The organism is Streptomyces sp. NPDC085900, assembly GCF_044540925.1.
Taxonomy (GTDB): Bacteria; Actinomycetota; Actinomycetes; order Streptomycetales; family Streptomycetaceae; genus Streptomyces; species Streptomyces gilvifuscus.
Genome location: NZ_JBITSP010000001.1, coordinates 114,149 through 224,127, shown reverse-complemented (window position 1 = coordinate 224,127; position 109,979 = coordinate 114,149). Strand labels below are relative to the sequence as shown.

Here is a 109,979-nt window from a genome sequence, read left to right as displayed (position 1 = left end):
GCGTTCCGGGCCGCCCACCTCGTCCTCCGGCATAGGGTGCCGACGATGACCGAGACTCCTCCCCTGGCCACCGAGCCGTTCCGCACGGCCCGCCTGGACGCGGTCCCGCTGAGCGTCGGCCACGCCGACGAGATGGCCGCCGTACTGTCCGACCCGGCGCTGCACACCTTCATCGGCGGCAGCCCGCACTCCACCGAAGCCCTCCGCGCCCGCTACGAGCGTCTGGTCGCCGGCTCCCGCGACCCGGCCGTCTCCTGGTGCAACTGGGTGCTGCGGCGACGGGAGGACTCCCGGCTGGTGGGGACGGTCCAGGCCACCGTCGCGGGGCCGGACGCGGAGATCGCCTGGGTGGTCGGCACGCCCTGGCAGGGCCGCGGCTACGCCTCCGAGGCGGCGCGCGGACTCGTGGCGCTGCTCGGCCGGCACGCCTCAGTGTCCACGGTGTCGGCGCACATCCACCCCGACCACGCGGCCTCCGCCGCCGTCGCCCGGGCGGCCGGCCTGACCCCGACGAACGAGGAGCACGAGGGCGAACGCCGCTGGCGCCTGGCACTGCCGCGCTGAGCGGCCATCGTCACGACGACGCCCGTGCCTCCAGCTCCGTGGCCAGCACCACCTGGCGGCGCTCAAGGCCGCGGGACGCGGCCGGGCGGCGGTCGGCGATCTCCTCCAGGAGGAGGTCGATCATGCGGCGGCCCATCTCCTCGATGGGCTGGCGGACGCTGGTGAGCGGCGGGTCCATGTGGCGGGCGATGGCCGAGTCGTCGTAGCCGACGAGGGCCACGTCGTCGGGGATGCGGCGGCCCTCCTCGCGCAGGACCTGGCGGGCGCCGGCCGCCATGACGTCCGAGCCGGCGAAGACCGCGTCCAGGTCGGGGCAGCGGGACAGCAGACGGGTCATCGCGCGACGGCCGCCCTCCTCGGTGAAGTCGCCCGGCTCGATCAGGGCCTCGTCGACCTTGTGGCCCGCGTCGCGCAGGGCGTCCCGGTAGCCGTCGACGCGCCGCTGGGCGCCGTAGACGTCGAGGCGGCCGGTGATGTGGGCGATCTTGTGACGGCCCCGGGCGAGCAGGTGCTCCGCGGCCGAGCGGCCGCCTCCGTAGTTGTCGGAGTCCACCGAGGTCAGGGTCTCGGCGGCCGAGCGGGGACCGCTGATGACCGCCGGGATCTCCAGCTGGGCGAGCAGGTCGGGGAGCGGGTCGTCCGCGTGGACCGAGACCAGCAGGACGCCGTCCACCCGGTGCGCGGCCAGGTACTGGGCGAGCCTCCTGCGCTCCCGGTCGCTGCCCGCGAAGATCAGCAGCAACTGCATCTCCGTGTCGGAGATCTCCGCGCCCACGCCCTTGAGCATGTCCGAGAAGTAGGGCTCGGCGAAGAAGCGCGTCTCCGGCTCGGGGACCACCAGGGCGATCGCGTCGGTGCGGTTGGCGGCCAGGGCACGCGCGGCCGTGTTGGGGACGTAGCCGAGCTCGGCGACGGCCGCCTCGACCGCCGCGCGGGTCGCCTCGCTCACGCGGGGGGAACCGTTGATGACCCGGGAGACCGTGCCGCGGCCCACGCCGGCTCGCGCGGCGACCTCTTCGAGGGTGGGCCGGCCTCCGCTGCGACCCCGCGCTCCGTGGCCTGTTGCCATTGGCTCCGCCCTCCCATGGACCTACGTTGGCTGGAATCTAACAGCCCCGCGAGCAGCGGTGACTGCCACAGGGTGCCGTCGTTCCCGGGCCGGGGACCGTCTGGAGGGAGCAGGTCACGGACCCCGCTATTCCACTTAACGGCCAGATAACTGAACGCATAACTCCGCGTCTGCTCCCTTGACACCCCCGCCCGAACCGACGAACCTTCAACACATCACCTGTGGGAGCGCTCCCACAGTACCTGACACATACACATCCCGCACGTTCCCCGCCCGAGCCGCAGCGAGCACGAACGGGCCCAACAATGCCGTTGGCCGGGGGGTCGGCACGTCAGGCAACAGGAGGACGCAAATGGGCACGAGTACCCGACGGTCCCGCAGGCTCATGGCCGTCGCGGCCGTGGCCGCGCTGGCCACGGGGCTGCTGGCCGGCTGCTCCAAGGACTCGGACAGCGGTTCGTCGAACGACGGTGGTGGCAGCGGCAAGGGTAAGACCACGCTGACCATCGGTACCTTCGGTGTGTTCGGCTACAAGCAGGCCGGCCTCTACGACGAGTACATGAAGCTGCACCCGAACATCAGCATCAAGGAGAACGTCACCACTCGTACCGACGTGTACTGGCCGAAGGTGCTCACTCGCCTGCAGGCCGGCTCCGGCACGGACGACGTGCAGGCCATCGAGGTCGGCAACATCACCGAGGCCGTGCAGACGCAGGGCAGCAAGTTCGTCGACCTCGGCAAGGACGTCGACAAGTCCCAGTGGCTGGACTGGAAGAACGCCCAGGCCACCACGAAGGACGGCAAGCTGATCGGGCTCGGCACGGACGTCGGTCCCATGGCGATCTGTTACCGCAAGGACCTGTTCAAGAAGGCCGGCCTGGAAACGGACCGCACCAAGCTCGCCGCGCAGTGGAAGGGCGACTGGGCGAAGTACGTCGACCTGGGCAAGGAGTACATGAAGAAGGCGCCCAAGGGCACCAAGTTCGTGGACTCGGCCTCCTCGATCTACAACGCGGCCCTCGGTGGCGCGAGCGAGCGCTACTACGACAAGAGCGGCAACGTCATCTGGGACAAGTCCGACGGCGTGAAGAAGGCCTGGGACGTCGCGATGTCGGTGGCGACCAGCAACATGTCGGCCAAGCTGAAGCAGTTCGACAAGCCGTGGGACCAGGGCTACGCCAACGCGTCCTTCGCCACGGTGGCCTGCCCGGCCTGGATGATCGGCTACATCGAGCAGAAGTCCGGCGACGCCGGCAAGGGCAACTGGGACGTGGCCGCGGCCCCGACCGCGTCCAACTGGGGCGGCTCCTTCCTCGGCGTGCCGACGGCGGGCAAGCACCAGAAGGAGGCCATAGCCCTGGCCAAGTGGCTGACCGCGCCCGAGCAGCAGGCGAAGGTGTTCGCCAAGCAGGCCAGCTTCCCGTCGACCCCGTCGGCGTACGCGAACCTGAAGCCGGCCGCCGACACCACGGCGTACTTCTCCAACGCACCGATCACGCAGATCTTCGGTGACTCGGCGAAGACCATCCCGGTCCAGGTCTTCGGCATCAAGGACCAGCCGATCAACACCGCGCTCACGGACGTCGGCATCCTGCAGGTCGAGCAGAAGGGCAAGAGCCCCTCGCAGGGCTGGGACGCGGCCAAGAACGAGATCAAGGACGTGCTCGGCCAGTGACCAGCTCCAAGGCTCTCGCGCACCCCGCGACGAGCGCCGACGCCGCGCCCGGCACTTCGCCGGGCGCGGCCCGGGGCGCTCACGGTCGCGGTACACCGCCCCAGGGGCCCTCGTCCTGGCGCAGCCGGCTGTACCGCTGGGACATGAAGGCGTCCCCGTACGCGTTCATCGCTCCCTTCTTCATCATCTTCGGGGCCTTCTCGCTGGTCCCGCTGCTGTACACGGCCTGGTACTCGCTGCACAACGTGCAGCTCTCCTCGCTGGACACCCAGACCTGGGCCGGCCTGGACAACTACAAGAACCTGCTCAGCTCGGACTTCTTCTGGAACGCCCTGAAGAACACCTTCACGATCGGCCTGATCTCGACGGTGCCGCAGCTGATGGCCGCGATCGGGCTCGCCCACCTGCTGAACTACCGGCTGCGCGGCTCCACCGTCTGGCGGGTCGTGATGCTGACCCCGTACGCCACCTCGGTGGCGGCGGCGACGCTCGTCTTCACGCTGCTGTACTCGTGGGACGGCGGCATGATCAACTGGATCCTGCACTTCGTCGGGATCGATCCGATCAACTGGCGTGAGTCCGACTGGGGTTCGCAGTTCGCGGTGTCGTCGATCGTCATCTGGCGGTGGACCGGCTACAACGCGCTGATCTACCTCGCGGCGATGCAGGCGATCCCCACCGACCTCTACGAGTCGGCGGCGATCGACGGGGCCAACCGCTGGGAGCAGTTCCGTCATGTGACGATCCCGCAGCTCAGGCCCACCATCCTGTTCACCGTGGTCGTCTCCACCATCGGCGCGACCCAGCTCTTCGGCGAACCCCTGCTGTTCGGCGGGGTCAGCGGCTCCAAGGGCGGGTCGGAGCACCAGTACCAGACGCTCGGTCTGTACATGTACGACCAGGGCTGGATCATCGGCAACCTCGGCAAGGCTTCGGCGATCGCCTGGACGATGTTCCTGATCCTGATGATCATCGCGGTGATCAACCTGCTGTTCACCCGACGCCTGAGGAAGTCCCAATGACCACCAGTGAACTGACGCTGCCTCAGGCGAGGCCGAAGAAGACCCGCCGGGTGATGGGCGCGGGCAAGCAGCTGCACGCGGGGCCGGTGACCTACCTGGTCCTGGGTGTCTTCGCGCTGGTGTCGCTGGCGCCTCTCGTGTGGACGGCGATCGCGGCCTCGCGCACCGACCGGCGGCTGGCCCAGACGCCCCCGCCGCTGTGGTTCGGCGGGAACCTGTTCAAGAACATGCAGGCCGCCTGGGACCAGGCCGGGCTCGGCACGGCCATGCTCAACAGCGTGATCGTCGCGGGCACCATCACCGTCAGCACGGTGGTGTTCTCCACGCTCGCCGGGTTCGCCTTCGCCAAGCTGCGGTTCAGGTTCTCCGGGGTCCTGTTGCTGCTGACCATCGGCACGATGATGATCCCGCCGCAGCTGGCCGTCGTACCGCTGTACCTGTGGATGTCGAACCTGGGCTGGTCCAACCAGCTGCAGACGGTCATCCTGCCGACGCTCGTGACGGCCTTCGGCACGTTCTTCATGCGCCAGTACCTGGTGCAGGCGCTGCCGAGCGAGCTGATCGAGGCGGCCCGGGTCGACGGGGCGAGCAGCCTGAGAGTCGTCTGGCACGTGGTCTTCCCCGCGGCACGGCCCGCGATGGCCGTCCTCGGCCTGCTGACCTTCGTGTTCGCCTGGAACGACTTCCTGTGGCCGATCATCGCCCTGACCCAGCAGAACCCGACCGTGCAGGTCGCCCTGAACTCGCTCGGCACCGGGTACGTCCCCGACCAGGCCGTGATCATGGCCGGCGCGCTGCTGGGCACGCTGCCGCTGCTGATCGCGTTCCTGCTGTTCGGCAAGCAGATCGTCGGCGGCATCATGGCCGGCGCGATCAAGGGCTGACGCCCTGACACCCCTCTTACGAATTCTCCGGTCCGTACGACCTCTCATGGGAGCGCTTCCATGCCTCAAGCCGCAACGCCGGCCACCCCGGTGACCTTTCCCCCCGCCTTCCTCTGGGGCGCGGCGACCTCCGCGTACCAGATCGAGGGGGCGGTGCGGGAGGACGGCCGTACGCCCTCGATCTGGGACACCTTCAGCCATACGCCCGGCAAGACCGCCGGCGGCGAGCACGGTGACATCGCTGTCGACCACTACCACCGCTACCGCGACGACGTGGCCATGATGGCGGAGCTGGGCCTGACGGCGTACCGGTTCTCGATCTCCTGGTCGCGGGTGCAGCCGACGGGCCGGGGACCCGCCGTCCAGGTCGGCCTGGACTTCTACCGCCGCCTGGTCGACGAGCTGCTGGCCCACGGCATCAAGCCGGCCGTCACCCTCTACCACTGGGACCTGCCCCAGGAACTGGAGGACGCGGGCGGCTGGCCGGAGCGGGACACGGCCTACCGGTTCGCCGAGTACGCGCAGATCGTCGGCGAGGCGCTGGGCGACCGGGTGGAGCAGTGGATCACGCTCAACGAGCCGTGGTGCAGCGCGTTCCTCGGTTACGCCTCCGGGGTGCACGCGCCGGGCCGCACGGACCCCGAGGCGTCGCTGCGGGCCGCGCATCACCTCAACCTGGCCCATGGGCTGGGCACTTCGGCGCTGCGCGCGGCCATGCCGGCCCGCAACTCCGTCGCGCTCAGCCTCAACTCCTCCGTGGTGAGGCCGCTTTCGCCGCAGGACCCGGCGGACCTGGCCGCGGTGCGGAAGATCGACGATCTGGCCAACGGGATCTTCCACGGCCCGATCCTGCACGGCGCCTACCCCGAGTCGCTGCTGTCGGCGACCGAGTCGATCACCGACTGGTCGTACGTACTCGACGGCGACCTGCGCGCGATCCACCAGCCGCTGGACGCCCTGGGCCTCAACTACTACACGCCGTGCCTGGTATCGGCGGCGGGCGCCGGGGCGACCGGTCCGCGCACCGACGGCCACGGCGCCAGCGAGCACTCCCCGTGGCCGGGCGCCGACGACGTCGCCTTCCACCAGACACCGGGCGAGCGCACGGAGATGGGCTGGACGATCGACCCGACCGGCCTGCACGAGCTGATCATGCGCTACACGCGGGAGGCCCCCGGTCTGCCGCTGTACATCACCGAGAACGGCGCCGCCTGCGACGACAAGCCCGAACCCGACGGCAGCGTCCACGACCCCGAGCGCATCTCCTACCTGCACGGGCACCTCTCGGCGGTCCGCCGCGCCATCACCGACGGCGCGGACGTCCGCGGCTACTACCTGTGGTCGCTGATGGACAACTTCGAGTGGGCGTACGGCTACGAGAAGCGCTTCGGCGCGGTCTACGTCGACTACGCCACCCTCGCCCGGACGCCGAAGTCGAGCGCCCACTGGTACGGGCAGGCGGCGCGGTCCGGAACGCTGCCGCCGGTGATCTCGGACTGACCGAAAGACCGAACGCCCGGCCGGTCGGCCGGGCGGTGGGAGAGCGGGGGGCGGGAGCGCGGCGTCCGAGGGGGGCGCCGCGCCCCGGTTCCGTTCACGACCTCGGTGACCCTCCCGAGGGAGGGCGCGGGTCAGTTGAAGGCGCCGAAGGCCTTCGAGAAGGCGAACGCGCTCTGTGCGATCGAGCTGCACGTGGCGTCGGCGGTGGGCTTGGTGCCGCCGGCGCACTGCTTGTCGCGGGTCGCGGACCACATCGACAGGCCGCCCAGGCCCTTGGACTTGGCGAAGTCCACCAGCTGGGTGGCGTCGTCGACCTTGAAGATCTCGGTGGAGACGTCGTTGACGCCGATCATCGGGGTCACCGCGACCGCCTTCCACGCCGCGCTGTCGGAGAGCCCCAGGACGCTCTTGACCTGTGCCTGGGTGGCGGTCGCGGCCTGCTCGGCGTAGGTGCCCATGTCGCCGCTGTACGAGGCGCCGTAGTCCATGGCCATGATGTTGACGGTGGCGGTCTTCACGCCGTTGGACTTGGCGTTGGACAGCAGGTTCACTCCGTCCTGGGTGAGGCCCTCGGGCATCACCGGCAGGGTGAACGACACGTCCAGGCCGGGGTGCTGGGCCTGGAGCTTGGCTATCGCCTGGGCGCGACGGGTGTTCGCCGCCGTGTTCGGCAGCGCGCCGCCCTCGACGTCGAAGTCGACCTTGGTCAGCTTGTACGCGTCCACGACCTTCCCGTACGCCGCGGCCAGCGCGTCCGCCGAGGAGCAGGTCGTGGCCAGCTCCGAGCCGGAGGCGCCGCCGAAGGAGACCCGGACGTCGCCGCCCTTGGCGCGCAGCGAGCCGATCTGGGCGGCGACGCCGTCGCTGCCGAGGTCCGTCACCCCGCCCCACTTGGGGGTGCAGCCGCCGCCGTCGGTGACGAACGCGAGGTTGTAGGTCTTCACGCCGGTGGCGTCGGCGCTCGCGAGGAGGTCGAAGGCCGGGTAGAGGGAGGTGTCGACGTAGGGCGCGAAACCGGCGCTCGTCGTGGTGCCGGTGCCGGTACCGGTGCTCTGGGACGGGGACGCGGTGGGGGTGGGGGTCGCCGTCGGGGTGGGCGTCGCCGTGGGGGTCGGGGACTCGGTGGGGCGGCCGCTCGGCTCGGGCGTCGGGCCGTCGTCCGCGGAGCACTTGGCGCCGTCGATGACACAACCCTGCGGGTCCGCGGTGCCGTTGACGACGAAGCCGACGGTGACGGACTTGCCGGGCGCGAGGCCGCCGGTGTCCCACTTCGCCGGGGTCACGGTGACGTGCTGCCCGCTCACGGCCGACTCGGCGTTCCACAGGGAACTGAGCTTGGCGCCCGACGGAAGGTCGAACTCCAGCTTCCAGCTCTTCTCCGTCGCGCCGCTGTTGTTCGTCACGACGTACTGGGCGGTGTACCCATTCGACCAGTCGCTGGTCTTCGTGTACGCGGCGCCGACGCCGGCCGCGTGCGCGGTCCCGGTGAGCAGTACGGCGCCGCCGCCCGCGACCGCCGCGGCCACCAGACCGCCGATCGCCTTGTTCCTGCCGCTGACCTTGCGCCGGTGCGTGCTCATGCGCGTGCCTGCCTTCGCTCTTCACGGGGGTGGGGTGCGGCAGCACGCTAGCGAGCCGGAATCGGGCAAAGCGCCTGATCCGGGCGGGGGTTGAGGATCTTAGGGTGCGCTTAAGGAAGGGATGGGGGGCGGTTAAAGGTCGAGACCAATATGGCCGCCGGTCCCGGCCCGGCCACGGGTCCCGGTCCGACCTCCGGTCCCGGCCGCGGGCCCGGTTCCGTCCGCCGGTCCCAGTCCGGCCGCCGGCCGCGTTCCGGTCACCGCTCCCGTTCCGGCCGCCGGTCTTGTTCCCGTTCCGTTGCGGATCATCTGGCGACGGCCCGTCTGCGTCGGCGCACCGACCGGTGTCCGCGTCCGCCCGGTGTCCGCGCCCGACCGTCCAGCTGGATCCAGATCCGCACCTCGGTCCCGCCGAGCACGGACGATCCGATCCGCACGTCACCGCCGGTCGATTCCGCGAGCCGCCGCACGATGTCCAGTCCGAGGCCGGTGGAGCCGTCGCTGCCCGATCCGCGCCCGCGTGCCATGGCCGCCTCGGGGTCGAGGATGCCCGGGCCCGCGTCGGAGACGAGCACGATCACCGCGTCCTCGCCGTTGTGCAGGTCGACCGCGAAGGCCGTGCCCTCGGCGGTGTGCCGGAAGACGTTGCCGAGCAGGGCGTCCAGCGCGGCCGCGAGGTCCGCCCGGGCCACGGGTATCCGCACCGGCCGGTCGGCGCCGGCCACCCGCCACTTGCGGCCCTCGTCCTCGGCCAGCGCCGACCAGAACGCCATCCGCTCGCGCACCACCTCGGCCGCGTCGCACCCGGCGCCCGGCCCGGCCGCGGCGGTCTGCGGCTTGGCCTCCCGGGCGGTGCGGATGATCGTGTCGACCTCGCGCTCCAGCTGGGCGACGGCGGCCCTGGTCTGGTCCGCGGCGGGCCCTTCGCCGAGCGAGGCCGCGTTGAGCCGCAGCACGGTCAGCGGGGTGCGCAGCCGGTGCGACAGATCCGCGGCCAACTCACGCTCATTGGCGAGGAGTTGTACGACCTGGTCGGCCATGGAGTTGAACGCGACCGCAGCCAGCCGCAGTTCGGTGGGCCCCTCCTCCGGCACCCGCGCCCCCAGCTTGCCCTCCCCCAGCTCGTGCGCGCCCTCGACCAGCCGCTGGGCGGGCTGCACCATCCGCACCCCCAGCCGGTCGGCGACCGCGACGGAACCGACGATCAGCGCGACGCCGACTCCGGCGAGCACCGCCCAGGCCGTGCCGACGCCGTTGCTGACCTCGGACTCGGGCACGAACACCTCGACGACCGCGATGGCGCCGGAGCTGACCGCCACCGGCGAGAGCAGGGTGAAGCCGCCGGGGACCTCGGTGGTGGAGGCGCGGCCCAGCTTCCGCACGGTGGCGATGTCCTTGCCGGCGGCGCGTCTGCGCCCGATGTCGACGGCGGCCCTGCCGTCGGCCGACGGTATGTGCACGGCCACGCCGGCGTCGGAGCCCGCGGAGGCGACGACCTTCTCCAGCTGGTCGCGCTCGGTGGTGATGGACAGCGCCGGGGCGACGGCGGCCGCCTGCCGCTCGGCGTTGGAGAACGCCCGGTCCCGGGCCATCTCCTTGATGACGAGCCCGAGCGGCACGGCGAAGGCGACCACGACCATCGCGGTCACCGCCAGACAGACCTTGACCAGCGCCCATCTCATCGGGGCACCTCCCCGCCCGGCGGCTCCAGCTTCACGCCGACGCCCCGCAGCGTGTGCAGATAGCGCGGTCGCGCCGCCGTCTCGCCCAGCTTCCGCCGCAGCCAGGAGAGATGGACGTCGATGGTCTGGTCGTCGCCGTAGGACTGCTGCCACACCTCGGCGAGGAGTTCCTTGCGGGCCACGACGACTCCGGGGCGGCCGGCCAGGAAGGCGAGCAGGTCGAACTCGCGGCGGGTGAGGTCGAGCCGGACGCCGTCCAGCTCGGCCTGGCGGCGCAGCGGGTCGACGGTCAGGCCGCCGACGCGCAGGACGCTGGACGGCGGTGCGTCGCCGGCGGCGGTGCGGGAGCGCCGTAGCACCGCCGCCATCCTCGCCGAGAGGTGCTCCACCGAGAACGGCTTGGTCAGGTAGTCGTCCGCGCCCGCGTTCAGCAGCCGGACGATCTCCGTCTCGTCGTCCCGCGCGGTGGCGATGATCACGGGCACGTCCGTGATCCCGCGCAGCATCTTCAGCGCCTCTGAGCCGTCGAGATCGGGCAGACCGAGGTCCAGTACGACCACGTCGAAACGGAAATGGGCGACCTCGCGCAGCGCCTCCAGCGCCGTGCCGACACTGCGCACGGTGTGCGCGGCATCGGTCAGGTGCCGGATCAGCGCCGAACGTACGAACTGGTCGTCCTCGACCACGAGCACACTTGCCATGCGCGGCACCGTACGCCATGCGGGCGGGCCGCACCGGAGCCTGTGGATAACTCCGAGCATGTGCGGCACGTGGGACACGTGAGGCAGTATGACGGCGATGCGCAGAGGACTCGTACACGTACTGGCTTGGTCGCTCGCCACGGGCGCGGCGGTCACGCTGTCGTGGTGGGGCGTCCACACGGTGATGGCGGGCACGGCCTACGACCCGCCGCGCGCCCTGCCCATCACGGCGGCCGACGCCACCACGCAGGAGGCGAAGCCGCTGGCGTCGTCGACGAGTCGCCCCTCCCCGACGCCGTCGCGCAGCCCGTCGGCGAAGCCGTCCCCGCGCTCGGTGCCGACGCCCTCGAAGACCCCGTCCCCCACCGCGTCCCGTACCGCCTCCGGGCAGGTCAAGAGCTATGACACCGACGGCGGGCGGGTGGTCTTCGACCTCGGCGCGAGTTCGGCGACGCTCGTGATGGCGGCCCCGGCCACCGGCTGGTCGATGCAGACGTGGAAGACGGACACCTGGATCCGGGTGGAGTTCACCTCGGGCCCGGACAAGGTGTCGGTGATCTGCGCCTGGCACGACGGACCGCCGCACGTGGACGTGGGCAACTACTAGGCGCTAGCGGAAGACCGAGGGCGGCGGCGCGGGTGAGGCGGTCGCCTCGGCGTCCGTGACGGGGAGCGCGCCGCCGGTGAAGTCCAGCAGGGCGCGCCCGTGTTCGACGCGGGCCGGATGCGGGTCGGAGGCGGCGCGGCGGGTGAGTTCGGCGATCGGCAGCGGGGCGTCGGAGGCGACGAGGACGGCGTTGCCGAAGCGCTTGCCGCGCAGCACGGCCGGGTCGGCGATCAGGGCGAGTTCGGGGAAGCGGGCGGCGGCCGTGGCGATCTGGCCGCGCAGATGCGCGAGCGGGGGGCCGTCGGCGAGGTTGGCGGCGTAGGTCCCGCCCGGCCTCAGCGCCCGGCGTACGTCGTCCAGGAACTCCGTGGAGGTCAGGTGGGCGGGCGTGCGGGCGCCGCTGAACACGTCCGCGATGACGAGGTCGGCCCAGCCGTCCAGGACCTTGGCGAGACCTTCGCGGGCATCCGTGGAACGCACCCTGACGCGGGCGTTCTGGTCCAGCGGCAGCCGTTTGCGCACGAGTTGGACGAGGGCCGCGTCGCGCTCGACGACCTGCTGGGTGGAGCGGGGGCGACTGGCGGCGACGTACCGGGCGAGGGTCAGAGCGCCCCCGCCCAGGTGCACGGCGTGCACGGGCTTTCCGGCCGGTGCGGCGAGGTCGATGACGTGGCCGAGCCGGCGCTGGTACTCGAAGGAGAGGTGGGAGGGGTCGTCGAGATCGACGTGCGACTGCGGCGCCCCGTCGATCAGCAGCGTCCAGGCGCGCGCCCGGTCCCGGTCGGGTATGAGCTCGGCGAGTCCCCCGTCGACGGCCTCGACGACGGCTTCGGCGGCGGCACCGCCGCGCCGCGGACTCCTGGACTTTCCCATTGCGCCATTATCGGCACCCCGGGGCCGCCCCGCCCGCCCGGACCGGGCTCACCGGCAGTTGTCGGCGGCCTCGATCAGCCGGGCCGCCTCGCCGAGCGCCGCCCGCAGCACCGCCGGATCGGTCGCGAGGTCGACCTCGCCGGGCGGCAGCAGCCAGTCGGACCCCTCGACGAGCGGCTCGGGGTTCAGGCTCATCCCCCGTCCGTCGGTCTCCGTGCAGGTACTGCCCGGCACGTCCCAGGCGGCGGCGGTGCCGGGCGGGACCAGGAAGCCGAGGGTGTCGCAGCCGTCGTCGTGCAGGACGGGACCGACGGCGTCGCCGGCCCCCCGGCGCAGGATGTCGACGGCCTCCAGCCCCTGCCGGGCCGGCACGGTGACGAGGTCGCACGGGCCGTCGGGGAGGGGCGGACCGCCGTCCGGCGTCGGGGCGTACCCCGCCGTCGTCGATGGCGTCGTCTGCATCCCGGCCTCCACCACGGAACCCCTCCTTGAACGAAGCGGGTCGGGAGTCGGGTGGCTCCCGGTCCACCGTGTTCAACGCAGCGGCGCGTCAACGGCTACGGCGGAAGTGCGCCACAAAGGATGGCAGTTCATGGCAGATCGAGGATGAGATATCCGGTTTGTAGCCAAACCCTGCGTGGCGGGTCCGGCACAGCGGGTACGTTCTTGCCCGCCGGAAACGGGTTTCACAGTTCAACCCGCCCCAAACCCGGCATGGTTCGACGGTTCGCACGAGAGGACCCGGCCATGGCGTCGTCAAAGGTGACTTCGTCCCAGCCCATGCCCGCCCGCCCGACACGGCCCAACCTCGCCTTCCGCCGGCTGCGCGGCCGGCGCTCACCGGCCGAGTTCGCCGCGGCGGTGCGGCGGGCCGCCCGGGAGATCGGGGAGCGGGTCAGCTGCGACGCGCGCTACGTGGGCCGGGTGGAGGCGGGCGAGATCCGCTGCCCCAACTACGCGTACGAGCGGGTGTTCCTGCACATGTTCCCCGGCCGCACGCTCACCGACCTGGGCTTCGCGCCCCGGTCGTCCGTACGCGGACGCCGGGCGCACGCGGACGAGGACGCGGCCCTCGCTCCCCCGGCGAGCCGGGCGGGTGCGACCGGTGAGACTCCCGGGGCGCAGGAGCCGTATGACACACCGAACCACGAGACGTACGACGACTTCGAGGAGAGCGACGTGCTGCGTCGCGCATTCATGACCGGCGGCGCCACCGTGGCCGCGGCCTCGCTGGGACCCATCGGCCCGGCCTTCGACGCCGCGGCGGCCGGACGGCCCGTCCGCCGCGCCGGGACGAGCCACGCGCACGCGCTGGAGGAGGCGGTCCGCAGAATCCGGCTGCTGGACGACCGGCACGGCGCGGACGGCCTCTACCGGCGTGCGTCGCTTCCACTGCGCGCCGCCTACGCGCTGCTGGACGCCGGCGCGACCCGGCAGGCGACCGCCGACCGGCTGCACTCCGGCGCCGGTGAACTCGCCATCTCGGTGGGCTGGCTGGCGCACGACTCGGGGCGCTTCGACGACGCCCGCTCGCACTACGCGGAAGCCCTCGCGACCGCCCGGATGACCGGCGACGACGGCCTGGAGGCGCACGCCTTCTGCAACACCGCCTTCCTCGCGCGCGACGCGGGCCGGCCGCGCGAGGCGGTACGTGCGGCGCAGGCCGCGCAACGCGTCGGCCGCAGTGTGGGATCCGCCCGCCTGATGTCGCTGCTCGCGCTGCGCGAGGCGGGCGGCTGGGCGGGGCTCGCCGACCGCACCGGCTGCGAACAGGCGCTCGCCCGCGCGCAGGTCCTCTTCGAGCGGGGCCCCTCGGACGCCGACCCCGAGTGGATGAGCTTCTACGGGGAGGCCGAACTGGAGGGCCTGGAGGCGCAGTGCTGGTCCACGCTCGGCGACTGGCCGCGCGCCGCCCGCCACGCGCGTCGTGCCGCGCAACTGCAGGACCCGCACTTCACCCGCAACATCGCCCTGTACACGGCGGAACTGGCGGACGACCTCGCGCGGGGCGGCCGGCCGGACGAGGCGGCGGACGCGGGGATGCGGGTGCTGGACCTGCTGGACCAGGTGCAGTCCTCACGGGTCCAGACGATGCTGGCGGGGACGGCGCGGGTCCTGCTGCCGCACCGGCGGGCCGCCGGCGTCTCGGGGTTCCTCGAACGCCACGCGTCGGTGCCGCGCACGGCGTGAGCACACCGGTGCGCCGGGGGCCGGGCCGACAGGGCCTAGGCCAGGTGCCCCGAGTCGTTCCAGCTCTCGATCGCCGGCTCTCCGTACGCCCATCCCAGCACCGACAGCGACGTCGGGTTCAGCCTGATGCGCGCCGCGAAATCGACCGGCAGCCCCAGCCAGCGCGCCCCGATCGACCGCAGGATGTGCCCGTGCGCGAACACCAGCACGTCCCGGTCGGCCGAGCGCGCCCAGGCCACGACCTCGTCGGCCCGGGCGGTCACCTCGGACAGCGACTCCCCCTGCGGCACCCCGTCCCGCCAGATCAGCCAGCCGGGCCGCACCGCCTGGATCTCGTCCGGCGTCATGCCCTCGTACGCGCCGTAGTCCCACTCCATCAGCGCGTCCCAGACGGCCGCCCGCTCGCCGAACCCGGCGAGGTCGCACGTCTCACGCGCGCGTGCCAGCGGGCTGGTGCGCACCTCCACCCCGGGCAGGCCCTCGAACGGCGCCCGGTGCAGTCGCTCGCCGAGCAGCTTCGCGCCGCGTCGGCCCTCCTCCAGGAGTGGCACGTCGGTCCTGCCGGTGTGCTTTCCGGACAGCGACCACTCGGTCTGTCCGTGCCGGGCCAGCAGGATGCGCGGTGCCATGAGGAGGAAACCCTTCCGGAAAAGAAATCGCAGGCGGAACCGTTCCATCATCCCGCACCCTGTGCGGGGGCAACCCGGCGGTCGATCTCTGCGTCTTTGAGGGCCGGGGGCGCCCCACGGGGTGGCGCGCGTACACCGTAAAGTGGCACGACCCGATCACCAGGTGCCGCGCGAGGATGAAGGGGGAGGCGATCGGATGCCGAAGACCGAGACGACACCGGGCATCGAGGAAGCAGCCCCGCGCACTCGCCTGCGCTGGTGGACCGAGCTTCCCCTGATCGTCCTGGTGTACGCCTGCTACTCGGCCGGCCGGCTGGTCGTGCGCGGGGACACGGCCGGGGCGGTCGACCACGGCCTGGCGATCCTGCGCGTCGAGAAGTTCCTGCACCTCAACGCCGAGCACCCGCTCAACCGGCTGTTCACGCGCGAGGCTTGGCTCGGCGTCCCGGCCGACTTCTGGTACGCCTCGCTGCACTACGTGGTCACGCCGGCGGTCCTGATATGGCTGTTCCGCGCGCGGGCAGCGCACTACCGGGCGGCCCGCACCTGGCTGATGACGTCCACCTTCATGGGCCTGATCGGCTTCACCCTGCTGCCGACCTGCCCGCCCCGCCTGCTGTCGGCCGGCCACGGCTTCGTGGACACGATGGCCCAGTACAGCTCGTACGGCTGGTGGGGAGGCGCGGCCAGCGCCCCGAAGGGTCTCGGGGGAATGACGAACCAGTACGCGGCCATGCCGAGCCTGCATGTGGGCTGGGCCCTGTGGTGCGGGGTCATGCTCTGGCGGTACGGCAGGACGCGTACGACGAAGGTCGCCGCCGTGGCCTATCCGCTGCTGACCACGATCGTGGTCATGGGCACCGCGAACCACTACTTCCTGGACGCGGTGGCGGGCGCGGCCGTGATGGGCCTCGGACTGTTCCTGACGCCGTACGTCATGGCCGGCGCGGACCGGGTGTGGGCGCTGTTCTCCTTCGGCTCGAAGCGCTCCGGTGCCTCAGGTTCCTCGATTGTCAGTGGCGGATGCCAGACTTCCGCGGGTGAGCGATTTCCACGGCAGCACGAGTCCCTCGCCGGGTCCGGACCGAGAGGCGAGCCGGGTGCCTCCCCCACGGACGCAGGGGAAGGCGCTGCGGCAGCGGCTCGCTGAGCTGCGCGGCCCCGACGTCCCGGCCAAGGCGCTGGACGCACGTGCCCTGGCCGCCCTCGCCGCCAACCCGGGCTGCAGCCGCCGCGCCATCCTGGACGGCGCCGGGGTGAACAAGGGGGCGCTGGCGAGCGCGCTGGGCTCGCCGTCGGCCTTCGGACAGTCGCAGTTCGCCCTCACCCGGGGCAACGCCTTCGAGGCGAAGGTCAAGGCGGACGGCGGCGCGGAGTTGCTGCGGCTGGTGCACGAGAAGCTGGACCGGGGCGCCGAGCCGCCCGCCGGCGCACAGGTGCCCGACCTGTCCGCGGCGGGTCCCGAGGGACGGGCGGCGCGCACCGCGCTCGCCCTGCGCGAGGCGACCGCGGCGGCCGGCACCTGGACGCTGCTCGACCACCCGATGCTCGCCCTGGACGTGGCCGGCTCCCCCGCCTTCCTGGAGCCGGACGCCGTGGTGGTCCACCCCGACGGCAGCTGGACGGTCGTGGAGATCAAGTCCTTCCCGATGCTGGACGGTTCGGCGGACCCGTCGAAGGTCGGCGCCGCGGCCCGGCAGGCGGCGGTGTACGTGCTGGCGCTGGAGGAGGTCGCCGCACGGCTCGACCCCGCTCCGGTCGTACGGCACCGGGTTCTCCTCGTCTGCCCCAAGGACTTCTCCAACCTCCCCACCGCCTCAGCCGTCGACGTCCGCAAGCAGCGTGCCGTCACCGGCCGCCAGCTGGCCCGCCTCACCCGCGTCCAGGACATCGCCGACGCGCTTCCGGAGGGCACCTGCTTCTCCCCCGAACTGCCCGCCGCCGAGCTGACGTCGGCCGTCGAGTCGGTCCCGGCCACATACGCCCCCGAGTGCCTGTCCGCCTGCGAACTGGCCTTCCACTGCCGCACCCGCTCCCGCGAGGCCGGCGCGGTGACCGCCCTGGGCCGCTCGGTCCGCGCCGAGCTGGGCGGCCTGACCACGGTCGAGGACGTCCTGGCGGCGGCCCGCGGCGAGACCGGCGACCCCGAGGACCCCGCGGTGGCGGCGCTGCGCAGAGCCGCCCGGCTGCGGGCCGAGGCCCTGGAGCGGGAGGCCGCCCCGTGTCGCTGATCTCCACCCTCGCCCGTCTGGAGGCCGTCAGCACCGGCCGCGCCCAGGCCGCCGCCACCGTGCGGCACCGGCATCTCGCCGAACGGCCCCTGGTGCTGGTGCCGCTCACCACCGCCGGTGAGGCCGGCGCCCCGCTCGGCGCGCTGGTCGGCACCGACCGGGACGCGCCGCGCCTGCTCGTCGTACCGCAGCCGCGCGACCGCGACCTGAGGTTCGCGTTCCTGGCCGAGCTGGCCGATGTCGTCCTGCCGTACATCGACGGGTACGCCGGGCAGGTGGAGGCCGCCGAGCGCAACGAGACCGACCCGGAGACCGGCAAGCGGGTCAAGGTCGAGGTCGAACTGTGCGCCGACGCCCCACAGTTGATCGTCCCCAGCCGCCCCGGCATCGAATTCCTGCGGCTCCTGGGCCGCTCCATGCGCTTCCGGCGTACGGCCGAGCAGGACCCGGAGACGCCGTATCCCGCGCCGCCGCGCGTGCCGCTGCTCGGCCGCTGGCTGACCCACTTCGGGGAGCGGGCGCGGGTGCCCGGCTCCTCCCTGCTGCTCGCCATGACCGACGTGCTGTCCCGGCACTGGGCGACCGGCCAGTCCACCCTGGAGGACCAGCACCTGGGCGCCCTGCTGGCCTGGATCGACCCGCCGGACGGCACGACGGGCGCGCAAGCGGCGCTCCACGCCGAGCTCGCCCGGGACGCCAAGGGCCAGCTGCTGTGCCCGCCCGCGGGGCCGGCCACCGACCCGGCGTTCGACAACAAGCTGCTCGCCCCGGCCATCGAGCGCTACGACCGCGCGCGTACCGCGCTCGCCGCCGCCGAGGACGGCCTGGAGGCGGACGACCGGCTCGGTGAGCTGACGGCCGCCGAGCGCGGCATCCGCGACCTGGTGCTCAGCCGCACCCTGCCCACCTGGGAGAAGGTCTGGCAGGGCCTCGACCTGCTGCGGGCGCTGCCCGTCGGCGCGCACGTCGAGGAGCGGTGGACGCGCGACCGCTGGTCGTTCACCGCGCACCGCGACCGGATCGCCGCGGGCGAGCCTCCGCAGCCGCGCCGCGACGACGCGGTCACGGCCGCGAACAAGCTGGCCTCGCGCGAGCGCGAGCAGGCCCGGCTGGAGGCCCAGGAAGCCCTCGACGACCCGCTGGTGATGGCCGGGCGGCGGCTGTCCGGGGAGGCCTTCGTGGGCGAGGTCACCGAGGTCGTGATGGCGTACAGCGAGAGCAAGCGGCCGAGCCCCCGCCCGCTGGTGACGGTCCGCACGGACGACCGGCCGCATCTGGGCGAGCGCGCCAAGGTGTACCGCTCGCTGGGCGGCAAGCCGCAGACGGCGGAGTTCGTGGGGCTGGAGGACTCCCCCGGCGGGGGCGCCCTGGTCGTGCTGCGGATCCTCGACAGGATGGGCCGCGGCAAGGAGCCGGAGGCCGGGTCCGTGCCGGAGAAGGGCGACCGGCTCTGCCTCACCCTGTTCGAGCACGAGCAGCGCGGCGGCCCGAAGCTGCCCGACCCGGAGCAGACGCCGTGGACGCACGGCGGGCCGCCCGGTGAGGCCGCCACCGAGGCGGCCGACCCGTTGACCGCGGAGGACGTCCTGTGACCACCGTCTTCGACCCCGGTGCCGCGGCGGCCGAGGCCACCGACGCGATCCTGCGCGACACCCTGCACGGCACCGCCCGGGGCGTGGTGGTCGACTCGCCGCCCGGCGCCGGGAAGTCCACCCTGGTGGTGCGCGCGGCGCTCGAACTGGCCGACGCGGGGCGCCCGTTGATGATCGTCGCCCAGACGAACGCACAGGTCGACGACCTGGTCGTACGTCTCGCGGAGAAGAGTCCCGAGCTGCCCGTGGGACGGCTGCACAGCAGTGACGCCGACGCTTACGACAAGGCGCTCGACGATCTGCCGAACGTCCGCAAGTCGGCGAAGGCGGGGGATCTGACCGGCCTTCCGGTGGTCATCTCCACGGCCGCCAAGTGGGCGCACGTGAAGAGCGACGAGCCGTGGGAGCACGCCATCGTCGACGAGGCGTACCAGATGCGCTCCGACTCGCTGCTGGCCGTGGCCGGGCTGTTCGAGCGGGCGCTGTTCGTCGGCGACCCGGGGCAGCTGGACCCGTTCTCCATCGTGGGCGGCGAGCAGTGGGCGGGACTGTCGTACGACCCCTCGGCCTCGGCGGTCACCACCCTGCTCGCGCACAACCCGGAGCTGCCGCAGCACCGTCTGCCGGTCTCCTGGCGGCTGCCCGCGTCGGCCGCGCCGCTGGTCTCCGACGCCTTCTACCCGTACACGCCGTTCCGCAGCGGCACCGGCCACCAGGACCGGGCCCTGGCCTTCGCCGTCCCCTCGGACGGTTCCGGCCCCGACCGGGTGATCGACGAGGCGGCGGTGTCCGGCTGGGGTCTGCTGGAACTCCCGGCCCGGCACACCCCGCGCACCGATCCGGAGGCGGTGCGGGCGGTGGCGACCGTCGTACGACGCCTGCTGGACCGGGGCGGCGCGGCCACGTCGGAACGCTCGCCGGAGCCGACGCCCCTGACGGCCGACCGCGTCGCCGTCGGCACGGCCCACCGCGACCAGGCGGCGGCGGTGCGGGCGGCGCTGGCGGAACTCGGCGTCACGGACGTCACCGTCGACACGGCGAACCGTCTCCAGGGCCGCGAGTACGACGTCACGGTCGTCCTGCACCCCCTGTCCGGCCGCCCCGACGCCACCGCGTTCCACCTGGAGACGGGCCGCCTGTGCGTGCTGGCCTCCCGCCACCGGCACGCGTGCATCGTGGTCTGCCGGGCAGGAGTGAGCGAGCTGCTGGACGCCTACCCGTCCACGGAACCCGTCCAGCTCGGAACGCTGGTGAAGTTCCCTGACGGCTGGGAGGCGAACCACGCGGTGCTGGCCCGGCTGCAGGAACACCGGGTGAGCTGGTCGCCGTGATGGCCTCGCCGACGCCGGGCGCCCACCCCGCCCGCCGCACGGAGTCCGGCACGCCGCCGCAGGCGGCCGACAGTCGCAGCCCCGGACGGCTGGGAGGCGAACCACGCGGTGCTGGCCCGGCTGCAGGAACACCGGGTGAGCTGGTCGCCGTGACCACCTCGCCGACGCCGGGCGCACACCCCGCCCGCCGGACGGAGTCCGGCACGCCGCCGCAGGCGGCCGACAGTCGCAGCCCCGGACGGCTGGGAGGCGAACCACACGGTGCTGGCCCGGCTGCAGGAACACCGGGTGAGCTGGTCGCCGTGACCACCTCGCCGACGCCGGGCGCACACCCGGCCTGCCGGACGGAGTCCGGCACGCCGCCGCAGGCGGCCGACAGTCGCAGCCCCGGACGGCTGGGAGGCGAACCACGCGGTGCTGGCCCCGCTGCAGGAACACCGGGTGAGCTGGTCGCCGTGATGGCCTCGCCGACACAGGGCCGGTCGGGTGGGGAACATCGGGCGGGCCGGGCGGCTTGATATCGCCGGAGGCGCAGGCGGCGGCCCTCTTGCATACCCGCGGGACAATGGACGGTGGCCCAGGCACGGTCGGAGGCCGGCCGTGACGGACGAGCGTGACCTACGAGGAGGAGAAGACATGGCGGAGCAGACGCCGCGTCGGAACGAACCGCGGCTGCGCCCCGCGCCCCTGCTCTTCGAGCCCGCGGAGGCGGCCGCGGATCCGGAGCACTTCTTCGACCTGGAGTCGATCGACGACCCGAAGGCGCTGCTGAGCCGCGCGACCGAGCTGACGCAGGCGTTCCGCGCGGCGGCGGACCGGGCGGTGGAGTTCCAGGCGATGGCGGCCGCGCAGCTCGCGGATCCGCGGCGGTTCGACCGGCTGACGACGGCGGACATCGCGGAGCGGGCCGAGTGGACCGAGGACTACGCCAAGAAGATGGTCGAGTTCGGGCGGGACCTGATGCGTGGCGCCGAGGGGCGCGGGTCGGCGGATCCGGTCTGATCTGAACACGGCGCACTTCGGTTTGGCATATGCCAGGCGGGCAAGATACCCCGGCCCACCTCCCCGTGTCCCGAATTTCGGCAACCCTCGGGATCGGGACGTTCACAGCCGGTAGATGTAGTTGCCATGAACAGCAACCTCACCACCCCGGACGGTGCAGCGTGGCTCGCCTCGGCAGGAACGTATCCGCGTAGCACGCTCGCCCTCTGGAAGGAGCGCCCCGAGGCGCCGGTCGTACTGCCCTGCGGTTCCGTCTTTGACGTCGTCAGCGCGCCCGCGGTCTTCGGGCGCCGCATGGTGGACCGGCTGTGGGACGAGGGGCCCGGATCGGGGCCGGTGGCCACCTTCCGCGGCCGGATGCTGCTGTTCGCCGCGCCCGGTACGGCCCAGCGGCTGCCGTCGCTGCTGGAGTGGGAGGAGTCCAGCCGTACGGGCGCGATCCCGCCCCTGCTCTGCCACGGCAACGGCGACGCAGTGACCGTCCCGGCCCTGCTCGCCGCCAACCCCGCGACCTCGGGCGATTCCCGCTGGCTGGTCGCGCCGGACACCCGCCGCCCCTGGTTGCCGGGCCCGGAGATCGTGCTGTGGGCGGCCGTACGTGCGGCCCGCGCCGCCGTGCGGATATCGATTTCGTCGTCCGCCGATCAGGATGCTAAGGTCTACGACGTCAGCAGGCGCCGCTAGCTCAGTTGGTTAGAGCAGCTGACTCTTAATCAGCGGGTCCGGGGTTCGAGTCCCTGGCGGCGCACGTTGTCGATGGCGAGGCATGTTCGCGGAAAACGCGAACCGGCCTCGCCATCGTCGTTCCTGCGCGGCTGCGCCGCGCGCCGTGGGGGCTTCGCCACCCACACCCCCTCTTCCGTCGGCTCGGGTGCCGTCGGCCGAGATCTCACCCCGTCGTGATCTTCACCGTCCAAGCCCCCGAAGCCGTGCGGTCCTCCGCCTCCACCCTCACTCCCGTGCCCGGAACGGTGAAGCTCTCGCCGAGGGCGACCGGGGCGTCGGCGAGGGGTGGGTAGACGGAGTTCTCCCAGCAGGCCTCGGTGTGCGGGTGGGCGTCGATCACCTGGACGGGGCCGTCGCCGGAGGCGGTGTCGCCGTTGACGCGGTAGACGAGGATGCCGGAGCGGCAGGCGCCGACGTCGTTGCCGACCGGGCCGCGCGCCTCGAAGGCGAGCACGCTGTCGGGGCCGGTACGCACCAGCGCCAGCTTGGTGCCGTCGCCGAGGCCGAAGGCGGGCGCCCCCGCCGCGCCCGTGACCGGCGTCTTGGGCCCGGCGCTCAGCGGCTCCAGGGTCAGCCGGGTGGTCCGCCGTACGCACACCACCTGCCGCGACCGCAGCCAGCCCAGCTTCCACTTGTGCCAGCCGAGGAGGTCCGGGGCGAGCGCGAACTGGCTGCCCATCAGGTCCCAGTCGCCGACGTAGGTGTCCCAGTCGCCCTTGCCGTCGGCCGGCCGGTGGTAGAGGTCGGGCAGGTCGAAGACGTGGCCGGTCTCATGGGCGAGAACCAGCCGGTCCGGCGGATGCTTCTCGAACACCGTGACGACCCGCCGGATGTCCCGGCCGTCGGCCCGCAGCGGGGTGTCGAGGTTGACGACCTTCGTCGCGTCCGAGTCCACGCCGGGCGCGTCCGGGTCGGCGACGAAGTACACGATGTCGTAGCGGGAGAAGTCCACCCGGGGATCGGCCGCGGCGAGCGCGTCGCGCAGGTAGGCGGCCCGGTGCGCGGGAGACCAGTCGCGCTGTATGGCGTACGCCGTCGACGGCTTCGGCATCCGGATCCACCGCTTCACGGGATGCGGGCGCAGGCTGAACCGGCCGTAGGAGGCGCGCTCGTAGAAGCGGCTGGTGGCCGGGAAGTGGTCGGCGGTCAGCTCGGCGGGTGTGGTGCGCGGGACCGAGTCCGGGAAGGACAGGAAGACCAGCACCGCGTCCAGCCGGCGGGTGGGGCGCGGATAGGCCGCGTTCCAGGTGTCCACCCCCTCCGAGTGGTGGGCCCCGGTGCGCTGCAGGGCGCACGGTCCGGCCGAGAAGGGTTCGGCGACCGAGGGCCCGGTGATCAGCGAGGTGGCGGCGAGCGCGGACAGCGTGGTGCACACCGCGGCGGTGCTGCGCAGTCGGGGACCCCTGAAGCGCGTGCGGGGAAACTGACGCAGCACAAGCACCTCCGGGGGCGGTTCGCGGGACACCGCACCCAGCCTGTGTGAATTTGTCGTACTACGCCCTGTTTGTCTGCCCCAGACGAGTGAGTGAGCCGACGCTCCCTCAGGTCCGACACCCCCGAATCGCTCACGGAACGTCACAACTGGTCCGAGGCCGAAGAACCCGTCCAGTTGCGGGCAGAAACGATCTGTCAGAAGTGGCGTCGGATCCGGGACACTGGACAACGGGTGGAAGGCCCCCGGGTCTGCCTCTATGATCGGCACACTTTCCGGCACGGACAGGGATCGAGTGCACTGCGGGAGCTAGCGGTGAGCGGAACGTCCGAAGGGCCGGCGCCCGCGGCAGACCTCGACCGGGGCGCCGTAACAGAGAGTGACAACTTCTATCGGTCCGTCTTCGCGGACGCGCCCCTCGCCATGGCGGTGGTCGACCGCGAGGGCCTGGTCGTCAGCGCCAACGACGGCTTCGGCGCGCTGCTCGGCAGCCCGCCCGGCAACTTGGTCGGCCGGATCGCGGCCGACCTGGTGGACCTGGCCTCCGACGCCCGGACCTGGCACGCCTACCGCGAGGTGCTGCGCGGCCGGGAGGCCCGGCTGCGCTGCACCCGCCGGCTCAAGCACCCCGACGGCCGGTCGGTCTGGGCCCAGGTCGCCGTGCACCCGCTGCCCGCCCCGGCCGACGGTCTTCTGCTGTCCGTCACCGACATCAGCGCCCAGCGTGAACTCCAGGCCCGTCTGCGGCACTTGCAGATGCACGACCCGGTGACCCGGCTGCCCAACCGCACCCTGTTCTTCGAGCGCCTGACGGCCGCGCTGGAGGCGGAGGCGTACGAGGACGGCGGGACCGGGCGGATCGGCCTGTGCTATCTGGACCTCGACGGCTTCAAGGCGATCAACGACACCCTCGGCCACCGGGTCGGCGACCGGCTGCTGGCCGCCGTCGCCGAGCGGCTCACGCGCTGTGCCGACGAGGCGGGTTACGCCAGAGCGAGCGCGCCGCTGGTGGCGAGACTGGGCGGCGACGAGTTCGCCCTGCTCGTCGAGGACTCGACGGGCACCGAGCAACTGGCCGAGCTCGCCGAGTCGGTGCTCAAGGCCGTCCAGGCGCCCTTCGACCTCGCGGACCGCCGGCTGTCGGTCTCGGCGTCCATCGGCGTCGTCGAACGGCACGCGGCCGGCACCACCCCGACCGCCCTGATGCAGGCCGCCGACACCACCCTGTACTGGGCCAAGGCCGACGGAAAGGCCCGCTGGACGCTCTTCGACCCGGAGCGCAACGCCCACCGCATGACCCGCCAGGCCCTCGCCTCCACACTCCGACCCGCCATCGAGCGCGGTGAGTTCGTCCTGGAGTACCAGCCGCTGGTGGGGATGGAGGACGGCCGGCTGCGCGGCGTGGAGGCCCTGGTCCGCTGGAACCACCCGCAGTTCGGTGTCCTGACGCCGAATCGGTTCATCGGACTGGCCGAGGAGGACGGCTCGATCGTGCCGCTGGGCCGCTGGGCGCTGCGCACGGCCTGCCGTCAGGCGCGCCGCTGGCAGCTGGACCATCCGGACCGGCCGCCGCTGTTCGTCAGCGTCAACGTGGCGGTCCGCCAGGTGTGGGACTCCGACCTCGTGGCGGACGTGGCGCAGACGCTCGCGGAGACGGGCCTGGCGCCCGACCTGCTGCAGCTGGAGCTGACGGAGTCGGCCGTGATGGGCTCCGCGGGCCGCCCGCTGCAGGCGCTGCAGGCCCTCAGCGACATGGGCGTCCACATCGCCATCGACGACTTCGGCACCGGCTACTCCAACCTCGCCTACCTCAGCCGGCTGCCGGTGTCGGTACTGAAGCTGGACGGGTCCTTCGTACGGGGCTTCCAGTACGAGAGCGACAAGGACGGGGCCGTGCCGCCCAACCCGGCCGACGAGGTGGTGGTGGAGGCGATGATCCAACTCGCCCACCGGCTGGGCCTGACGGTCACCGCGGAGTGCGTGGAGACCTCGGCCCAGGCGACCCGGCTGCGCCGCATCGGGTGCGACACCGGTCAGGGCTGGCTGTACTCGCGGCCGGTCTCGCCGGGCCGGATCGCGGAGTTGATGGGCGATCAGGCCTACGCGGTCGGCAACCCGTAGGCGTCCGCGATCAGTTCGTAGGAGCGCAGGCGCAGCTTGCCGGTGTGGGCGTGCGAGGTGAGCATCAACTCGTCGGCGCCGGTGCGCTTCTGCAGGGCGTCCAGGCCGGCGCGCACCTCCTCCGCCGAGCCGTGCACGATGTTGGTGGTCCAGGACTGCGCGAACTCCTCCTCGTACGGGCTGAATTCGTGCTTCTCGGCCTCGTCGGGGTCGGGGAAGAGGCCGGGCCGCCCGGTGCGCAGGCGGATCATGTTGAGCGCCATCGCCCGGGTCTGCCGCCGCGCCTCGCGCTCGTCGTCGGTGGCGAGGGCGGAGACGCCGATGAGGGCGTAGGGCTCGTCGAGGACCTCGGAGGGGCGGAAGGACTCGCGGTACAGCTCCAGCGCAGGGACGGTGTTCTGGGCCGAGAAGTGGTGCGCGAAGGCGAAGGGCAGGCCGAGGGCGGCCGCGAGGCGGGCGCTGAAGCCGGAGGAGCCGAGCAGCCAGACCGGGGGCCGGTGCGGGGACTGGACGCCGCCGGGGCTGCTCCCCTGGATCGGCCCGGGGATCGCGTGGATGCGGCGGTAGGGGTGGCCGTCGGGGAAGTCGTCGTCCAGGAAGCGGGTGAGCTCCAGGAGCTGCTGGGGGAAGTCGTCGGCGCCCTCGTTCAGGGTGTCGGTGCGGCGCAGGGCGGCGGCGGTGGCGCCGTCGGTGCCCGGGGCGCGGCCGAGGCCGAGGTCGACGCGGCCGGGGGCCAGGGCCTCCAGCGTGCCGAACTGCTCGGCGATGACGAGGGGCGCGTGGTTGGGCAGCATGACGCCGCCGGAGCCGAGGCGGATGCGGTCCGTGTGGGCGGCGAGGTGGGCGAGGATCACGGCCGGGGAGGAGGAGGCGACGCCCGGCATGGAGTGGTGCTCGGCGACCCAGTAGCGGTGGAAGCCGCGGGACTCCGTGAAGCGGGCCAGGTCGACGCTGGTGCGCAGGGCATCGGTGGCGGTACTGCCCGCTCCCACGGTCACCAGGTCCAGCACGGAGAGGGGGACGGGGGCGGTGCCCTGCACCACGCCTCGGATCTCGTCTGCCACCACGGGGGATGCCTCCTGTTCGGTACGACGCGGGGTGCGCGACCGAATAACAGGAGGCACTCTCCGTTTATTCCCCGGGGGGCGCGGCTCACGCCTGCACGATCGGCTCCCTGGTGAAAAGCGCGCCCAGCCGCGGCGCGTTCACCCGCCGGTCGGCCAGCCGCAGGCCCTCCCAGACCGTGACCTGGTTGGCGGTGAGGACCGGCTTGCCCAGTTCCTTCTCCAGGGTCTGGACGTGGGCCGCGGTGTGCAGGGCCGTGTCGGGCAGGAGGAGGGCGTCGGCGTCGGGGCGGTCGGCCTCCCGGGCCAGCGCCAGGACCTCCGCCTCGCCCCAGGTGCCGACCTCGGCCGCGGTGACGATCCCGGCGCCGTGGACGTGCGTCACCTCGACGCCACCCGCCCGCAGGAAGTCCGCGAAGAGGCCGGCCACGTCCTCGGGGTAGGTCGCGCCGACCGCCACCCGGTGGGCCTTCAGCTCCCGCAGCGCGTTGACGAAGGCGAACGACGTCGAGGAGGCCGGCATCCCGGCGGCGACGGCGAGGCCGCGCACCTGCTCGTGGGCGCCCTCCCAGCCGTAGACGAAGCTGCCGCTGGTGCAGGCCCAGACCACGGACTCGGCGCCCGCCATGCGCAGTTCCTCGACACCCGCCGCGAGCCGCTCGGCCGAGCCCATCCGCCGCAGGGCGTCCACGCGGTGCGCGTCCTCGCCGATCTCGGTGTGGATGACGTCGAGGCGGATGTCGCTGCCGAGCAGCTGCTCGATGCGCGGGTAGTCGTCCTCGGCGGAGTGGCCGGGGTAGAGGAATCCGAGTGCGGTCATGCCATGCCTTCCTGCTGTTGTTCACCGTCCGGAAGTTCCGGCAGTACGGGACCCGAGCGCGCCGCCGGATCGATCAGCGCCTGATAAGGCCCCGTCGCCCGAGTACCCATTCGGGCGAGCGCCGCCCACATCGTCACTTGGTTGGCCGAGATCACCGGCATGCGCAGTTCGGCCTCCAGCTGGGGGATGACGTCGTAGGTCGGCAGGTTGGTGCAGCTGATGAACAGCGCGTCCGCGCCGCGCCGCCCGCCGCCGCGTACGGCCTTGCGGGCCATGGCCGCCACCTCGCGGTACGGCACTTTCCAGATGTGCCTGGTCAGGCCCATGAACGCGCATCCGGCGACGGTGACGCCGGCCTCGGCCACGTACTCCTCCAGCGCGCTCGTGACCGACATGGTGTACGGGGTCACCAGCGCCACCCGGTGCGCTCCGAGCGCCGCCAGCGCCTCGAGGAGCGCGCCCGAGGTGGTGACCGAGGGCACCGCGCCGGCGCGGGTCATCGCCGCGCACATCGCCCGCTCGCCGGCGCTCCCGCCGACGAAACTGCCCGAGGTGCAGGCGTAGGCGACGACCTCGGGCGAGACCGCGGTCAGCGTGCGCACCGCGTCGTCCAGCGTCTCGTGCTCGCTGACCAGCCGGGCCAGGTCGAGACTCACCTCGACCGGCACGTACGGCGTCCGCGTCAGATGCAGCGAGACGTCGTCGGGGACCCAGCGCCACAGCTCGCGGTCCAGCGCGAAGTCGAAGGGTGCCACGACTCCGACGCCGCGTTGCGGCCGCGGTCCGCCGAGGAAGGAGACATCCATGACGGGCACCGCCCTCACTGTGAGAAAGGGGTGGGCAACGGACCGTGCGCACGCCCGTGTTGACGAAGGTAGGTTCGGGTGCGAGCGTGGTCAAACCTCGCATGTCAGACGGCCGCCACCCACCGGAATCGAGCCTTCCTGCATGACTGTCCCCACCCTTCTGGTCCTGGACGCCGACCCCCTCCCCCGCCTCGGCAGGCTCACCGGCCGGGCCCGTGTCGAGCACGCCGACGGCGCCACGCTCGCCGAGCGGCTGCCGCACGCGGACGTGCTGCTGGTCTGGGACTTCACCTCCCGGGCGGTGCGGGACGCCTGGCCGGGTGAAGGCCCGCGGCCGCGCTGGGTGCACACGGCGAGCGCGGGCGTGGACCATCTGATGTGTCCGGAACTCGCCGCGTCCGACACGGTGGTGACCAACGCGCGCGGTGTCTTCGACCAGCCGATCGCCGAGTACGTCCTCGCCCTCGTGCTGTCCATGGCGAAGGAGTTGCCGCGCACCTGGGAGCTGCAGCGGGAGCGCACCTGGCGGCACCGGGAGACCCAGCGGGTGGCGGGCACACGCGCGGTGGTGGTCGGTTCGGGGCCCATCGGCCGTACGATCGCCCGGCTGCTGAAGGCGCTCGACGTGACGACGGCGATCGTCGGGCGCACCCCGCACACCGGTATCCACGGCCCCGAGGACCTCGACCGGCTGATCGCCCGCGCCGACTGGGTGATCGCGGCGGCGCCGCTCACCGAGCAGACGTACGGCATGTTCGACGCGCGCCGGTTCGGGGTGATGCAGCCCTCGGCCCGCTTCATCAACATCGGGCGGGGCGGTCTGGTGGTCGAGGACGCCCTGACGGAGGCGCTGGCCAAGCGGTGGATCGCGGGCGCCGCGCTGGACGTCTTCGAGCACGAACCCCTCGCGCCCGACAGCCCGTTGTGGGAGGCCCCGGGCCTGATCGTGTCCCCGCACATGAGCGGCGACACCGTCGGCTGGCGCGATCAGCTCGGTACTCAGTTCGTCGAGTTGTGGGAGCGCTGGGAGGCGGGCAGACCGCTGCTGAACGTGGTCGACAAGAAACGCGGGTACGTACCGGGACGCTGAACCGCTAAGCGATGGAGGGCAGATGACGGACCCCGACCTCACGGGACTGACCGCCGCACGACTCGTGGAGGGCTATCGCAAGGGCGAGTTCAGTCCGGAGGAGGCCACCCTGGCCGTACTGGAGAGGGCGGAGCGGATCCAGCCGGAGGTGAACGCGTTCGTACGGCTGTTGCCCGAGCAGGCGCTCGCGCAGGCCCGGGAGTCGACGGAACGCTGGCGGCGCGGCGAGCCGAGGGGCTTGGTCGACGGGGTCCCGACGACCGTGAAGGACATCATCCTGCTGCGCGGCGCCCCCACTCTGAGGGGTTCCAAAACCATTTCCGAGAAGGGCGGTTGGGAGGAGGACGCGCCTTCCGTCGCCCGGTTGCGCGAGCACGGCGCGGTGTTCGTCGGCAAGACGACGACGCCGGAGTTCGGCTGGAAGGGCGTGACGGACTCACCGCTGTCGGGGGTGACCCGCAACCCGCACGACCCGTCCCGTACGGCCGGCGGCTCCAGTGGCGGCGCGGCGGCCGCGGTGGCCCTCGGCGCGGGTCCCCTGGCCCTCGGCACGGACGGCGGCGGCAGTGTCCGTATCCCGGCGGCCTTCTGCGGCATCTTCGCGCTGAAGCCGACCTACGGCCGCGTCCCGCTCTACCCCGCGAGCGCCTTCGGCACGCTGTCGCACGTGGGCCCGATGACCCGGGACGCGGCGGACGCGGCGCTGCTGCTCGACGTGATCGGGGTGCCGGACTCCCGCGACTGGTCGGCGCTCGGCCCGGCCCCGGGGTCGTTCTCGGCGGGGCTGGCGGGCGGGGTCCGGGGGCTGCGCGTGGCGTACTCGCCGACGCTCGGCGGGCAGGTGGCCGTACGGCCCGCGGTGGCCGCCGCGGTGCGGCGCGGGGTGGAGCGGCTGGCGGAACTCGGCGCGTACGTCACCGAGGCCGACCCCGACTTCGCCGACCCGGTGGACGCCTTCCACACCCTGTGGTTCTCGGGGGCGGCCCGGGTGACCTCGCAACTCGGCCCGCTGCAGCGGGAGTCGCTGGACCCCGGGCTCAGGGAGATCTGTGCGACGGGGGCCCGGTTCTCCGCGCTGGACTACCTCGCCGCGGTGGACGTCCGCATGGAACTCGGCCGCCGCATGGGCCGCTTCCACGACTCCTACGACCTCCTCGTCACCCCCACCCTGCCGATCACGGCGTTCGAGGCGGGCGCGGAGGTCCCGAAGGGCTCGGGGCACCGGCGCTGGACGGGGTGGACGCCGTTCACGTACCCGTTCAACATGACGCAGCAGCCGGCGGCGACGCTGCCCGTCGGCACGGACGCGGACGGGCTGCCGGTCGGCCTGCAGCTGGTGGCCGCCCGGCACCGGGACGACCTGGTGCTGCGGGCGGCGCACGCGCTGTGCGAGTCCGGGGTCAGCGGCGCCGGAAGCTGAGGGTCTCGCCCGCCGCTCCCGAGCGCCACAGGTCGTTGCAGGCCTCGGCCATCGCCTCCAGGCCCTCGACGACCTGGCCCCAGACGATGCCGGGCACCCAGCCGACGTCGGCGTTGAGCAGCAGGTTGTTGCGCTCGTAGAACAGGGCCAGGTCGACCACGGTCGTGCCCGCGCGGACCTCGCGGTCGTAGCCGTAGGCCTTGGTGCCCAGTTCCGTACCGGCGAAGGAGAAGTAGCACAGATCGCCGGGGATGGGAGTGACGGTCGGGTTCTCCAGGGGCGGTTCCCGGTCGGCGAACGGCGGGAAGAGGGCGTAGATCTCGTTGCGCGCGTACTTGGCGTGGTAGACGTCGCCGCCCAGCGGAAGGGCGTCCCACACCGCCGCGCAGGTGCGGGGCGCGCGTTCGTCGAGGAGTTTCGCCGTGCAGCTGACGCCCCGCTTGTCCAGGGAGACTTCGATGTGACGGTCGGCCATGTGCCCTCCTGTCGACCTCTGCTCTCAGCCGTCATGCTGCCCGCACGGGAGGTGGCCACGCGTGACCTCATGTGAAGCATCGGCACACCCTCGCCGTTCACCCCCGTAAGGGAACCGTGAAGGTTCTGGTACGACACCGTCAGCGTGGCTCGCGTCGGCCGTGAACGGCCGCAAACGACCGGCATAGGTGCAATCCGCTTGGGTAGACGCGCGCCCATGGCTCCACCACAGGGGAAGAAACAAGCAAACGACACAAGAACCCACGAGGTGAAAGGCATCCCCCGCCGCTCGCTGCTCGCGGGGGTAGCGGCGCTCGGCGTGGCGGGCGCGACCAGCGCGTGCAGCAGAGTTGCGACAGCAGACACCGGCGACGGCGGGCATCTGCTGGAACAACTGCGGGCGAAAGGCGTGGTCCGGCTGGGCCTGGCCGGCGAGCAGCCCTACGGCTACATCGGCAAGGACGGCAAGATGACGGGCTCGGCGCCCGCCATCGCCGAGCGCATATTCAAGCGGCTCGGCGTCGAACGGGTCGAGCCGTTCGCCACCGAGTTCGGCTCGCTCATCACCGGCCTGAACTCCCTTCAGTTCGACTGCGTCGCGGCCGGCATGTACATCACGCCGGAACGCTGCGGCCAGGTCATCTTCGCCGACCCCGAGTACCAGATGCGCGACGCCTTCATCGTGCCCAAGGGGAACCCGAAGAACCTGCGCACCTACAAGGACATCGCCAGGACGGGCGCCCGGATGGCCACCGGTGTCGGCTACGCGGAGATCGACTACGCCAAGGAGGCCGGGGTCCGGCACATCACGACCCTGCCGGACCAACTGGCCGGTCTCCTCGCGGTCGAGCAGGGCCGCGTCGACGTCTTCGTCGGCACCGCGGTCACCGTGCGCAACGTCGTGAAGGAGACCGGCTCCACGCAGGTCGAGGGGACGCCGGAAGTCACCCCGTACATGGACGGGAAGCCGGTCGTCGACGTCGGCGCCTTCGCCTTCCGCAGCCCCGAGACGCATCTCCGCGACGCCTTCAACCGCGAACTGCACAAGATGAAGCGGAGCGGTGAACTGCTGGAGGTCATGCGGCCCTTCGGATTCACGAAGGACCAGATGACGACCATCACCGCCAAGGAGAAGTGCAAGCCATGAGCGAAATCAGCTGGGGTTTGTGGAAACTCCTCCTCAACGGCGCCTGGATCACCGTCCAGCTCACCGTCTTCAGCGCCGCGCTCGCCGCCGCGGTGGCCTTCGTCATCGGGCTGGCGCGCACCCACCGCCTGTGGATCGTGCGCTTCCTGTCCGGCGCGTACTTCGAGATCTTCCGCGGCACCTCCGCGCTGATCCTGATGTTCTGGATCTTCTTCGTACTGCCGATCGGCTTCGGCTGGCAGCTGGTGCCGATGTGGGCCGCGGTGCTGGCCCTGGGCCTGAGCTACGGCGCGTACGGCTCGGAGGTGGTGCGTGGCGCGGTCCAGGCGGTGGCACCGGCCCAGCGTGAGGCGGGCATCGCGCTCAGCTTCACGCCCGCCCAGCAGCTGCGCAAGATCATCCTGCCGCAGGCATGGCCGGAGATGGTCCCGCCGTTCAACAACCTGCTCATCGAGCTGCTCAAGGGCAGCGCGCTGGTCTCGATCATGGGCGTCGGCGACATCGCCTTCGGCGCCTCGCTGGTACGCAACGCCACCGGCCAGAGCGCGCCCGTCTACACGGTCATCCTCGTCATGTACTTCGTGCTGGCGTTCGTCCTCACCCGCGGCATGCGCCTGGTGGAGCGGCACGCCAAGGCGAGTGTCGGCCGCGCCCCGCAGCGGCGCGAGGGCCTACGGACCCGGATGAGCGGCGGCCGCACCGACGACCTCGCGCGCTCCGGCGCGACCACCGCGGGAGGTGCCCGATGACATGGGACTGGAACGCCGTCGGCGACTTCATGCCGATGTTCTGGCACGGTCTGCTGATCACCCTGGAGGCACTGGCGCTCGGCGCCCTGCTCGCCTTCACCCTGGGCCTGGTGTGGGCGGTGCTGCAGCGCTCGGAGCACGCCGCCGTGCGCTGGCCGGTGACGGCGGTCACCGAGTTCGTCCGCAACACCCCGCTGCTGGTGCAGCTGTTCTTCCTCTTCTACGTGCTGCCCGAATGGGGGCTCACGCTCTCCGCGCTCACCACCGGCGTGATCGGCCTTGGCCTGCACTACTCGACGTACACCGCCGAGGTCTACCGCGCCGGCATCGACGGCGTGCCCGCGGGCCAGTGGGAGGCGGCCACCGCGCTGAGCCTGCCCCGCCCGCGCACCTGGTTCGCGGTGATCCTGCCGCAGGCGGTCAGGCGCGTGGCGCCGGCGCTGGGCAACTACGTCGTCGCGATGCTCAAGGACACGCCGATGATCTTCGTGATCGGTGTGCTGGAGATGCTGGGCGAGGCGCGGCAGTACTCCGCCCAGACCTTCCACACGGTCGAGCCCATCACGATCGTCGGCATCGCCTTCATCGTCATCTCCTACCCGGCATCCCTTCTCCTGCGAGTCCTGGAGCGTCGTCTTGTCCGCTGACAGCAACCTCTCGAAGGAAAGCGCCGCGCTCACGGCGGCCAACCCCGCGGTGGACGGCAGCGAGCTGATCCGCTTCGACAAGGTCACCAAGCGCTTCGGCGCCAACACCGTCCTCGACTCCCTCGACTTCACGGTCTCCTCCGGCAAGCACGTCACCCTCATCGGCCCGTCCGGATCGGGCAAGACCACGATCCTGCGGCTGCTGATGACCCTGACCAGGCCCGACGAGGGCACGATCAAGGTCGACGGCGACTACCTCACACACGAGGAGCGAGGCGGCGGGCTCGTCCCGGCCGGCGAGAAGCACGTGCGCGAGGTCCGCAAGAAGATCGGCATGGTCTTCCAGCAGTTCAACCTGTTCCCCAACATGAAGGTGATGCGGAACATCACCGAGGCCCCGGTCCACGTCCTCGGCCTGTCCGCGGACGAGGCGGAGGCGCGGGCCCGCGAGCTGCTGGAGCTGGTCGGCCTGACCGAGCACGCCGACAAGTACCCGACCCAGCTGTCCGGCGGCCAGCAGCAGCGCGTCGCCATCGCCCGCGCCCTGGCCATGCGCCCGCAGGTGCTGCTGCTGGACGAAGTGACGTCCGCGCTCGACCCGGAGCTGGTGGCCGGGGTGCTGGACGTCCTGCGCGACATCGCGCACACGACGGACATCACGATGCTGTGCGTCACCCACGAGATGAACTTCGCGCGAGACATCTCCGACGACGTCCTCATGTTCGACGCGGGCCGGGTGATCGAGTCCGGCTCCCCGGAGAAGATGTTCAGCGAACCCGACCACGAGCGCACCCGGCAGTTCCTGAGCGCGGTCCTGTGACCGACCGCGGGAGGCCGCGTGAAGGGTGAGAGCGTTTTCGGCGTGAACGCTTCGGCTTCGGAAGTTGAACGCGGTTCAACTTCCGAGGTCCGGGCTCCGGGCCATGGCTCTGGCATATGCCAGAGGATCTGCGCCCCTGTTCGGAGCCGTCGGCTGCCCGCGAAATCTGGTCAACAGCCGCTCCCAACACGGTTCTTGGCCGTTATCGTGGAACTGATTCGCTGTCCAGGAGTACGGCCCAGTTGTGGAGCGACGCTTACAGACCGGCGTCGCGGAGCTACCGAGCGAGCGCAGGGGGAACACCGTGGCGCTGAAGCACGAGCCGACCGCGCCGTACCACTCGGCCCAGGACGCCCTGCGCGTCCTGGAGACGGTGGCACGGCACACGACCGGAATCAACGACACCGAGCTCGTCCGGCACACCAACCTCGACCCGGAGCGGCTGACCACCCTCCTGAGGATGCTGCGCCGCGAGGGATACGTGGAGCAGATCACCGACGGGGGGTACATCTCAGGCGACGCCCTCAGCCGCCTCGGCTCCGCGCAGGGCCGCGAGAAGGCGCTGCGCGACAAGATCCAGCGCACGCTGGACCGGCTGCGCGACTCCGTGGGCGCGGCCGTCTACCTCAGCCGGTACGTCGACGGCGAGGTGAAGATCGCCCAGTACGCGGACGGCCCGACCACCCCGGTGGTCAACGAGTGGGTGGACTTCCGCTACTCGGCCCACGCCACCGCGATCGGCAAGAGCCTGCTCGGCCAGCTCGACCTGGCCGGCCGGCGCGACCACCTCGCCCGCCACAAGCTGCCGAGGCTCACCTCGCGCACCATCACCAGCGACCGCATGCTGCTGTCCCGGCTGGAGTCCCAGCCGCCCTCCGTGCCCCACCTGGACCTCCAGGAGTACGCGATCGGCACGGTCTGCGCGGCCGTACCGATCACGGCCGGGTCGGCGGTGGGATGCCTGGCGCTGTCCCTGCCGGTGGAGCACGCCCACCGCCTGCGCCGGGCCGCGGACACCCTCAACCGGAACGCGGCCCCCGTGCTGCTGTCCCTGACGATCTAGACCTTCCGCCCTCCCGGGGGGCGGTCCGAAGCACCCCCCGGGACCGGGTAGTATTTTCTTCGTCGCCGACCACAGGCCCCCAGGTCAAGTGGTTGGTGAGAGTCATGCGCCGCTAGCTCAGTTGGTTAGAGCAGCTGACTCTTAATCAGCGGGTCCGGGGTTCGAGTCCCTGGCGGCGCACCAGACCGATGGGTCTCTCGTGGGAGCGAGGGGCCCATCGGCGTTTTCGGCGGTCAGTCTCCGGTAGGTCCGCTCCCCCGGCGGCCGCCACCACACCGGCTCGGGGCACCGGAAGCCCTCACGCCTGAGCCCGGCCCGGTGGATCTTGTTGGTGGCGGTGACCGGCATCCGCTCCACCACCCGCACGAACCGGGGCGCCATCTTCGTGCCGAGATCCGGCTGGGCGGCCAGGAAGGCGGCGAAGGCCGCCGGCTCGAAGCTCCCGGCGATCGTCGCCATCACCTGGTCGCCGGTGACGGGGTCGGGCACCGCGTACACGGCGACGGCGTCGGCGCCCTCGTAGCGGGCGAGGATGTTCTCGATCATCGCCGCGGCCAGGTTCTCGCCGTCGACGCGGATGCGGTCGTCGGTGCGGCCGGCGAAGTACAGGTATCCGTCGTCGTCCCGGTAGAAGAGGTCACCGGTCCAGTAGGCGCCTCCCCGGCGCCGCTCGGCCTCCGCCGCGGGGTTGCGCCAGTACCCCTCGAAGGGGTTCGGACCGCGGTTGACCAGTTCCCCTATCGCCTCGTCCCCGTTGAGCAGCCGCCCCTCCTCGTCGAACCGGGCCGTCCCGCACTCCCGCCCCGTCTCCCGGTCGAGCACGACGAGACCGGGCCCCGCCCGTCCCACCGCCCCGGCCGGCGTCCCCGGCGACCACTGGATCGCCGCCCCGCCCTCCGAGGACCCGTACCCCTCCACCAGCCGCACCCCGAACCGTCGCTCGAAGGCCGCCGCGTCCACGGCCCCCGCCTCCGTGCCGAAGCCGAGCCGCAGCGGGTTGTCGCGGTCGTCGTCGCGCTCCTCCGTCGCCAGGACGTACTGCACGGCCCGACCGACGTAGGTGAAGTACGTCGCCCCGAACTTCCGTACGTCCGGCAGGAAGGCGGAGGCGGAGAACCGCCGCCGCAGCGCCACCCCCGCCCCGGCCACCAGCGCGGGCGCCCAGTCGGCGATCACGGCGTTGCCGTGGAACATCGGCATGCAGACGTAGTGCACGTCCTCGCGCCGCACCCCGAACTGGCCGACCAGGGAGGCCCCGGCGGCGGTGAGCCGGCCCTGGGTGCAGATCGCGGCCTTGGGGGCGCCGGTGGAGCCGGAGGTGAAGTAGAGGAGCAGGCGGTCCTCGGGACACGCGCGGGACGGGTCCGGCACGGCGGTCGTATACGGGGCGAGGAGGTCGGCGTACTCCTCGCCGTCCGTCAAGAGCACACGTACATCCGGGAGTTCGAGGCCGGTGAGGAGCGGGAGGCGGGTGTGCTCGGTGACGAGGATCCGGCACTCGGTGTGCAGGATGTCGCGGGCCAGCTCCGGGCCGCGGCGGGTGGGGTTGATGCCGGCGACGGCGCCCCCGGCGAGGGCCGCGGCCGCCAGCCACAGCGGGTACTCCGGGGTGTTGTCGAGCAGCACGCCCACGTGCGGTTCGGCGCCGGGCGGCAGGAGGTCGGCCAGCAGGGCCGCCCGGGCGGCGGCACCGGCGGCGAACTCGTGGTGGGTGAGCACCTGGTCCTCGCACCACAGGCCGGGACGGTGGTCGCCCCACCGCTCGGCCACGAGCTCGGCGACCGTGCGCCTCTTCGCCTCACTGGTCTCCATGGCGGCGCACGGTAGTTGACGGATCGTCAGATGTGGAGTGCTACGGCATGACCTCGTTCGCCGCACTGAAGCCCACGTGCACGACGAGCATGAAGAAGAGGCAGAAGGCGATGAACACGCCGAAGAAGGCCAGCACGCAGCCCTGTTCGGCGAGCAGCCGGCCGGGCCGGGGCGGCTTCGCCGTGGCGCGCTCCGGGTGCTCAGCGGTGTAGCGCACGGTGACGATGTCGCCGGTGACGATCGTCCCCGGCCCGTTGTGCTCCTCGAAGCGGACGGCGCGGCCCTCGCGGGTGGTGAACTCGTAGACGTGGTGCAGCGTCGTGGTCGCGGAGGTGTCGCCGCCGCCTCCGCTGGTCGTGGTGTAGGTGTTCAGGCACCGCGCCTCGGCGGTGAGCCCGCTGTTCCAGGCGCCGCTGATCTGCCGGGCGCGGCGCAGCACGGCGATCAGGGCGGCGAGCGCGACGGCGATCATGAGTGCGGGCACGGCGTAGAAGAACGCTTCCATGTGCATCCCCCGAGGTCGAAACGCCGGCCTCGGACGGCCGGCGTGGCAGGAACCTACCCACGCCGGCCGGGTGATTGGCTCAAGGAACCCTCAGAACGTGACGTCCGAGCAGGCGTAGAACGCGTTGCCCGTGTCGGCGATCGTCCACACGGCGACGATCACATGACGTCCGCTGAGCCCGGACGGCAGGGTGCCGCTGTGCGAGAGGGTGGAGGGGGGACGCTGACCGCCGTAGGGGACGGTCAGGAACGGTGTGGTGTTGAGGTCGGAGCGGGCCAGGTTGTGGTTCTGGTTCCAGCCCTGCCTGGTGACGTAGTACTTGAAGTCGGTCGTGGCGTGCATGGCGGTGAACTGCCAGCGGAAGGTGTAGCTCTGGCCGCCCGTCACCCTGGTGGTGGGCCAGGCGCCGCCGGACGGCGTCTTCGGGCTGTCGAGCTGGGCGAAGCGGGTGTTGCCGCCGGAGCAGATCGCGCCGTCGGCCGGTCCGGACGCCGGGAAGCCCTTGGGGCCCTCGACGCTCTGCGGCTCGTACTGGATGTCGCCGCAGTTGGTCACCGTGCCGTTGGCGCAGAGCTTCTGCCTGCTGATGGGGAGGTCGGTGTAGCCGTGGCCGCTGGCGCCGCCGGTGGACAGCACGAGTGCTCCGGTGGTCGCGAGGCCCACCACGGCCCCGTAGAACTTGGTCTTTCTGCGCATGCTGCCGCTCCTGGAGAACGTGGGGGAAGTTCCGTGAGGGGTGCAGGTCTAGACCAAGTCCCAGATTATTGCCGTGGGTTGACCATGTCCATACCATTCACGGCGTCTGTTCTCCGCGTCCGGCGCAGAAGGCGACCGTCAGATCCTTCACCAGTGCCTTGCGTTCGTAGTCGTCCAGTTCGACCAGTCCGCGCACGGTCAGCCGGGTCACCGTGTCCTCCACCGAGTCCACCACCGACGTCAGCACGGTCGCCCGGTGCTGGGCGTCCAGCGCGGCGATACGGCGGCGGTGCATCGCGGCGGCGACCTCGGGGGCGTACTCGATGCGCACCGGACGGACCGAGAACACCTCCAGCCCGACCGGCGCCGCGTCCGCCGCGACCACCCGGGTCAACGCGTCCCCGGCCGCCTCGACCGAGTCCCGCGGCCCGCCGGGCATCTCCACCGGCACCCGCACCAGCCCCGCCTCCACGCACTCGCGCAGATACGTCTCGTGGTCCTCGACGCCCAGCACCGCCCGCGCGGTGTCCCGCACCCGCCACACCACCAGCACGACGACCCGGAGCGCCACCCCGTTGCCGTCGGCCGCCGGCATCGGCTCGCTCCGCCAGTGCCGCAGCCGTACGTCGACCCGGCGGCGCAGCAGCAGCGGGTTGACCCACATCAGGCCGGTGCGCCGGACCGTTCCCCGGTAGCGGCCGAACAGCCCGAGCACCCAGGCCCGCCCGGTGCGCCCGCGCGCCAGACCGCCGAAGCCGAACAGGCCGAGGGTGCCGGCACCCGCGTACGCGGCCCACTGCGCGGGGCCGAGACCGGCACCCGCGTACGCCGGCAGCCGCAGCGCCTCCACCGCGAGCGGCGGCAGGACGCCCGCCCACCAGGAGTTCGCCAGACAGCCGGCCAGCCCGCACGCCCCGGCGAGCACGCCCGCCGCGCCGGGCAGCACCCTGGCCGGGCGTTCGGCCAGTTCGGGGTCGACCTGCGGGGCCGGGCGGGGCCTCACGGGTGCCGGGCGGCGCAGGCGCGGCTGTTCGCCGGTACCCTGCCGGCGGCCGACGACCGCGGGGCGCACCGGCACCGGCGCCGGGTCGGGGTCGTCACGGAAGAGCAGGTGGACGGGGATCTCCATGGTCGCCTCGTTCTGGATGAGGCGGGTGGGTCCGGGTCTGCTGGGCCCCTCGGAATCAGGGGTCGGTGAAGTGGTCGTCGTGCTCATGCGTGCCTCCAGCCTCCGCGCCAGATGCGTCACAACAGATGGGTCACCACGGGTGGATCACAACAGGTGGTCACAGCCGAACGGCTCAGGAGAACAGGCGCCTCCAGGTCTCCGGCCCCGGAAAGCCGTCCGCGGCGCCGCCCCGCCAGCCCTGGGCGCGCTGGAAGGCCTCGACGTTACGGCGGTCCGCCTCGCCCCAACGCGGACCCGGACCCGTCGTGTAGTAATTGCCGAACCCCTTCTTCACCAGCTGCTTCCCGAGCTGGGTGACGTACTTGTTGTCGGCGCCCGGCCGGAACATCGCGCGTCCCGGGTAGCCGGGCACCCCGTGGGAGGCAGGCGGTCCCGCGGCTCCCGTCGACGGAACCGTGCCCGTGCCGCCAACCGGGGTCGTGCCCGGCGCCGCCGGCACGCTCTTGCCCTTCCCCGTCACCAGCAGCGCCCAGGTCTGCGGCCCCGGCAGCCCGTCGGCGTCCGCGCCCTGCCAGCCCTGGGCCAGCTGGAAGGCCTGGGTGGCCCGCCGGTCGGCGTCGGACCAGCGCGGGCCGGGACCCGAGGTGTAGAAGCGGGCGGCGCCACGCGCCACGAGCATCTGACCGAGCTGGGTGACGTACTTGTTGTCGGCTCCGGGGCCGAAGTACCCCGCTCCGGGGAACACCGTGGCGGGGTGGTCCGAGGAGGCCGGAGTGACCGGCGTCGAGCCCGTTCCCGTGTCGCCCGCGTCCGCCGCGAGCCCCTTGTAGCGGTAGGGGACGTACTGGTCCGAGTGGCTCCAGTAGGCGTACGGGGTGGCCTGCCGGCGGGCGTGCGGGCGGGTCTCCTCGTAGGCGATGTAGTAGGTGTGCGTGTAGTCGGTCCAGCCGCCGAAAATGACGACGTGCGAGCCGTTCTCCGGGTTCGCCGGATTGTGGAACAGCAGAATGTCGCCGGGTTCCAGGGCGTCCTTGGGAATCCGGTCGCCGTACTTGTCGAGGCTGCCCGTCCATTCGTTTCCCGGCAGGTTCCAGGCCATCGAGACGAAGCCCGAGCAGTCCTGCCGGTAACCGTCGGACCAGTAGTCCGTCATGCTGTACGGCACCTCGGCGGCGACCCATTTCTTGGCCCGGTTGATGATCTCCGCGCGGGTGGTCGTGGGCGTCCTGAGCGTCTGCGCCGGCTTGACGGGCCTGCCGCCCGGACCGTGCAGCGGGGCCTTTCCGCCCTGCGGGGTGGTGGGCTCGTCGCCCGCGTCACCTGCGGGAACGCCCGGCCCCGGGGGTGCGTGCGGGGCAGCGACGGCGGGTACCGCGCACCCGGCGCCGAGGGCAGCGGCGGCCGCCGCGACGATCACCGTCCCGGTGGTCCCCCCGCCCGGGCGCAGCCGGGAACGGAGGCCGGCGGCGGGGTGGTGGAACGCCTTGGAAGGGGAAAGCACCCGGCGCCAGTGCAGGCATCCGGGGCAGTCGCAGTCGCTCGCGGGATCGAATTCCTCGAATACCGGAGTCTCCATGCGATTCCCCTCACACTGCAGGCCGAAATCTCCGCACTCGTGCACATCGATCAGTTTCCCAACTGTCGTCCGCGCGCGCATTCTGACGGTCCGAATGACGTAACGCCCCTCACCCTCCCCCCGGCCCCTGCGCCGGCCCGCGGTCCGGAGCACCCCTGGAGATCGGGTAGAGTTACGACGTCAGCAGGCGCCGCTAGCTCAGTTGGTTAGAGCAGCTGACTCTTAATCAGCGGGTCCGGGGTTCGAGTCCCTGGCGGCGCACGACGACGAAAGCCCTCCACGGCAGTGGGGGGCTTTTCGCATGACCGGAACCGGGACCTCGCCCTGTTTGGCCGGATACCCTCTCGCCATGGCAGCCCGAGACCTCCAGGAGCGGATCAAGAAGCTCATCATCGACCGCAGGCTGCCCTCCGGGGCCCCGCTGCCGACCGAGCCCGAGCTGATGGAGTTCCTCGGCGCGAGCCGGAACTCGGTGCGCGAGGCGCTCAAGGCGCTGCAGGCGATGGGCATCGTGGAGATCCGGCACGGCTTCGGGACGTACGTCGGTCCGATGTCGCTGGCCCCGATGATCGAGGGCCTGGCCTTCCGCACGGTGGCCGGCCACCACCGCGGCGAGAACTCCCTGCTGCAGCTGCTGGAGCTGCGCGAGGCGGTGGAGACGGGGCTGGTGTCGCGGCTCGCGGGGCGGATCCCGGAACGGGACCTCGTTGAACTCGACACGCTCGTGGACCGTATGGAACGGGAGGCCGCACAGGGAGGTGCCGGCCTCGCCGAGACCGACCGCGCGTTTCACGCCACCCTCTACCGGGGTCTGGACAACGTGTTGCTGGGCGAGGTCCTGGAGGCGTTCTGGGACGCCTTCCACCGTGTGCACACGGACCTGGGAGGCGCTCCGCCCGACCACAAGGTCACCTGCGCACAGCACCGGGACATCCTCGACGCGGTGCGGTCCGGGGACTCGGTACGGGCGGAGGAGGCCATAAGAGAGCACTTCGGCAACCTGCGCGCACGGCTGTCCACCACTGGTCCACAAGCCCCCCACACACACCGCAATGAACGCGTATGACCGGTAAACAGCGCGTTTCGCATCTTGCGATCATGCTGAACGCCGTAGAACCCTGTTTTCCAAGATGCGGCGGATACGCCGCAGTTGGGGGACTAGTAAGCGGTTGCGGCGTTCTGCGGGGATAGGGGGCCCTGTTCACGAGCCGGTGCCGAGGGGGGCATCATGCAACCGGAAGGGCGCGGTTCCATGTCTACGGATGTGGAGAGTGTGGTGGCCGCGGCCCGCCGCTGACACGCCTGTGAGGGGTCGAGGGGGACCGTTCACGGGTGGTAAGGAAACGACACGACACGCGCTCACACGCGTGTGGGGGGATGACTCATGACGTCGACGCCGACGGGCGCCCGGCATAACTTCGACCCGTCCGAAACCACCCAGCTGAGAGTGGATCCGCACCGGAACAGCACCACGGGCCAGTTCCGGCGGATCAAGAAGACCCTGCCGAGATACGACTACGAGCACTACAGCCGGCTGGCCGGCCCCCTCACCCAGCCCGACCCGGACAAGCCCTACAAGGTGCAGTACCGCTCACTGCTCTCGCAGGAGCCGCACCGGATAAGGGCCGCCCTGATGCTGGGCGCGGCCCCGCTGCTGTCCCTGGTCCTGCTGGCCTGGCTGCTGCAGCCGGAGCACTGGACCGAACGCGACTACCCGGCGTTCGACTTCCTGCCGGTGCTGGACGTCGTGATGCTCGTCTCGATCGGTCTGATCGAGTTCTTCCGCTGCATGAACGTGCTGTCCAACGCGCACGCCACCCTGGTCGCCCGCGACCCGATCCCGGTGGTGCCGGAGACCGGCACGAGAGTCGCGTTCATCACGACGTACGTGCCCGGCAAGGAACCCCTGGAGATGGTCACGAAGACCCTGGAGGCGGCCGTACGGCTGCGCCACCGGGGCCTTCTGCACATCTGGCTCCTGGACGAGGGCGACGACGACGAGGTCAAGGCGGTCTGCGAGCGGCTCGGCGTGCACCACTTCTCCCGCAAGGGCGTCGAGCAGTGGAACCAGAAGAAGGGCCCGTTCCGCGCCAAGACCAAGCACGGCAACTACAACTCCTGGCTCCAGGCGCACGGCGACGACTACGACTACTTCGCCTCCGTCGACACCGACCACGTGCCGCTGCCCAACTACCTGGAGCGGATGCTCGGCTTCTTCCGCGACCCGGACGTCGGCTTCGTCATCGGCCCGCAGGTGTACGGCAACTACGACAACCCCATCACCAAGGCGGCCGAGTCCCAGCAGTTCCTCTTCCACGCCCTCATCCAGCGGGCCGGAAACTTCTACGGCGCCCCCATGTTCGTCGGTACGTCGAACGCCGTACGCATCAAGGCGCTGAAGCAGATCGGCGGTCTGTACGACTCGATCACCGAGGACATGGCGACCGGCTTCGAGATCCACCGCCACAAGAACCCGGCGACGGGGAAGAAGTGGCGCTCGGTCTACACGCCGGACGTGCTCGCCGTCGGTGAGGGCCCGGGTGCCTGGACGGACTTCTTCACACAGCAGCTGCGCTGGTCGCGGGGGACGTACGAGACGATCCTCAAGCAGTACTGGAAGGGCTGGTTCTCCCTGCCTCCGGGCAAGCTCTTCAACTACACGATGATGATCATCTTCTACCCGATGTCGGCCCTCAACTGGATCCTGGCGGCGCTGAGTTGCGCGCTGTTCCTGGGCCTGGGCGCGTCGGGTGTGAACATCGACCCGACCGTGTGGCTGATGCTGTACGGCAACGCCTCCGCGCTGCAGATCGGCCTGTACGTCTGGAACCGCCGGCACAACGTCTCCCCTCACGAGCCCGAGGGCTCCGGCGGTGTGGCGGGCATGGTGATGTCGGCGCTGTCGGCGCCGATCTACGCCCGCTCGCTGATGGACGCGGTGCTGCGGCGCAAGAGCAAGTTCGTGGTGACGCCCAAGGGCGACTCGGCCAGCCCGGACACGCTGTTCGGGACCTTCCGCATCCACCTGTTCTTCATCCTGGTCTTCGGCGGCTCGATCGCTGCCGGTTTCGCGCTGGGGCACTCGCACCCGGCGATGATCACCTGGGCCACGTTCGCCCTGCTGATCACCGCGTCACCGATCTTCGCCTGGCGGTACTCGCTGCGGAAGGCGAAGAAGGAACCGGTTCCCGTGTACGCGGAGCCGCAGGACGCGCCGCCCGCCGTGCCGTACCAGCCGCGGCCGCTGCCGGAGCGGCAGGCGACACCGCCGCACGGCACCGGGCACAAGCCCACCTGGGCCGCCGCAGACGGCGCCTCGGAGGCGGGAAACGACCAGACGATGCAGATCGCGCTCGGTGGATTCGGGGGACGTAAGGAATGAACGACCGTGCAGGCCACCGCCGCGCCCGCAGACTCGCCATCGGGACGGCGGTGGTGCTGGCGCTGGCCGGGATGAACGGTCCGTGGCTGTACCGCTTCGGGACGGCGAAGTATCACCAGTACCAGATCAACAAACCCGAGTACAAAGCGGACAACGGCCACTGGCAGATCGTCGAGTTCCCCAAGGAGTACCGCCAGGACACCATCCACGCGGCGCTCCTGCGCACCGGCAAGGTGCTGATGATCGCCGGCTCGGGCAACAACCAGGACAACTTCAACGCCAAGAAGTTCGACACCCGCATCTGGGACCCGGTCAAGGGCACGATCAAGAAGATCCCGACGCCGAAGGACCTGTTCTGCACCGGGCACACCCAGCTCGCCAACGGCAATCTGCTGATCGCGGGCGGCACCAAGCGGTACGAGAAGCTGAAGGGTGACGTCACCAAGGCCGGCGGCCTGATGGTGGTCCACAACGAGAACCCGGACAAGCCGATCACGCTGCCGGCGGGGACCGTGTTCACCGGCAAGGAGAACGGCAAGACCTTCGTGTCCAAGGACCCGGTGCTCGTGCCGCGCGCGAAGAAGGTCTTCGACAAGGCGACCGGCAGGTTCCTGCGCAACGACCCCGGGCTCGGCCGGATCTACGTCGAGGCGAAGAAGAGCGGCACCAAGTACGAGACCGGCACCCAGGACAACTACCGCATCCAGGGCCTGACCGGTGCCGCGGCGCGCAACACGTACGGCATCGCGCAGAAGCTCGCCCTCGACAAGAAGGACTTCCAGGGAATCCGGGACGCCTTCGAGTTCGACCCGGTCGCCGAGAAGTACATCAAGGTCGACCCGATGAACGAGGCCCGCTGGTATCCGACGCTCACCACGCTGAGCGACGGCAGGATCCTCAGCGTCTCCGGGCTCGACGACATCGGCCAGCTGGTGCCGGGCAAGAACGAGATCTTCGACCCGAAGACGAAGACGTGGACGTACACGTCGAGGATCCGGCAGTTCCCGACCTACCCGGCGCTGTTCCTGATGCAGAACGGCAAGATCTTCTACTCGGGTTCGAACGCCGGCTACGGGCCGGACAACGTCGGCCGTGACCCGGGCATCTGGGACGTCGCCACCAACAAGTTCACCAAGCTGCCCGGGCTCAGCGACGCCAATGAGATGGAGACCTCGGGGACCGTGCTGCTGCCGCCGGCGCAGAACGAGAAGTTCCTGGTGATCGGCGGTGGCGGGGTCGGCGAGTCCAAGCTGTCCAGCAACAGGACGCGGCTGATCGACCTGAAGGACCAGAACCCGAAGTTCACGGACGGGCCGACGCTGGAGAAGGGCACGCGGTATCCGCAGTCGTCGATCCTGCCGGACGACTCGGTGCTGGTGTCGGGCGGCTCGCAGGACTACCGCGGGCGCGGCGACTCCAACATCCTGCAGGCCAGGCTCTACCACCCGGACAGCAACACCTTCGACCGGGTGGCCGACCCGCTGGTGGGGCGCAACTACCACTCCGGGTCGATCCTGCTGCCGGACGGCCGCGTGATGTTCTTCGGCTCCGACTCGCTGTACGGCGACAAGGCCAACACCAAGCCCGGCAAGTTCGAGCAGCGGATCGAGATCTACACGCCGCCCTATCTGTACCGGGACTCCCGGCCGTCGCTGTCCGGCGGACCGCAGACGATCGCGCGGGGCGGGACAGGGACGTTCACCTCACCGCAGGCCTCCGCGATCAAGAAGGTGCGGCTCATCCGGCCCAGTGTGTCGACCCACGTGACCGACGTCGACCAGCGGTCGATCGCCCTGGACTTCAAGACGTCGGGCGACAAGGTGACGGTGACCGTGCCCAAGAACCGGAACCTGGTCACCGCCGGCTGGTACATGCTGTTCGTGGACGACGACCAGGGCACGCCGAGCAAGGCGCAGTGGGTCAAGGTGCCGTAGCGGGCGGCTACTCGGCGGCCTTGGCGAGGGCGAGTGCGTAACTCGCCCACCACTGCCCGGCCGCCGGGCCGCCCCGGCAGGTGCCGTCCGACTCCCCCGGCCGCTTGACCCACAGGTAGGCGTCCACCAGGGGGTCGGCGGTCCTGGTCGTCGGTGTCTCCCCGAGCGCCCGGCCCGGCGGGTTGCACCAGTTCTCGTCGGGCTTCCCACCCGTGTACGGGCCGTTGCCGTTGCGGCTGGTGTCGATGACGAAGTGCTTGCCGCCGACCTTGGCGGAGAGCTGCTTGCCGTAGGCGATGGAGTCCTTCGTCGAGTAGAAGTTGGAGACGTTGACCGAGAAGCCGTCGGCCTGGGCGATGCCCGCGCGCTGGAGGGGCTGGAAGATCTGGTCGGGGTGGCCCCAGCCGGCGTTGCCCGCGTCCAGGTAGACCCTGGTGGACTTCAGCGACTTCAGCTTGGAGATGGCGTAGTTGAGAAGGGCGTAGCGCTCCTCCTGGAACTGGCCCGGCGTGCAGCCGTCCACCAGGTGCAGTACGGCGTCGGGTTCCAGGATCACCATCGCCGGGCGGTCCTCGATGCCCGCGGTCACCCCGTCGATCCAGGCGCGGTAGGCGTTGCCGTCGGCGGCGCCGCCCTGGGAGTACTGGCCGCAGTCGCGGTGCGGGATGTCGTAGAGCACGAGCAGGGCCGTGCGGCCGGCCTTGTCGGCGGCCTCGGTGAAGCCTCTGGCCTCCTGCTCCGGGTTCTCCGGGCCGATCCACTCACCGGTCGGCTGCTCGGCGATCTTCCTGATCCGCTCGGCCTCGGTGTCCTTGCCCGCCTTGGCGTACGCGGTGACCTGGCGGGCCGCGTTGCCGTCCGGGTTGACCCAGAACGGGTCGCTGTCCTTGGGCTGTTGGGTGATCCTGGCGCCGGCGTCGCCGTCCTTGCCGTCACCGCCGCCGGAGGAACACCCCGCCACCAGCAGCGCCGCCCCCAGCGCCACCGCGGAAGCCCTCATCGCGGCCCCGAAGGCGAACCCCGACCCAGCCCCCCTGCTGCCGTACATCCAACTCCCCCTTGGGTGCACCGGTCCAAGTCTCAATCCTGACATAGCGGCGCCCCGCCCACGAGATCGCCCGAGCCTTGTCGGGGAGCTGTTACAGCACGGACGGGTGAGGGCCGCGCACGACGCCGAGATGTGGCGCGCGCAGGAGCGACACACTCCTGACGGAGTCGTGGAACGGCGAATCACCAGCGCATATGACACAGAGCCAGCGGAGCGGAACCTGGCGTCATAACCCTCTGGGATCCGGCGCTCATTCGTTCTAGGGTGTTCTCACCTGGCCCCGGCCCCCGCCCAGGCGGTCACCACCGGAACTTCCGTACCTCCCGCGCCGGTCGCCGGGTTACTCCCGCAACCCGTGCGCGCGCGGTCGAGGACCAGCCCGGTCGACGGCTTCGGGGGGAGCGGGCCGTCGACCGGGCCAGGTACCTGCGGGTCTCATGCGCCGGTTCCGGTGAGGTACGCCGACACGACCACGTTCGCCGTGTAGCTGCGGCTGACCGGGTCGAAGGTGCCGCCGCAGGTGATCAGGCGCAGTTCGGCGCGGCCCGGCCGGTGGACGCCGTAGGCCTGCCGAGCGTCGAAGTGGTCGCGGGTGAGGACCTGGACGTCGTCGACGGTGAACTCGGCGACGCGGCCGTCGTCGCGGACCACGCGGACGGTCCGGCCCGGTGTGAGGGTGCTGAGCTTGTAGAAGACGGCGGGCCGGGTCTCGGTGTCGACGTGCCCCACCATGACGGCGGCTCCCGCGGCTCCGGGCTCGGCGCCGGCCGCGTACCACCCGACCACGCCCGCCTGGTCGAACGGCGGCGGATCGACCGCTCCCGCCGGGTCCAGCCCGCGCGCCACCACCGGCGCCTGCACCCCGAGGGCGGGGATGTCGAGGCGCTGCGGCAGCGCGTTGCCCAACGGGCGTGCGGCGGGCGGCAGTTCCGCGGCCGGGGGCCGCCCGATCGCCGCCATGTCACCGGTGGCCGGTCCGGATATCCCCTGCCGCACCTCGGTCACGTCCCGCCCCCACAGCCACAGCCCGAGCAACAACACCGCCCAGGCGCCACCGGTCACCAGCCGCCCGGACCCCCGGGAACGCGGCCGATCGAACCGGCTGTCGGAGAAGTCGTCACGCATGAGCGGGACGTCCCGTCAGCGGGGGCGGCTGGGAGTGGGGAGGGCGGGCCGGTACCGGAAGGGGAGCCGTCCCCGAGGCACCGTCCGGGCGTGGTCCGGCGGGGTCGGCCGGTGGAAGCGGAAGCCGGGTGGCGGGTGGGGCGGTGCCGGGGGCATGTGCACCGGTGGGTGCGGGCATGGGCCGGTCACTCCGTCTCGCGGCGGCGGCGGGCGCTCAGTACCGCCACGGTGGTCGCGGCGACTCCGGCGAGGATCAGACCCGTGACCGCGTGCGCGGCGCCGGGGCCGGTCGCACGGGTGTCGACGGTGGCGAAGTGGGCCGTACCGCCGCCGCCCGCGTCGACCGGGGCGATCGGCGAGGACGGCGCGGAGGGGCGCGTCCCCTTCGCCACGACCGTGATCGTGCCCTTGATCCCGACGTCGGCGCAGCTGACCTTCACGTCGTAGACGCCGGGCTCGGCCGCGGAACGGACCCGGGTCTCCCCGGCCAAGGTTCCGTCGGAGCCGCCCGCGAGGCGCGCGTCGGCGACGAACGCCTTCGAGACCGCGGTGGCCGTCTTCCCGGTGCACCCGGTCACCCGCAGGGCGACGTCGGCACCGGCGGCCGGGGACGACGGGGTCATCGAGACGGTGCCGCCTCCTCCGTCCGTCGCGTACGCCGCCGGGGTGAGGGCGCAGGCACCCAGGAGCCCTGCACAGAGAGTGAGGCGAAGTGAGCCCATCGTGAAACCTCCAGATATCTGGAGGCTCCCCCGGACACCCCGGCCCCGCATCCTCAACAGGGCCCGCACTGCTCCAAACGGGTTCAGAAAGGTTTCAGCGCCGACTGCCCGCGTGTCGTACCCCGCCGTCAGATCAGCTCGACGAGGTCCGCGATGGAGTCGACGACGTGGGACGGCCGGTACGGGAAGTCCTCGATCTGTCCCGGCCCGGTCAGCCCGGTGAGGACCAGGAACGTCTGCATCCCCGCCTCCATCCCGGCGAGCACGTCGGTGTCCATGCGGTCGCCGATCATCGCGCTGGTCTCGGAGTGCGCCCCGATCGCGTTGAGCCCGGTGCGCATCATCAGCGGGTTGGGCTTGCCCGCGAAGTACGGCTTCTTGCCGGTCGCCTTGGTGATCAGCGCGGCGACGGCGCCGGTCGCCGGGAGCGGGCCCTCGTGGGAGGGGCCGGTCTCGTCCGGGTTGGTGGCGATGAAGCGGGCGCCGTTGCGGATGAGCCGCACCGCCTGCGTCATGGCCTCGAAGGAGTACGTACGGGTCTCGCCGAGGACGACGTAGTCCGGCTCGTGGTCGGTGAGGATGTACCCGATGTCGTGCAGGGCGGTGGTCAGACCCGCCTCCCCGATGACGTACGCCGAGCCGCCCGGCCGCTGGTCGTCCAGGAACTGGGCGGTGGCCAGCGCGGAGGTCCAGATGGACTCGACCGGTACGTCCAGGCCCATGCGCCGCAGCCGGGCGTGCAGGTCGCGCGGGGTGTAGATGGAGTTGTTGGTCAGGACGAGGAAGGGCCTGCCGGACTCGCGCAGCTTCTTCAGGAAGGCGTCGGCACCGGGGATCGGTACGCCCTCGTGGATGAGCACACCGTCCATGTCGGTGAGCCACGACTCGATGGGCCTGCGTTCTGCCATGTGCGGGGTCTCCTGCCGTACGCATGTACGCGGTGCTGCGTGGGCCCAGCCTAAACAGAGGTCGGATCTTGAGGGAATGGGCGTCTCACCGGCGCCCCCGTGACCGGCGGGCCAGCAGGAGGGCCCCGCCGACGGCGAGGAGGAGGGCGGCGGTGGCGGCCAGGGCGGCACGGGGGGTGGCGATGCCCGTCCGGGCGAGTTCGTCGGCGAACGGGAGGTCGTCGCGGCGCCGCCCGGGCGGAGCGGTGCCGGTGCCGGTGCTGGTGCTGGTGCTGGTACCCGTACTGGCACCGGTACTCGTGGGGGTGCTGGTGCCGGGCTCGGTCGGCTCGTCGTGCCGGACCCGGAAGCGGTAGTCGTCGGACTGGCCGATCCAGTCGCCGTCGTCGTCGTGCCGCTGGACGACGGCCGCGTTCGCGGTGACCTCGTCGGCCACGGCGTCCGAGGTCAGCGCGAGCCTCACCTTCACGGTGACGGTCCGGCGGGGGCCGACGGTGAAGCCTGGGAAGCCGTCGTCGAAGGCGCCGACGAGCTCCGCCTCGTCGGTGGCCCGGAAGCGGACGGGGTGGGGGCGCGAGCCGTCGTAGAACTCCATGCGGGGCTGGGACGGCTTCAGGGTCCGGTCGTCGTCGACGAGCACGACGACCGGGTGGACGGCCGTGCAGGTCCGGGTGGTGGTGTTGGTGAGGTCCAGGTACCAGGTGCCGTATGCGCCGCCGGCCTCATAGGTGTCGGGCGCGTCGTGGATACGGGTGGTGAGGGGGAAGTCCGGGCCGCTCGCGCAAGTGGGAGCGGCGGAGGCGGGAGACGCCGTGGGCAGGAGGGCGGCTGCTGCAAGGCAGAGGGACAGGGGCGTGCACAGTCGCATAAGCACATGAGCATGCCGGTGGGGTGCGGGCGACGGTGGCCGCCGCTCCGGACGGCCGGGCAAGTCCCCCCGATCGGCGCACGCCGCCGCGTCAGCCGTCGGTCCGCCCGAACACCGGTCCCAGTACCAGCTGCGCGGCCCCTTCGGCGACCCCGCCGGGGGCGACCCGCACGGGTACGGCCTCCTCGCCCGCGCGCCGGGCCCGTTCGCCGAGGACGGCGGCCACGCCCCGTACGAACTCCTCCGGCGCGGCGGCGACGGTACGGCCGCCGAGCAGGACGAGGTCGACGTCGAGCAGGGCGGCCAGGTTGCCGGCGCCGACGCCGAGCACCCGCGCGGCCCCGGCCAGGTCGCCGCGCGCCACGGCGTCCAGGCACAGCGCCTCCACGCAGCCCCGGTTGCCGCAGCCGCACGGCGGCCCGTCGAGCTGCACCACCTGGTGCCCGAACTCCCCCGCTCCGGTACGGGTCCCGCGGTGCACGGTCCCGCCGATGACGAGCCCCGCCCCGAGTCCGGTGCCGAGGTGCAGGTAGGCGAAGGAACCGGCCTCGCCCGCCACCGCCAGCCCCAGCGCCGCCGCGTTGGTGTCCTTGTCCACGACGACCGGCACGCCGAGCCGCCGCTCCAGCACCTCCCGCAACGGAAAGCCGTCCCACTCGGGGAACCCGGTGACGCGGTGCAGAACGCCGTGGGCGTGATCGAGGGGCCCGGGCAGAGCGATCCCCACCCCCAGCCCGTCCCCGGCCACCCCGCCCCCGGCCGACCCGTCTCCCACCAGGCCACCACCGGCGGCCACCTCGCTCCCCGCCGGTCCGCTCCCGTTCGACCCGCGCCCTGCCGGGCCGCCCTCAAAAGCCATCTCGCCCCCTGCCGGGCCGCCCTCGAAAGCGACCTCGCCCCCTGCCGGCCCGTGCCCCAGCAACGCCCCCACCTCCCGCGCCACGGTCTCCACCACCGCGTCCGCGCCCACCCCGAGATCCACCGCCCTGCGCCGCTCCGCCACCACGGCTCCCATCAGATCGACCCGGACCGCGCGCAGTTCGTCGCGGTCCAGGTGTACGCCGACGGCGTGTCCCGCCTCCGGCACCAGCCGCAGTACCGTCCGCGGCTTGCCGCCCGTGGAGGCCCGGCGGCCCGCCTCCGTCGCGAGCCCGTCGGCCCGCAGCCGGGCCGTGATCTTGCTGACGGCCTGCGGGGTCAGCGCGGTGCGCTCGGCGAGCTCCAGCCGGCTGATGCCGTCCGTGCCGGCGGTGCGCAGCAGGTCGAGGACGAGTGCGGTGTTGTGGCTGCGCAGGGCGAGAAGGTTCACACCCTCGATTGTCCTCGGCGCTTGCACTTTGGCAACAGCGTTGCGAAAGTGGACGGCATGACTCGTACGACTGCCTCTCCCCGCCGCGTCGGCCTCGTCGGCTACGGGCTGGCGGGCTCCGTGTTCCACGCCCCGCTGATCGCGGCCACCGAGGGCCTCGCCCTCGACACGGTGGTCACCTCCAATCCGCAGCGGCAGGAGCAGGCCCGCGCCGAACATCCCGGGGTGCGGGTCGCCGCCACCCCGGACGAGCTGTTCGAACGCGCCGCCGAGCTGGACCTGATCGTCGTCGCCTCCCCGAACCGGACGCACGTCCCGCTCGCCACCACCGCCCTCCGGGCCGGCCTCCCGGTCGTCGTGGACAAGCCGGTCGCCGGCACCGCCGCCGAGGCGCGCGAGCTCGCCGCCCTCGCCGAGGACCGCGGTCTGCTGCTGTCCGTCTTCCAGAACCGGCGCTGGGACAACGACTTCCTCACTCTCCAGCGGCTGCTCGCCGAGGGCGAGTTGGGCGACGTATGGCGCTTCGAGTCGCGGTTCGAGCGGTGGCGGCCGCAGCCGAAGGGCGGCTGGCGCGAGTCCGGCGACCCGGCAGAGATCGGAGGTCTCCTGTACGACCTCGGCAGCCATGTCGTCGACCAGGCCCTGACCCTCTTCGGCCCCGCCACGCAGGTCTACGCCGAGTCGGACGTACGCCGCCCCGGTGCCGAGGCCGACGACGACACCTTCATCGCCCTCACGCACGCGAGCGGCGTCCGCTCCCACCTGTACGTCTCCGCGACGGCCACCCAACTCGGCCCGCGCTTCCGGGTGCTGGGTTCGAAGGCGGGCTATGTGAAGTACGGGCTCGATCCGCAGGAGGCGGCGCTGCGGGACGGCGAGCGCCCGGGCCCGGACTGGGGACGGGAGCCCGAGTCGGCGTGGGGCACGATCGGCGCCGGGGAGTCTCCGGCGACCGGCGGCGGCACGCCCGTACCGACCCTTCCCGGGGACTATCCCGCGTACTATGCGGCCGTGACCAGGGCCCTCGACGACGACGGCGCCAACCCGGTGACCGCCGTCGAGGCGGCCGCGGCCCTCGACGTGCTCGAGGCGGCCCGCCGTTCGGCCCGCGACGGAGTGGTGGTGAAGCTGTGACGCACAACACCGAGCTGACCCCGAAGTTCCACCCGGAGATCACCCCGTCGGTGGAAGAGCTTCAGGCCCAGCAACGGCGCCTGGTCTTCCGTCAGTTCACGTACGAGGACGCCTGGGCCCTGGGGTCGCTGCTCGTCGAGCTGGCCCGGGAGCGTCAGGCCCCCGTCGCCATCGACATCCACCGCGCCGGCCAGCAGCTCTTCCACGCGGCGCTGCCCGGCTCGACGCCCGACAACGACGCCTGGATCGGCCGCAAGCGCCGGGTCGTCGAGCGCTACGGCGAGGCGTCGTACCTGGTGGGCGCCCGTTTCCGGGCCAAGGGCACGACGTTTGAGGACTCCTCCCGCCTCGACCCCGACCGGTACGCGGCCCACGGCGGCTCGTTCCCGATCGACGTCGAGGGCGTCGGAGTGATCGGCGCGGTGACGGTGAGCGGGCTCCCGCAGTTGGAGGACCACCGGTTCGTGGTGGAGGCCCTGGAGGAGTTCCTGAACAAGGGCTGAATCCCCTGAGGAAAGCGGGGAACCGCGCGACCGGCCGCCACACGGCCGCGGCCGACGAGCCACGCGGTTCTCCCGCTTCTCCCGCTTCTCCCAGCGGGGCGGCTAGGCGTCCTTCAGTTCCTGGCGCTGCCGGCCCAGGCCCTCGATCTCGAGCTCGACGACGTCGCCCGCGCGCAGGAAGGGCTTGGGCTCGGGCTGCCCGAGCGCGACGCCCGCCGGTGTCCCGGTGTTGATGACGTCACCGGGGTACAGGGTCATGAACTGGCTGACGTAGCGCACGACTTCGCCGACGGGGAAGATCTGCTCGGCCGTCGTGCCGTCCTGCTTCAGCTCCCCGTTGACCCACAGCCTGAGCGACAGGTTCTGCGGGTCGGCGACCTCGTCCGCCGTCACCAGCCAGGGACCCAGCGGATTGAAGGTCTCGCAGTTCTTGCCCTTGTCCCAGGTGCCGCCCCGCTCGATCTGGAACTCCCGCTCCGACACGTCGTGGGCGACCGCGTACCCGGCGACATGTCCGAGCGCGGCCTCGGCCGACTCCACGTACCGCGCCGTCCGCCCGATGACGACGGCCAGTTCGACCTCCCAGTCGGTCTTCACCGAACCGCGCGGCACGAGCACCGTGTCGTTCGGTCCGACCACCGTGTCCGCGGCCTTGAAGAAGATCACGGGCTCGGTGGGCGGCTCGGCCCCGGTCTCCCGGGCGTGGTCGTGGTAGTTCAGGCCGATGCACACGATCTTGCCGATCCGGGCGAGCGGCGGTCCGGTCCGCAGCCCGGCCGGGTCCAGTGCGGGCAGCTCACCGGACTCGGCGGCGGCGCGGATCCGGCCGAGCGCCGCGTCGTCGGCGAGCAGCGCGCCGTCGATGTCGTCGACGACGCCGGACAGGTCCCGCAGGACCCCTTCGGCGTCCAGCAGCGCGGGCTTCTCCGCACCGGCCGTACCGACTCGCAGCAGCTTCATGGTCACTATCTCCCTCGATCGCGGGCGGTCCTCCGACGGGTGCAGCCATCGGATGACTGGTCGATCGTCCAAGGTCGGCGTCCACTCCGCAATACCCGGTTCACGGACTGGACCGTTGGCCCGGCCGGCTCAGGAGTGGAGGACGGCCCGCTCGACGGCGCTCCAGGTCGTGCTGGTCACCACGTACAGCGCGGCGGCCAGCGGCACCACGGCGACGGTGAAGAGCGTGAAGAAGGACATGAACGGCATGACCTTGTTCATCGCGCCGAGCCCCGGCACCTGCTGCCCGCCGTCCGCCACCGTGGCCGGGGCGGCCGCGGCCATCGTCCGCCTGGTGCGCCGGTAGTTGACGGCGGCGACGGCCGTGACGAGCGCGAACAGCCCGAGGTACACAAGGGCCGCCGTCCCCAGCAGCCCGCCCCCGCCCAGCGCGTCGGCGAAGCGGCCGCCCAGCGGCGCGGAGAACAGCTGGTGGTTCAGCAGGGCGTTGGTCTCCCCGCCGATGCTGGTGCTGGAGAACAGGCGGTAGAGCAGGAAGAACGCGGGCAGCTGCAGCAGCCCGGGCAGACATCCGGACAGCGGCGACACCTTCTCCTCGGCGTGCAGCTCCAGCACCGCCTGCTGCAGCTTCTGCGGATCCTTCGCGTGCTTCCTGCGCAGTTCGGCGATCTTCGGCTGCAGCGCGGTGCGTGCCTTCTGCCCGCGGGCGGCGGCCCGGGACAGGGGGTGGACGAGGAGTCGTACGAGCGCGGTGAACAGGACGATCGCGGTCGCTGCCGCGGTGGCGCCGAACAGCGGCTGGAGCAGGTCGGCGAGGTCTTCGACGAGCTGGGCGAAGACGGTGAAGACGGACATGGGTGAGCCCTCCGAGGGTCATGCCGGAACGGATTGGTGCAGGCGGCATGACGACCGCGCGAGGGCCGGTGAGAGGTGTGGATGCCCTACGCGACGGTCGCCGGAAGGGCGTGTCCCGGGGCCCGGGGACGGGTGCGCCCCCTGGCGTCGGGGTCGCGTTGCGGCAGGAAGGCGGTACGGCGGGCGCGGTCCCGGATCGCCGTGCGCACCCGCGTGGGCGGTACGGCCGGGGCGCAGCGCGCGGCGACCAGGGCGCAGGCGGCGAGCGCGGAGCCGGCCGCTGCGGTGGCGGCGAGCGCGACGGTGGTGGCGAGGGTGCCGGTGTCGAACAGGGCGATCTGCAGGAGCAGCAGGACGAGCACGGCGAGGGGACGCGCGCCGATCCGGTCGCGGATCATGGCTCCCCCTCCCTTTCCCGTACGGCCGCATTCCCTGCCGTCGGTTATACCTGACCGGTCTCGATGGGCTCCAGGAGCCTCTTCGGTGCGAGCAGGGCCCGGCTGACGGGGTCCGCCGGGTCCCGGCTCAGTCCGGGCCCCGGTTCCATGATGACGTCTGCGACCGGTACGACGGTTCCGCAGGCGGGGCATTCGCCGTACGAGCCGAGTTCGGTGCCGCAGTCGGCGTGCCGGAAGACGCGCAGCTTCTCCTCGGCGAAGTGCTCGCGGCCCCAGCGGCCGAGGGAGCGCAGCGTCGGCCACAGGGCGATGCCGCGCTCGGTGATGACGTACTCGTCGCGCGGCGGCGAGTCCTGGTAGCGGCGCTTCTCGAGGATTCCCTCCGCCGTCAGCGTCTGCAGGCGGGCGGCGAGGACCGCGCGGGGGATGCCGAGGTGGACGAGGAAGTCGTTGTAGCGCCGGACGCCGTACAGCGCGTCGCGGACGACGAGCAGGGTCCAGCGCTCGCCGATGATCTCCAGCGCGCGAGCGATGGAGCACTCCTGTGTCGCGTAGTCCTTGCCCAGTGCCATGGCGCCCACTGTAACCATTTTCCACCCGTAGGTTCAATGAACGAACCTTGAGTGCTACGGTTCTCGGCATGGCTAGGTTCAATGAACGAACTCTCGCGCGGACCGACGCGCCCACCGTGCAGCGCGCGCAGACACCGGCGGCCTCCGCGGAGGCGCCCCCGCACCCACGCGCCACACTCGCGCTGACCAGCGCGGCGACGGCCGTGACCCTGATGACGTACACCGCGCCGATGGTCACGCTCCCCGACACCGCGGCCGCCCTGCACACCTCGCTCTCCGCCCAGGCCTGGCTCCTCAACGGCACCCCGCTGGGCCTGGCCGCCCTGCTGCTGGTGGCCGGCAGCCTCGCCGACGACTACGGCCGGCGCAGGATCTTCCTGCTGGGCACCCTCACCCTCGGCCTGACCACGGCCCTCGGCGCGCTGTCCTCCTCCACCTGGCAGTTCACGCTGGCCCGCATCGCCCAGGGCGCGGCGAGCGCGGCGATCCTGGCGAGCAGCCTGGGCCTGCTGGTGCACGCCTTCCCCAGCCCGCGCGGCCGGCTGCACGCGACCGGCGTGTGGGGAGCCTTCGTCAGCGGCGGGATCGCGGTCGGCCCGCTGGTGGCGGCCGCGCTGCCCGGCTGGCGGGTGGCCTACGGCGTACTGGGCGCGGCGACCCTGGCGGTGGCCGCGGCTAGCGTGCGCCCCCTGTCGGAGTCGCGCTCCCCGAGAGGCGGACGACCGGACATCTCGGGCGCCCTGACCTTCGGGCTGGCACTGGTCTCCCTGGTCGCCGCCCTCACACTGGGCCGGGACGGCTGGTTGCGTCCGCAGGTGGGCGCGCTGTTGCTGGCGGCCGTCGTCCTGGTGGGCGTCTTCGCGTGGCTGGAGCGCCGTACGACGACCCCCATGATCGACCTCTCCCTGCTCCGCCACCCCCGCTTCCTGGCCTCCTCCGTGAGCGGGCTGTTCACGGGCCTCGCGGTGATCGGCCTGTTCAGCTTCGTGCCGGCGCTGCTCCAGCAGGTGCTCGGGCTGTCCGCGATGGACACGGCCTGGCTGCTCCTGCTCTGGTCGGGCCTGTCCTTCGGGGTGGCCCTTCAGGCCAAGCGGCTGGCGGGCCGGGTCCCCACCCGCTGGCAACTGGCGGTCGGCTTCGTCCTGCACGCGGTCGGCGTCCTGACCATGCTGGGCGCCATCGGCTCGGGCTCCTGGCACCGCCTGCTGCCCGGCCTGATCGTCGGCGGCATCGGCAGCGGCCTGCTGAACGCAGCCCTGCCCCTGCTGGCGGTGGAGTCGGTACCGACGGCCCGCGCCGCCATGGGGTCCGGCGCCCAGCAGACCTTCCGCTACATCGGCTCCTGCGCCGGCGTCGCCCTGACCATCGCGATCGTCACGTCGTCGGGCGGCGGCCCGGGCCACGGCGCCGACGTCGCGATGACGGTGTCGGCGGTACTGGCACTGGTGGCGGCGGTGGCCGTGGTGGGGCTGCGGGAGCGGGCGTGAGGGGGGACTCGGGTGGCCGGGGCCGGCGATCCGGGTGGCCGGGGCCGGCCGGGGCGTGCTTGGTGTTGGGGCCGTGGGCGGCCGTCTTCCCCGCGGGCGCAAGGAGACGACCGGGCACGGCCGTGGCGCGCCGGTCGACCGGGTCGTAGGCGGCGGCCGTCCTCACCGCGGACGCATGGAGACGAGCCTGCCCCACACCACCAGGCGGTAGCGGGACGTGAACTCGGGTGTGCAGGTCGTCAGCGTGATGTAGTAGCCCGGCTCGCTGTACCCGTACCCGGGCCTGACGACGGAGCGCGGAATCGCCCGTACGACCCCGGAGTCACGCGCCGAGGTCTGCGGCAGCGTCCGGTCGACGGCGTACGTGTAGGTCGCGCCGCTCGTCTCCACCTCCACCAGGTCCTTCGGCCGCAGCCGGTTGATGTACCGGAACGGCTCGCCGTGGGTGTTGCGGTGCCCCGCGACCGCGAAGTTGCCCGCCTGGCCCGGCTGTTGGGTGCCGATGTAGTGGCCGACGTAGCCCTTGTTCAGGACGTTCTGCTTGCTGACGCCCTCGGCGACCGGGACGCGCAGACCGAGGCGGGGGATGACGAGGACGGCGTAGGCCTGGGACCGGACGGGGCGTGAGGGCCGGACGGTGCCGGCCTGTCCGCGGACACGGGCGCCGCCCGCCTCCCGGGCCGGCGGCGACGAGGCGGCCGTACCGGAGCCCCCGTGACCCCCTCCGTCGGCGGCACCCCATTCCCGCTCCAGCGCCTGCACCTTGTGCTCGGCGCCGCGCCTGGCCTCACGGTTGGTCCACCACAGCTGATGCACGACCAGCAGCAGAAGCACCAGGCCCGCGGTGACGAGGACCTCGCCACCGGTCCACAGCGCACGGCGCCGCCGGAGCGACCGCCGCAGGCCGCTGTGCTGCACGACGGGAACCCGCATCCGCACGCCTCGCCTCCCGGCCCGGCACCGAGCCGCCCGCACGATAGGCGCAGGGCCTTCAACTCACCAGCGCCAGGCGCCGTTCGACCCTTCGTACACAGGTTTTAGAAAGTGCTGTCGCAACCCTCGACAACCCCACGCGGCACACCCGATGCTTCGTCGTGGCATGCACGGGACACGCCACCCCGCCGGGTCGCGCGCCGGCTCAGGGACCGGCCCGAACACCCGTCGAACGAAGCGGAGCAGAAGCCATGATCCGACGCAGAACCCTGCTGACAGCGGCCGGCGGCGCCGTCCTGGGCAGCGCCCTCGCCACCGGCACCGCACGCGCCGACGCCGCGATCGCCGTCTCCCCCGGCACCTCCTACGGCACCTGGGAGGGCTGGGGCACCTCCCTGGCCTGGTGGGCCAACGTCTTCGGCGCCCGGGACGACTTCGCCGACATCTTCTTCACCACCAAGTCGACGACCTACAACGGCACTTCGCTCCCCGGCCTCGGCCTGAACATCGCCCGCTACAACCTGGGCGCTTGCAGCTGGAACAGCGTGAGCGGCGCGAGCATGGTCGCCTCCGCCAACATCCCCTCCTTCAAGCAGATCGAGGGCTACTGGCAGGACTGGAACAACGAGGACCCCACCTCCTCGGCCTGGAAGTGGACGGCGGACGCCACCCAGCGCGCGATGCTGACGAAGGCGGTGGCCCGCGGCGCGACCACCGAGCTCTTCGCCAACTCCCCCATGTGGTGGATGTGTCTGAACCACAACCCCTCCGGCGCCTCCGACGGCGGCAACAACCTCCAGTCCTGGAACTACCGCCAGCACGCCTCCCACCTCGCCGCGGTCGCGCTCTACGCCAAGAACAACTGGGGCGTGAACTTCGCGACGGTCGAGGCCTTCAACGAGCCCTCCTCGTCGTGGTGGACGGCCACCGGCACCCAGGAGGGCTGCCACATGGACGCGACGGTCCAGTCGGCCGTACTGCCGTACCTGCGCAGCGAGTTGGACAAGCGCGGCCTGACGGGCACCAAGATCTCCGCGTCCGACGAGACGAGCTACGACCTGGCCCGCACCACCTGGAACTCCTTCAGCTCGACGACGAAGGGGTACGTGAACCGGGTCAACGTCCATGGCTACCAGGGCTCCGGCGGTCGCCGCGACCTGCTCTACACCGACGTCGTCACCACGGCGGGCAAGGCCCTGTGGAACTCGGAGACCGGCGACAACGACGGCACCGGCTACACCCTCGCCTTCAACCTCCTCTACGACTTCCGCTGGCTGCACCCGACCGCCTGGGTCTACTGGCAGGTCATGGACCCCTCCACCAACTGGGCGATGATCGCGTACGACGCGAGCACGCTGCAGGCGGGCGCGGTGCAGACGAAGTACTACACAATGGCCCAGTTCAGCCGCCACATCCGACCCGGCATGAAGATCCTCGACACGGGCGTGAGCAACGCCGTGGCCGCCTACGACTCCTCGGCCAGGCGCCTGGTGATCGTGGCCCTGAACACCTCCACGTCCGCGCAGACGTTCACCTTCGACCTCTCCAAGTTCACGACGGTGACCGGCGGTTCGGGCGGCCTGGTGCCGCGCTGGAACACGGTGACGACGGGCGGCGACCTCTACCGGTCGTACTCGGACACCTACCTCAGCGGGAAGTCCGTGGCGGTGTCGGTGGCGGGCAAGGCGGTGCAGACCCTGCAGATCGACGGAGTGACGATCTGACGCGGGAGGACTCCGACGCGGGGGCGCGGGTGTGGGCGCGGGCGCGGGCCGGAACGCCGACCGGTCCGCGGTCCGCGGATATGCCGGCCGGTCCGCGGTCCGCCGATACGTCCGCCGGTCCACATCCACGGTCAGCCCGTATGCCGGCCGGGCTGGTCGCGCTGGCCCTCGGCGGCTTCGGCATCGGCCTGACCGAGTTCGTGATCGCCGGACTGCTGCCGCAGGTGGCCCGCGACTTCGACGTCTCCGAGGCCGCGGCGGGCCGGCTGATCTCGGGATACGCCCTGACCGTCGCGGTCGGCGCGATCGCGGTGACGGCCGCGACGGCGAGGCTGCCCCGCAAACCGGTCCTGACGGGCCTGGTGGTCCTGTTCGTCGCAGGGAACATGACGTCCGCCCTCGCCCCCGGCTACCGGGTGATGCTCCTGGGCCGCGTGGTCGCCGCCCTCTGCCACGGCACCTTCTTCGGCCTCGGCTCCCTGGTGGCGCGCCGCATGGTCGCTCCGGAACGGGCGTCGAGGGCGGTGGCGGTGATGTTCGCGGGCCTGACGGTGGCCAACGTACTGGGCGTCCCCTTCGGCGCCCTGATCGGCGACCGCTGGGGCTGGCGGGCGACGTTCTGGGCGATCACGGGGGTCGGGGTCGTGGCGGCGGCGGCGATCGCGGTACTGGTACCGGGATGGGCGGGCAGACCCGGCCCGGGCGAGGACGAGCTCACCGCCCTCCCGGCCCAACTCCGATCCCTGCACTCCCGCCAGGTGCTGCTGACCCTGACCGCCACGGCTCTCGGCTACGGAGGGATGTTCGGCGCCTTCAGCTACATCGCGTACACCTTCACCGAGGTCACGGGGTTTTCGGACACGGACGTGGCCTGGCTCCTGGTGGTCTACGGCAGCGGACTGGTCGTGGGCAACATCGCGGGCGGCGGGGCGGCGGACCGGAACCGCGACCGCGCCCTGCTGGTGTCCCTGGCCGCGCTCACGGCGACCCTCCTGGCGCTGGGCCTGCTGGCCGGCAGCCCGGTGGCGGCCGTACTCCTCACCTTCCTCCTGGGCGTGTCCGGCTTCGCCTCCGTGCCGGGCCTGATCACCCGCGTCACGGACGCCGCCCACGGAGTCCCGCTCGCGGCCGCCGCCAACGTCTCGGCGTCGAACGTGGGCAACGCGCTCGGCGCATGGCTGGGCGGCGCGGCGATCAGCGCGGGGCTGGGCTACACGGCACCGCTGTACGTGGGCGCGGGCATCGTGCTGGCCGGCCTGCTGACGATGGCCTGGGCGGCACGCGAGCCGGGTAGCCCGCCGCTGAGTCGTCGTGAGCCCGTGCCTCGCCGCTGAGGCGTCCCTTGACCAGCAGAGACCTCTTCATCGTCACCGATGGGCAGTACGGTTTCCCTCATGCGCCCCGACACGCCTGCCGAGAACGTCGACCACACCGCCGAAGCGGCCCGCCTGGAGCGAACCGCCGGCCTGTATCCCGAGGACGCCGAGGCCCTGCTCCTCCAGGCCGCGGCCCACCTGGAGCTGTCCGGCGACCGCCCCGCCGCGACCACCCTCTACGACCGCCTGCTCTCCTCCGCGGACGGCCTGGAGAACCCCTATCTGGTACGGGCCCTGAAGGCCTCCAACCTCTGGGAGTACGGCCACGAGGCCGAGGCCCGCGCGATCATCACCGGCATCCGTGCGGCAGCACCCCGCGACCCGGCGCCCTGGGTGATCGTGGCGGAGTCCCTGGAGGCGCACGACGAGCTGGAAGCGGCCCACGAGATGTTCTCGGAGGGCGCCCGGCTGCTGCTGACGGACGGGGCGGAACCCCCGTACTCGACGCACCCACTGCTGTTCGGCCGCCACCGGGTGCGCCGCATGCTCGGAGTGGCGCACGACGACTGGGACGTCCTGGCCGACACCCTCTCCTCGTCACCGGTCCCCCTGGACGAACTGCACGACCCCAAGCGGGTGTGGTCCCTGGGCTCGGACAACCCGGCGGAACTGGAGGCGGAGATCTCCCGCCTGCGCGCGGAGCTCGGCACCTACCGGGAGGCCCTGTCCCGCCCGTTCCCGGTGGCGGTCCTGCACTGGCCGGAGGACGAGCTGAGGGAGCTGGTGGGCGCCTATCCCACGCTGGCCGACGAATACCCCTCCCACGAGGCCCACCTCGCGACCATAGAGGCCTCCCTGCGCGAACTGGCCGCCAGCGGCACGCCGAACCTCGGCATCGTCACGGGCACAGTGCCGTCGTACGAGGCCTTCGCAGCCTCGGAGGCCACGTCCCCGTCCGACACGGACCTGCTCCCGCAGTACGCGACGACACTTGCGGCCCGCGGGCGCGCTGTGGAGTGGCCGCCGCAGCGGGGGGCGGAGTGTTGGTGTGGGTCGGGGCGGGTTTATGAGGGGTGTCACGGGGCGTAGTCGCCTCGCGCTGCAACGCCCGTACACCGGAGCGCCCTTGCGGCCGCTCAGCGACCCCGGCATACCACCACAGGCAGACGCGCCTCCGATCCCGGCCCAATGGACGACGCGCGTCTGCCCCTACGCCTCTGCCGCCCACTTTCCCCGGGCCGCCCGCTCGCTTCTCACCCGTGCTGGAGCGGCCTGGGTCAAGGGTGGCGGAGGGGCCCTCTCCGAGGGCGACGCTGTCGCCCTGTAGGCAGGCCGCGGAGGCACGACAGTGCAAGGAAGCGGGCGGCCAACGCCGACCAGGCAGAAGACGGGGTCGGATATCCGCGCCCAGAACCTGATCTTGCGGCCCGAGCCGTCCGCAGCGCATGCCCGCAGGTCTGTCCATGAGCTGCGGGCAAACACTCCGCCCCTTTTCAATCGATTGTTCCCATCACACCAAAACGCAGGACAGATAAGGGACTTATCGACCCACTTCAACGTTCTACCTCCTCCTATGTCCCACCTTTGCAGTACGGTCACATTTACCGTCTGAGCTGAAGGGCGACGCCTCCGGAGTAGCCCTGACCTGTGCACTTGAGGAACCGATGCCCTACGAGCCCGGCACCGTCTGGCAGTACGACGTCCCCACGTCCGGCAGCACGCATCTGCCGCCGGACGCCGGCTATGGCAGAGCACTGACCAATCAGGGCTACGGCTTCGAAGTAGCCGTAGCGGACCTGATCGACAACTCGATCGACGCAGGCGCAGACAAGATAGTGGTGCACTTCCTGCGTGACGCCGAGCGGATCCTGACCCTGCTGATCATCGACAACGGCAAGGGAATGGACGAGTCCGGGCTAGATGATGCGATGACGGTCGGAAGGCGTCGCAGCTACGGCGACCATGCCCTCGGCATGTACGGCACCGGCCTGAAGGCGGCATCCCTCTCGCATGCTTCGTCCCTCACTGTAGTCAGCCGCACGAAACGCAGCCGTGCCGCGGGCCGCCGCCTCACCGCGGAGGGGATTGAGGACGGCTTCCGTTGTGACACCGTCGACCCTCGCTATGCACAGGATCTCGTCGACCGGTACGACGGCATCATCGAGTGGCACGGCACAGTCGTGCGGTGGGATCAGGTGCGCGCGTTCGAGACAGTGACGCCCGGACAGGGCGACCGATATCTGTCCCAGGCGATCGCCCGCCTGGAGACCCACCTCGGTCTCTACCTGCACCGCTTTCTGCAGCGCGGTCTTCAACTGGACATCGCGGTATGGGATGTGAGCAGCAGCGCGAACGAGCTCGGCGAAGAAGTCGACCACATCGCCGTAGAGGCGCTGGACCCCTTCGGGTACAAGGTGCCTGGAAGGAAGGGCTATCCGAGGCAGTTCACCGCGCCCGTGGAGGGCATCGGGGACATGCGCCTGACGGCCCACATCTGGCCGGCGAAGTCCAAGCAGGCGGGCTTCCGGCAGATCGGTGCGCTCGCAGAGCGCCAGGGTTTCTACTTCTACCGGAACGACCGCCTCGTCCAGGCGGGAGGCTGGAATGGCCTGCGCAACCCCGAAGGACACCTCGTCCTAGCCCGGGTGGCCGTGGACCTCCCCGCACACGAGAACAGCGTCTTGAGCCTCGACGTGAAGAAGGAAAGGATCACGGTCACGCCCGCCTTCACTCTCGGCATCGACAAGGCGGTGGATTCCAGTGCCAACACGTTCCATCAGTACCTCGATGACGCCGAGGCCGCCTATCGCGACGGCTCTAGGCGCACGGAAGTCGTCCGTAAGCCGGTTACTCCTCCCGGCAAGGGGATCGATCCGAAGGTGAAGCGGGTGATCAAGGAAGAACTGCCGGAGAAGGGGGGCGAGGAACCCATCACGTTCACCTGGGCAGCGCTTCCCCGCGACCGCTTCTTCGACCTGGACCGCGAGAACAACCGTGTCATCCTCAACAAGGACTTCCGCGAGGACTTCAACGACGGGCGGCGTGGTGGCTCGAACGACGCTCCGGTCACAAAAACCCTGCTGTACTTGCTCCTTGAGGACTGTTTCGGCCTCGGAAGATGGGAGCGCAGCCGCCAGGACCGCGTGGACTACTGGAACACCATCCTTCTGGCTTCTGCGGAAGCACATCGCGCTCGGCGCACGCAGACATTCCAATGACCGCCGCATGCACTCACGATGGCCCCTCCCTTCCCCGCCAACCGCTGATTGAGGCCCGCACATGAGCTCTACCCCAGCCGACGTTCTGCTGGACATCCATGCTTCCGCTCTGGCAGGCATGATCAGCAGCCCCAAGCATTTCGAGCGCTGGGCCGCGCTAGCCGCTGACGAGGACTATCCGGACGCCGACTTCAGCGAAGAGCGCTTCCACGAAAGTCTGGTCAGCGCGAACGAGGCACTCACAGCCCTCTGGAGCCGCCATCTCACCGCATGGGACTTCGCGGAAGAACCTCACTGGGCGCTGGGCACCCCTGCCCGCACCGACGAACGACGGGCGGTCGTCTACGACCGGCTCAAATTCGGCAGCGACCTCCGGAAGGCGCTGGACCATGCCGTTCCCGTCGCGAAGCTTGCCGGCCCCACTGTGATCACTCGCGAGTTCACCCCCTGGTACACCGCGGAGCGAAGGGCTGCCCGTTCCTTCTACTGGAAGTCGTACGAAGGAAAGCTCCGTGCCAAGGGCTGGTCTGACGCGGCAATAGCCAGCCTGGACGAGGCGAGCCGAGCGGTCGTCGAACGCCTTACCGATCCCGAACAGTCCGCAGCCCGCCAGGCTAAGGGGCTGGTCGTGGGATATGTCCAGTCGGGCAAGACGGCCAACTTCACTGGAGTCACCGCAAAGGCGATCGACGCCGGCTACCGCCTCGTCATCGTCCTCGGCGGAACGCTCAACCTCCTGCGCGCACAAACCCAGCGCCGCCTCGACATGGAGCTGATCGGCCAGGAGAACATCCTGCGGGGCGCCGACATCAACGACTTGGACTCCCTCGTCGGCGTCGACTACGTCAGCGACGACGACGCCGACTGGCCCGACTTCGTCCAGCACGGCGGGCGCCCCTCAACCCTGGGCGCCTTCGACATCGAACGCTTGACGACCCGGGACAAGGACTACAAGAGCCTTGCCCAGGGCATCCGCGCCCTGGAGTTCGAGAAGCGCGAACCGACTCGCCCCCTGCATGCGCCGGCGAACCTCCATCACGCCGCGGCCCGAGTGCTGGTGGTGAAGAAGAACAAGCCTGTCCTCACCAAACTCGTCAAGGACCTCAAGCAGATTCACGGCCTCCTCGGTGAACTTCCTGCCCTGATCATCGACGACGAGTCCGACCAGGCTTCCGTGAACACCCTGGACCCGAAGAAGTGGGAGGCCGGCAGCACCGAGCGCACCGCTATCAACGGGCTGATCTCGCAGCTGCTGAAGCTGCTCCCGCGGGCGCAGTACGTGGGGTATACGGCAACCCCTTTCGCCAACGTTTTTGTTGACCCCGGAGACGAAGAGGACATCTTCCCGAGTGAATTCCTGATCTCGCTCCCCCGCCCGGCCGGATACATGGGCGCTCATGACTTCCACGATCTGGACTCGCCGGTGGCGGAAGACGAGCGGACATTCGCCAACTCGCAGGAGAAGGCACATGTCCGGGGTATCTATGACTCCACCGGTGACCGCCTCCAAGAAGCTATGGATGCCTTCGTTCTGTCGGGTGCCCTCAAGCTCTACCGAGCCGCTCACGGTGTTGCGGAAGCCCCGTTCCGGCACCACACGATGCTTGTGCATCAGTCCGTACGCAAGGACGATCACGCCGAACTCGCGTTGCGCATCAACTCCATGTGGCACCAAGCGGGATACAGCTCCTCGGCTGGCCATGAGCGTCTTGCCTCTCTATGGGCAGCAGACTTCATCCCGGTGAGCGAGGCACGTGCGTCTGATCTCCCCGCGCCGGCGTCCTACGAAGAGCTGCGCCCATACGTGAGCGAGGCACGGCGACGCATCGGTTCGAACGGCCAGCCGGTCATCGTCGTGAACGGCGACAGCGACAGCTACTTCGATCAGCTCGACCTCGACTTCGACAGGACTCCGCATATCTGGAAGATCCTGGTCGGCGGTACGAAGCTATCGCGTGGCTTCACCGTGGAGGGCCTGACCATCACCTACTACCGGCGCACCACTCAGCAGGCAGACACGCTGATGCAGATGGGGCGTTGGTTCGGGTTCAGGCCGGGGTACCGGGACCTGGTGAGGCTCTACATCGGGCGGGATGAGCCCTTCGGCCGCAACAAGACCGCAGATCTGTACGAGGCGTACGAAGCGATCTGCCGGGACGAGGAAACCTTCCGAGAGCAGCTGGCCCGATATGCGGTGGTGGTCGACGGACAGCCCCAGCTGACGCCCATGGAGGTGCCTCCTCTGGTCGCACAGCACCTGCCCTGGGTCAGGCCGTCCGCACGGAACAAAATGTTCAACGCGGAACTTGTGGAGATCCGGTCTCCTGGGCGCCCCATCGAGCCTGCTTCGTACCCGCTCGACAACAGCGCGGCTCACAAGCGGAACACGGAGCGCTGGCGGCCGCTGCTGGACAGGCTCGGCACGACGCCGGTGTCCTTCAGCAATCCGCCGGACAGCTCCAGTTCGCTGACGCGCACCTTCGAAGCACTCACCGGGATCATCCCTCACGCTGATCTCCTGGACGTGCTCTCCCAACTTGAGTGGGAGCGCCCGCGATACTTCGACCCCCACCTGACATATCTGAGGCAGCTCGACGGCTCGCTGGCCACAGTCGACGACTGGCTGCTCGTATCGCCGCGACTGGCCTCGAACAAGCGTGTCGAAGCAGGCATCCTCGGTTCCGTCCCGCTGTCCCTGGTCCGACGGAAGCGGCAGGCAGGCAAGACGTCCTTCGGCCGCATTGCCAGCGTTGAGCACCGCACGGCCGCACAGCATCTCATCGACAACGCGGCCCCAGCACTCGGCCTGCACCCGGACCAGAATGCCGGAGTCGGCCCCACCACCGGGGTCATCCTTCTGTACCCGGTCGTCGACGGTGACAGCCACAGCGACGTCCACGCCGTGGTACGCAACGGCTCGGCTGACCCGTCAAAGATCGTGATGGCCTTCACCCTGATTCCGCCGGCATCCGCCATGAGCGGGGACCGACGTCTCGTGCGATTCCGCGCGAAGGACTCCCGTCACCTCAACGACGCTACGATTCCGGCTAGTTAGCCTGCACCCCAGCTTGCCGCCAGTGTCACGTTAGTCGCACAGGGATGACAATTTGCTACCGTTCGAAGCAGACGACGCAAAAGCTGCGACCTGGATCGCCAACCAAGAACTTCTAAAACTGGATCCCGAACTCAAGGAAGTCGCTGAGCATATACGCTCCCTCGATCCGACTGGGCAACGATTCGCTTCTGTCCTCCGCGAAACAATCGACCAGCTGCTCAACGGAGAGGCTACGGGACGGTTCGCCTGGAAGCAGCTCTTCAAGACCGAAAAAACTCACGCCGGCACCCTTGTAGAAATCAATCTGCAACGGGAGTTTCGATTCGCCGACGGCGGGGACGTCGGTGACGACAGTAAACACCCTATGGACTACCGGATCCTCGGCATCGACGTTGACTGCAAGTTCTCTCAGGATTTCGGCGGATGGATGATACCGCCAGAAGCTGTGGGCTACCTCTGTCTCTTGGTGTGGGCGGACGACTACAAGAGCTGCTGGAGTGCCGGACTTTTCCGAGTGCGAGAAGAGTGGCTCAACACGGGCAGCAATCGCGACAAGAAGCTGACACTGAAAGCAGAGTACCGAAAGAGCAAAGTACTTTGGATCTGGCACGAGGCGAAACTTCCTCAGAATGTTCTTCTGCACCTCCCAGAATCCACACGAAAACAAATCCTCCTCGAAGGACCGGGTAAAGGTCAGCGGCGAGTCATCGAATTGTTCAGAAGGGTACAGAATCGCCGCATTGGGCGCGGCGCCGTTCGTACCGCAGCGCAACAACTCGACTACATGGCACGTATCCGGGAGGGGGAGTACCGGGCTCGAACGGTGCTGCGGAAGGAAGGCATCGTAATCGCTGGCCCTTACAGCAAGCACCGGGCCATCGCACAGCAGGTCGGGGCCGAAGTGCCACAGCGGGGAGAGTTTGTAAGCTTCCGGCTAGCTGAAGCCAAGCCCCATCACGGCAGCCGTCCGTCGGTCGAGTTGGAGGGACGTCGCTGGGTGCTTGCCACTTCAGATGATCCCAAGGAAACGGCACCGCGCCTCCCTAAGGTCACTGGCGAAGAAGAAGACTGACCAAGCAGGCCCGACCGGGGAGGTTGAGGAGGCAGGATGGCCAGCAACGAGCCATGGGAACCCCCTGTGGGTTCCTGGGCCTCATCGGCTGCCCGCCGACGCAACATGCAGGCTATCCGCAGCCGCGATACGACACCTGAGCGCCTGATCAGACGGCTCGTCCACGCGCAGGGGCTCCGTTATCGGGTAGCGGCCAGGCCTCTTCCCGACCTTCGCCGGACTGCCGACATGGTCTTCCGTCCGGCGAAGGTGGCCGTCTTCATCGACGGCTGCTACTGGCACGGCTGCCCCGTGCACTACGTACCGCCGAAGACCAACCCGGGCTACTGGTCCGACAAGGTCGCCCGGAACATGGCCCGAGACCGGGACACCGACCAGCGGTTGGAAGAGGCGGGCTGGACGGTGCTCCGGTTCTGGGAGCATGAGCCTTCCGAGGACTGCGCCGCACGCATCGCGGCCGAAGTCGATAAGCGCCGCAGCGCAGCCCCGAAAGGGAAGCCGGACAACTAGCCCTTCTTCTGATCGCGCTCCCGAGCCGCCTTCAGCACCTCGATGATTGATTCGCCGATTGCCCGTGCCACAGGCGGCGGGAATGCGTTACCAACCTGCCGGTACTGAGCCGTCTTACCGCCGCTGAAGTCCCAGCGTGTCGGGAACCCCTGAATGATCGCGGCCTGACGCACTGTGAGCATCGGACCGTGGGCGCCGAACAGGTCCCTGTCCTCGGTACCCGTCGGCTTACCGTCCACGGGGGCGTTGGCTACGCCCATGCCCGAGACCCCCAGCGCTCGCCACGCCTTCTTTGCACGGCTGGGACCGAGATCGGCGCCGCCGTGCTTCTTGGAGCCGCCGACGAGAGTAGGAGCCACGTCCTTGTCGGCGGCCTCCTTCCATTCCTCGAAGACTCGCCGCGCCTGGGCGGCCAGAGGCCCCTTCTCGAACGGCTGGATACGCTCCCGCATTGTCTTCTCCAGCGCCTTGTAGACCGACACCCTCTCGGCGCTGGGTGCAGGAGCTTCATACTTCAGGTCCTTGAGCACATCCCTGCGGAAGGCAACGAGGATGGAACGGGGCCGAAGCTGTGGGACACCGAACTTCTCCGCCTCGTACACCTCCCAGCTCACAACCTCGTAGCCGGGCAGGCCATCGCTGGTCGGCTCCATCTCCTCCAGGCTGGCCCGGATCCGTGACCTGTAGTCATCGAATTTGGCATCCATGAGTCCACGGACGTTCTCGATCATCACGGCGCGAGGACGGATCTGCCCAGCAAGAGCCAGGATGCGAGGGAAGAGATCACGTTCGTCGTCTTCCCCGAGCTGCTTGCCAGCATGAGAGAACGGGGGGCAGGGCACGCCACCTGCCAGCAAGTCGACCTCACCGCGGCGATAGAGGCCGGCGCTCTTCTGCAGATCGCGCTCGGGCTCAAACTCCAGTACGTCTTGGCAGAGGACATCGCAGTTGTCGCGTTCCCAGTCCCACTTCGGGTGCACCTCGATGTTCTCGCGCAGTGTGGCCACGGCGTATCTGTCGATCTCGACCAGGGCCAGGTGCCCGAAGCCAGCCTGATGCAGACCGATGGCCTGCCCGCCGGCCCCAGCGCAGATCTCGATCGACGTGAACTCAGGCACTCGCGCCTCGATGGCGACCTGCTCGGGTTCCTTCGTGTGGGTCATGCCCCCTCCTTAAAGCCGTACAGCGGCAGACACATCTTGCAATCCACCATCACTGAGGGTGACAGACCCCACTGACAACGAGACCTCACCAAGTTTGCAGTACGTCCAGCAGTTCGCTGAACGCACCCTCTGCCATCCCGAACACTCATACGATATTGCCCATGCGGATACCTGCCTGGACCGAGGATGAACTTGTACTGGCCGGAGCACTTGTCGTGAAGAACGGCTGGCGAGAGCTTCGGACCAACGACCGCGAGGTCCAGGAGCTGTCGGAGCTGATCCGGTCGCTTCCTCTCCACACACCGGAGGAACGCGCCCTTCCCGGCTTCCGGTCGCCCGACAGCGTCAGTCGCAAGACCAGCGACTTCATGTCGAATCACAAGCTGTACACCGGCAAGCCCACCCGGTGCGGCAAGCCCACACTTCTCATGATCGAAGCCTTCACGGAGCGCGAGGCGGAGATGCTCAAGGCCGCCGAGGCTCTTGAGGAAGGCATCGCTTCCGGCGAGCTGTACACCATTCCCATACAGCTGGACGAGGTCGACGAGGCTGGCGCTACTGCCATCGAGGGGCGTCTGCTCGCTCGCCAAGCACTTGCCCGTGAGCGGGATCCGAAACTCCGTGCGCTGAAGATCAGGCAGGTCCGGCGCAGTGGGCAGCCGCTGCGCTGCGAGGTCTGCGACTTCGATTTCGCCCGCGTCTACGGAGACCTGGGCGAGGGTTACATCGAAGTGCACCACGTCACTCCCCTCTACATCTCCGGGACGCGGGAGACCAAGCTCGACGATCTCGCCTGTTTGTGCGCCAACTGCCACCGCATGTGCCACAGGAGCCGTCCCGGAGAATCCTGGCGCACACCGGCCGCTCTACGCGAGCACATACGCAAGTCGGCTCAGAGCGCCATCCACTAGGCCGCATCAAGAAAGAGGCCGACAACTCAGGATGTCAGCGTCGGCTCAGATGGTAATGCGGCGCTATCCCGGCGGTTCTGTCCCCGCTACCTGCGAGGTAATGGCGTCTACTCGGCGCACCTGCCACGATCGTCAACGCAAGACGACACAGCTTGTCGAACGCTTAGGAAGCACGACCGACCCGGGAGAACCCCATGCCCGCCTACGTCATAGGCCACCTCCAAGAAGCCGCCCCCCACCCCGAGATCGCCGAGTACATCGAGCGGATCAGCGGCACCTTCGAGCCGTACGGTGGGCGGTTTCTGGTGCATGCGGCGCAGCATGAGGTGAAGGAGGGGAGCTGGCCCGGGCATGTGGTGGTGATCGAGTTTCCGGGGATGGAGGAGGCGCGGGCCTGGTGGGACTCGGCCGCGTATCAGGAGATCGCGCCGTTGCGGTCACGGCACATCGTCGGGGACATCATCCTGGTGCCGGGCGTGCCCGAGGGGTACGACCCTGCGGCCACCGCGAAGGCGATGCGGGAGGGCATGGCCGAGCAGCGCTAGCGGGTCCTCGAGGGGCTTGGTGGTGACGGAAATTGGGGGCCTCAGGGGTGCCCAAGTTGGGGGCGTGCAGGGCTTCCGTGGGCCTGCGGGCGGGTGATGGACGTCGTCCGCCTCCACCCCGCCGACCGCCTCCTCGTAGCCGCACAGACGCCCGCCCACGCACTCTCCAAATCAACCCTGACCTGGTGTTTTACCGGATTCCCCATAGGCTGGGAACATCTGCCGGACGCCCAGGGGAGGGGTCTTCGTGAGCGGGGACGGCTTGGAGTACAGCGCTGCCGACATCGAGGTGTTGGAGGGGCGGGAGGCCGTTCGTAAGCGGCCGGGGATGTGGGTCGGTTCGGTCGGGGAACGTGGGCTGCATCAGGCCGTGTTCGAGGTCGTCGGCCGGGCCGTGAACGCCGTCCTGGCCCGGGGCGTCGGCTCCGTCGACGTCACGCTCACAGCCGACGGCGGCGTACGGGTCGTCGATGACGGGCCTGTGGTGCCCTTCGGCACCGACGCATCCCCCGGCCTTGACGCACAACTGACCTCGCTGCAAAGCGAGTCCGGACCCCGCGGTCAGTACCTCGCGCTCCTGGCTCCCCTGGCAGTCGGCCCCTTCGTCACCAACGCCCTGTCGGGCCGGCTGACGGCGGACGTGCGGTACGGCGGTCGGCGGCACGTCCGGGAGTACGTGCGCGGGATTCCCGTCGGCGCGTCCGAGGAGGCCACGCCCGCATCCCGCGACGGTACGACCATCGCCTTCTGGCCCGACACCGGAATCTTCGAGACGACGGCGTGCTCGTTCGCGGTGCTCGCGGAGCGTTTCCGGCAGGTGGCCTTCCTCAACCGGGGGCTGGCCGTCTCCCTGACCGACGAACGCCCGGCCGGCGGCCCCCGAGCGGTGCGGTTCCGCTGGCCGGACGGGGTGCGGGACTTCGTGGCGGCTCTTGAGGCGGAGGCGGGAGCGAAGCTCGGTCCGGACGTCGTCGGCTTCGAGCGGGAGGACCTTCGGATGGCGGGGACGATGGAAGTCGCCTTCGTGTGGGGCGGCTTGAGCGCAACTCGGGTGCGGGGCTTCGTCAACGGCATGTGCACACCGGAGGGCGGCACCCACGTGGACGGCTTCCGCGAGGGCGTTACGGCCGCGATCAACTCGTACGCCCCCGGTCTCGCTCCCTCCCGAGTCGACGAGTTGATGACGGCGGTCGTGTCGGTGAAGCTGGACCGTCCCGAATTCCTCGGCGCCACACGTGAGTTGCTGGGTAACACGGAGGTACGCGACTGTGTCGCGGAGGCTGTCCGCGAGCATGTAGGCGCCTGGTTCGAGGAGAACCCGGAGCGGGCCGCGGAGGTCGTCCGGCGGGTCGTCCGGGACGGCGCACCCGACTGAACGACAGCCCTTCGTAATCTGGTGCCGTGCCCGCACACGACAGCCCCATCACAGTCCTGCGCCCCGCAGCCCCCGCCGACGTGCCGGCCATCGCCGCCATCTGGCGGTCCGGCTGGCGCGACGGCCATCTGGGGCATGTGCCCGATGAGTTGGTCGCCGTCCGTACGCCCGAGTCCTTCGCCGCCCGTGCCGCCGAGCGGGTTGCGGACACCGTCGTCGCGGTGGCGGGTGGAGAGGTCGCCGGGTTCGTCGTGGTCGTCGGCGACGAGGTCGAGCAGCTTTATGTGGCGGCCGGCCACCGGGGGGCCGGCGTGGCGGGTGCGCTCCTGGCGCGTGCCGAGGAGGTCGTACGGCGGCGGGGGCACCGTCGGGCGTGGCTCGCCGTCGTCGCCGGGAACGCTCGCGCGCGGCGGTTCTACGAGCGTCAGGGCTGGGGCGACGAGGGGCCGTTCGACTATCCGGCGGAGGGGCCGGACGGGCCGGTCATCGTGCCGTGTCATCGGTACACCAAGGGCCCGCTCCCCAGCTGATCCGGAAGGCCCCCGCGCGTCAGGGCGTCGGCTCGTGCAGGCGCTGGAGCAGCTTCAGCAGCGTCCCTCGCTCCCCCTCGTCCAGCCCGGCGAAGCACTCCTCCAGCACCGCGTCCGCCACCGCGTGGCCGGCCTCCAGGACGCGCTCCCCCGCCTGCGTCAGGTGGTGCTCGATACGGCGGCCCCGGCCCGGACGCCGGTCGACCAGCCCCTGTGCCGTCAGCCGGCCCACCAGCGTGCCGAAGGCCTGTTCGGTCTGGAAGGTTGCGGCGGCCAGCTCGCGGGCCGAGGCTCCCGGCGTACGGCCGATCGCGCGGAGGGCGTCCCACTGGGCGAGCGTGGTCCCGACCTCGGCCAACGCGCTGTCGAGCGCCCGGTGTTGGCGGTACTGGGTCTGCTTCACCGCCCGACCGAGAAGTTGCAGCTGAACGTGCAGGTCATCGCGCATGGGCCAAGCCTACCTCGTCGACTAAGCTAGCTTATATAAAGATGTTTAGTTACAGTGGTGCCATGACTACCGACGTGAAGACCTCAGAGACCGCCCGTCCCGTCCTCGTCCTCCACGGCGGCGGAGGCCCCGCCACCGTCGCGGGACTGGCCCAGCACTTCTCCTCGACCGGGGCGCCGACCATCGCCCCCGTCCACCCCGGCTGGGACGGGACCCCGCGCCCCGACTGGTGCACCGGCATCGACGACCTCGCCCTCACCTACCTGCATCTCCTGGAGGACAACGACCTCACCGACGTGGTGGTCGTCGGCTCCTCCCTCGGGGGATGGATCGCCGCCGAAATGGCCGTACGGGACAACGCGCGGCGCGTCGGCGGGCTCGTGCTGATCGACGCCGTCGGGATACACGTCGAGTCGGAGCCGATCACCGACTTCTTCGCCCTCGACCCGCGCGCCGCCGCCGAGTACTCCTGGCACGACCCGGACCGCTTCTACGTCGACCCCGCCGCCCTCCCCGCCGAGGAACTCGCCCGCCGCCAGGGGAACATGGCCACCATGCGGCTGCTCGCCGGCGACCCGTACATGCACGACCCCAAGCTGATGCGACGCCTGGGGCGGGTACGGCAGCCCACGCTGCTCGTCTGGGGAGAGAGCGACCGGATCGTGACACCGGAGTACGGGGCGGCGTACGCGAAGGCCTTCGGGAACGGACGGCTGGAGGTCGTACCCGAGGCGGGTCACCTTCCGCACGTCGAGCAGCCGGACGCCACCTTCTCCCTCATCGACGCCTGGCTGCGGGCCTAGGCCGACTCAGCCTCTCCTCGCGAGCTCCGCGCGGCCGAACAACAGGGCGTATCCAGTGGGCAGTTGGGCCAGGACGCGGTCGATCAGCCCGGGGGCGGCCTCCTCGACCAGTTCGCCCAGCACACTCAGTACCGAGCTGACGTCCCAGCGGGCGGTGGCCGGGGTGGCTCCCGGTATGCGGGCGGCCACCGAGTCCACGAACTCCGCGGCGGTCAGCGGGCGGGTGGCCGGTATCTGCCCGGCGACCACGCGGGCCGCCTCCTCGGGCAGGGCTCGGGCGAGGTCGACGCGCTCGTCTCCGACGACGTGTCCGCCGAGCGCCGACAGGACGACACGGGTGACGCGTTCCGCCTCGGCGCGGGTGGGGTACTGCCCCGACTCCCGGACTCCGTCGATCAGTCGACTCCACCGGGCCGCCGTGGTGGTCGTCGGGTTCGGGTCCAGGGTCGTCGCCGCACTCATCTGATGGCTCCTCCTCCGGTGCGCTGGGGTGTGCCGCGTCCCGCCGACGGTGCGCGGTCGGCGGGACGCCTGTAGCGGGATAGGGGATGTGGGACGCGGGATGTACGAACTGCCGCCGGACTAGTGGCCGATCTCCTTGCGTCCGCCGCCGCCTCCGCTGATCTGGATGCGGCGCGGCTTGGCCTGTTCGGCCACGGGGATGCGCAGTGTCAGGACGCCGGCCTCGTACGAGGCGTCGATACGTTCCGTGTCGAGGGTGTCGCCGAGGAAGAGCTGGCGGGTGCAGGTGCCCGTGGGACGCTCGGCGACGATCATCTCCGCACCCTCGGGGGCGGGGTTGCGGCGCTCGGCGCGGACGTTGAGGACGTGGCGCTCGACGTCGAGGTCGATCGTCTCGGGGTCGATGCCGGGGAGGTCGAAGTGGACGATGAAGTCGTCCCCGGACCGGTAGGCGTCCATCGCCATCGCGGCGGGACGGGCGGCCGTGGAGCCGAGGACCTGCTGCGCGAGACGGTCGAACTCGCGGAACGGGTCGGTACGCATGAGCATCACCGGTCACTCCTCTCATCAGGCGCTGAGGTGCGATGCCCTTACGACTTCTTATATAGCTCGGTGGAGGAAACTTGACAAGCCTGGACTCAGGTAAGGGCCCGGGCCGGGCGCGGATTAGCCTCGGGACAGATCGAGCGAATCGCTCGCATGCGCATCGCGAGGAGGCACACATGGCCAGGGTTCCCAGTGCGGCGGTGGCCGCGACCGGGCTCGTCGGCGGGTACGGGGTGGCCCGCTGGACGAAGAAGCGGCAGCTGGGCGGGGCCGTCCTGGCCGTCGCGGGGGCCGCGGCCGCGCAGCAGTGGCGGCAGCGGGCGGGCGGGAAGGCGGCCGGGGCGCTGACGGCCGCGTACGTCGCCGCGTTCGCCGGCTCGCATCCGCTGGCCAAGAAGGTGGGCGCCTGGCCGGCCGTGTTCGGAGTGGCGGGAGCGGTGGCGCTGGCCTCCTGGGCGGTGGCGGACCGGAACGCCTGAGTCCGCCGGGGGCGGCACATTTCGTTGTCGTCCGGGTCCCCTCGCGTCTCCTGGGCGTCCCCCGTCACCGGCATGCGAGGCGCCGGAGGCCTGCTCCTGCTGCGCCGCCGGAACCGGGTGCGCGGCGGCGGCACCGACGAGGCGCCGTCGCCGCAGTGACCGGGGGATGCGCAGCGCGGCGCGACGGGGTGCCGCCGCGCCCACCCGTGCCGCCCCAGCGGCACGACTGCCCGCGGCGACGGGACGAGACGACCACGAGCGCCACGGCCCGCAGTCGCACGGCGGCGGGAGTGGGGTGTGGGGGTGCGGCGCAGCCCGCCGCGTACGCTTCCTGGACGCGTTCCACAAACTAGTTGGCAGGCGCCCCGTCGGCGGCGGGCTCGCCGTACCCCCGCACCCCCGGCCCCCGGACGAACCCCAGGCGCCCCCCCACGACCTACGCCGTCGGCGGCGGGCTCACCGTACCCCCGCACCCCGGCCCCCGGCCCCCGGACGAACCCACGGCGCCGCCCGGCCTACGCCGTCGCCGGCCGCTCCTTCTCGCGCCCCCGCGTCACCGCCGAGGCCGCCGAGGCCGCCGCCGTCAGCGGTCGGGCCACGTCCTCCAGGGAGCGGCGTTCCGCTCGTACCGCGAGAGCGGCCGCCACCAGCCCCGCCGCGCACATCAGGCCCGCGCCGATCTGGAAGGCCAGCACCGTGTCGGCGACCTTGCCCGTCCCGGTCAGGTCGGCGAACAGCAGCGGTCCGCTGATGCCGCCCGCGGCCGTGCCGAGGGCGTAGAAGAAGGCGATCGACATCGCCCGGGTCTCCATCGGGAAGATCTCGGACACCGTCAGGTAGGCACTGGACGCCCCGGCGGACGCGAAGAACAGCACGCCGCACCAGCAGGCCGTCAGCGTGGCCGCGCTCAGCGAACCCTGCTGGAACAGCCATGCGGTGAGGAACAGCAGCAGACCCGAGAGCAGGTACGTCGACGAGATCATCACCCGTCGCCCGACCGTGTCGAACAGCTTGCCCAGCAGCAGCGGGCCGCAGAAGTTGCCGATCGCGATGACGGCGAAGTAGTACCCGGTGTCCCCGGTCGGCACGTCGAAGAACTTCGTCAGGATCGCGCCGAACCCGAACGTGATCGCGTTGTACAGGAACGCCTGGCCGATGAAGAGCGAGAACCCCAGGACCGACCGCCGCCGGTAGTCGGAGAACAGCGTCCGGGCGATCTCGGTGAACTTCACGTTGCGCCGCTGGTGGATGGTGATCTCACCCTCGGGCCGCTTCAGCGGCTGCCCCTTCTCCGCCTCCACCTGCTCCTCGATGGACGAGACGATCTCCTCGGCCTCCCGGTCCCTGCCGTGGATCAGCAGCCACCGTGGACTCTCCGGAACGTGCCGTCGTACGAGGAGGATGACCAGCGCGAGCACGGCCCCCAGGGCGAACGTCAGCCGCCAGCCCACGTCCTTGGGCAGGTAGGCGGTGTTCAGGGCGACGATCGACAGCAGCGAACCGCCCACCGCGCCCAGCCAGAAGCTGCCGTTGATGATCAGGTCCACCCGACCCCGGTACAGCGCGGGGATCAGCTCGTCGATCGCGGAGTTGATGGCCGCGTACTCGCCGCCGATACCGAACCCGGTGAGGAACCGGAAGGCGAAGAACCACCAGTTGGAGAACGACACCGCGGTCAGCGCGGTCGCCGCCAGGTACACGCCCAGCGTGATCATGAACAGTTTCTTGCGGCCCCAGATGTCCGTCAGCCGCCCCCAGAACAGGGCTCCGGCACACGCACCCGCCACATACAGTGCGGCCGCCATGCCGGTGACCTCTCCGGAGGAGATCGGCAGTCCGCTGCCCGACTCGGACAGCCGGCTTGCGATGTTGCCGACGACCGTGACCTCCAGGCCGTCGAGGATCCATACGGTGCCGAGTCCGATGACGATCGTCCAGTGCCAGCGCGACCAGGGCAACCGGTCGAGCCTGGCTGGGATGTTGGTCGTCACGGTGTTGCCGCTCGCGGCCTCCGCGGTGCTCATGGGCTCCCTCCTCGTCCCCTCTCCCTCGAGAGGAACGTGGATCGTGTGCCCGCGCTCCGCCGCCCTACGCTCCCGCCGTCACGCCCCCAGCGCCCGCGACACCGTGTAGATCAACAGGCCCACGAGCGAACCCACCACCGTGCCGTTGATCCGGATGAACTGCAGGTCCCGCCCGATGTGGGCCTCGATCTTGCGGGTGGTGTGCTCGGCGTCCCAGCCCGCCACGGTGTCGGTGATCAGGGAGGTGATCTCCTTGCGGTACGTCGTGACGACGTACACGGCCGCCCCCTCCACCCACCCGTCGACCTTCCCCTGCAGCTTCTCGTCCACGGCCATCCGCGCGCCCAGGGACAGCAGCGAGGCCCGTACCCGCAGCCTCAGTTGGCTGCGCTCGTCCTCGGCGGCGGACACGATCATCGACCGTACGGCGGTCCAGGCGGAGGCGATGAGGTCCTGCACCTCGCCCCGCCCGAGCACCTCGCCCTTCAGCCGCTCGACCCGCGCGCGCGTGTCCGTGTCGGACTGCAGGTCGGAGGCGAAGTCGGTGAGGAACCGGTCCAGCGCTCCGCGCGCCGGGTGGGAGGGCATGTCCCGCATCTCGGTGACGAATCGCAGGAGTTCCTTGTAGACGCGTTCGCCGACCTTCTTGTCGACGAACCGCGGGGTCCAGCCGGGCGCCCCGCCCTGCACGGCGTCCATGATCTCGGTGTCGTGCCACACCAGCCAGTCGTGAGCCCGCGTGACGACGAGGTCGACGGCCCTGCGGTGCCCGCCGTCGGCGACGACCTTCTCCAGCATCTTCCCGATGCCGGGCGCGATCTCCTGCGCGTCGGCCCGCCGGGTGATGGCCTCGCCGACCACGGCCTGGACGTCGGAGTCCCGCAGGACGGTCATCGCGCCGCGCAGGGCGGCCGACAGTTCGGCGGTCACCCGGTCCGCGTGCTCGGGCTCGGCCAGCCACGCGCCGAGCCGGCTGCCGATGCCGACGGCCCGCAGCCGCTGCCGTACGACGTCCTGGGAGAGGAAGTTCTCCCCGACGAACTCCCCCAGCGAGACGCCCAGCTGGTCCTTCTTCGTCGGGATGATCGCGGTGTGCGGGATGGGCAGCCCGAGCGGCCGGCGGAACAGGGCCGTGACCGCGAACCAGTCGGCCATGGCGCCGACCATCCCGGCCTCGGACGCGGCGGCTACATAGCCCGCCCACGCGCCGGCGCCGGAGTTCTCGGCCCATTTGGCGAGGACGTAGACCAGGGCCACGAACAGCAGCAGCCCGGTCGCGGTGAGCTTCATACGGCGCACCCCGCGCTGCTTCTCCAGGTCGGCGGCGCTGAAGGTGGTCATCGCGCGGGCGGCGGAGGCGGGGACGCCCCGATGAGCGGCCGTGGCGGGCCGGGCAGGCCCGCCCCCGGCCCCCGCGCCCGAGGCCGACCTGTCCGCCGCGTCCGCTCCGTCCGCCCCGGCTCCCACCCCGCGCCTCGCCTCATCTCCCGCTTTGTCCGGGTCTGTACGTTCCATTCACTCCACCCGTTCGTGATCCCCTGCACATATTGTCCCTTCCTGACCGACTCCTGGAACGAATCGAGAGTTCCCGGCGTCTGTGAGAAGGGGGAGCTCGTCGTGAACTCCGGTGGCCCAATGGGGGGTCCTGCCGAACACCCCTCGTCCCACGCCGCATCTTCCATGCCGCATCATTGGGATGATCACTACGGAGCCTCGGGGCTCCACTGCCCGAGGAGACACGCACCGCATGACCAAGCGTCACGGTTATGCCCTGCTTTCCGCGATCGTGGCCCTGATAGTGGGCCTGTCGACCGCGATCTATGTCGGCGTCACCGCCGACGACGGCACCACCACCAACGCCCTCGCAGGCGGCGGCGTCCCGCACAACCCGGCCGCCCCCGCCTCGACCGGCACCTGGGTCGGCGCCTGGTCCGCCTCCCCGGGGGGAGCCGAGCCCGGCACCGAGGTCGAGGGCATGGCGGGCCGCTCGGTCCGCAACGTCGTCCACGCGAGCGTCGGCGGTACGAGTGCCCGCATCACGCTCTCCAACCTCTACGGCCAGTCGGCGCTGACCATCACGCACGCCTCCATCGCCGTGGCCGCCGCCTCCGACACCGCCGCGGCGAACGCGGAGACGATGCGCAGGCTGACGTTCAACGGCGGCACCGCGGTCGTCATACCGGCCGGTGGCCAGGTCCTGAGCGACGCCGTCCGCATCGTCGTCCCGCAGGGGGGCGACATCCTGGTCACCACGTACTCCCCGACCGAGTCCGGCCCGGTCACCTTCCACCAGCACGCGCGCCAGATCTCCTACGTCGCCCAGGGCGACCTCACCGAGGACGCGACCGGCACCGGGTACACCGAGCAGACGCCGTACTGGCGTTACCTCACCGCCCTCGACGTGCTGAGCAACGACGCCGACGGCACGGTCGTCGCCTTCGGCGACTCGCTCACCGACGGCATCACCTCCACGCAGGGCGCCGACCACCGCTGGCCCGACATCCTCTCCGACCGGCTGCGCTCGGCGGTCGCCTCCGGACAGAACGTGCCCCGCTACAGCGTGGTCAACCAGGGCATCAGCGGCAACCAGGTCCTCGCCAACGGTCTGGGCCGGCCGGCCGACAACCAGAGCGGTCTGCTGCGCTACTCCCGTGACGTGCTGTCCCGTACGAACGTCAAGGTCGTCGTGATCGACCTGGGCGTCAACGACATCCTGCGCAACCCGCAGCTCGCCGACCCGGACAGGATCCTCACCGGCCTGCGCACCCTGGTCCGCCAGGCCCACGCCCGGGGCATCAAGGTCATCGGCGCGACCCTCATGCCCTTCCAGGGCCACCGGGGCTACACGGTGGCGCGGGAGGCGGTACGGGAGCGGGTCAACGCCGAGATCCGCGCGGGCCGGGTGTACGACGCCGTCGTCGACTTCGACCAGGCGCTGAGGGACCCGTACAACCCGCGCAGGCTGCGCTCCGACTACGACTCGGGCGACCACCTGCACCCCAGCGACAAGGGCTACGCGCGCATGGCCCAGGCCGTCGACCTGAACCAGCTCAAGGGCGCGGCCCCGGCCGAGCTGTAGACACCGGCGCCCCGCGGCGGCTCAGTACTCGTCGCGGCGGCGCCTCTCGCGGCGCTCCTCGTGCCGCTCGCGGTGGCGTTCGCGGCGCTCGTCCCTGAGGTCGCGCCGCCACTCGCGGTGCTCCTCGAGCATCCGCGTGTGGTCGCCGAGGCCTTCGTCGAGTGCCCGGCCGGACCTGCGCTCCAGGCGTTCCTGGCGGCGCTCCTCCTTGAGGCGGCGCCGCTCCTCGCGGGTCAGCTTGCGCTCGACGCCGACGCCGCCCATCAGGGCGAAGCCGGTCACGACCACCCGGGGGGCGCCCGGCGCGGCGGGTTGGCCCTCTTCCGTGTGGTCGAAGCCGCCCATGATCCCGATGCCGCGCACCACGACCTCGACGCCGGGCGGCACGATGACGTTCACCCCGCCCATGATCGTCACGCAGTTGATCTCGACCTGGTGGTCGGCGAAGTTCGCGTCCCGCAGGTCGAGTTCGCCGCCGCCCATCAGGGCGAAGCAGTTGAACCGCCTGGGCACGGTCCAGCGGCCCTTGCGCTCGAAGCCGGACATGACGGCGACGGCCCAGCTCGACGAGCCCTCGCCGCCGACGATCCGCCCTGCCCAATCCCCGCTGTCCTGCGGTTCCTTGACCAGGGACACGGCGGGATGGGCGACCTGCCCGACGGGCAGGTCACGGGTGATCGGCGCCAGTTCGCCGTACGTCCGCGCCTGGTACGTGGCCTCCAGTCGCTCCTCGAACTCCGCCATGTCCAGGCGGCCCTCCGCGAGGGCGTCCCGCAGGACCTCGGCGACTCGTTCACGGTCGGCGTCGGATGCGCGGAGTTCCGGGACTGCGGCGTCATCGGTCATGGACAGCAGCCTACGAGAACCCCCGGCGGGAGGCTACGACACCGCTTTCTCCGCCTCGTCCGCCGTCCCGCCCGCGTACATCCGGGCGATCACCGCCTCGATGTCGGGCTCCCGCACCGACAGATCCACCAGCGGGTACCGCGCGGCGATCCGCGCCACCAGCTCCGCGGCCGACTGTGCCGCCGGGAACGCCAGCCACTGCCGCGGCCCGTCCACCCTGACGACCCGCGCGGGCGGCGCCTCGATCGGCGGCAGCTCCCGCTCCAGGTCGACCACGAGGGTCCGCTCGCTCTCGCCCGCCTCGTGCAGGCCGGCGAGCGCGCCGTCGTACATCAGACGCCCGTGGTCGATGACCATCACCCGCGAGCACAGCTGCTCGATGTCCTGCAGGTCGTGCGTGGTCAGCAGCACCGTCGTGCCGCGCTCGGCGTTCAACTCCCGCAGGAATCCGCGCACCTTGGACTTGGAGATCACGTCCAGCCCGATCGTCGGCTCGTCCAGGTAGAGCACCTCGGGGTCGTGCAGCAGCGCCGCCGCGATGTCGCCCCGCATCCGCTGCCCCAGCGACAGCTGCCGCACCGGCACGTCCAACAGCTCGCCCAGCTCCAGCAGTTCGACGCAGCGCGCCAGGTTCTGGCGGTAACGGGCGTCCGGGATGCGGTACATGCGGTGCGCCAGCCGGTAGGAGTCGATCAGGGGCAGGTCCCACCACAGCGTCGTACGCTGCCCGAACACCACCCCGATCCGGCGCGCGAGCCGCGTCCGCTCACGGGAGGGGTCGATGCCCGCGACCCGCAGCCGGCCGCCGGACGGGGTCAGGATGCCCGTGAGCATCTTGATCGTCGTCGACTTGCCCGCGCCGTTCGGCCCGATGTACCCGACCATCTCGCCGCGCGCGACGGTGAAGGACAGGGCGTCGACGGCGCGCACCGACCGCCGCTCCCGCCGCAGGAACCCGGTCTTCCTGCGCACGTCGAAGACCTTCTCGACCCGGTCGAGTTCGATGAAGTCGTCGTCCATCAGTTCTCAGCAGCCCTTCGGTTCTCGCCGGCCCTCAACTGCCCGTGCTCCGGTACGACCTGAGCCCCGCCCGCCACGCCAGCCCCGCCAGCCCCACGCACACCGCGGCCACCAGCGGGGACAGGAACGCCGCCCAGTCGGGCAGCCCCAGCGGATAGGGCAGCCCCAACACGTAGGTGGCCGGCAGCCAGTTGACGAACGCCAGCGGCAGCACGTACGTCACCCCGCGCAGCAGCTCCGTGGCGAACACCGTCGGCGGGTACTGCAGCAGCGTCGTACCGCCGTAGGTGAACGCGTTCTGCACCTCGGCGGCGTCCTGCGCCACGAACTGGAAGGCCGCGCCCGCGATGAACACCGCGCAGAAGATCGCGCAGCCGCTCACCAGCATCACCGGCATCAGCAGCACCCGCAGCGGCGTCCAGTCGATGGTGAGATGCAGCAGCGCCCAGGTCAGCACCAGCGCGCCCTGGCTGGTGCGGCCCAGCCGGCGCAGCGCGAACTGGTCGGCCGCCATCTGCGCGAGCACCGGCGCCGGCCGCACCAGCAAGGTGTCCAGCGTGCCGTCGCGCACCCGCCGCCCCAGCCGCTCCATGGAGCCGATCACCATGTCGGCCAGTCCGAACGTGGTGCTGGAGACCCCGTAGAGGAAGGCGACCTGCTGCAGCGAGTAGCCGCCGAGCGCGTCGACGCGGGAGAACATCAGCAGGATCGCGACGAAGTCGAGCGCGGTGGTCGCGAAGTTCGTCAGCGTCATCAGGGCGAAGGACGTGCGGTAGGCCATCGTGGAGCGGATCCACATGCCCGCGATCAGGAAGTACGCCCGCACCCCCTCCCGCACCCGGCCGCCCGGAACCTCCTCGGCCGCCCGGTGCACCCCGGCGTCCAGCCGGTAGCTCTCAGCCACCCTGCACCACCACCCTCCGCGTCGCCGCCGCCTGCACCATCCGACCGGCGGTCAGCAGGACCACCGCCCACACCGCCTGGAAGGCGTAGGTGGCCAGCGGGTCGGCCCGGCCGAGGAACACGTCGGCGGGTGCCTGCAGCAGCGACGACCAGGGCAGCGCCCGTACGACCTCGCCCAGCGCGCCCGGGAAGACGTTGAGCGGCAGCAGCATGCCCGAGCAGAACCAGCCCACCAGCCACGCCATCTGGATCACGCCGGTGCCGTCCATCAGCCAGAACGCGGTCAGCGCCACCAGATACCGGATCGCGAAGCTGACCAGCATCGCCAGCACCACGGAGACCAGGAAGGCCAGCCAGGTGGTCACGTCCGCGGGCAGCGCCATGTCGAAGAACAGCGCGCCGAACACGAAGGGCACCACCCCGCGCCCCAGCAGTTCGAACCCGGCCCGCCCCAAGTCCGTGGCCAGCCACCACAGCTGCAGGTCGGCCGGCCGGTACAGGTCAACGGCGACGTCCCCGGTGCGGATGCGCTCCATCAGCTCCGTCTCGACGCCCCCGCCGCCGTTGGCCAGCGTCTTGAACAGCGACTGCCCGATCCACACGTAGGTGACCGCCTGCGCCAGGTCGTAGCCCCCGAGATGCGGCCGCTCGTCCCACAGCGCCGTGTACGTGTAGACGAGGATCAGCCCGAAGGCGGTGTTGGTGAACACCCCCGCCACCGTCGCCGCCCGATACGTCGCGTACCTTCTGAATCCCCCCGCCGCGACGGCGACGTACAACCGCCCAGCGCCCACACCGCAGCCCTCCTCGGCCCGCCGACACCGAAGCGCAGGAGCCTAGCGGCGGGCCGACGGGCCGGGCCACCGAATTTCCGGGCGGCGCGGACCCGGTACCTTTCGGCCACGGCCATGCGTGCCGCGATTCGGGGAACTGATCGACGGATGGGACAGTCTTCATCAAAGGAGGCGTGAGTAGCCTCCTTTCACGAAGGCGCCCAAAGCGCGCCAGAAACGTACCGGCCCTTCGGGTCGTACGAGATACCGCACCACAGGAGTCTCCGCACACCATGAGCGACGAGCCGCAGCCGCAGCAGTCGGCCCAGGGCCGGGCCATCACAGAGCCGCAGGCGGCCGAGGCGGCCGAGGTCCCCGCCGGACCGGCGGACACCGGGGGCACGAAGCCCAAGCGGCCCAAGCGGACCGGCTGGCGCCGGCTGCTCCCGACCTGGCGCATGGTCCTGGGCGGCTTCGTCATCGGCGTCCTGCTGCTGATCGGCCTGTTCTTCCTCGGCTACTCCATGGTGCAGATCCCCACGGCCAACGACCTCGCGACCAAGCAGGCCAACGTCTACCTGTACGCCGACGGCACCCAGCTCGCCCGCGACGGCGAGGTCAACCGGGAGAACGTCACCCTCGCCCAGGTCTCCAAGGAGGCCCAGCACGCCGTCCTGGCCGCCGAGGACCGCGACTTCTACACCGAGTCCGCCGTCGACCCCAAGGCGATGCTGCGCGCGGCCTGGAACACCGCCACCGGCAAGGGCAAGCAGTCCGGCTCCACCATCACCCAGCAGTACGTGAAGAACTACTACCTGGAGCAGGAGCAGACCGTCACCCGAAAGGTGAAGGAGTTCTTCATCTCGATCAAGCTGGACCGCGAGAAGTCCAAGAACGAGATCCTCGAGGGCTATCTCAACACCAGCTACTTCGGCCGCAACGCCTACGGCATCCAGGCCGCCGCCCAGGCGTACTACGGCCAGGACGCCACCGACCTCGACGCGGCCCACGCCGCCTATCTCGCCGCTCTGGTCAACGCGCCCAGCGAGTACGACGTCGTCGCTCACCCCGAGAACAAGGCCGCGGCCGTCGCCCGCTGGAACTACGTCCTGGACGGCATGGTGAAGAAGGGCTGGCTGACCGAGTCGCAGCGGGCCGGCCTGAAGTTCCCCGTGCCGAAGCAGCAGACCGCCTCCACCGGCTTGTCCGGGCAGCGCGGCTACATCGTCCGCGCCATCAAGGAGTACCTGGACAAGCACAACATCGTCGACGAGGACACCCTCGCCCGGGGCGGCTACCGCATCACCACCACCCTGCAGAAGAGCAAGCAGGACGCCTTCGTCAAGGCGGTGAACGACCGGCTGATGTCCAAGCTCGACAAGAAGGGCCGCAAGGTCGACAACTACGTCCGTGCGGGCGGTGCCTCCGTCGACCCGAAGACCGGCAAGGTCGTCGCCATGTACGGCGGCATCGACTACGTCAAGCAGTTCACCAACGGCGCCACCCGCGAGGACTTCCAGGTCGGCTCCACCTTCAAGCCCTTCGTGTTCGCCTCCGCCGTCCAGAACCACTCCCAGACGCAGGACGGCGACATCATCACCCCCAACACCTACTACGACGGCACCAACAAGCGCCCCGTCCAGGGTTGGAACGGCGCCTACGCCCCCGCCAACGAGGACGACGTCTCCTACGGCGACATCACCGTGCGCACCGCCACCGACAAGTCCGTCAACGCGGTGTACGCGCAGATGGCGGTGGACGTCGGCCCCTCGAAGGTGAAGCAGACGGCCGTCGACCTCGGCCTGCCGTCCGACACCCCCGAGCTGTCCCCCTACCCGTCCATCGCGCTCGGCGTGGCCAGGGCCAGCGTCCTCGACATGGCGGAGGCCTACGCGACGCTCGCCAACCACGGTGAGCACGGCACGTACACGATGATCGAGTCGATGACCAAGGACGGCCGGCCCGTGACGCTGCCGAAGGGCACGACCACGCAGGCCGTCAACCGCGAGGCCGCCGACACCACGACGTCGGTGCTGCAGAGCGTCGTCGACAACGGCACCGCGACCGCCGCCCAGGCCGCCGGCCGTCCCGCCGCCGGCAAGACCGGTACCGCGGAGAGGGACACCGCCGCCTGGTTCGCCGGTTACACCCCCGACCTCGCCACGGTCGTGTCGGTGATGGGCCAGGACCCGGTGACGGCGGCGCACGAGCCGCTGTACGGCGCCCTCGGCCTGCAGCGCGTCAACGGTGGCGGCCCGCCCACCGAGATCTGGGCGCAGTACACCCGGGACGCCCTGAAGGGGAAGCCGGCCACCGACTTCGACCTCCAGCTGCAGCCGGGCGCCGACCAGACCCCGGCCCCGCCGACCGACATCGTGACCCCCGGCACCGGCGGGCAGGACAACGGCGGCACCCCGGGCACCGGCGGCCAGAACAACCAGGGCCAGACCCAGGGCCAGACCACCGGCGGCACGCCCACGAACGGCGGCACGACGGGCGCCACCACCGGCGGCGCCACCACGAACGGCGGCACGACCACGGGCGGCGGCACCACCAACGGCGGCACCACGACGGACGGCACCACCAACGGCGGCACGACCACGGGCGGCACCAACGGCGGCACCACGGGCGGCACGGACACCGGCACCACCACCGGCGGAACGACCGGCGGCACGGACACCGGGGGCACGACCGGCGTGACGGCCGGCCCACAGATCACCGGCCGCAGGCAGTAGCTCCGCGGAAACCACGGAAAGCGAAAACCACGGAAAAGGGCTGGTGACGTGGTCACCAGCCCTTTTCCCTGCCGTCGTCGCGGCTTACAGATACAGCCCCGTCGTGTCCTCGGACCCCTCGAAGCGGTCGGCGGCCACGGCGTGCAGATCGCGCTCGCGCATCAGTACGTAGGCCACGCCCCGCACCTCGACCTCGGCCCGGTCCTCCGGGTCGAACAGGACACGGTCGCCGGGCTCCACCGTGCGCACGTTCTGGCCGACGGCCACGACCTCGGCCCAGGCCAGCCGACGCCCGACCGCCGCAGTGGCGGGAATCAGGATGCCCCCGCCGGAACGACGCTCGCCCTCACCGGTCTCCTGCTTGACCAGGACCCGGTCGTGCAGCATCCGGATGGGCAGCTTGTCGTGACTGGTGCTCTGGTCGTTTCTGTTGGCGCTCACGTTCTCGAACCTACAGTCTCTCGCTCAGCCCTTGCGCCGCCGGGTACCGAGGGCCAGCAGGCCCACCAGGCCGACGGCGACGAGCGCGACGGGCACGATCCGCTCCAGGCGCGGCGCGCCGTCCTCGTCCACGAAGCGCGCCCGCACGTCGCTGACGGCCTTGTTGACGCCGACGTAGGCCCGCCCCAGCGTGTGGTCGATATTGGACACGACCTTGGCCTTGGCGTCGCCGACGATCGTCTTGGGGTGTACCCGCACCCCGATCTCGTCGAGGGTCTCGGCCAGCACATCGCGCCGGCGCTTGATGTCCGCCTCGATCTGCGCCGGGGTTCTGGTGTCCGACGTGTCCGCCACGGTTGGGCCTCCGAAGTCAGCCGATGCCTGTTGCTGTTCTGGACAGTCTGTCAGTTCCGCCGTCCATCGCACTGTCAGGACCCCCGGTTACGCTGGTCCGATGAGCGAGCGACTCCAGCCGGGGGACGTGGCCCCCGACTTCACCCTCCCCGACGCCGACGGCACGGACGTGTCCCTGTCGTCCCACAAGGGCCGCAAGGTCATCGTCTACTTCTACCCGGCGGCCCTCACTCCAGGCTGCACCAAGCAGGCGTGCGACTTCACGGACAACCTCGACCTGCTGGCCGGCGCCGGCTACGACGTCATCGGCATCTCCCCGGACAAGCCGGAGAAGCTGGCGAAGTTCCGCGAGAAGGAGTCCCTGAAGGTCACCCTCCTCGCGGACCCGGAGAAGACGGTCACCGAGGCGTACGGCGCCTACGGCGAGAAGAAGAACTACGGCAAGACCTACATGGGCGTCATCCGCTCCACGATCGTCGTGGACGAGGAGGGCAAGGTCGAACGAGCCCTCTACAACGTCCGCGCGACCGGCCACGTGGCGAAGATCATCAAGGACCTGGGCATCTGACTCCGGCCCTCCGCACGACAAGCGGCTCGCCCCGGGGGATACCCCGGCGCGAGCCGTTCGCCTTCCCCGTGACCGGTACGATGACAGGCGGCCGGCGGCGGTGGCGCAACGGCTGACGCAGCAGGTTTAGGTCCTGTGGCCCTTGATCGGGCTTGAGGGTTCGAATCCCTTCCGCCGCACCGGGAACGGCCTGCGCATCCGAGACGCGATGCGCAGGCCGTTGTCGTACGGGCTGTCAGTCCAGCAGCTCCCGTACCACCGGCACCAGTGCTCGAAATGCCTTGCCGCGGTGGCTGATCGCGTTCTTCTCCTCCGGGCTCAGCTCCGCGCACGTCCGCGACTCGCCGTCCGGCTGGAGGATGGGGTCGTAGCCGAAGCCGTTGGTGCCGGTCGGGGTGTGGCGCAGGGTGCCGGGGAGCCGGCCCTCGACGACGCGCTCCGTGCCGTCCGGCAGGGCGAGTGCGGCCGCGCAGGCGAAGTGGGCGCCGCGGTGGGCCTCGTCGATGTCCGAGAGCTGGGCGAGGAGGAGGTCCAGGTTGGCCTTGTCGTCGCCGTGCTTGCCGGCCCAGCGGGCGGAGAAGATGCCGGGCGCGCCGCCCAGGACGTCCACGCACAGGCCCGAGTCGTCGGCGACGGCGGGCAGGCCGGTGGCCTTGGCGAGGGCGTGGGCCTTGAGCAGGGCGTTCTCGGCGAAGGTGACGCCGGTCTCCTTGACGTCGGGGATGTCGGGGTAGGCGTCCGCGCCGACGAGGTCGTGGGGCAGGCCGGCGTCGGCGAGAATCGCCCGGAGTTCGGTGATCTTCCCGGCGTTGCGGGTGGCGAGGATCAAGCGGGTCATGGCGACCAGTATCGCGGGCCGCCCGCCGGCTCCGTCAGGAGGTGCAGACCTTGGTCAGTTCGCCCGCCGCGTCGGTGACCGGGCTGACGTCGGGGGTGTTGTCGCCGTTCCTGATGGCCGTGCGGACGTTGTCGACGGCCTTGCCGAGGTCGTCGACCGCCTTGTTGACGTCGGCGTTGTCGGTCTTGTCGCCGATCTTGTCGAGGTTCTTGTCGATGGAGGCGAGGGAGTCGTCGAGCTGGGTGGGGTCGTTGGAGGCGTTCTCCACGGCCTGCTGGAGGTCGGTGACGCTGTCGGCGATGGTGTCGGCGGTCTGGACGCAGTCCAGGGCCTTGTCGACGGCGTCGCAGCCGGTGGTCAGGCCGGCCGTGAGGGCGACGGCCGCCACGGCCGCGAGGGCGGTGGCGATGCCGCGGGTTCCCCGGTCACGTCGAAGACTGCGGCGGCCTCGGCTGGCGGGCATGGCTGTGGTCCCTCCCTCTGCGTCGGGCCCCGGTGGCCCCGCACTGGTCGGGCGCACGGCGGTGTGCCGTGCGCCCGCATACACAGGGACGCCGGGGTGGGCGCCGGAGGTTGCTTCAGCGGCCGTCTTCCCTTGGCGTTCCCTTTACCTTTCGAGGACCGTATCAAGTGCCTTGCGCTGGAGGGCGGCGAGTTCCGTGCAGCCGGTGACGGCCAGGTCGAGGAGGGCGTTGAGTTCGTCGCGGGCGAAGGGCTCGGCCTCGGCGGTGCCCTGGACCTCGACGAAGCGGCCGTCGCCGGTGCAGACGACGTTCATGTCGGTGTCGGCGCGCACGTCCTCCTCGTAGCGGAGGTCGAGGAGGGGGACGCCGCCGACGATGCCGACGGAGACGGCGGAGACCGTGCCGGTCAGCGGCTGGCGGCCGGCCTTGATCAGCTTCTTGCCCTGGGCCCAGGCGACGGCGTCGGCGAGGGCGACGTAGGCGCCGGTGATGGCTGCGGTGCGGGTGCCTCCGTCGGCCTGGAGGACGTCGCAGTCGAGGACGATGGTGTTCTCGCCGAGCGCCTTGTAGTCGATGACGGCGCGCAGGGAGCGGCCGATGAGCCGGGAGATCTCGTGGGTGCGGCCGCCGATCTTGCCGCGCACGGACTCGCGGTCGCCGCGGGTGTTGGTGGCGCGGGGCAGCATGGCGTACTCCGCGGTGACCCAGCCCTCGCCGCTGCCCTTGCGCCAGCGGGGGACGCCTTCGGTGACGGAGGCGGTGCAGAAGACCTTGGTGTCGCCGAAGGAGACGAGGACGGAGCCCTCGGCGTGCTTGCTCCAGCCGCGTTCGATGGTGATCGGGCGGAGCTCTTCGGGGGTGCGGCCGTCGATTCGTGACATGCCGCTGAGCCTAGCCGCAGGAACGGAAGCGGAAAGGGGCCCTCCCCTACGGAGAAGGGCCCCGGTGCGGCGAAGGCCCCCGCCGGTCGGGGCGGGGGCCTTCAGGGGTGAACCGGCCGGCGGTTCACATCATGTCCTCGATCTCCGCGGCGATCGGGTCGGCGTCGGTGCCGATGACGACCTGGATCGCGGTGCCCATCTTGACGACCCCGTGCGCGCCGGCGGCCTTGAGGGCGGCTTCGTCGACCTTGGCCGCGTCGACGACCTCGGTGCGCAGGCGGGTGATGCAGCCCTCGACCTCTTCGATGTTCTCGATGCCGCCGAGCCCGGCGACGATCTTCTCTGCCTTGCTGGCCATTTCGGTCTCCTCACGCACAGTTGGCCCAACTTCGCGAGCGATTGTGCCGTGTGTACCGAAGGATGACGTCACAGCAACCCACTCGTCCACGACTGGTCTACACCACACGACAGGCGGTCGCCAACCGATGACCACAGAAGCCGAGGTGAGTCCGGGCCGCGCCCGCTGGAACAGAGCGTTTCAGGGGCTGCAGAAGATGGGTCGCAGTCTGCAGCTGCCGATCGCCGTGCTGCCGGCCGCCGGCATCCTCAACCGCCTCGGCCAGCCGGACGTGTTCGGGGCGGACGGCCTGGGTTGGGACAACGTCTCGAAGGTGATGGCGGGTGCGGGCGGGGCGCTGCTCGACGGCTCGCTGGGTCTTCCGCTGCTGTTCTGCGTGGGTGTCGCGATCGGCATGGCGAAGAAGGCGGACGGTTCGACGGCGCTCGCCGCGGTCGCCGGGTTCCTCGTCTACTACAACGTGCTGCTGCAGTTCCCGGAGGACTGCCCGCCCGGTTCGAAGGCGCTGCCCGGTATCGGCTGCCAGGCGACGGCCGACCAGTCCGTGGTGGGTTTCACGTTCCAGAACCCGGGGGTCTTCGGCGGCATCGTGATGGGTCTGCTGACGGCGTTCTTCTGGCAGCGCTACCACCGCACCAAGCTGGTGGACTGGCTGGGCTTCTTCAACGGCCGCCGGCTGGTGCCGATCATCATGGCGTTCGTGGCGATCGCGGTCGCGGCGCTGTGTCTGTGGGTGTGGCCGCCGATCGGTGACGGTCTGGAGAGCTTCTCCAACTGGCTGAAGGACCTGGGTTCCTGGGGTGCGGGCGTGTTCGGTGTCGCCAACCGGGCGCTGCTGGTGATCGGCCTGCACCAGTTCCTGAACGTGCCCATCTGGTTCCAGTTCGGCAGTTACACCAAGCCGGACGGCACGGTGGTGCACGGTGACATCAACATGTTCCTGGCCGGCGATCCGCACGCGGGCCAGTTCACGTCCGGGTTCTTCCCGATCATGATGTTCGCGCTGCCGGCCGCGGCCCTGGCGATCACGCACTGCGCCCGTCCGGAGCGGCGCAAGGAGGTCGGCGGCCTGATGCTGTCGGTCGCCCTGACGTCGTTCGTCACCGGGATCACCGAACCGATCGAGTACTCGTTCCTGTTCATCGCGCCGGTGCTGTACGCGATCCACGCGCTGTTGACGGGTGTGTCGATGGCGGTGACGTGGGGGCTCGGGGTGCACGACGGGTTCAGCTTCTCGGCCGGGCTGATCGACTACATCATCAACTGGAACCTGGCGACGAGACCTTGGGCGATCGTCCCGATCGGGCTCTGCTTCGCCGCCGTCTACTACGCGATCTTCCGTTTCGCGATCACGAAGTTCGACCTCAGGACTCCCGGGCGGGAGCCGGAGGAGGAGCGCGAGGACGTCACCAAGGCGTAGCGCCGGGACGCCGTCGAGGCGTGGTCCGCGGGGCCCCTCGAGGCGTAGCCCAACGTAGTACCACAGTCACGGGAATCGCGGGTTCCTTATGCCACCTTCATCGTGCTACAACAGGTCTACACCACTGAGTGGTGTAGACCACCACCCGATGGAGGAAGTCTATGAGCACCGCCACCGCGCCCACGGCGGCCCCCACGAAGAAGTGGGGATCAGGCCTGTTCCAGGGCCTGCAGAAGATTGGTCGCAGTCTGCAGCTCCCGATCGCCGTACTGCCGGCCGCGGGCATCCTGCTGCGCTTCGGCCAGCAGGACATCCACGACAAGCTGCACCTGCCCGACAAGGTCACGGCGGTCTTCGCCACGGCGGGTGGCGCGATCTTCGACAACCTGCCGCTGCTGTTCTGCATCGGTGTGGCGATCGGCTTCGCGAAGAAGTCCGACGGCTCGACGGCCCTCGCGGCGCTCGTCGGCTTCCTGGTCTACAGCAACGTCCTCAAGGCGTTCCCGGTCACCGAGGCGAAGATCCTCAAGGGCGCGGACATAGCCGCGACCTACAACAACCCCGGTGTGCTCGGCGGCATCATCATGGGCCTGCTGTCCGCGGTGCTCTGGCAGCGCTTCCACCGCACCAAGCTGGTGGATTGGCTCGGCTTCTTCAACGGCCGCCGTCTGGTGCCGATCATCATGGCCTTCGTCGGCCTGGTCATGGGCGTCTTCTTCGGCCTGGTCTGGAAGCCGATCGGTGAGGGCATCTCCAACCTGGGCGAGCAGATCACGGGCCTGGGGGCCTTCGGCGCCGGTCTGTTCGGTCTGATCAACCGCGGTCTGATCCCGATCGGCATGCACCAGTTCGTCAACTCCGTGGCCTGGTTCCAGATCGGTGACTTCAAGAACGCCGCCGGCACCGTCGTCCACGGCGACCTGACCCGCTTCTTCGCCGGTGACCCGACCGCCGGTCAGTTCATGTCCGGCTTCTTCCCGATCATGATGTTCGGTCTGCCGGCCGCCGCGATCGCCATCGCGCACTCCGCCCGCCCCGAGCGCCGCAAGGCCGTGATGGGCATGATGATCTCGCTGGCGCTGACCTCCTTCATGACCGGTGTGACCGAGCCGATCGAGTTCTCGTTCATGTTCATCGCCCCGGTCCTCTACGGCATCCACGCGGTGCTCACCGCCCTGTCCATGGCCGTCACCTGGGCGCTGGGCGTGCACGCGGGCTTCACCTTCTCCGCGGGCGCCATCGACTACGGCCTCAACTGGAACCTCGCCACCAAGCCCTGGCTGATCATCCCGATCGGTCTCCTCTTCGGCGCGATCTACTACGTCGTCTTCCGCTTCGCCATCACGAAGTTCAACCTCCCCACCCCGGGCCGCGAGCCCGAGGAGGAGGTCGAGGACCTCACCAAGGCGTGAGCCCACGACAGCACGAAGGCCCCCGGAGCCGCACGGCTCCGGGGGCCTTCGTGCTGTCGACGTCAGATCTCGTACGACACCCTCGGCGTCGCCAGCTCCACCGGGCCCGCGTACGCGGCACGCGCGTCGGCCAGGTTGATCTGCGGGTCGGTCCACGGCGGGATGTGGGTGAGGAGCAGGCGGCGGGCGCCCGCCCGGGCCGCCGACTCCCCCGCCTCGCGGCCGTTGAGATGCAGGTCGGGGATGCTCTCCTTGCCGTGCGTGAAGGCCGCCTCGCACAGGAACAGGTCGGTGTCGCGGGCGAGTTCGTCCAGCACGGGGGTCGCGCCCGTGTCGCCGGAGTACGTCAGGGACCTGCCGCCGTGCTCGATCCGGATGCCGTACGCCTCCACCGGATGGGCCACGCGTTCCGTGTGCACCGTGAACGGGCCGATCTCGAACGTGGACGGCTTCACGGTGTGGAAGTCGAAGACCTCGCTCATGGAGGAGGCGGTGGGGGTGTCCGCGTAGGCGGTGGTCAGGCGGTGCTCGGTGCCTTCGGGGCCGTAGACGGGGATCGGGTCGCAGCGGCCGCCGTCGTGGCGGTAGTAGCGCGCGACGAAGTACGCGCACATGTCGATGCAGTGGTCGGCGTGCAGATGGCTGAGGAAGATCGCGTCGAGGTCGTAGAGACCGCAGTGGCGCTGCAGCTCGCCGAGGGCGCCGTTGCCCATGTCGAGGAGCAGCCGGTAGCCGTCGGCCTCGACGAGGTAGCTCGAGCAGGCCGATTCCGCGGACGGGAACGACCCCGAGCAGCCGACGACGGTGAGCTTCATGAAACAGAAACCTCCGCTGGCTGGAAATCCAGAGAATCCAGAAGATCGGGGATGGGGCGTCGGGGGTCGTGCGGTCCGTCGAGCGTAAGGCGCAAAACCCCTCGTCGCTCCTCCGCCAAGGGCTGTTGTGGGCGAACTCACCTGTGGTGTCACCGGTTCGGCTGGAAGTGGGGCGCGTGAGGCGCGTGAGAGGGCGCGCGCAGAGCGGTGCGCCCCGGTAACGTCCTCCCCATGGACACGTCCTGGTGGCTGGCGCTCGCCGCGGTGGTACTGCTGGCGCTGGTCGCCACGCTCGTCGACGGGTGGGGGCGCGGCAGACGGCCCGGGGGGCGGCGGACGCGGCCGCCGGGGCGGCCGGGCGAGCGGGGACGGCAGCGGCCCAGGCCCGCCGAGATCTGGTGGGCCAACGTCCCCTTCGAGGACGGGCCCGGCGGGAAGGACCGGCCCTGCCTGGTGCTGGTGGTGCACGGGGAGCGGGCGACGGTCGCGAAGATCACCAGCAAGTTCCACGACGAGCGGCCCGGGGTGATCCCGCTGCCCCCGGGAGCGGTGGGCGACCGTCAGGGCCGGGCGAGCTTCCTGGAGACGGACGAGTTGCGCGAGGTGCCGGTGTGGCACTTCCGGCGGCGTGCCGGTGTGGTGGACCCGGTCCTGTGGGACCAGGTCCGTCACCTGGCGACGTGAGGCGCGCCTACGCCCAGAGTTGTCCGTGCAGCGTCTCGATCGCTTCCTCTGTCGTGGCCGCCGTGTAGACGCCCGTCGACAGGTACTTCCAGCCGCCGTCGGCCACGACGAACACGATGTCGGCGGACTCCCCCGCCTTCAGTGCCTTGTTGCCGACGCCGATGGCCGCGTGCAGGGCCGCGCCCGTGGAGACGCCCGCGAAGATGCCCTCCTGCTGGAGGAGTTCACGGGTGCGGGTGACGGCGTCCGCGGAGCCGACCGAGAAGCGGGTGGTGAGGACGGAGGCGTCGTACAGCTCGGGTACGAAGCCCTCGTCGAGGTTGCGCAGGCCGTACACCAGGTCGTCGTAGCGCGGTTCGGCGGCGACGACCTTGACGTCCGGCTTGTTCTCGCGGAGGTAGCGGCCGACGCCCATCAGGGTGCCGGTCGTGCCGAGGCCGGCGACGAAGTGGGTGATGGACGGCAGGTCGGCGAGGATCTCCGGGCCGGTGGTGGCGTAGTGCGCGCCGGCGTTGTCGGGGTTGCCGTACTGGTAGAGCATCACCCAGTCGGGGTGCTCGGCGGACAGCTCCTTGGCGACCCGTACGGCGGTGTTGGAGCCGCCCGCGGCCGGTGAGGAGATGATCTCGGCGCCCCACATGCCGAGCAGGTCCCGGCGCTCCTGCGAGGTGTTCTCGGGCATCACGCACACCATGCGGTAGCCCTTGAGCTTGGCCGCCATGGCGAGGGAGATGCCGGTGTTGCCGGAGGTCGGCTCCAGGATCGTGCAGCCCGGAGTCAGCCGCCCCTCCTTCTCCGCCTGCTCGATCATGTGCAGGGCGGGGCGGTCCTTGATCGAGCCGGTGGGGTTGCGGTCCTCGAGCTTGGCCCAGATGCGGACGTCCTCGGACGGCGACAGCCGCGGCAGGCGCACCAGGGGGGTGTTGCCTACCGCGGCGATCGGGGAGTCGTAGCGCATGGGGATCAGGCCATACCGCCGGCCACGGCCGGCAGGATCGTGACGTTGTCGCCGTCGGCGAGCTTGGTGTTGATGCCGTCGAGGAAGCGGACGTCCTCGTCGTTCAGGTAGACGTTCACGAACCGGCGCAGCTCGCCGCCGTCCACGATGCGGGCCTGGATGCCCGCATGCCGGGTCTCGAGGTCGGCGAAGAGCTCGGCGAGGGTGTCCCCGGTGCCCTCCACAGCCTTCTGACCGTCGGTGTAGGTGCGGAGGATGGTGGGGATGCGGACCTCGATGGCCATGGCTCAGGGCTCCTGTCGGAAGTTTTCGGCTGGTCGGTGCGCGCGCGGCAGCGCAGTACTGCGGGGGTGGTGCGTGATGCGCCGCGGCTCACGGCCGTACGGCGGCAGGGGTCAGCTCGGACAGAGGGCGCTGTTCAGCCTGCACAGGTCGACGTGCAGCCGCGCCACGAGCAGGATGCCCGGCGTCTTTTCGCTCACGTCGTTGGAAACCATGCGGTCATCGTATCGATTCCCGGTCCCCGACCCGGAGTGTGATCTCACACTACGGACGTATTCCGACCGGCTGCTGAGACCGCACAGCTCAGGCGGATGCCCGTGCCACCGCTCGGGCCGACCGTACGGGGCTCAGTATGCCCCGACGACGGTGACCTCCTCCTCGGTCACCTCGCCGTCCACGATCCGGAACGAGCGGAACTGGAACTCGCCCAGGCCGTCGGTGTCGGCGGTGGAGACCAGGACGTAGTGGGCGCCGGGCTCGTTGGCGTAGGAGATGTCGGTGCGGGAGGGGCGGGCCTCGGTGGCCGTGTGGGAGTGGTAGATGACCACCGGCTCCTCGTCGCGGTCGTCCATCTCGCGGTAGAGCTTGAGCAGGTCGCCGGAGTCGAACTCGTAGAAGGTCGGCGACATGGCCGCGTTGAGCATGGGGATGAAGCGCTCGGGGCGGTCCGAGCCGGCCGGCCCGGCGATGACGCCGCACGCCTCGTCGGGGTGGTCCTTGCGCGCGTGGGCGACGATCTGGTCGACGAGGGCCTGGGTGATGGTCAGCATGCTGGCCAGGATAAGCAGAGGGGCCGCCCCGTACCGAAGGGTGGTACGGGGCGGCCCACATGCTGAACCAGAGGTCAGCCGACCTTCTCCAGCTCCGGCTCGCGCCGCTCCGCGATCTGCGGGTTGCGGGCCTTCAGCACGGCCCAGCCGACGCCCAGCGCGGCGGCCCAGCCCGCCATCACGTAGAGGCAGACGCGCGAGTCGGCGTCGTAGGCGATGAGGCCCGTGACGAAGAGCAGGAAGACGATGGCGATCCAGCTGCACACCGCGCCGCCCGGTGCCGGGAAGGCGGAGGCGGGCAGGCGGCCGGCGACGACGGCACGGCGGTAGCGGACGTGGCTGACGAGGATCATCAGCCAGGTCCAGATGCCGGCCGCGGTGGCCACCGAGGTGACGTATCCGAAGGCCTTCTCCGGGACGACGTAGTTCAGGACGACGCCGATGCCCATGAAGAGGACCGAGACGGTGATGCCGAAGGCCGGCGTCTTGGTCGAGGACAGCTTCCGGAAGACCGCCGGGGCCTCGCCGTTGTCGGCGAGGGTGCGCAGCATGCGGCCCGTGGAGTACATGCCGGAGTTGCAGGAGGACAGGGCCGCGGTCAGCACGACGAAGTTGACGATGCCCGCGCCGGCCGGGATGCCGATCACCGCGAACGCCTTCACGAAGGGGCTGACGCCGGCCGCGAAGTCGGTCCACTTCACCACGCACAGGATGACGGTGAGGGCGCCGACGTAGAAGAGCGCGATGCGCCAGGGCAGGGTGTTGATCGCCTTGGGCAGCGTCTTCTCGGGGTCCTCGGACTCGCCCGCGGTGACACCGACGAGCTCGACCGCGAGGTAGGCGAACATGACGCCCTGCAGGGTCATCAGGGACGAGCCGATGCCCTTGGGGAAGAAGCCGTCGAACTGCCAGAGGTTGGCGACCGCGGCGGTGTCGCCGGCGTTGCTGAAGCCGAGGGTGAGCACGCCGAGGCCGATCACGATCATGCCGATCAGGGCGGTGACCTTGACCATGGAGAACCAGAACTCGAGCTCGCCGAAGACCTTCACCGAGATCAGGTTGACCCCGAACAGGACCACCAGGAAGACCAGCGCGGTCACCCACTGGGGGACGTGCGGGAACCAGTAGTGGACGTAGATCGCGGCGGCCGTGAGCTCGGCCATGCCCGTGACGACCCACATCAGCCAGTACGTCCAGCCGGTGAAGTAGCCGAAGAACGGGCCGAGGAACTCGCGGGAGTACTCCGCGAAGGAGCCCGAGACCGGGCGGTACAGGAGCAGTTCGCCGAGCGCCCGCATGATGAAGAAGACGATGGCGCCCGCGAGGGCGTACATCAGGATGAGGCTGGGACCGGCCTTGGCGATGTTCGCCCCGGCCCCCAGGAAGAGGCCGACGCCGATGGCGCCGCCGATCGCGATCATCTGGACCTGGCGGCTGCCGAGTCCGCGCTCGTACCCCTCTTCGGAGGTCTGCTCCGAGCCTGTGTCGACCTGAGCGGAGGTCATGTGTGTGGTGCGCCTTTCTCCATGCCGACCCGGGCCTCTCGTCGGCCTCGGATCGGGTCTCGATCCCCCCGGATTGAATGGAGCTGAGCGGGCTCGCGGGCCCGCTCGTGCCAGGCCGACGGTCGTCGGCGCTGTGGCGCACCCGGCCGAACATTCGGGTGGTGTTCGCCGGGCGGTCGTGAAGATTTATCACGGCCGCAACGCTGATCACCGGGGGAAAATGTGGCGCATCACACAAGGAGAAGGGGCCAAACAGCGTAGAAAACGGACACACCCGGCCGGACCGGTGACTCGATCGTTATCCGGATTTGAGCGTCCTCCGAGCGAACACGGAACCTGCACATTTCAGGGCAGGAGGGTGTTCACCAGCGTCTCCTGGAGCCCGCCCAGCCAGAGGTAGGCCATCACCATGGGCTTACGGGGGTCGTCGTCCGGGAGCCGGTAGAGAACGTCGGTGTCGTCCTCGTCGGTGATCTCCAGCCGCGAGCCGATCGCCAGGCGCAGGTCGTTGAGGGAGCCCAGCCACTGCCGGGACTGCTCGACGGACAGTTCGAGGACCGCTCCGCCGTCGGGGGCCGGGGTGAGTGCGTCGAGGGTGCGGACGACCGTGAGCGCGTTCTCCCGCTTGCCGGCCCGCAGGTCGTTCTCGGTGTAGCGGCGGAACTCGGCGGAGTGGGCCTGCTGTTCCTGCGCCTGCTGGGGGCCGGGGGTGCCCTCCGGGTCGCAGTAGGCGTCCGGGAAGAGCCGCTTGAGCACGGGGTCCCGGGGCGGCTCGCTCGGGCCCTCGGCGAAGAGCTCCGCGAGCGGGTCGTCGGAGGCGTCCGCGCCGGGTCCGGGGCCGATGAGCTCCAGCAACTGGACGGCGAGCGATCGGATGATGGAGATCTCGACGTCGTCGAGGGCGACGGCCGCACCGCCGCCGGGGAGCGGTTCGAAGTGTCCTGGCATGAAGGAGGTTCGCTACTTCCGGTCCTGCGCGCGGGAGGGGGTCATTTCCGGTCCTGCTGGAGGGTGGCCCACAGGCCGTAGCCGTGCATCGCCTGCACGTCGCGTTCCATCTCCTCGCGGCTACCGCTGGAGACGACCGCCCGGCCCTTGTGGTGGACATCGAGCATGAGCTTGGTGGCCTTGTCCTTCGAGTACCCGAAGTACGTCTGGAAGACGTAGGTCACGTAGCTCATGAGGTTGACCGGGTCGTTGTGGACGATCGTGACCCAGGGGACGTCCGGCTCGGGTACGGCGAAGACCTCCTCCGCCGACTCGGTGCGTTCGATCTCTACGGGAGCGGGTGACGTCACAAGGCCCATGCTGCCACGGCCCCGATAAATCGTCACACTGACGCGAAGGGGGTGTAGCATGCTCGGCATGAACACAGCGGACCTTGGGCTGCCGGTGGACGTTCCCTCGACGGCGCTCTTCACGGACCAGTACGAGCTCACGATGCTGCAGGCGGCCTTGAAGGCCGGTACCGCCGAACGGAGGTCGGTCTTCGAGGTCTTCACCCGGCGACTGCCCGAGGGGCGCCGCTACGGCGTCGTGGCCGGCACCGGGCGGGTCCTGGACGCCGTGGAGAACTTCCGCTTCGACGCCGGCGTCCTGGGCTTCCTGCGTGAACGGGGCATCGTCGACGAGCCGACCCTGGAGTGGCTCGCCGGCTACCGGTTCGGCGGCGACGTGTGGGGCTACCCCGAGGGCGAGGTGTACTTCCCGGGCTCGCCGATCATGCGGGTCGAGGGGTCGTTCGCCGAGTGCGTGCTGCTGGAGACCGTGATCCTCTCCATCCTCAACCACGACTCCGCCATCGCCGCGGCCGCCTCCCGCATGTCCTCGGCCGCCGGAGTGCGCCCGCTGATCGAGATGGGCGCCCGCCGCACCCACGAGCTCGCGGCCGTCGCCGCCTCCCGCGCCGCCTACCTCGGCGGCTTCTCCTCCACCTCCGACCTCGCGGCCGGCTTCCGCTACAACATCCCGACCGTCGGCACCTCGGCCCACGCCTTCACCCTGCTCCACGACCACGAGCGGGACGCCTTCCGCGCCCAGGTCGACTCGCTCGGCCGGGGCACGACCCTGCTCGTGGACACCTACGACGTCGCCGAGGCCGTCCGCCTGGCCGTCGAGGTCGCCGGGACCGAGCTTGGCGCCGTGCGCATCGACTCCGGCGACCTGCTGCTGGTCGCGCACCGGGTGCGCCAGCAGCTGGACGAGCTGGGCGCGACCGACACGAAGATCATCGTGACCTCGGACCTGGACGAGTACGCCATCGCCTCGCTGGCGGCGGCCCCCGTGGACGCGTACGGCGTCGGCACCCAGCTGGTGACCGGGTCCGGGCACCCGACGGCCTCCATGGTCTACAAGCTGGTGGCCCGCGCGGAGTCCGACGACCCCAAGGCCCCGCTGGTGCCGGTGGCGAAGAAGTCCAGCGGCGGCAAGACCTCCATCGGCGGCCGCAAGTGGGCCGCGCGGCGCCTCGACGCCGACGGGGTCGCGGAGGCCGAGGTCGTCGGCACGGGCCCCGTCCCGGCCGAGCTCGCCGACCGGCAGTTGCTGGTGCAGCTGATCAAGGGCGGCGACGTGATCGCCCGCGAGCCGCTGGACGTCGTACGCGACCGGCACACGGCCGCGCGGGCCGGCCTGCCGCTGTCGGCCACCCAGCTGTCGCGCGGGGAACCCGTCATTCCGACGGAGTACGTACAGGCTCGCTCGGGTAGCTAGAAGCGGGCGCTCACCGCACGCGCCCGCGGATACGCCCTCTCATGCCCCCTCCCCTGCGCCCCCCGAACTCAATAGGCTCGGAAGTTCACCGGCCGGGCCCGCACCCCCCTTCTCTCCCCGACCCCATAGTCGAAGGACACCGACCATGCGCCGCGCCTTGATCGTCGTAGACGTGCAGAACGACTTCTGCGAGGGGGGCAGCCTCGCCGTGGCCGGGGGTGCCGACGTGGCCGCCGCCGTCACCGAACTGATCGGGCAGGCGGCCGGCTCCGGCTACCAGCACGTGGTGGCCACCCGCGACCACCACATCGCGCCCGGCGGCCACTTCGCCGACAACCCCGACTTCGTGCACTCCTGGCCCGCGCACTGCGTCGCCGGCACCGAGGGCGTCGGCTTCCACCCGAACTTCGCCCCCGCCGTCGCCTCCGGCGCGATCGACGCCGTCTTCGACAAGGGCGCGTACGCGGCGGCCTACAGCGGCTTCGAGGGCGCCGACGAGAACGGCGTCCCGCTGGCCGAGTGGCTGCGCGCCCGGGACGTCGTCGAGGTCGACGTGGTCGGCATAGCCACGGACCACTGCGTGCGGGCCACCGCGCTGGACGCGGCCCGCGAGGGCTTCCGCACCCAGGTCCTGCTCGACCTGACGGCCGGGGTGGCCCAGGAGACCACAGACCGGGCGCTCGAGGAGATGCGCGAGGCGGGAGTGGAACTCACCGGCAAGCCGGTGGTCGCGTAGCCCGCCCTCCCCGGCCCGCGCTGCGGGCCAAGCCCCGGACCGGCACCGCCCCGACGGCGACGCCGTGGCCGGCCGCCGTCGCGGCGGAGAGATCGACACCGGCATGGTCGGCCGGCAGTCTTCGCGCCCCGGCGGCCCCCAAACCGACACGGCCCCCAGGACCGGCACCGCCGGACAGCCACGTCGTGGCTGGTCGCCGTCGCGGCGGACGGATCTGACGTGCGCCTGCGCGGGCCGAGAGGGCCGGACCGGCGCGACCGGCCGGCCGTCTCCGCGCCCCGGCGCCCACCGCACGAGCCCGGCCCGGAGTGGCACCGCCGGAAAGCCACGCCGTGGCTGGTCTCCGCCGCGGCGGAGACATCGGCACCGGCAGGGCCGGCCGCCGACTGCCTCCGCCCCCGGAGGTCCCACACCGACCCCGGCCACCCCGGAGTGGCACCGCCGGAAGGCCACGCCGTGGCAGGTCGCCGTCGCGGCGGAGAGATCGGCAGCGGCCGCGTCCGCGCCCCGGCGCCCACCGCACAAGCACGGCCCGGAGTGGGCACCGCCGGAAAGCGCCGACGCACCGACGTGGGCGGCAGTCGCGGCGCCCGCGCCGATGCGGTTGGGCAGGGCGTCGTTATGCCGGTGCCGCCGGGCGGCGTAGGAGGGCCTTGATCGGGTGCCAGAGTTCCTGGACCAGGTCCGGGGCGGGCAGGACACCGTTGTCAGGGGCTGTGCGCCATATCAGGCCGTCGGGATGGTGCAGGACGGCCGTGATCTCGTCCGGGGTCGGCGGGGCCGCGTTGCCCCGCAGGTAGACGGCCCGCATGCCCAGGTTGCGCAGCCTGGTCAGGGCGCGCGCCCGGTTGCGGGCGTGGACGAGGACACGGACGCAGTCCGTGCCGTCGGCGGTGGGGCTGGGCAGGTTCAGCGCCACCACCACGCTGCCGCTCGGCAGCTTGCAGAAACCTCCTGCGGCCATGCAGGTCACACCCCCGTGCGAGTCGGTGTCGAAGGGACTGTCAATAAGAACGGCACAGCACGCACCTAAACACGATCGGCGGCGACCCGCCAAGGGGTCACCGCCGATACGTCTCTGACCTGCGAAAACTCAAACTACTTCAGCACGGGTCCCACCTCGAGCGAGATCGTGGAGCCATCCAGGGCCTCTCGGACGATCTTGATCTTGGTGTTGGTGTCAGTGACCTTGACACCCGCGGCCGGGTTCGAGGTGTCGTAGTAGGTGCTCGCGTGGTCGTTGAAGACCGGCACCCCCCACGACCACTTGATCTTGGTCGCGACGTCAGCCTTGTGCAGCGTGATGCCGTCCGTCGGGTACAGGCTGAACGGCGAGTCGTAGGCCTGGATGCGGCCCCGCATCAGCGTGCCGTCGGACCACTTCAGCGGCACCGGGTGGGAGTCGATCGGCAGGATCAGACCCGTGCCCGGGTGGTCGCCGGTGTTGTTGTCCGGCTGGGAGGTGTCCCACTTCCAGATCAACAGGCCGTTCTGGTACGGGTAGTGCTCCACCCAGTCCGGACGGGTCGTCGAGAAGCCGAAGTTGTACGGGCCGACCTTCAGGGTCTTGTCGTACGACACGTACTGGCGGTTCTCGGCGATGTAGTACTGCTTGTAGTCCTTGGTGAAGGACGCGCCGATGCGGGAGAAGCCGCTCGCGGTCCAACCGGCGTCCGCGGACTCGGCGTTGTCGGAGAAGACCGCCGCGCCGTCGGCCGTCACGGTGATCTCGTCGGCCGCGAAGCCCTTGAGCGCCACACCGCCGTCCGTCTGGTAGCGGAAGCGCAGGTCGATCTTCTTGCCCGCGTAGGCGTCGAGCGAGTACGACAGCTTCTTGTAGCCGTCGACCGTGCCCGTCAGCGCCGGCTTGTCGCTGCCGTCGCGCGGGATGGCCTGGCCGTCCACCGTGCCGTCCAGGGCGGTCCAGTTGGCGCCGCCGTCGGTCGAGACCTCGGCGTAGAGGAAGTCGTAGTTCGCCTCGATGTCGTAGTAGCCGTCGAGGGTCAGCGTCGCCGCGGACTTCCCGGTGAGGTCCACCGAACGGGTCAGCGTGTTCTTGAGGTCGTTGCCGCTGCCGCTCCACCACTGGGTCGAGCCCTGCGCCGGGGTGACCACCTCGGTGGTGACCGCCTTGTCGGGCAGCGTGACCACGAGGGCCTGCTTGTTCTTGGTGTTGTACTCGGCGACGCCCAGCTTGTGCTTCGACTTCGTCGCGGCCTTCGCCGTGTCGTAGTCGAGCCAGCCCAGCTGGAGCTTGTCCCAGGCGTTCATGTCGCCCGGCAGGTCGCCGATGGCGTTCTTGCCGGTGCCGAGCCAGGAACCGGAGGACATCAGGGTCCAGAACCCGGTGGAGTTCTCGCCGCCGTTGGTGTCGTACTCGTCCGGCAGGCCGAGGTCGTGGCCGTACTCGTGGGCGTAGACGCCGAGTCCGCCGTTCTCCGGCTGCATCGTGTAGTCGCCGACCCAGACGCCGGTGTCGCCGACCTGGGTGCCGCCGAGCTTGTTGTTCGCGGGGCCGGTGGCGCCGGCGTCGGAGCCGAAGGCGTACCAGCGGTGCGCCCAGATCGCGTCGGTGCCCTGCGCGCCGCCGCCCGCGGACTCGTCCTCGCCGGCGTGCACGATCTGGAAGTGGTCGACGTAGCCGTCGGGCTCGTTGAAGTTCCCGTCGCCGTCGAAGTCGTAGCGGTCCCACTGGTCGTACTGGGCGAGGTCCGCCTTGATGTCGGCGTCCGACTTGCCGGCCGCCTTCTGGTCGGCGACCCAGGCGGTCAGTCCGTCACGCACCAGGTTCCAGACGCTGGAGCAGGTGGTGGAACCGCAGGCGTTGTTGCCGTAACGGGCCTCGTTGTAGGGGACCTTGACCCAGTCGGTGACCTCGCCGTCGACCGAGTAGCGGCCCGAGGACTGCTTCTCGTAGTACTTCTTCAGCGACTCGGTGTTCTTGCCGGTGCCGAAGTAGAGGTCCTGGAAGTGCTGCTGGTTGTAGTCCGCCTGCCAGGCCGTGGAGTTGTCCTTGGCCCGGTCCGGCTCGGCTATCCGGTTGTGCAGCGGGCCCGCGGTGCCGCCGTAGCGGCTGTCGACCTGGTCGCCGAACTCGACCAGGATCGTGAAGATCTTGTCCGTCTTCTCGCGGCCCAGTTCTACGTACTTGCCGTCGCCCTTCTTGCTCTTGAGCTGGACGACCCGCGAACCGTCGCGGTCCTTGACCGAGGTCCTGCCGGATATGACCTGGTTCAGGGCCTCCTGGCGCTGCGCCTCCTGGGTCTTGGAGAGCGGACCGTCGAGGTCGTGCTCCTTCGTGCTCTGGGCCGCGGCCGGGTCACGGCGGTCCACGGTGGCGGACTTGGCGCTGTCGGCGGCCTGCGCCACGCCGAACGTCGAGAACGTGGCCGTCGCCGCCGCGAGTGCGACACCGACCGCGCCGGCTCTGAACGTCCAATGTTTAAGAGTCACTTGAGTTCCTCGTGGTCACGTTGGTAAGTCAAGTGACGCAATTTGACTAGAGGTCGGTAAGAAAAGACAGACCTTGACTTGAGCAGGACAAGTGCACTATGCGGAGCCGGGGTTCGCTTTGCGGACACCCCGACCGGCGCGTTCGAACGTCCACTTGATGGACGCCATGACTCCGTGCGCCCCCTGTGCACCGGCACTGTTGGTTAGGTCACGCTTACTGTTCGTTCCAGTCGGGCACACAGGCGATTAGAGTCGGATGGCGGCACGCCCCGAAACCGGCGGAAAGCCAGGCCGACGCCCCCGTGGACCCCCACTTCCGAGGACACGATTGCCATGCCTCGTCCGACTGCCGCACAGCTGACCTACGGCTCCTGCACCGTCATCTTCTCGACGCTCGCCATGCTGCTGCTGTCCCAGACGAGTTCGGGCGTGGGGATCGCGGTCATCGCCGTCTCGGCGCTCGCCCTCGGCCTCCTGGTCGCCATGACGGTGCCGCTGCCGAGGACGAAGGTCGTCGCGGTGTCGCGGCCGGCCGTCGAGCAGGCCGAGGAGCCCGTGCACGCCGTGGCGACGGGCTCGTCGAAGGCCGCCTGAGCCGGTCCGGCCGGTGCCGGTCAGACGGTGCTGACCACCACCGTCTTCGCCGCCTTGTCGTGCAGGCCCTGCTTGTAGGGCCGGTCGAAGTAGCTCCAGCCGCCGCAGATCGCGGTCCAGATGCAGGCACAGCAGAACGCGAACGGGAGCCACAGGACCGCCGCCCGCGCCAGCGAGGTCTGCACCGAGGGCGTGGAGCCGTTGTCGAGGTTCGCCACCCGCATCTTCAGCCACTTCTTGCCGAGCGTCTGCCCGGATTTGCTCATCATCACGGTGTCGTAGGCGATGTAGAGCACGGCGGCGATGAGCGACTGCGCGAAGGACTTGCCGACCGCCACGTTGTTGCCGTTCACGGTGTACTCGTGCACGCCGATCGGCCAGGTGACCAGCCACACGACGATGCCGACGAGGATGAGGTCGATGATCCGGGCCAGCGTGCGCCTGCCGCTGTCGGCGAGCGGGGGCATCCCGGCGAGCGGATCGCCGGGGTGGGGCCCGCCGCCGTAGGGGTCTCCGCCGTAGGGCGGCGGCTGCTGGCCCGGCGGCGGCTGCTGACCGTAGGGCGGCTGCTGACCGCCATAGGGCGGTTGCTGACCGCCGTACGGCTGCTGCTGACCGCCTGGGGGCGGTTGCTGGCCGGGCGGAGGCTGTTTCCTGAACGGGTCGTCTTCCGGCGGCTGCTGTCCCGAGCCGGGCGGTTCGGTCGTCATGGCCCGAGTGGACCGCGAACCCCCCGGCTTCGCATCCGGCGGACGGCCGTCCGGAGTACGGATTCGAGTACGCCGTACGGCCGACCCGCTCAGCCCGCGACGAACGTACGCGCCGCCTTGTCGTGCCAGCACTGGCGCCACGGCCGGTCGAACAGGCACCACGCCACACCGACGACACCGATGCCGAGCAGCCCGGGCACGCAGTAGACGAACCAGCGGCGCAGCGCCCCGCCGAAGGACGGCGGCTCGTGCGCCTCGATGTCCCGCACCTCCAGGCCGAGCAGCTTCTTGCCGAGCGTGCGGCCCCACTTGGCGGTGGGCATCGCCTCGTAGAGCACACCGACCACCAGCAGGACGGCCAGGATGATGCCGAAGTAGACCGAGGTGGTGCCGTCCAGCAGCCAGACGGTGACGGTCCGTCCGCTGAGCTTCGCCTCGTCGATCTTGCCGTTGATGTGGTCGACCGCCTTGGTGCCCAGCGGCACGGCGGCCACGGCGGTCACGCCCGCGACGATCACCGTGTCCAGCAGCCGGGCGGCGAGCCGCTTGCCCAGGCCCGCCGGGCGGGCGGCGGCCGCGTTCATGGCGGCCTGCTGGAAGATGTCCGCCACCGGCGGCTTCCAGGGCGCGACGCGCTGCTCCTCATCGGCTCCCGCGAGCCGGTGCACCTGCTGGGCCCAGGAGGCCTGGCCGCCGCCGGGCCCCGCGGCCATCGGGGTGGCGGCGGGCTGGGGGCCGCCGGGCTGCGGCGGCACCGAGACGGAGGGCTGCTGGGAGAGGGCGGCCGGGGCGGCGCCCTGGGCGCCGGCAGCCTGTGCCGCGCGCTCGGCGGCGGCCAGGCCCGCGTTGAAGCCGGGGGCATCGGGTGCGGCGGCGGAGGCCTGCGGTCCGAAAGCCGGGCCGCCGGAGGCACCGGCGGACGCGGCGGCCCCGGGCGACGGCGGCTGGGCGCCGGAACCGGACCCGCCCGGCCCACCGGACGCACCGGCCCCCGGAGCCTGCCGTGCTCCTCCCCCGGCGCCTGCGGGCGCCCCCGTGCCGCCGCCCTGCGCCCCGCCCTGCTGCCCCGTGCGCTGGGGCACAGCGCGGAAGGTCATGGTGCCGTCGTCGGCGGCGGGGG

At 70.7% G+C, this 109,979-nt stretch carries 104 protein-coding genes, 4 tRNA genes and 1 pseudogene (1 of these 109 cut by a window edge); 53 read left to right on the top strand and 56 right to left on the bottom strand.

Annotation, left to right across the window (positions count from 1 at the left end):
* Window positions 1-45: 45 nt before the first annotated feature.
* Window positions 46-564, top strand: a complete 519-nt coding sequence (locus tag ACIGDI_RS01005) for a GNAT family N-acetyltransferase (protein WP_399888654.1) — start codon at window positions 46-48, stop codon at window positions 562-564.
* Between the two features lie 10 nt (window positions 565-574).
* Here ACIGDI_RS01005 and ACIGDI_RS01000 read toward each other — a convergent pair whose 3' ends face one another.
* Complete coding sequence (locus tag ACIGDI_RS01000; RefSeq protein WP_200705719.1) at window positions 575-1,633, bottom strand: LacI family DNA-binding transcriptional regulator; 1,059 nt, start codon at window positions 1,631-1,633, stop codon at window positions 575-577.
* 352 nt (window positions 1,634-1,985) lie between these two features.
* On the opposite strand from ACIGDI_RS01000, the gene ACIGDI_RS00995 reads away from it, so the two are divergent.
* Genes ACIGDI_RS00995 through ACIGDI_RS00980 form a run of 4 tightly spaced genes read left to right on the top strand, consistent with a single transcriptional unit; the run spans window position 1,986 to window position 6,714 of the window.
* Complete coding sequence (locus ACIGDI_RS00995) at window positions 1,986-3,308, top strand: ABC transporter substrate-binding protein (protein WP_351565559.1); 1,323 nt, start codon at window positions 1,986-1,988, stop codon at window positions 3,306-3,308.
* Complete coding sequence (locus tag ACIGDI_RS00990; RefSeq protein ID WP_200705717.1) at window positions 3,305-4,330, top strand: carbohydrate ABC transporter permease; 1,026 nt, start codon at window positions 3,305-3,307, stop codon at window positions 4,328-4,330. Before ACIGDI_RS00995 ends, ACIGDI_RS00990 begins: the two co-directional genes overlap by 4 nt.
* Entirely contained in the window at window positions 4,327-5,214 is an 888-nt protein-coding gene (locus ACIGDI_RS00985; protein WP_399888649.1) for a carbohydrate ABC transporter permease, read from the top strand. Before ACIGDI_RS00990 ends, ACIGDI_RS00985 begins: the two co-directional genes overlap by 4 nt.
* Before the next feature lie 60 nt (window positions 5,215-5,274).
* Window positions 5,275-6,714 carry a GH1 family beta-glucosidase gene (locus ACIGDI_RS00980; RefSeq protein WP_399888646.1) on the top strand — a complete coding sequence of 480 codons (1,440 nt, stop codon included), beginning with the start codon at window positions 5,275-5,277 and terminating at the stop codon, window positions 6,712-6,714.
* 131 nt (window positions 6,715-6,845) lie between these two features.
* Here ACIGDI_RS00980 and ACIGDI_RS00975 read toward each other — a convergent pair whose 3' ends face one another.
* The 3 genes from ACIGDI_RS00975 to ACIGDI_RS00965 form a co-directional block, all read right to left on the bottom strand.
* A complete protein-coding gene (locus ACIGDI_RS00975) occupies window positions 6,846-8,294 on the bottom strand; it encodes a cellulose binding domain-containing protein (protein ID WP_399888643.1) in 1,449 nt (482 codons plus the stop codon).
* Between the two features lie 305 nt (window positions 8,295-8,599).
* Window positions 8,600-9,976: a sensor histidine kinase gene (locus ACIGDI_RS00970; RefSeq protein WP_390625716.1), complete on the bottom strand. Its 1,377-nt coding sequence runs from the start codon at window positions 9,974-9,976 to the stop codon at window positions 8,600-8,602.
* The gene (locus ACIGDI_RS00965) at window positions 9,973-10,677 is read right to left on the bottom strand and encodes a response regulator transcription factor (protein ID WP_200703154.1); all 705 of its coding nucleotides are present in this window, start codon (window positions 10,675-10,677) and stop codon (window positions 9,973-9,975) included. Before ACIGDI_RS00965 ends, ACIGDI_RS00970 begins: the two co-directional genes overlap by 4 nt.
* 97 nt (window positions 10,678-10,774) lie before the next feature.
* Here ACIGDI_RS00965 and ACIGDI_RS00960 point away from each other — a divergent pair, with 97 nt between their 5' ends.
* Window positions 10,775-11,284, top strand: a complete 510-nt coding sequence (locus ACIGDI_RS00960; protein WP_399888639.1) for a hypothetical protein — start codon at window positions 10,775-10,777, stop codon at window positions 11,282-11,284.
* 3 nt (window positions 11,285-11,287) lie between these two features.
* Here ACIGDI_RS00960 and ACIGDI_RS00955 read toward each other — a convergent pair whose 3' ends face one another.
* Window positions 11,288-12,157 carry a spermidine synthase gene (locus tag ACIGDI_RS00955; RefSeq protein ID WP_399888636.1) on the bottom strand — a complete coding sequence of 290 codons (870 nt, stop codon included), beginning with the start codon at window positions 12,155-12,157 and terminating at the stop codon, window positions 11,288-11,290.
* A 48-nt stretch (window positions 12,158-12,205) separates the two neighbouring features.
* On the bottom strand, window positions 12,206-12,634 hold the full coding sequence (locus tag ACIGDI_RS00950) for a hypothetical protein (protein ID WP_399888633.1): 429 nt from the start codon (window positions 12,632-12,634) through the stop codon (window positions 12,206-12,208).
* A 270-nt stretch (window positions 12,635-12,904) separates the two neighbouring features.
* Between ACIGDI_RS00950 and ACIGDI_RS00945 the strand changes: the two genes are divergently transcribed.
* Window positions 12,905-14,347, top strand: a complete 1,443-nt coding sequence (locus tag ACIGDI_RS00945; RefSeq protein ID WP_399888630.1) for a hypothetical protein — start codon at window positions 12,905-12,907, stop codon at window positions 14,345-14,347.
* Between the two features lie 35 nt (window positions 14,348-14,382).
* On the opposite strand, the gene ACIGDI_RS00940 is transcribed toward ACIGDI_RS00945, so the two are convergent.
* A complete protein-coding gene (locus ACIGDI_RS00940) occupies window positions 14,383-14,976 on the bottom strand; it encodes a histidine phosphatase family protein (protein ID WP_272174146.1) in 594 nt (197 codons plus the stop codon).
* Window positions 14,977-15,172: 196 nt separating this feature from the next.
* Between ACIGDI_RS00940 and ACIGDI_RS00935 the strand changes: the two genes are divergently transcribed.
* The 7 genes from ACIGDI_RS00935 (at window position 15,173) to ACIGDI_RS00905 (ending at window position 21,880) form a co-directional block, all read left to right on the top strand.
* Entirely contained in the window at window positions 15,173-16,126 is a 954-nt protein-coding gene (locus ACIGDI_RS00935) for a phosphatase PAP2 family protein (protein WP_200703159.1), read from the top strand.
* Window positions 16,077-17,207, top strand: coding sequence for a hypothetical protein (locus ACIGDI_RS00930; RefSeq protein WP_399888625.1), 1,131 nt, complete (start codon window positions 16,077-16,079; stop codon window positions 17,205-17,207). The genes ACIGDI_RS00935 and ACIGDI_RS00930 overlap by 50 nt, the downstream gene beginning before the upstream one ends.
* Window positions 17,198-18,799: a hypothetical protein gene (locus ACIGDI_RS00925; RefSeq protein ID WP_399888623.1), complete on the top strand. Its 1,602-nt coding sequence runs from the start codon at window positions 17,198-17,200 to the stop codon at window positions 18,797-18,799. The genes ACIGDI_RS00930 and ACIGDI_RS00925 overlap by 10 nt, the downstream gene beginning before the upstream one ends.
* On the top strand, window positions 18,796-20,130 hold the full coding sequence (locus ACIGDI_RS00920; RefSeq protein ID WP_399888620.1) for an AAA domain-containing protein: 1,335 nt from the start codon (window positions 18,796-18,798) through the stop codon (window positions 20,128-20,130). Before ACIGDI_RS00925 ends, ACIGDI_RS00920 begins: the two co-directional genes overlap by 4 nt.
* A gap of 636 nt (window positions 20,131-20,766) precedes the next feature.
* Window positions 20,767-21,132, top strand: coding sequence for a hypothetical protein (locus ACIGDI_RS00915; RefSeq protein WP_200703163.1), 366 nt, complete (start codon window positions 20,767-20,769; stop codon window positions 21,130-21,132).
* A gap of 126 nt (window positions 21,133-21,258) precedes the next feature.
* Complete coding sequence (locus ACIGDI_RS00910) at window positions 21,259-21,816, top strand: bifunctional DNA primase/polymerase (protein ID WP_399888617.1); 558 nt, start codon at window positions 21,259-21,261, stop codon at window positions 21,814-21,816.
* Window positions 21,807-21,880 (top strand) — tRNA-Lys (locus tag ACIGDI_RS00905). The genes ACIGDI_RS00910 and ACIGDI_RS00905 overlap by 10 nt, the downstream gene beginning before the upstream one ends.
* Window positions 21,881-22,021: 141 nt before the next feature.
* Here the strand turns inward: ACIGDI_RS00905 and ACIGDI_RS00900 are convergent.
* Window positions 22,022-23,323, bottom strand: coding sequence for a M6 family metalloprotease domain-containing protein (locus ACIGDI_RS00900; protein ID WP_399888615.1), 1,302 nt, complete (start codon window positions 23,321-23,323; stop codon window positions 22,022-22,024).
* A 282-nt stretch (window positions 23,324-23,605) separates the two neighbouring features.
* Here ACIGDI_RS00900 and ACIGDI_RS00895 point away from each other — a divergent pair, with 282 nt between their 5' ends.
* On the top strand, window positions 23,606-25,411 hold the full coding sequence (locus tag ACIGDI_RS00895; RefSeq protein WP_399888613.1) for a putative bifunctional diguanylate cyclase/phosphodiesterase: 1,806 nt from the start codon (window positions 23,606-23,608) through the stop codon (window positions 25,409-25,411).
* Here the strand turns inward: ACIGDI_RS00895 and ACIGDI_RS00890 are convergent.
* The 3 genes from ACIGDI_RS00890 to ACIGDI_RS00880 all read right to left on the bottom strand — a co-directional run bounded on the left by ACIGDI_RS00890 (window position 25,390) and on the right by ACIGDI_RS00880 (window position 28,101).
* Window positions 25,390-26,478 (bottom strand): LLM class flavin-dependent oxidoreductase, encoded by a 1,089-nt coding sequence (locus ACIGDI_RS00890; protein ID WP_399888610.1) that lies wholly within the window; start codon window positions 26,476-26,478, stop codon window positions 25,390-25,392. The two genes, ACIGDI_RS00895 and ACIGDI_RS00890, sit on opposite strands and share 22 nt — an antisense overlap.
* 85 nt (window positions 26,479-26,563) lie before the next feature.
* A complete protein-coding gene (locus tag ACIGDI_RS00885) occupies window positions 26,564-27,295 on the bottom strand; it encodes a decarboxylase (RefSeq protein WP_399888607.1) in 732 nt (243 codons plus the stop codon).
* Complete coding sequence (locus tag ACIGDI_RS00880) at window positions 27,292-28,101, bottom strand: aspartate/glutamate racemase family protein (protein WP_399890436.1); 810 nt, start codon at window positions 28,099-28,101, stop codon at window positions 27,292-27,294. Before ACIGDI_RS00880 ends, ACIGDI_RS00885 begins: the two co-directional genes overlap by 4 nt.
* A gap of 142 nt (window positions 28,102-28,243) precedes the next feature.
* Between ACIGDI_RS00880 and ACIGDI_RS00875 the strand changes: the two genes are divergently transcribed.
* Entirely contained in the window at window positions 28,244-29,191 is a 948-nt protein-coding gene (locus tag ACIGDI_RS00875) for a D-2-hydroxyacid dehydrogenase (RefSeq protein WP_399888603.1), read from the top strand.
* Between the two features lie 22 nt (window positions 29,192-29,213).
* Window positions 29,214-30,611 carry an amidase gene (locus ACIGDI_RS00870; protein ID WP_399888600.1) on the top strand — a complete coding sequence of 466 codons (1,398 nt, stop codon included), beginning with the start codon at window positions 29,214-29,216 and terminating at the stop codon, window positions 30,609-30,611.
* Here the strand turns inward: ACIGDI_RS00870 and ACIGDI_RS00865 are convergent.
* Complete coding sequence (locus ACIGDI_RS00865) at window positions 30,592-31,086, bottom strand: DUF3830 family protein (protein WP_272174156.1); 495 nt, start codon at window positions 31,084-31,086, stop codon at window positions 30,592-30,594. The genes ACIGDI_RS00870 and ACIGDI_RS00865 overlap by 20 nt on opposite strands.
* A 216-nt stretch (window positions 31,087-31,302) precedes the next feature.
* Between ACIGDI_RS00865 and ehuB the strand changes: the two genes are divergently transcribed.
* The 6 genes from ehuB to ACIGDI_RS00835 all read left to right on the top strand — a co-directional run bounded on the left by ehuB (window position 31,303) and on the right by ACIGDI_RS00835 (window position 35,694).
* Window positions 31,303-32,232, top strand: coding sequence for an ectoine/hydroxyectoine ABC transporter substrate-binding protein EhuB (gene ehuB / locus ACIGDI_RS00860; RefSeq protein WP_399888597.1), 930 nt, complete (start codon window positions 31,303-31,305; stop codon window positions 32,230-32,232).
* A complete protein-coding gene (gene ehuC / locus ACIGDI_RS00855) occupies window positions 32,229-32,981 on the top strand; it encodes an ectoine/hydroxyectoine ABC transporter permease subunit EhuC (RefSeq protein ID WP_399888594.1) in 753 nt (250 codons plus the stop codon). Before ehuB ends, ehuC begins: the two co-directional genes overlap by 4 nt.
* Window positions 32,978-33,628: an ectoine/hydroxyectoine ABC transporter permease subunit EhuD gene (gene ehuD / locus ACIGDI_RS00850; protein ID WP_200703174.1), complete on the top strand. Its 651-nt coding sequence runs from the start codon at window positions 32,978-32,980 to the stop codon at window positions 33,626-33,628. Before ehuC ends, ehuD begins: the two co-directional genes overlap by 4 nt.
* A gap of 49 nt (window positions 33,629-33,677) precedes the next feature.
* Entirely contained in the window at window positions 33,678-34,448 is a 771-nt protein-coding gene (gene ehuA / locus ACIGDI_RS00845; RefSeq protein WP_399890433.1) for an ectoine/hydroxyectoine ABC transporter ATP-binding protein EhuA, read from the top strand.
* 304 nt (window positions 34,449-34,752) lie between these two features.
* Window positions 34,753-35,511 carry an IclR family transcriptional regulator gene (locus ACIGDI_RS00840; RefSeq protein ID WP_399888591.1) on the top strand — a complete coding sequence of 253 codons (759 nt, stop codon included), beginning with the start codon at window positions 34,753-34,755 and terminating at the stop codon, window positions 35,509-35,511.
* A gap of 106 nt (window positions 35,512-35,617) precedes the next feature.
* A tRNA-Lys gene (locus ACIGDI_RS00835) sits at window positions 35,618-35,694 on the top strand.
* Here ACIGDI_RS00835 and ACIGDI_RS00830 read toward each other — a convergent pair.
* The 5 genes and pseudogenes from ACIGDI_RS00830 to ACIGDI_RS00810 form a co-directional block, all read right to left on the bottom strand.
* A pseudogene (locus ACIGDI_RS00830) lies at window positions 35,657-37,323 on the bottom strand (AMP-binding protein). The gene ACIGDI_RS00835 and the pseudogene ACIGDI_RS00830 sit on opposite strands and share 38 nt — an antisense overlap.
* Before the next feature lie 40 nt (window positions 37,324-37,363).
* Window positions 37,364-37,828, bottom strand: a complete 465-nt coding sequence (locus ACIGDI_RS00825) for a DUF3592 domain-containing protein (protein WP_399888588.1) — start codon at window positions 37,826-37,828, stop codon at window positions 37,364-37,366.
* A gap of 90 nt (window positions 37,829-37,918) precedes the next feature.
* The gene (locus ACIGDI_RS00820; protein ID WP_200703178.1) at window positions 37,919-38,524 is read right to left on the bottom strand and encodes a lytic polysaccharide monooxygenase; all 606 of its coding nucleotides are present in this window, start codon (window positions 38,522-38,524) and stop codon (window positions 37,919-37,921) included.
* A 97-nt stretch (window positions 38,525-38,621) separates the two neighbouring features.
* Window positions 38,622-39,740 (bottom strand): SPFH domain-containing protein, encoded by a 1,119-nt coding sequence (locus ACIGDI_RS00815; protein WP_399888584.1) that lies wholly within the window; start codon window positions 39,738-39,740, stop codon window positions 38,622-38,624.
* 85 nt (window positions 39,741-39,825) lie between these two features.
* Complete coding sequence (locus ACIGDI_RS00810; protein ID WP_399888581.1) at window positions 39,826-41,229, bottom strand: peptidoglycan-binding protein; 1,404 nt, start codon at window positions 41,227-41,229, stop codon at window positions 39,826-39,828.
* Between the two features lie 187 nt (window positions 41,230-41,416).
* On the opposite strand from ACIGDI_RS00810, the gene ACIGDI_RS00805 reads away from it, so the two are divergent.
* From ACIGDI_RS00805 to ACIGDI_RS00790, 4 genes are all read left to right on the top strand, one after another.
* Window positions 41,417-41,490 (top strand) — tRNA-Lys (locus tag ACIGDI_RS00805).
* A gap of 88 nt (window positions 41,491-41,578) precedes the next feature.
* Window positions 41,579-42,295 carry a FadR/GntR family transcriptional regulator gene (locus ACIGDI_RS00800; protein ID WP_399888579.1) on the top strand — a complete coding sequence of 239 codons (717 nt, stop codon included), beginning with the start codon at window positions 41,579-41,581 and terminating at the stop codon, window positions 42,293-42,295.
* A gap of 318 nt (window positions 42,296-42,613) precedes the next feature.
* Window positions 42,614-44,611: a glycosyltransferase family 2 protein gene (locus tag ACIGDI_RS00795; protein ID WP_399888576.1), complete on the top strand. Its 1,998-nt coding sequence runs from the start codon at window positions 42,614-42,616 to the stop codon at window positions 44,609-44,611.
* Window positions 44,608-46,545, top strand: a complete 1,938-nt coding sequence (locus ACIGDI_RS00790) for a galactose oxidase-like domain-containing protein (RefSeq protein ID WP_399888573.1) — start codon at window positions 44,608-44,610, stop codon at window positions 46,543-46,545. Before ACIGDI_RS00795 ends, ACIGDI_RS00790 begins: the two co-directional genes overlap by 4 nt.
* 7 nt (window positions 46,546-46,552) lie before the next feature.
* On the opposite strand, the gene ACIGDI_RS00785 is transcribed toward ACIGDI_RS00790, so the two are convergent.
* From ACIGDI_RS00785 to ACIGDI_RS00760, 6 genes are all read right to left on the bottom strand, one after another.
* Window positions 46,553-47,593 carry a glycoside hydrolase family 6 protein gene (locus tag ACIGDI_RS00785; protein ID WP_399888570.1) on the bottom strand — a complete coding sequence of 347 codons (1,041 nt, stop codon included), beginning with the start codon at window positions 47,591-47,593 and terminating at the stop codon, window positions 46,553-46,555.
* 435 nt (window positions 47,594-48,028) lie between these two features.
* A complete protein-coding gene (locus ACIGDI_RS00780) occupies window positions 48,029-48,718 on the bottom strand; it encodes a class F sortase (protein WP_399888567.1) in 690 nt (229 codons plus the stop codon).
* 185 nt (window positions 48,719-48,903) lie between these two features.
* A complete protein-coding gene (locus ACIGDI_RS00775) occupies window positions 48,904-49,440 on the bottom strand; it encodes a hypothetical protein (protein ID WP_399888564.1) in 537 nt (178 codons plus the stop codon).
* Window positions 49,441-49,568: 128 nt separating this feature from the next.
* Window positions 49,569-50,348 carry an HAD-IIA family hydrolase gene (locus ACIGDI_RS00770; protein ID WP_200705901.1) on the bottom strand — a complete coding sequence of 260 codons (780 nt, stop codon included), beginning with the start codon at window positions 50,346-50,348 and terminating at the stop codon, window positions 49,569-49,571.
* Window positions 50,349-50,433: 85 nt separating this feature from the next.
* Complete coding sequence (locus ACIGDI_RS00765; protein WP_399888561.1) at window positions 50,434-51,216, bottom strand: hypothetical protein; 783 nt, start codon at window positions 51,214-51,216, stop codon at window positions 50,434-50,436.
* A gap of 91 nt (window positions 51,217-51,307) precedes the next feature.
* Entirely contained in the window at window positions 51,308-52,552 is a 1,245-nt protein-coding gene (locus ACIGDI_RS00760; protein WP_399888558.1) for an ROK family protein, read from the bottom strand.
* Between the two features lie 30 nt (window positions 52,553-52,582).
* On the opposite strand from ACIGDI_RS00760, the gene ACIGDI_RS00755 reads away from it, so the two are divergent.
* Window positions 52,583-53,659 (top strand): Gfo/Idh/MocA family oxidoreductase, encoded by a 1,077-nt coding sequence (locus ACIGDI_RS00755; protein ID WP_399888555.1) that lies wholly within the window; start codon window positions 52,583-52,585, stop codon window positions 53,657-53,659.
* Window positions 53,656-54,162 carry a heme-degrading domain-containing protein gene (locus ACIGDI_RS00750; protein WP_399888552.1) on the top strand — a complete coding sequence of 169 codons (507 nt, stop codon included), beginning with the start codon at window positions 53,656-53,658 and terminating at the stop codon, window positions 54,160-54,162. The genes ACIGDI_RS00755 and ACIGDI_RS00750 overlap by 4 nt, the downstream gene beginning before the upstream one ends.
* Window positions 54,163-54,264: 102 nt before the next feature.
* Here ACIGDI_RS00750 and ACIGDI_RS00745 read toward each other — a convergent pair whose 3' ends face one another.
* The 4 genes from ACIGDI_RS00745 to ACIGDI_RS00730 form a co-directional block, all read right to left on the bottom strand.
* The gene (locus ACIGDI_RS00745) at window positions 54,265-55,122 is read right to left on the bottom strand and encodes a fumarylacetoacetate hydrolase family protein (RefSeq protein WP_200705887.1); all 858 of its coding nucleotides are present in this window, start codon (window positions 55,120-55,122) and stop codon (window positions 54,265-54,267) included.
* Window positions 55,123-55,251: 129 nt separating this feature from the next.
* Entirely contained in the window at window positions 55,252-55,977 is a 726-nt protein-coding gene (locus ACIGDI_RS00740) for a YidC/Oxa1 family membrane protein insertase (RefSeq protein ID WP_399888549.1), read from the bottom strand.
* An 86-nt stretch (window positions 55,978-56,063) separates the two neighbouring features.
* Window positions 56,064-56,375 carry a DUF6412 domain-containing protein gene (locus ACIGDI_RS00735; RefSeq protein WP_399888546.1) on the bottom strand — a complete coding sequence of 104 codons (312 nt, stop codon included), beginning with the start codon at window positions 56,373-56,375 and terminating at the stop codon, window positions 56,064-56,066.
* Between the two features lie 44 nt (window positions 56,376-56,419).
* A complete protein-coding gene (locus tag ACIGDI_RS00730; RefSeq protein WP_399888543.1) occupies window positions 56,420-56,947 on the bottom strand; it encodes a winged helix-turn-helix transcriptional regulator in 528 nt (175 codons plus the stop codon).
* A 68-nt stretch (window positions 56,948-57,015) separates the two neighbouring features.
* On the opposite strand from ACIGDI_RS00730, the gene ACIGDI_RS00725 reads away from it, so the two are divergent.
* The gene (locus ACIGDI_RS00725; protein ID WP_399888540.1) at window positions 57,016-58,434 is read left to right on the top strand and encodes an MFS transporter; all 1,419 of its coding nucleotides are present in this window, start codon (window positions 57,016-57,018) and stop codon (window positions 58,432-58,434) included.
* 162 nt (window positions 58,435-58,596) lie between these two features.
* Here the strand turns inward: ACIGDI_RS00725 and ACIGDI_RS00720 are convergent, their stop codons facing one another.
* A complete protein-coding gene (locus ACIGDI_RS00720; RefSeq protein WP_399888538.1) occupies window positions 58,597-59,367 on the bottom strand; it encodes a class E sortase in 771 nt (256 codons plus the stop codon).
* Window positions 59,368-59,618: 251 nt separating this feature from the next.
* Between ACIGDI_RS00720 and ACIGDI_RS00715 the strand changes: the two genes are divergently transcribed.
* The 7 genes from ACIGDI_RS00715 to ACIGDI_RS00685 all read left to right on the top strand — a co-directional run bounded on the left by ACIGDI_RS00715 (window position 59,619) and on the right by ACIGDI_RS00685 (window position 70,262).
* Window positions 59,619-61,091, top strand: a complete 1,473-nt coding sequence (locus ACIGDI_RS00715) for a beta-1,6-galactanase (RefSeq protein WP_399888535.1) — start codon at window positions 59,619-59,621, stop codon at window positions 61,089-61,091.
* A gap of 140 nt (window positions 61,092-61,231) precedes the next feature.
* A complete protein-coding gene (locus ACIGDI_RS00710; RefSeq protein ID WP_399888532.1) occupies window positions 61,232-62,425 on the top strand; it encodes an MFS transporter in 1,194 nt (397 codons plus the stop codon).
* 60 nt (window positions 62,426-62,485) lie between these two features.
* The gene (locus ACIGDI_RS00705; RefSeq protein WP_399888529.1) at window positions 62,486-63,496 is read left to right on the top strand and encodes a hypothetical protein; all 1,011 of its coding nucleotides are present in this window, start codon (window positions 62,486-62,488) and stop codon (window positions 63,494-63,496) included.
* A gap of 575 nt (window positions 63,497-64,071) precedes the next feature.
* Complete coding sequence (locus ACIGDI_RS00700) at window positions 64,072-65,625, top strand: ATP-binding protein (protein ID WP_399888526.1); 1,554 nt, start codon at window positions 64,072-64,074, stop codon at window positions 65,623-65,625.
* A gap of 61 nt (window positions 65,626-65,686) precedes the next feature.
* Entirely contained in the window at window positions 65,687-68,680 is a 2,994-nt protein-coding gene (locus tag ACIGDI_RS00695; protein WP_399888523.1) for a Z1 domain-containing protein, read from the top strand.
* Between the two features lie 52 nt (window positions 68,681-68,732).
* On the top strand, window positions 68,733-69,752 hold the full coding sequence (locus ACIGDI_RS00690; RefSeq protein WP_399888520.1) for a NaeI family type II restriction endonuclease: 1,020 nt from the start codon (window positions 68,733-68,735) through the stop codon (window positions 69,750-69,752).
* Window positions 69,753-69,788: 36 nt separating this feature from the next.
* Window positions 69,789-70,262: a very short patch repair endonuclease gene (locus ACIGDI_RS00685; protein ID WP_399888517.1), complete on the top strand. Its 474-nt coding sequence runs from the start codon at window positions 69,789-69,791 to the stop codon at window positions 70,260-70,262.
* On the opposite strand, the gene ACIGDI_RS00680 is transcribed toward ACIGDI_RS00685, so the two are convergent.
* Window positions 70,259-71,425, bottom strand: coding sequence for a DNA cytosine methyltransferase (locus tag ACIGDI_RS00680; RefSeq protein ID WP_399888514.1), 1,167 nt, complete (start codon window positions 71,423-71,425; stop codon window positions 70,259-70,261). The two genes, ACIGDI_RS00685 and ACIGDI_RS00680, sit on opposite strands and share 4 nt — an antisense overlap.
* A 161-nt stretch (window positions 71,426-71,586) precedes the next feature.
* Here ACIGDI_RS00680 and ACIGDI_RS00675 point away from each other — a divergent pair, with 161 nt between their 5' ends.
* From ACIGDI_RS00675 to ACIGDI_RS00660, 4 genes are all read left to right on the top strand, one after another.
* Window positions 71,587-72,336: an HNH endonuclease gene (locus ACIGDI_RS00675; protein ID WP_399888511.1), complete on the top strand. Its 750-nt coding sequence runs from the start codon at window positions 71,587-71,589 to the stop codon at window positions 72,334-72,336.
* Between the two features lie 194 nt (window positions 72,337-72,530).
* Window positions 72,531-72,881 carry a DUF1330 domain-containing protein gene (locus tag ACIGDI_RS00670; RefSeq protein ID WP_399888508.1) on the top strand — a complete coding sequence of 117 codons (351 nt, stop codon included), beginning with the start codon at window positions 72,531-72,533 and terminating at the stop codon, window positions 72,879-72,881.
* A gap of 247 nt (window positions 72,882-73,128) precedes the next feature.
* On the top strand, window positions 73,129-74,256 hold the full coding sequence (locus ACIGDI_RS00665) for a DNA gyrase subunit B (RefSeq protein ID WP_399888505.1): 1,128 nt from the start codon (window positions 73,129-73,131) through the stop codon (window positions 74,254-74,256).
* 26 nt (window positions 74,257-74,282) lie between these two features.
* Window positions 74,283-74,786 (top strand): GNAT family N-acetyltransferase, encoded by a 504-nt coding sequence (locus ACIGDI_RS00660; RefSeq protein ID WP_399888502.1) that lies wholly within the window; start codon window positions 74,283-74,285, stop codon window positions 74,784-74,786.
* Between the two features lie 19 nt (window positions 74,787-74,805).
* On the opposite strand, the gene ACIGDI_RS00655 is transcribed toward ACIGDI_RS00660, so the two are convergent.
* Complete coding sequence (locus ACIGDI_RS00655; protein ID WP_399888500.1) at window positions 74,806-75,234, bottom strand: MarR family winged helix-turn-helix transcriptional regulator; 429 nt, start codon at window positions 75,232-75,234, stop codon at window positions 74,806-74,808.
* 62 nt (window positions 75,235-75,296) lie between these two features.
* Here ACIGDI_RS00655 and ACIGDI_RS00650 point away from each other — a divergent pair, with 62 nt between their 5' ends.
* Window positions 75,297-76,037 carry an alpha/beta fold hydrolase gene (locus tag ACIGDI_RS00650; RefSeq protein ID WP_399888497.1) on the top strand — a complete coding sequence of 247 codons (741 nt, stop codon included), beginning with the start codon at window positions 75,297-75,299 and terminating at the stop codon, window positions 76,035-76,037.
* 6 nt (window positions 76,038-76,043) lie between these two features.
* Here the strand turns inward: ACIGDI_RS00650 and ACIGDI_RS00645 are convergent, their stop codons facing one another.
* The gene (locus ACIGDI_RS00645) at window positions 76,044-76,499 is read right to left on the bottom strand and encodes a DUF2267 domain-containing protein (protein WP_399888494.1); all 456 of its coding nucleotides are present in this window, start codon (window positions 76,497-76,499) and stop codon (window positions 76,044-76,046) included.
* Window positions 76,500-76,619: 120 nt separating this feature from the next.
* The gene (locus ACIGDI_RS00640) at window positions 76,620-77,048 is read right to left on the bottom strand and encodes an Hsp20/alpha crystallin family protein (RefSeq protein WP_399888492.1); all 429 of its coding nucleotides are present in this window, start codon (window positions 77,046-77,048) and stop codon (window positions 76,620-76,622) included.
* A 173-nt stretch (window positions 77,049-77,221) separates the two neighbouring features.
* On the opposite strand from ACIGDI_RS00640, the gene ACIGDI_RS00635 reads away from it, so the two are divergent.
* Window positions 77,222-77,524, top strand: a complete 303-nt coding sequence (locus tag ACIGDI_RS00635; protein ID WP_058925068.1) for a hypothetical protein — start codon at window positions 77,222-77,224, stop codon at window positions 77,522-77,524.
* A gap of 515 nt (window positions 77,525-78,039) precedes the next feature.
* On the opposite strand, the gene ACIGDI_RS00630 is transcribed toward ACIGDI_RS00635, so the two are convergent.
* Both ACIGDI_RS00630 and ACIGDI_RS00625 read right to left on the bottom strand, forming a co-directional pair.
* On the bottom strand, window positions 78,040-79,548 hold the full coding sequence (locus ACIGDI_RS00630; RefSeq protein WP_399888489.1) for an MFS transporter: 1,509 nt from the start codon (window positions 79,546-79,548) through the stop codon (window positions 78,040-78,042).
* 78 nt (window positions 79,549-79,626) lie between these two features.
* Window positions 79,627-81,063, bottom strand: coding sequence for a DUF445 domain-containing protein (locus ACIGDI_RS00625; RefSeq protein ID WP_399888486.1), 1,437 nt, complete (start codon window positions 81,061-81,063; stop codon window positions 79,627-79,629).
* A 232-nt stretch (window positions 81,064-81,295) separates the two neighbouring features.
* Between ACIGDI_RS00625 and ACIGDI_RS00620 the strand changes: the two genes are divergently transcribed.
* The gene (locus tag ACIGDI_RS00620) at window positions 81,296-82,627 is read left to right on the top strand and encodes an SGNH/GDSL hydrolase family protein (RefSeq protein ID WP_399888483.1); all 1,332 of its coding nucleotides are present in this window, start codon (window positions 81,296-81,298) and stop codon (window positions 82,625-82,627) included.
* A gap of 21 nt (window positions 82,628-82,648) precedes the next feature.
* Here the strand turns inward: ACIGDI_RS00620 and ACIGDI_RS00615 are convergent, their stop codons facing one another.
* The 4 genes from ACIGDI_RS00615 to ACIGDI_RS00600 are packed head-to-tail and all read right to left on the bottom strand — an operon-like array spanning window position 82,649 to window position 86,190.
* Window positions 82,649-83,473, bottom strand: coding sequence for a DUF1707 domain-containing protein (locus ACIGDI_RS00615; protein WP_399888480.1), 825 nt, complete (start codon window positions 83,471-83,473; stop codon window positions 82,649-82,651).
* 33 nt (window positions 83,474-83,506) lie between these two features.
* Window positions 83,507-84,493, bottom strand: a complete 987-nt coding sequence (locus ACIGDI_RS00610) for an ATP-binding cassette domain-containing protein (protein WP_399888477.1) — start codon at window positions 84,491-84,493, stop codon at window positions 83,507-83,509.
* A gap of 34 nt (window positions 84,494-84,527) precedes the next feature.
* Window positions 84,528-85,397 carry an ABC transporter permease gene (locus ACIGDI_RS00605; protein WP_272174190.1) on the bottom strand — a complete coding sequence of 290 codons (870 nt, stop codon included), beginning with the start codon at window positions 85,395-85,397 and terminating at the stop codon, window positions 84,528-84,530.
* On the bottom strand, window positions 85,390-86,190 hold the full coding sequence (locus ACIGDI_RS00600) for an ABC transporter permease (protein ID WP_399888474.1): 801 nt from the start codon (window positions 86,188-86,190) through the stop codon (window positions 85,390-85,392). The genes ACIGDI_RS00605 and ACIGDI_RS00600 overlap by 8 nt, the downstream gene beginning before the upstream one ends.
* 272 nt (window positions 86,191-86,462) lie before the next feature.
* On the opposite strand from ACIGDI_RS00600, the gene ACIGDI_RS00595 reads away from it, so the two are divergent.
* Entirely contained in the window at window positions 86,463-88,904 is a 2,442-nt protein-coding gene (locus tag ACIGDI_RS00595; protein ID WP_399888471.1) for a transglycosylase domain-containing protein, read from the top strand.
* Window positions 88,905-88,988: 84 nt separating this feature from the next.
* Here ACIGDI_RS00595 and ACIGDI_RS00590 read toward each other — a convergent pair whose 3' ends face one another.
* Both ACIGDI_RS00590 and ACIGDI_RS00585 read right to left on the bottom strand, forming a co-directional pair.
* Window positions 88,989-89,291, bottom strand: a complete 303-nt coding sequence (locus ACIGDI_RS00590) for a co-chaperone GroES (protein WP_234490819.1) — start codon at window positions 89,289-89,291, stop codon at window positions 88,989-88,991.
* Window positions 89,292-89,369: 78 nt separating this feature from the next.
* Entirely contained in the window at window positions 89,370-89,699 is a 330-nt protein-coding gene (locus ACIGDI_RS00585; RefSeq protein ID WP_200700730.1) for a DUF3618 domain-containing protein, read from the bottom strand.
* 100 nt (window positions 89,700-89,799) lie between these two features.
* Between ACIGDI_RS00585 and bcp the strand changes: the two genes are divergently transcribed.
* Together bcp and ACIGDI_RS00575 are read left to right on the top strand one after the other, a co-directional pair.
* Window positions 89,800-90,267: a thioredoxin-dependent thiol peroxidase gene (bcp, locus tag ACIGDI_RS00580; RefSeq protein ID WP_399888468.1), complete on the top strand. Its 468-nt coding sequence runs from the start codon at window positions 89,800-89,802 to the stop codon at window positions 90,265-90,267.
* A 94-nt stretch (window positions 90,268-90,361) separates the two neighbouring features.
* A tRNA-Leu gene (locus ACIGDI_RS00575) sits at window positions 90,362-90,446 on the top strand.
* Between the two features lie 56 nt (window positions 90,447-90,502).
* Here the strand turns inward: ACIGDI_RS00575 and rdgB are convergent.
* From rdgB to ACIGDI_RS00555, 4 genes are all read right to left on the bottom strand, one after another.
* Window positions 90,503-91,105, bottom strand: a complete 603-nt coding sequence (gene rdgB / locus ACIGDI_RS00570; protein ID WP_399888465.1) for an RdgB/HAM1 family non-canonical purine NTP pyrophosphatase — start codon at window positions 91,103-91,105, stop codon at window positions 90,503-90,505.
* 34 nt (window positions 91,106-91,139) lie between these two features.
* Window positions 91,140-91,568: a hypothetical protein gene (locus tag ACIGDI_RS00565; RefSeq protein ID WP_399888462.1), complete on the bottom strand. Its 429-nt coding sequence runs from the start codon at window positions 91,566-91,568 to the stop codon at window positions 91,140-91,142.
* 144 nt (window positions 91,569-91,712) lie between these two features.
* Window positions 91,713-92,450 (bottom strand): ribonuclease PH, encoded by a 738-nt coding sequence (gene rph / locus ACIGDI_RS00560; RefSeq protein WP_399888459.1) that lies wholly within the window; start codon window positions 92,448-92,450, stop codon window positions 91,713-91,715.
* A gap of 124 nt (window positions 92,451-92,574) precedes the next feature.
* Window positions 92,575-92,808: a glucose PTS transporter subunit EIIB gene (locus ACIGDI_RS00555; protein WP_399888456.1), complete on the bottom strand. Its 234-nt coding sequence runs from the start codon at window positions 92,806-92,808 to the stop codon at window positions 92,575-92,577.
* 127 nt (window positions 92,809-92,935) lie between these two features.
* On the opposite strand from ACIGDI_RS00555, the gene ACIGDI_RS00550 reads away from it, so the two are divergent.
* Together ACIGDI_RS00550 and ACIGDI_RS00545 are read left to right on the top strand one after the other, a co-directional pair.
* Window positions 92,936-94,228, top strand: a complete 1,293-nt coding sequence (locus ACIGDI_RS00550; protein WP_399888453.1) for a PTS transporter subunit EIIC — start codon at window positions 92,936-92,938, stop codon at window positions 94,226-94,228.
* A gap of 161 nt (window positions 94,229-94,389) precedes the next feature.
* A complete protein-coding gene (locus tag ACIGDI_RS00545) occupies window positions 94,390-95,640 on the top strand; it encodes a PTS transporter subunit EIIC (RefSeq protein WP_399888450.1) in 1,251 nt (416 codons plus the stop codon).
* 62 nt (window positions 95,641-95,702) lie between these two features.
* Here the strand turns inward: ACIGDI_RS00545 and ACIGDI_RS00540 are convergent, their stop codons facing one another.
* A complete protein-coding gene (locus ACIGDI_RS00540; RefSeq protein ID WP_399888447.1) occupies window positions 95,703-96,455 on the bottom strand; it encodes an MBL fold metallo-hydrolase in 753 nt (250 codons plus the stop codon).
* A 231-nt stretch (window positions 96,456-96,686) separates the two neighbouring features.
* On the opposite strand from ACIGDI_RS00540, the gene ACIGDI_RS00535 reads away from it, so the two are divergent.
* Entirely contained in the window at window positions 96,687-97,139 is a 453-nt protein-coding gene (locus ACIGDI_RS00535) for a type II toxin-antitoxin system PemK/MazF family toxin (RefSeq protein ID WP_399888445.1), read from the top strand.
* A gap of 7 nt (window positions 97,140-97,146) precedes the next feature.
* Here ACIGDI_RS00535 and ACIGDI_RS00530 read toward each other — a convergent pair whose 3' ends face one another.
* From ACIGDI_RS00530 to clpS, 7 genes are all read right to left on the bottom strand, one after another.
* Window positions 97,147-98,097 (bottom strand): PLP-dependent cysteine synthase family protein, encoded by a 951-nt coding sequence (locus ACIGDI_RS00530; protein WP_399888441.1) that lies wholly within the window; start codon window positions 98,095-98,097, stop codon window positions 97,147-97,149.
* A gap of 5 nt (window positions 98,098-98,102) precedes the next feature.
* Window positions 98,103-98,381: a MoaD/ThiS family protein gene (locus ACIGDI_RS00525; protein ID WP_200700721.1), complete on the bottom strand. Its 279-nt coding sequence runs from the start codon at window positions 98,379-98,381 to the stop codon at window positions 98,103-98,105.
* A gap of 111 nt (window positions 98,382-98,492) precedes the next feature.
* Window positions 98,493-98,594, bottom strand: a complete 102-nt coding sequence (locus tag ACIGDI_RS00520; RefSeq protein WP_334314260.1) for a putative leader peptide — start codon at window positions 98,592-98,594, stop codon at window positions 98,493-98,495.
* Window positions 98,595-98,726: 132 nt separating this feature from the next.
* Window positions 98,727-99,149, bottom strand: coding sequence for a Mov34/MPN/PAD-1 family protein (locus ACIGDI_RS00515; protein ID WP_399888437.1), 423 nt, complete (start codon window positions 99,147-99,149; stop codon window positions 98,727-98,729).
* Window positions 99,150-99,223: 74 nt separating this feature from the next.
* Entirely contained in the window at window positions 99,224-100,654 is a 1,431-nt protein-coding gene (locus tag ACIGDI_RS00510) for an amino acid permease (RefSeq protein WP_200700719.1), read from the bottom strand.
* 345 nt (window positions 100,655-100,999) lie between these two features.
* Entirely contained in the window at window positions 101,000-101,602 is a 603-nt protein-coding gene (locus ACIGDI_RS00505; protein ID WP_399888433.1) for a DUF2017 domain-containing protein, read from the bottom strand.
* A gap of 41 nt (window positions 101,603-101,643) precedes the next feature.
* Window positions 101,644-101,961, bottom strand: coding sequence for an ATP-dependent Clp protease adapter ClpS (gene clpS / locus ACIGDI_RS00500; protein WP_200700717.1), 318 nt, complete (start codon window positions 101,959-101,961; stop codon window positions 101,644-101,646).
* Window positions 101,962-102,019: 58 nt separating this feature from the next.
* Here clpS and ACIGDI_RS00495 point away from each other — a divergent pair, with 58 nt between their 5' ends.
* Both ACIGDI_RS00495 and ACIGDI_RS00490 read left to right on the top strand, forming a co-directional pair.
* Complete coding sequence (locus tag ACIGDI_RS00495; RefSeq protein WP_399888430.1) at window positions 102,020-103,366, top strand: nicotinate phosphoribosyltransferase; 1,347 nt, start codon at window positions 102,020-102,022, stop codon at window positions 103,364-103,366.
* Between the two features lie 145 nt (window positions 103,367-103,511).
* Window positions 103,512-104,102 carry an isochorismatase family protein gene (locus ACIGDI_RS00490; protein ID WP_200700715.1) on the top strand — a complete coding sequence of 197 codons (591 nt, stop codon included), beginning with the start codon at window positions 103,512-103,514 and terminating at the stop codon, window positions 104,100-104,102.
* A 619-nt stretch (window positions 104,103-104,721) separates the two neighbouring features.
* Here ACIGDI_RS00490 and ACIGDI_RS00485 read toward each other — a convergent pair.
* Window positions 104,722-105,066 (bottom strand): hypothetical protein, encoded by a 345-nt coding sequence (locus tag ACIGDI_RS00485; protein WP_058928382.1) that lies wholly within the window; start codon window positions 105,064-105,066, stop codon window positions 104,722-104,724.
* Window positions 105,067-105,200: 134 nt separating this feature from the next.
* Window positions 105,201-107,555 carry an immune inhibitor A domain-containing protein gene (locus ACIGDI_RS00480; RefSeq protein ID WP_399888426.1) on the bottom strand — a complete coding sequence of 785 codons (2,355 nt, stop codon included), beginning with the start codon at window positions 107,553-107,555 and terminating at the stop codon, window positions 105,201-105,203.
* Window positions 107,556-107,888: 333 nt separating this feature from the next.
* Between ACIGDI_RS00480 and ACIGDI_RS00475 the strand changes: the two genes are divergently transcribed.
* Complete coding sequence (locus tag ACIGDI_RS00475; protein WP_200700713.1) at window positions 107,889-108,149, top strand: hypothetical protein; 261 nt, start codon at window positions 107,889-107,891, stop codon at window positions 108,147-108,149.
* A gap of 20 nt (window positions 108,150-108,169) precedes the next feature.
* Here ACIGDI_RS00475 and ACIGDI_RS00470 read toward each other — a convergent pair whose 3' ends face one another.
* Together ACIGDI_RS00470 and ACIGDI_RS00465 are read right to left on the bottom strand one after the other, a co-directional pair.
* Window positions 108,170-108,859 carry an RDD family protein gene (locus ACIGDI_RS00470; RefSeq protein WP_399888422.1) on the bottom strand — a complete coding sequence of 230 codons (690 nt, stop codon included), beginning with the start codon at window positions 108,857-108,859 and terminating at the stop codon, window positions 108,170-108,172.
* A gap of 89 nt (window positions 108,860-108,948) precedes the next feature.
* A protein-coding gene (locus ACIGDI_RS00465; protein WP_399888419.1) for an RDD family protein crosses the window boundary here: on the bottom strand, window positions 108,949-109,979 show its 3' portion. The gene runs 562 nt beyond the window's last position; only the last 1,031 of its 1,593 coding nucleotides appear in the window; the start codon falls outside the window, past its right edge; the stop codon is at window positions 108,949-108,951.

What these genes read in the sequence shown, in the direction of transcription:
- ACIGDI_RS01005 (WP_399888654.1), top strand. Translation starts at nt 46, where the DNA reads ATGACCGAGACTCCTCCCCTGGCCACCGAGCCGTTCCGCACGGCCCGC.
- ACIGDI_RS01000 (WP_200705719.1), bottom strand. Translation starts at nt 1,633, where the DNA reads ATGGCAACAGGCCACGGAGCGCGGGGTCGCAGCGGAGGCCGGCCCACC.
- ACIGDI_RS00995 (WP_351565559.1), top strand. Translation starts at nt 1,986, where the DNA reads ATGGGCACGAGTACCCGACGGTCCCGCAGGCTCATGGCCGTCGCGGCC.
- ACIGDI_RS00985 (WP_399888649.1), top strand. Translation starts at nt 4,327, where the DNA reads ATGACCACCAGTGAACTGACGCTGCCTCAGGCGAGGCCGAAGAAGACC.
- ACIGDI_RS00980 (WP_399888646.1), top strand. Translation starts at nt 5,275, where the DNA reads ATGCCTCAAGCCGCAACGCCGGCCACCCCGGTGACCTTTCCCCCCGCC.
- ACIGDI_RS00975 (WP_399888643.1), bottom strand. Translation starts at nt 8,294, where the DNA reads ATGAGCACGCACCGGCGCAAGGTCAGCGGCAGGAACAAGGCGATCGGC.
- ACIGDI_RS00970 (WP_390625716.1), bottom strand. Translation starts at nt 9,976, where the DNA reads ATGAGATGGGCGCTGGTCAAGGTCTGTCTGGCGGTGACCGCGATGGTC.
- ACIGDI_RS00965 (WP_200703154.1), bottom strand. Translation starts at nt 10,677, where the DNA reads ATGGCAAGTGTGCTCGTGGTCGAGGACGACCAGTTCGTACGTTCGGCG.
- ACIGDI_RS00960 (WP_399888639.1), top strand. Translation starts at nt 10,775, where the DNA reads ATGCGCAGAGGACTCGTACACGTACTGGCTTGGTCGCTCGCCACGGGC.
- ACIGDI_RS00955 (WP_399888636.1), bottom strand. Translation starts at nt 12,157, where the DNA reads ATGGGAAAGTCCAGGAGTCCGCGGCGCGGCGGTGCCGCCGCCGAAGCC.
- ACIGDI_RS00945 (WP_399888630.1), top strand. Translation starts at nt 12,905, where the DNA reads ATGGCGTCGTCAAAGGTGACTTCGTCCCAGCCCATGCCCGCCCGCCCG.
- ACIGDI_RS00940 (WP_272174146.1), bottom strand. Translation starts at nt 14,976, where the DNA reads ATGGCACCGCGCATCCTGCTGGCCCGGCACGGACAGACCGAGTGGTCG.
- ACIGDI_RS00935 (WP_200703159.1), top strand. Translation starts at nt 15,173, where the DNA reads ATGCCGAAGACCGAGACGACACCGGGCATCGAGGAAGCAGCCCCGCGC.
- ACIGDI_RS00915 (WP_200703163.1), top strand. Translation starts at nt 20,767, where the DNA reads ATGGCGGAGCAGACGCCGCGTCGGAACGAACCGCGGCTGCGCCCCGCG.
- ACIGDI_RS00910 (WP_399888617.1), top strand. Translation starts at nt 21,259, where the DNA reads ATGAACAGCAACCTCACCACCCCGGACGGTGCAGCGTGGCTCGCCTCG.
- ACIGDI_RS00885 (WP_399888607.1), bottom strand. Translation starts at nt 27,295, where the DNA reads ATGACCGCACTCGGATTCCTCTACCCCGGCCACTCCGCCGAGGACGAC.
- ACIGDI_RS00880 (WP_399890436.1), bottom strand. Translation starts at nt 28,101, where the DNA reads ATGGATGTCTCCTTCCTCGGCGGACCGCGGCCGCAACGCGGCGTCGGA.
- ACIGDI_RS00875 (WP_399888603.1), top strand. Translation starts at nt 28,244, where the DNA reads ATGACTGTCCCCACCCTTCTGGTCCTGGACGCCGACCCCCTCCCCCGC.
- ACIGDI_RS00870 (WP_399888600.1), top strand. Translation starts at nt 29,214, where the DNA reads ATGACGGACCCCGACCTCACGGGACTGACCGCCGCACGACTCGTGGAG.
- ACIGDI_RS00865 (WP_272174156.1), bottom strand. Translation starts at nt 31,086, where the DNA reads ATGGCCGACCGTCACATCGAAGTCTCCCTGGACAAGCGGGGCGTCAGC.
- ehuB (WP_399888597.1), top strand. Translation starts at nt 31,303, where the DNA reads ATGGCTCCACCACAGGGGAAGAAACAAGCAAACGACACAAGAACCCAC.
- ehuC (WP_399888594.1), top strand. Translation starts at nt 32,229, where the DNA reads ATGAGCGAAATCAGCTGGGGTTTGTGGAAACTCCTCCTCAACGGCGCC.
- ehuD (WP_200703174.1), top strand. Translation starts at nt 32,978, where the DNA reads ATGACATGGGACTGGAACGCCGTCGGCGACTTCATGCCGATGTTCTGG.
- ACIGDI_RS00825 (WP_399888588.1), bottom strand. Translation starts at nt 37,828, where the DNA reads ATGGAAGCGTTCTTCTACGCCGTGCCCGCACTCATGATCGCCGTCGCG.
- ACIGDI_RS00820 (WP_200703178.1), bottom strand. Translation starts at nt 38,524, where the DNA reads ATGCGCAGAAAGACCAAGTTCTACGGGGCCGTGGTGGGCCTCGCGACC.
- ACIGDI_RS00815 (WP_399888584.1), bottom strand. Translation starts at nt 39,740, where the DNA reads ATGAGCACGACGACCACTTCACCGACCCCTGATTCCGAGGGGCCCAGC.
- ACIGDI_RS00810 (WP_399888581.1), bottom strand. Translation starts at nt 41,229, where the DNA reads ATGGAGACTCCGGTATTCGAGGAATTCGATCCCGCGAGCGACTGCGAC.
- ACIGDI_RS00800 (WP_399888579.1), top strand. Translation starts at nt 41,579, where the DNA reads ATGGCAGCCCGAGACCTCCAGGAGCGGATCAAGAAGCTCATCATCGAC.
- ACIGDI_RS00795 (WP_399888576.1), top strand. Translation starts at nt 42,614, where the DNA reads ATGACGTCGACGCCGACGGGCGCCCGGCATAACTTCGACCCGTCCGAA.
- ACIGDI_RS00790 (WP_399888573.1), top strand. Translation starts at nt 44,608, where the DNA reads ATGAACGACCGTGCAGGCCACCGCCGCGCCCGCAGACTCGCCATCGGG.
- ACIGDI_RS00785 (WP_399888570.1), bottom strand. Translation starts at nt 47,593, where the DNA reads ATGTACGGCAGCAGGGGGGCTGGGTCGGGGTTCGCCTTCGGGGCCGCG.
- ACIGDI_RS00780 (WP_399888567.1), bottom strand. Translation starts at nt 48,718, where the DNA reads ATGCGTGACGACTTCTCCGACAGCCGGTTCGATCGGCCGCGTTCCCGG.
- ACIGDI_RS00775 (WP_399888564.1), bottom strand. Translation starts at nt 49,440, where the DNA reads ATGGGCTCACTTCGCCTCACTCTCTGTGCAGGGCTCCTGGGTGCCTGC.
- ACIGDI_RS00770 (WP_200705901.1), bottom strand. Translation starts at nt 50,348, where the DNA reads ATGGCAGAACGCAGGCCCATCGAGTCGTGGCTCACCGACATGGACGGT.
- ACIGDI_RS00765 (WP_399888561.1), bottom strand. Translation starts at nt 51,216, where the DNA reads ATGCGACTGTGCACGCCCCTGTCCCTCTGCCTTGCAGCAGCCGCCCTC.
- ACIGDI_RS00755 (WP_399888555.1), top strand. Translation starts at nt 52,583, where the DNA reads ATGACTCGTACGACTGCCTCTCCCCGCCGCGTCGGCCTCGTCGGCTAC.
- ACIGDI_RS00745 (WP_200705887.1), bottom strand. Translation starts at nt 55,122, where the DNA reads ATGAAGCTGCTGCGAGTCGGTACGGCCGGTGCGGAGAAGCCCGCGCTG.
- ACIGDI_RS00740 (WP_399888549.1), bottom strand. Translation starts at nt 55,977, where the DNA reads ATGTCCGTCTTCACCGTCTTCGCCCAGCTCGTCGAAGACCTCGCCGAC.
- ACIGDI_RS00735 (WP_399888546.1), bottom strand. Translation starts at nt 56,375, where the DNA reads ATGATCCGCGACCGGATCGGCGCGCGTCCCCTCGCCGTGCTCGTCCTG.
- ACIGDI_RS00730 (WP_399888543.1), bottom strand. Translation starts at nt 56,947, where the DNA reads ATGGCACTGGGCAAGGACTACGCGACACAGGAGTGCTCCATCGCTCGC.
- ACIGDI_RS00725 (WP_399888540.1), top strand. Translation starts at nt 57,016, where the DNA reads ATGGCTAGGTTCAATGAACGAACTCTCGCGCGGACCGACGCGCCCACC.
- ACIGDI_RS00720 (WP_399888538.1), bottom strand. Translation starts at nt 59,367, where the DNA reads ATGCGGGTTCCCGTCGTGCAGCACAGCGGCCTGCGGCGGTCGCTCCGG.
- ACIGDI_RS00715 (WP_399888535.1), top strand. Translation starts at nt 59,619, where the DNA reads ATGATCCGACGCAGAACCCTGCTGACAGCGGCCGGCGGCGCCGTCCTG.
- ACIGDI_RS00710 (WP_399888532.1), top strand. Translation starts at nt 61,232, where the DNA reads ATGCCGGCCGGGCTGGTCGCGCTGGCCCTCGGCGGCTTCGGCATCGGC.
- ACIGDI_RS00705 (WP_399888529.1), top strand. Translation starts at nt 62,486, where the DNA reads ATGCGCCCCGACACGCCTGCCGAGAACGTCGACCACACCGCCGAAGCG.
- ACIGDI_RS00700 (WP_399888526.1), top strand. Translation starts at nt 64,072, where the DNA reads ATGCCCTACGAGCCCGGCACCGTCTGGCAGTACGACGTCCCCACGTCC.
- ACIGDI_RS00695 (WP_399888523.1), top strand. Translation starts at nt 65,687, where the DNA reads ATGAGCTCTACCCCAGCCGACGTTCTGCTGGACATCCATGCTTCCGCT.
- ACIGDI_RS00685 (WP_399888517.1), top strand. Translation starts at nt 69,789, where the DNA reads ATGGCCAGCAACGAGCCATGGGAACCCCCTGTGGGTTCCTGGGCCTCA.
- ACIGDI_RS00680 (WP_399888514.1), bottom strand. Translation starts at nt 71,425, where the DNA reads ATGACCCACACGAAGGAACCCGAGCAGGTCGCCATCGAGGCGCGAGTG.
- ACIGDI_RS00675 (WP_399888511.1), top strand. Translation starts at nt 71,587, where the DNA reads ATGCGGATACCTGCCTGGACCGAGGATGAACTTGTACTGGCCGGAGCA.
- ACIGDI_RS00670 (WP_399888508.1), top strand. Translation starts at nt 72,531, where the DNA reads ATGCCCGCCTACGTCATAGGCCACCTCCAAGAAGCCGCCCCCCACCCC.
- ACIGDI_RS00655 (WP_399888500.1), bottom strand. Translation starts at nt 75,234, where the DNA reads ATGCGCGATGACCTGCACGTTCAGCTGCAACTTCTCGGTCGGGCGGTG.
- ACIGDI_RS00650 (WP_399888497.1), top strand. Translation starts at nt 75,297, where the DNA reads ATGACTACCGACGTGAAGACCTCAGAGACCGCCCGTCCCGTCCTCGTC.
- ACIGDI_RS00645 (WP_399888494.1), bottom strand. Translation starts at nt 76,499, where the DNA reads ATGAGTGCGGCGACGACCCTGGACCCGAACCCGACGACCACCACGGCG.
- ACIGDI_RS00640 (WP_399888492.1), bottom strand. Translation starts at nt 77,048, where the DNA reads ATGCTCATGCGTACCGACCCGTTCCGCGAGTTCGACCGTCTCGCGCAG.
- ACIGDI_RS00635 (WP_058925068.1), top strand. Translation starts at nt 77,222, where the DNA reads ATGGCCAGGGTTCCCAGTGCGGCGGTGGCCGCGACCGGGCTCGTCGGC.
- ACIGDI_RS00630 (WP_399888489.1), bottom strand. Translation starts at nt 79,548, where the DNA reads ATGAGCACCGCGGAGGCCGCGAGCGGCAACACCGTGACGACCAACATC.
- ACIGDI_RS00625 (WP_399888486.1), bottom strand. Translation starts at nt 81,063, where the DNA reads ATGGAACGTACAGACCCGGACAAAGCGGGAGATGAGGCGAGGCGCGGG.
- ACIGDI_RS00620 (WP_399888483.1), top strand. Translation starts at nt 81,296, where the DNA reads ATGACCAAGCGTCACGGTTATGCCCTGCTTTCCGCGATCGTGGCCCTG.
- ACIGDI_RS00615 (WP_399888480.1), bottom strand. Translation starts at nt 83,473, where the DNA reads ATGACCGATGACGCCGCAGTCCCGGAACTCCGCGCATCCGACGCCGAC.
- ACIGDI_RS00610 (WP_399888477.1), bottom strand. Translation starts at nt 84,493, where the DNA reads ATGGACGACGACTTCATCGAACTCGACCGGGTCGAGAAGGTCTTCGAC.
- ACIGDI_RS00595 (WP_399888471.1), top strand. Translation starts at nt 86,463, where the DNA reads ATGAGCGACGAGCCGCAGCCGCAGCAGTCGGCCCAGGGCCGGGCCATC.
- ACIGDI_RS00590 (WP_234490819.1), bottom strand. Translation starts at nt 89,291, where the DNA reads ATGCTGCACGACCGGGTCCTGGTCAAGCAGGAGACCGGTGAGGGCGAG.
- bcp (WP_399888468.1), top strand. Translation starts at nt 89,800, where the DNA reads ATGAGCGAGCGACTCCAGCCGGGGGACGTGGCCCCCGACTTCACCCTC.
- rdgB (WP_399888465.1), bottom strand. Translation starts at nt 91,105, where the DNA reads ATGACCCGCTTGATCCTCGCCACCCGCAACGCCGGGAAGATCACCGAA.
- ACIGDI_RS00565 (WP_399888462.1), bottom strand. Translation starts at nt 91,568, where the DNA reads ATGCCCGCCAGCCGAGGCCGCCGCAGTCTTCGACGTGACCGGGGAACC.
- rph (WP_399888459.1), bottom strand. Translation starts at nt 92,450, where the DNA reads ATGTCACGAATCGACGGCCGCACCCCCGAAGAGCTCCGCCCGATCACC.
- ACIGDI_RS00555 (WP_399888456.1), bottom strand. Translation starts at nt 92,808, where the DNA reads ATGGCCAGCAAGGCAGAGAAGATCGTCGCCGGGCTCGGCGGCATCGAG.
- ACIGDI_RS00550 (WP_399888453.1), top strand. Translation starts at nt 92,936, where the DNA reads ATGACCACAGAAGCCGAGGTGAGTCCGGGCCGCGCCCGCTGGAACAGA.
- ACIGDI_RS00545 (WP_399888450.1), top strand. Translation starts at nt 94,390, where the DNA reads ATGAGCACCGCCACCGCGCCCACGGCGGCCCCCACGAAGAAGTGGGGA.
- ACIGDI_RS00540 (WP_399888447.1), bottom strand. Translation starts at nt 96,455, where the DNA reads ATGAAGCTCACCGTCGTCGGCTGCTCGGGGTCGTTCCCGTCCGCGGAA.
- ACIGDI_RS00535 (WP_399888445.1), top strand. Translation starts at nt 96,687, where the DNA reads ATGGACACGTCCTGGTGGCTGGCGCTCGCCGCGGTGGTACTGCTGGCG.
- ACIGDI_RS00530 (WP_399888441.1), bottom strand. Translation starts at nt 98,097, where the DNA reads ATGCGCTACGACTCCCCGATCGCCGCGGTAGGCAACACCCCCCTGGTG.
- ACIGDI_RS00525 (WP_200700721.1), bottom strand. Translation starts at nt 98,381, where the DNA reads ATGGCCATCGAGGTCCGCATCCCCACCATCCTCCGCACCTACACCGAC.
- ACIGDI_RS00520 (WP_334314260.1), bottom strand. Translation starts at nt 98,594, where the DNA reads ATGGTTTCCAACGACGTGAGCGAAAAGACGCCGGGCATCCTGCTCGTG.
- ACIGDI_RS00515 (WP_399888437.1), bottom strand. Translation starts at nt 99,149, where the DNA reads ATGCTGACCATCACCCAGGCCCTCGTCGACCAGATCGTCGCCCACGCG.
- ACIGDI_RS00510 (WP_200700719.1), bottom strand. Translation starts at nt 100,654, where the DNA reads ATGACCTCCGCTCAGGTCGACACAGGCTCGGAGCAGACCTCCGAAGAG.
- ACIGDI_RS00505 (WP_399888433.1), bottom strand. Translation starts at nt 101,602, where the DNA reads ATGCCAGGACACTTCGAACCGCTCCCCGGCGGCGGTGCGGCCGTCGCC.
- clpS (WP_200700717.1), bottom strand. Translation starts at nt 101,961, where the DNA reads ATGGGCCTTGTGACGTCACCCGCTCCCGTAGAGATCGAACGCACCGAG.
- ACIGDI_RS00495 (WP_399888430.1), top strand. Translation starts at nt 102,020, where the DNA reads ATGAACACAGCGGACCTTGGGCTGCCGGTGGACGTTCCCTCGACGGCG.
- ACIGDI_RS00490 (WP_200700715.1), top strand. Translation starts at nt 103,512, where the DNA reads ATGCGCCGCGCCTTGATCGTCGTAGACGTGCAGAACGACTTCTGCGAG.
- ACIGDI_RS00485 (WP_058928382.1), bottom strand. Translation starts at nt 105,066, where the DNA reads ATGGCCGCAGGAGGTTTCTGCAAGCTGCCGAGCGGCAGCGTGGTGGTG.
- ACIGDI_RS00475 (WP_200700713.1), top strand. Translation starts at nt 107,889, where the DNA reads ATGCCTCGTCCGACTGCCGCACAGCTGACCTACGGCTCCTGCACCGTC.
- ACIGDI_RS00470 (WP_399888422.1), bottom strand. Translation starts at nt 108,859, where the DNA reads ATGACGACCGAACCGCCCGGCTCGGGACAGCAGCCGCCGGAAGACGAC.